An 82715-nucleotide genomic window follows, 5' to 3' on the forward strand; every position below is an offset into this window, starting at 1 on the left:
CCGCATAAGGCCGGGGGTTGGCGGGCACCGCCGGGCGGGCATCCGTCCGGGTGGGGGCGGAGGCGCGCACGGGCGCGACGCGCGGAGGACGGGCCGAGCTTGCCAGTTGCTGCCGGGCCGGGGCCGGGCTGCGTGGCGCGGCTGCGGCTGCGGTTGCGGTGCTGGGCGCGGGTGCGGCGGCGGCAGGCGGGACCTTGGCGGCAGGTGCCGGGGTCGCGGATGCGGCGGCGGCAGGCGGGATCTTGGCGGCAGGTGCCGGGGTCGCGGATGCTGCTGGCGCGGATGCCGTGGCAGTCGGGCGCGGCGCATCGGCCAGATCGCTTGCCATGGTCGCGGCGCTGATGGGCGCCCCGGAGGAGGCAGCGTCCTGGGGTTTCATGGCCTGGGCCAGCGCCTGGCTCAGCGCGTCGTCGCCGGTGGCGGCAGGTGCCTGCGCCTGCGGCTGCGCAGGTGCGGGCAGGGGGCGCGTTGCCGTGACGGTGCCCGGAGTTGCGGCCTCCGGCTGGCTCCGCGCCGGAGCCGGGGCGGGCGGGGTCGCATCAACCGTGGCGGTCTGCGGCTGCGCCGGGGCAGCAGAAGGGGCCGGGGCGGCCAAGGTCGGCTCGGCCGGAGCGGGCACGGTGGCAGGGGGCAGGGCTTCGCCCACGGGTTCGTCCGCCGCCGGGGCTTCAGCCGTTTCGGTCGGCACGGCAGGTTCGAGGAGCGCAGGATCAGGCAGTGCGGGATCGGGCAGTGCGGGATCGGGTGCCGCCGTCTGGGTCGCCGCAGCGACATCGGCAGGCTCCGGGACCGGCGCGGTTTCGACCGGCTGCGGGGCAGGCGCCGGGGCCGCGATCTCCTCTGCCGGGGGCACGGCCTGACCCGAGGGCCTGGAGCCGAAAAAGGCCAGCACGGCCACAAGCGCCAGGACCAGCAGGCCCATCATCACCGGCAGGCGGCCGGGATCCAGGCGGCGCAACCGGGTCAGCACCGAGGGGGCGGGCGCCCCGGCCTCCTCGGGCGCGGCGTCGCGGACGGCGCGGGCCTGGCGCGCCCGCTCATGGACGGCCTGCGCGCGCGGCGGCAGGGGACGCGGCGCGGCCGGAGACCTGGCTTCACCGTGCCGGATCACCGGAGCAGCCGCCGCCGGGGCCGCAGGCGCGACCGCGACGGGCGCGGCCTCGGATGCGGGTTCGGCGGCAACAGGCTGCGCTTCGGGCCGGGTCAGCACCACATGCGGCACGATGCGGGAAATGGCCGTGGCCGGGACTGCAAGCGCCGCCGACGCCTCGACCACGGGATCTGCGACGACCGGATCGGTCACGCGGGCCTGCGCCAGGTCGGGCTCGCTGAAGGGCTGGCGGGTAAGGCGGCCGTCGGCCAGCCGGCTTGGACCGAAATCGGGCTGGCCGTCGAAGCGCGCGTCATCCGGGCGCGCCACGAAGCCCGTGGGGCGGAAGCCCTGCGCGCGGGCGAAATCCTCGGCCTCTTCCAGCGTGCGGCGGGCGACGGCGGCGATGCGCAGCGTCTCGATGTCGCCATCGGCCGAGGGGCACCAGTCGAAGGCCAGCTCCTCGGCCAAATAGGGGGTCATCGCTTCCAGCGCGCGGGCGATGGCCTTCGGGGTGTCCGATCCCACGGGAACGGTCAGGGTCGTGTAAAGGATCTGATCGTCGGGAATGACAAGAACCGTGTCCAGATCGCCCGGCGAAACGCCTGCCCGATCGCGCAGCGCCGCCAGCCGGGCCGTCATCTCGCGCCCGGCAAACTGGGCATGGCCCAGGGGCCGCCAGCCATGCCCGTCGCGATGTTCAAGCAGGACCGCCTCTTGCGTGAAGCTCATGGCAAAGTCAGGCGGCGCAATATGTCTGTTCATGGTATCAATGGCTGCTCGATTACGATCGCGTGTTGAGGCCCGCGATTTGGTGGGGATTGTCCCAGATCTACCGGAAATTGCGGGATGGGGAAAGCGAATCTGGCGCAGCTGTGAACGGATTTGCCTTGAACTGCACCGCCTGGCCCGGTGTTAGCTGTGGCACGGGTTTTTCCGCAAAGAGGACAAGGACATGACACAGGTTTCGCGCAGGCTGGCAAGGGCTGCCCTGGTGGCATCGACGGCGCTGGCGCTTGGCGCCCCGGCCCTGGCCGCGCCCGGCAAGGGCGGCCATCACATGTGCCATCCGGGCATGTCGCGCCTGACCGTCACGGGCGAGGGCGAAGCGCGCGTGGCCCCCGACATGGCGACGATCCAGTTGGGCGTGACCACGCAGGCCCCCAGTGCGGCCGAGGCGATGCGCCAGAATTCCGCGCAGCAGACCTCCGTGATCGAGGCGCTGACCGGCGCAGGGATCGCCCCTGCCGATGTCCAGACCTCGGGCCTGAACCTCAACCCGCTGATGGACTATGGCGAGGGCCGCGCGCCCACGGTGACGGGCTATCAGGCCAGCAACATGGTCTCGGTGCGGGTCAAGGACGTGCCCCGGCTTGGCGAGGTCCTGGACAGCATCGTCACGGCAGGCGCCAACGAGATCAACGGCATCAGCTTCACCCGCGATGACAGTGCCGCCTCGCAGGACGAGGCCCGCCGCGCCGCGGTCACCGACGCGCGCCACAAGGCCGAGGTGCTGGCCGAGGCTGCGGGTCTGACCCTTGGCCCCGTTCTGGTGCTGCGCGATGCCCCGATGCCGGAAGGTCCGCGCCCGATGATGATGGAAGCCCGGGCGGCGGCGGATTCGGCCAAGGTGCCGATCGCCGCGGGCGAGCTGGCGATGGCCGCCCAGGTCGAGATGGAATTCGCCCTGACCGGGCAGGATTGCGGCCCGATGCACGGGCATGAAGGCCATGGGCGGATGCCGGGCCGCGACACCGGCGGACCCTCTCCCGAACGCGATCGCGACCATGGCCGCCTGCCCGAAGGCCATCCCCCGGTGCCGGGCGGCGACACAGGCGCTCCGTCGCCCGAGGCCGAGCGCGACCAGGAACGCCTGCCCGAGGGAAATCCCCCGGCGACGGGCGATGGCGCGGCAGCCCCCGCGCCGGGCGACATGCCCCCGCCGATGGGCACCGATACCGGCGCGCCCGAACCCTCCGAGCCCGTCGTGCCCATGGGCGAGGCCCCGGCCGAGGAGCAGACGCCGGCGAACTGAGCAAAGCGGAAGGGGCGGCCCGTTGATGCCGCCCCTGACCTACAAGGGCCGGTTATAGCGGATGAAGGGCGACCGCACGCCCACGCGGTCATACAGCATCCGGCCTGCGTAGTTGAATTCCTGCGTCAGCCAGTAGACGCGGGGCCGGCCGGCCTGATCGGCTGCGGCATAGACCTCCTCGATCAGCGCGCGGCCCACGCCCTTGCCGCGCGCTTCAGGTGCCGTGAACAGGTCCTGCAGATAGCAGACGCCTTCGGGGAACCACATGTGCGGGTGAAAGACGTAATGCGTCAGGCCAAGCAGGCGGCCGTCATCCTCGGCGACCAAGGCGTGGAAATCCAGGGGATCACCCGCCATCAACCGGTCGAACACCCCGTCGAAGAAATCCTGCGGCAGGTCGCGACGGTCATAGAAGCGATGATAGCCGTCATAAAGTCGCTGCCACTGGTCCTTGTCGCCGGGGCGCAGGGGGCGGACGATCATCGCTGCCGCCGCGCCATGAAGGCCAGTTTCTCGAACAGGGCGACGTCCTGTTCGTTCTTCAGCAGCGCGCCATGCAGGCGCGGCAGCATGGTGTGGGGATCGCGTTTCAGCTCCTCGGGCGCCAGATCCTCGGACAGGATCAGCTTCAGCCAGTCCAGAAGCTCGCTGGTCGAGGGCTTCTTCTTCAGCCCCGGCGTGTCGCGCAGCTCGAAGAACTGGTGCAGCGCCTGATCCAGCAGGGCACGCTTCAGGCCGGGATAATGCACGTCCACGATGGCGCGCAGCGTTTCGGCGTCCGGAAAGCGGATGTAGTGAAAGAAGCAGCGCCGCAGAAAGGCGTCGGGCAGTTCCTTTTCATTGTTCGAGGTGATGACGACCACCGGCCTGTGCGCGGCCCTTATGGTCTCGCCCGTCTCGTAAACGTGAAACTCCATCCGGTCGAGTTCCTGCAGAAGGTCGTTCGGAAACTCGATATCCGCCTTGTCGATTTCGTCGATCAGCAGCACGACTTTCTGCGGCGCCTCGAAGGCCTGCCACAGCTTGCCCTTGCGGATATAGTTCGACACGTCATGGACCCGCGCATCTCCCAACTGGCTGTCGCGCAGCCGGCTGACGGCGTCGTATTCATACAACCCCTGTTGTGCCTTCGTGGTTGATTTCACGTGCCATTCGATGATCGGAAGGGACAGGCTTCCGGCCACCTGCCGGGCCAGTTCGGTCTTGCCGGTGCCGGGCTCGCCCTTGACCAGCAGGGGGCGTTCCAGCGTCACGGCGGCATTGACCGCTATCGCCAGATCGGGCGGGGCGACATATCGGTCGGTGCCGGTGAACTGCATCAAACTCTCCTTTCAGGTGAACCGGTTGTGGCACGGCAACGTCCGGAGTTGCTGTTGATTAGTCCTAAACGTTTCGCCTTTTGACAAGAAGCACGTCATACTTTAAGGGGGCGCGCAAGGGTGCCGGTTCGAGTTGCAGCCGGCTCTGCCGGAGAGGATTTATGAAAGCCCAGACCTTCCTGCCTCAGGATTATCGTCCCGCCGAGGATGAGCCCTTTATGAACGACCGGCAGCTTGAATATTTCCGGCGCAAGCTGGAAACCTGGAAACAGGAACTGCTGGACCAATCGGCCGAGACGCTGGAAGGCCTGCAGGACAGCGCCCGGTCCGTCCCGGACCTTGCCGACCGCGCCAGCGAGGAAACCGACCGCGCGCTGGAGCTTCGGACGCGCGACCGCCAGCGCAAGCTGGTCAGCAAGATCGACGCGGCCCTGCGCCGGATCGAGACGGGTGAATACGGTTATTGCGAGATGACGGGCGAACCGATCAGCCTCAAGCGGCTGGACGCGCGCCCGATCGCCACCATGACGCTGGAAGCGCAGGAACGCCACGAGCGGCGCGAGCGGGTTCATCGCGACGACTGATCCCTCGGTGTCGGGTGCCCTGCAATCGCGGCCTGTGACCATCGTCGGCGGCGGCGTCGCGGGCCTGACTGCTGCGCTTGCGCTGCGCAGGCGCGGCGCCGAGGTCACCGTTCTGGAACGCGCCCCCGCCATTGCCGAGGTCGGGGCGGGCTTGCAGCTTTCGCCCAATGCGATGCGGGTGCTGGACGCGCTTGGCCTTGGCCCGGCGCTTGACGCCATGTCGCTGCCAAGCCGGGCAGTGCGGCTGCGCGATGCCCAGGGTGCCGAGGTCGTGCGGCTGGATCTGGCCCGCCATCGGCCCGACGCCCGTTTCCGCCTGATCCATCGCGCCCGGCTGATCGAGGTCCTGGAACAGGCGGCCCTTTCCGCCGGGGCGCGAATCGAACTGGGGCGGGATGTCGCCACGCCTCCGGACGGGCCGCTGCTGATCGGCGCCGATGGCCTGCACAGCCGCATCCGCGCCGCGCTGAACGGGCGAGAGGTTCCCTTCTTCACCGGCCAGACTGCCTGGCGGGCGGTGATTTCCCATGAAGACCAGACGCCCGAGGCGCAGGTCTTCATGGGCGCCGGCCGCCATCTGGTCAGCTATCCCCTGGCGGGCGGCTTGCGCAACATCGTGGCCGTGCTGGAAACGCGCGACTGGCAGGACGAAGGCTGGTCCCATCCCGACGATCCCGCCAATCTGCGCGCGGCCTTCGCCGACTTCCGCGGCCCGGTGCCGGACTGGCTGGCGCAGGTCCATGCCGTCCATGTCTGGGGGCTGTTCCTGCACCAGGTCGCGGCGCGTTGGCAGGATGGGCGCATGGCGATCCTGGGCGATGCCGCGCATCCGACACTGCCCTTCATGGCGCAGGGCGCCTGCATGGCGATCGAGGATGCCTGGATCCTGGCCGCCTCTCTGGACGCGACGCCGGACCAGGCGACCGCCCTGTCCCGATACGAGAACCTGCGCAAGCCGCGCACGTCCCGCATCGTGGCCGCCGCCAGGGACAACGCGCGCAACTATCACCTGAGCGGGCCCAAGCGCCTTGCCGCCCATGCCGCGCTGCGGATCGGGGGCCTCATTGCCCCTTCAGCGCTGCTGTCGCGCTTCGACTGGATCTATGACTTCGATCCGGTGGCAGAGGCGGGCTGACCTCTCGTTCTGGTCAAGATATCCCATGGGGATCCGGGGGTGTGAAACCCCCGGCGCCTGCGGCGTCAGGCCGCCTTTTCAACCGCCGCGACGATCCCGTCCACGACCTCGCGCAGGACGGTCTCGTTCTCGGCCTCGGCCATGACGCGGATCAGGGATTCGGTGCCCGACTTGCGGATCAGCACGCGGCCGGTGCCTGCCAGGCGCGCCTCGGCATCGGCGATGACGGCGCGAACCTCGGCCGCCGACAGCGGATCGGCGCCCGCGGCATAGCGCACATTCTTCAGCAGTTGCGGCACGGGATCGAACTGCGCGGCAAGCGTGCTGGCGTTCTGGCCTGTTTCGGCCATGGCCGCCAGGAACTGCATGGCCGCGATCAGCCCGTCGCCGGTGGTGGCATAGTCGGTCATCACGATATGGCCCGACTGCTCGCCGCCCAGGTTGAAGCCGCCCTCGCGCATCCGCTCGACCACGTAGCGGTCGCCCACCTTGGTGCGTTCCAGCCGCAGGCCCTGGCCTTGCAGGAAATGTTCCAGCCCCAGGTTCGACATCACAGTCGCGACCAGCGCATTGCCGCGCAGCCGCCCTTGTTGCGCCCAGCGGGCCGCCATCAGCGCCATGATCTGGTCGCCGTCGGCGACGCGGCCTTTCTCGTCGATGATGATGACCCGGTCGGCATCGCCGTCCAGGCTGATGCCCAGATGCGCGCCATGGTCCAGAACCGCCCGCGCGCAGGCCTCGGGGTGAGTCGAGCCGACGCCTGCATTGATGTTCCGCCCGTCGGGATCGACCCCGATGCGAATCACGTCGGCGCCCAGTTCCCACAGCACGTCCGGCGCGGCGCGATAAGCCGCGCCGTTGGCGCAGTCGATCACCACCTTCAGCCCGTCCAGCCGCTGGCCTGCGGGGAAGGTCGTCTTGGCATATTCGACATAGCGGCCGCGGCCGTCGTCGATCCGCCTGGCCCGGCCGATATTGGCGGGCTGCGCGGGAATGATCTCTCCGGCGACGATGCGCTCGATCTCGGCCTCGGCCTCGTCGGACAGCTTGAAGCCGTCGGGGCCGAAGAACTTGATGCCGTTGTCCTCGGCCGGGTTGTGGCTGGCCGAGATCATGATGCCCACATCCGCCCGCATTGATCGGGTCAGGAAACCCACGGCGGGCGTCGGCACCGGGCCCAGCAGCAGCACGTTCATGCCGGTGCTGGTCAGCCCCGCCGTCAGCGCGTTTTCCAGCATGTATCCCGACAGGCGCGTGTCCTTGCCGATCACCACGCGATGCACGCTGTCATGCCCGTCGCGGCGGAAATACCGGCCGGCAGCGGCGCCAAGGCGCAGCGCCATCTCGGCCGTCATGGGGTGGGTATTGGCGCGGCCGCGAACGCCGTCGGTCCCGAACAAGCCTCTGCTCATCATTCTGCCTTTTCGTTGTCATTGACGGCCTGCCACAGCCGCAACCCTTGAACCAGACCGCGAACGTCATGGACGCGGTGAACCTGTATACCCTGCGCGACGGCCGCAAGGGTCAGCGCAAGCGTGCCGGGCGAACGGTCGGCAGGAACCTCTGCCCCGCCTATCGCGCCGATGAACCGCTTGCGCGAGACGCCCAGCAGGATCGCGCAGCCAAGCCCATGATACAGCGAAATCCGCCGTAGAATGGCAAGATTATGTGCCTGCGTCTTGCCAAAGCCGATGCCGGGATCGACGACGATGCGGCTTCGCGGGATGCCCGCCGCCTCGGCCCGGCGGATGCGGGCCTCCAGCGCGTCATAGACATCCAGCAGCACGTCGTCATAGCGCGGATCGTCCTGCATGGTCGCAGGCAGCCCCTGGGCGTGCATCAGGCAGACCGGCACCTGCGCACGCGCCACCAGCGGGGCCAGCGCAGGGTCGAAGTCAAATCCCGACACGTCGTTGATCATCGCCGCCCCGGCCTCAAGCGCGGCCTGCGCCACGGCGGCCTTGCGGGTGTCGGCGGAAACGGGGGCGCTGCCGGACAGCGCGCGGATCGGTGGCGCGATGCGGTCGATCTCCTCGGGCACGGGCACCTCGGCCGAGCCGGGACGGGTCGATTCGCCGCCGATGTCCAGGATGTCCGCGCCCTCGTGGATCAGTTGCCGGCCGTGGCGGACCGGATCATAGCTGCCGCCGTCCGAGAAGCTGTCCGGGGTGGCATTCACGATGCCCATGACGCGGGGGCGATCCAGCGACAGGCCTGTCAGATCGGCGCGAGGGGCTGTCAGCGCTGCCAGCACGGCAGGCGGGATTTCGTTGCTGACCCGGGGCGTGCAGCCGCGTTCCAGAACCTCGACCTGCGAAAAGCGCGTCCAGCCCCCGGCAAGGACATGGCGGCCATGGGGGATGGGCAGGGGGCGATAATAAAGCGTCATCCCGCGGCCCCTGGGATGCTGCCTGCGGCAATCCCGTCAGGCGGTGTGGGCAGCGTGGCTGTTGTCGCGAAATCCACGCGATCCGCCGACAGGCGAGAGGCCAGCCAGAAGGCCAGGGCGGGGGCTTCCGCAGGGGTTGCGGGGGCTTCGACTGCCAGCCGTGCGGGTGCCCAGACGACGGGACGTTCGTCGCGGATGGCCGCGTCCAGTTCGGTGCGCGTCTCGGCGACCTCGACGCCCAGGGTCGCAGCGAGGATCCAGGCGGCCTGGTCAAGACCCAGCAGGGCGATGCGCCGGGGGTTGCCGCCTTGCGGCGGGGGTCCCGCAGGGGTGGCAGGCAGCAGGATCACGGCGCCTTGCGGCAGGGTCGCGGGATGGCCCACGACGATCCGCGCGGGCAGGTGCTGCCGGACGACTTCCATCCGGCCCGCGTCCCGGCTGATCGTGATGCCCAGGGCGCCGGGCACCCGGTCCAGCTTTTCCACGCAGACCTCGATCCGGGCGGCGCGGGGATCGGCCAGAACCTCGGCCGCAATGCGCTCGGCCAGGGTCTCGACCAGGTTGTAGCGCTGGTCGGCCAGGGCAGTCTCGATCGCCTGGACCAGAACGTCATAGGACAGGATGCGATCCACATGGTCGTCCGTCCCGCCCACGGGATCGCGCAGATCGACCGTCAGGTTGAAGCGCAGGCGCTGCGTCTGGCCGCGCTCGGACTGGAAGGCGCCGATCTCGGCTTCGATGACATGGTCGCGCAGGTGGATGCGGTCAGGCTGGTTCATGCCTGCCATTCACAGGAAATCCCGCCCGCAGGCAAGCCCACCCGCACGGAGCCCCTCAGTTCGAGGCGACCTGCCGGCCGCCGGGGCGATAGAAGATGTGCCGCCCGATCTGCACCGTGCGTTGGAAGCGGCGCGACCAGGAGGGGCTGACCGCGGGAGTGTGGAAATAGGTGGCCCCGCCGGTCAGGACGCGCGGCGCGCCAGACAGCGCGCGGCGCGCGATGTCGCGGGCGCGCAGATAGGCTGCCTTGTTGCCGATCGCCTTGCGTCCGCCGATGGTGTAGCTGAACTGGCTGGGCTGGTTCACCACCCCGCAGACCGAGGAGGGAAATTTCCTGCTGTCCACGCGGTTCAGGATCACCTCGGCCACGGCGGCCTGGCCTTGTCTGCTTTCGCCGCGCGCCTCGTGATAGATCGCCTCGGCCAGGCAGTTCAGGTCGCGCTCGTCAAAGCGGCCCCGCGCGGTCTTGGCGCTGCTGGCAAGAAACAGGTGGGCGTCGGGATTTTCTTCCAGAACAGGGTTTTCCACCTTCACAGGATCGGCACCCGTGTATAGAAGCGGCTTCGGTCGGGACGCATGCCCGACATGGGCGGCAGCCCGGGTCGGGGCCTCGAAAAGCCCTGAGTTGGTCGTGAAAAGCGATCCGTTGCCCGCCAGGGCGCTTGTCGCAGTCAGGGTCAGGGCGGCGGCGCACAGGCAAAACGGCGCCAACCGCTGAAGCAGCGTTTTCATAAGCATTCCCATAACCTTGCCGAGTGGACAGGTCGTTAACAGCGCCGCGGGACCAAGGCAGATGGCAGGCCGCGGGATCAGCGGAATGATTACGGTTTTAGGGACCGGCCGGGCGACCGTACTTTTCCGCGAGCAGCCCGGAAGCCGTCAAATCGCCTGTTTTCGGCGGCATCCTGCCGGCCTCGAAAACCCGGACCGGCAGATTTCGGCAAGGGCAGGCGGAACTAGGTCCACTTCGGACCTAATTACAGGGACTTAAATGCGGAAAATCTGATTCGTTTTCTAGCCGAATCGCCGGTTTTCAGGATCGCGCAAACGCGCCCGAAGCGCCGATTGCGCCGCCGCCAGGCGGGCCACCGGCACCCGGAAGGGCGAGCAGGAGACATAGTCGAAGCCCGCCTCATGGCAGAAGGCGATCGATTCGGGGTTGCCGCCATGTTCCCCGCAGACGGAAATGGTGATCTGCGGGCGCTGCTGGCGGGCGCGCTGCGCCCCCATCAGCAGCAGTTCACCCACGCCGTCCTGGTCCAGGCAGTGGAAGGGATCTTCCTCATAGACATGCTGGCCGACATAGGTGCCCATGAAGCGCCCGGCATCGTCGCGCGACAGGCCGTAGGTCATCTGGGTCAGGTCGTTCGTGCCGAAGGACAGGAAGGCGGAATGGGCGGCGATGTCGCCCGCCCGCAGGCAGGCGCGGGGCGTTTCAACCATCACCCCCAGGCGATAGGCAAAGTCGGTGCGCCGGTCGTTCTTCACGGCGGCGGCGACCGCGTCGATGCGGTTCTTGACCAGCTCGACCTCTCGCATGGCGCTGACGAGGGGGATCATGATCTCGGGGACCACGGGCTCGCCCTTGCGGCTGGCATCCACGGTCGCCTCGAAGATGGCGCGGGCCTGCATGTCATAAATCTCGGGGACAGTGATCCCCAGCCGGACCCCGCGCATCCCCAGCATCGGATTGAATTCGGTCAGGGCCTCGACCCGGCGGGTCACGTCGGACAGGGGCAGGTCCAGGGAATCGGCCAGTTCGCGCAAGCCCTCGCGGTCATGGGGCAGGAATTCGTGCAAGGGGGGATCGAACAGGCGGATGGTGACGGGCAACCCGGCCATGATCTCGAACAGCGCGGTGAAGTCCTGGCGCTGCATGGGCAGGATGCGGTCCAGGGCCAGGCGGCGATCCTCGGGCTTGTCGGCAAAGATCATCTCGCGCATGGCGGGCAGGCGGTCGGCGTCGAAGAACATGTGTTCCGTCCGGCACAGCCCGATGCCCTGCGCATTGAAGCGCCGCGCGGTCATCGCGTCCTCGGGCGTGTCGGCATTGGCGCGCACGCCGATGCCGCCCGCCGCGTCGGCCCAATCCAGAAGCTGGGAAAAGTTGTCGTCCAGCGCCGGTTCCAGAAGAGGCACGCGGCCCGCCAGAACCTCTCCGGTCGATCCGTCGATGGTGATCTCGTCCCCTTCCAGCAGCGTGACCTCGCCCGCGCGCAGGGTGCGGTGGCGGGCGTCGATGCTGATGCCGGATGCGCCGACGATGCAGGGCAGGCCCATGCCGCGCGCGATCACCGCCGCATGGCTGGTCGTGCCGCCGCGTTCGGTCAGGACACCCACGGATGCGTGCATGCCGCGCACATCCTCGGGGGCGGTTTCGCGGCGGACCAGGATGCAGGCCTCGTCCCGCGCCGCCGAGGCCTGGGCTGCCGCGGCGGTAAAGACGATCCGGCCGGTGGCGGCGCCGGGACTGGCGTTGATGCCGCGGGCGATCACCTCGCGCGGGGCGCGCGGATCGACCTGCTGGTGCAGCAGATCCGCCAGGGCGCGGGGTTCGACGCGCATCACCGCCTCGGATTCCGGGATGATGCCGTCGCGCGCCAGGGCCACGGCGATGCGGACGCTGGCGCGCGAGGTGCGCTGCACCCGTGTCGCGTCGATGACCGAAACCTGGCCTTCCATGACCACGAACTCGATCTGCATTTCCTCTCGCAGCCGTTCGCGGGCGGCGACGCCGAAGCGGATCAGGTCGGCAAAGACCTCGGGGGCGGTTTCCTCCAGCGAGGGGCCGCGTTCGTCGCGGGTCAGGAACTGCGTCTCGGCCCCGGCGCCTTCGGTGTCGCCGTGATGCTGGCGGCGAAAGCGGCCGGTGACGCGGGGCGCGCCGGTGACGGAATCGACGAACTGGATGCTGCCCGACCCGCAGAGGCCCGGCCCCAGGCCAAGCGCCATCTGCTGGACGACCAGCCCAAGGGGCGCGTCAGGCGGCGCGCCCTTGGCCTGCCGCAGCAGCCGGGCGGTCGGGCCTTCCCAGGCCCGCGCCATGGAGCGCAGCACCTCGGCCAGCTGGGTGGCGGGGTCTTGGGGAAAATCCTCGTCCGTTTCCTCGCGGTAAAGACGCAGGGCCTCGGCCAGGGCATTCTCGCCCTCCTGGGCGAACATGTCGGGATCGAGCCGGGCGATATGGATCGCATAGCTTTGGACAAAACGGCGATACAGCGTGTCGGCATTGGCCTTGCCGATGCGCCGCGCTAGCCGGTCATGGGTCTGGTCGTTGATGCCGACATTCAGCACCGTCCGGGGTCCCCCCCATTCCGGCATCAGGGCCGAGGGGCGGACGCTGACCAGTCCGTCGCCTTCCGTGAACAGGTCCGACAGCGCGCCCAGGTCCGCGCGCTTGCCGGTGGCGATCGACTGCACCGTTTCCGCGGGGATGGCAAAGCTGCGCGGCACCGGCAGGCGCATCCGGACCAGCCGCTGCAGGCATTTCGCCCGCCAGCCGTGACAAGCGCGCTCGACCCCGGCCGAGGGGGTAATTTCGGTCACGTCAGGAAGGTCGCGCGGTTCCATGTCGCGCGAAAGATAGGCGCGCGACAGCCGATGCTGCAAGTGCGAAAAAGGGGGCCGCGGCCCCCTTCGACGTCATTCGACGATCGTGACCTTTGCCATGTAGTCGGGCGCCTCGACCGCGCCATTGGCGTTCGCATCGCCCTTCTTGATCCCGGTCAGCACGTCCCAGCCATCGACCAGCTGGCCCACGACCGTGTATTGCCCGTCCAGGAAGGTCGCGGGCGCCAGGTCGATGAAGAACTGGCTGTTGGCGCTGTTCGGGTCCTGGGCGCGCGCCATGCCAACGGTGCCCGCCTGGAACGAGACATCGTTGAACTCGGCCTCCAGGTCCGGCAGGTCGGATCCGCCGGTGCCGGCCATGGCCGTGCTGGCGCCGTCATGCTTGCCATGCTCCACGTCACCGGTCTGGGCCATGAAGCCGTCGATGACGCGGTGGAAGACCACGCCGTCATAGGCGCCGGATTTCGCCAGCTCCACCAGCCGCGCGACATGGTTCGGGGCCTTGTCGGCCAGCAGGTCCAGGGTGATGGTGCCCTTGGCGGTGCCGTCGGAGCCCGCGACCTCGATCACCATGTTCGGGCCGGGGCCATCCTCGTGGGCGGGTTCCTGGGCGAAACCGGCGGAGGCGGCCAGAACGAATGCGGGGATCAGCAGCTTACGCATCGGCAGCCACCTTGACCGAGATCATGCGGTCCGGGTTCGCGGGCGGCTCGCCCCGCGCGATCTTGTCCACATGCTCCATCCCCGAGATCACGCGGCCGTAAACGGTGTACTGGCCGTTCAGGAAGTGGTTGTCCTTGAAGTTGATGAAGAACTGGCTGTTGGCGCTGTTCGGGTTCATCGAGCGCGCGGCGCCCAGGGTGCCGCGGTCATGGGGCAGCTTGGAGAACTCTGCCGGAAGATCCGGCAGGTCCGATCCGCCGGTGCCCGCGCGGCCGGGGTTGTAGTCCTGTTCCATGTTGGCGTGCTGCACGTCGCCGGTCTGGGCCATGAAGCCCTCGATCACGCGGTGGAAGGCCACGTTGTCGTATTTTCCGGCGCGGGCCAGTTCCTTCATGCGCTCGGCATGCTTGGGGGCGACATCGGTCAGAAGCTCGATGACGACGGGGCCGTCCTTCAGCTCGATGATGATGGTGTTTTCGGGATCGGTGATCTCGGCCATGCGGCCCTCCTTTGCCACGTTCGGTCCTTGGTCTAGGGCTTTGCCGCCCCAAGGGCAACGCGCAAACCCCCTCACGCAACCATCATACTTATGCGAGTGTTGACGAGGGGACCCCCATACGGGACAAGCCCCCAACGCCCCAAGATGCCCGAAAGGACGAAACGATGGCCGATTTCAAGACGATCGATGACCTGGACATGGACGGCAAGGTCGTCCTGACCCGCGTGGACGTGAACGTGCCGGTGGAAGACGGCCGCGTGACCGACGCGACGCGGATCGAGAAGATCGTGCCCACCGTCAAGGACATCCAGGCCAGGGGGGGCATCCCGGTCCTGCTGGCGCATTTCGACCGTCCCAAGGGCAAGCGCGTGGATGCCATGAGCCTGAAGCAGATCGTCCCGGCGCTGGAAGCGGCGCTTGGCCAGCCGGTGGCCTTTGCCGACGATTGCATCGGCGGCCCGGCCAAGCGCGTGGTGGCGGCCCTGAAGCCCGGCGATGTGGCGCTGCTGGAAAACACCCGCTTCCATGAAGGCGAGGAAGCGAACGACGCGACCTTCGCGGCCTCGATCGCGGCGCTTGGCAAGGTCTATGTGAACGACGCCTTTTCGGCCGCGCATCGGGCGCATGGCTCGACCGAGGGGCTGGCGCGGCTGCTGCCTTCGGGGGCGGGGCGGCTGATGGAGGCGGAACTGAAGGCGCTGGACGCGGCCCTTGGCAGCCCGCAGCGCCCGGTGATGGCGGTGGTGGGCGGGGCCAAGGTCTCGACCAAGCTCGATCTGCTGATGAACCTGATCGACAAGGTCGATCACCTGGTGATCGGCGGCGGCATGGCCAACACCTTCCTGGTGGCCAAGGGCGTCGAGGTGGGCAAGTCGCTGGCCGAACGCGACATGGCCGACACCGCGCGCCAGATCCTGGAAAAGGCCGACCAGGGCGGCTGCGCGATCCACCTGCCGCTGGACATCGTGGTGGCGCGCGAATTCAGGGCGGGCGCGGAATCGCAGGTGCTGCCGGTCGATCAGTGCCCGGCGGATGCCATGATCCTGGACGCGGGCCCCGCCACGGTCGAGGCGCTGCGCGAGGCTATGGCCCGGTGCAAGACGCTGATCTGGAACGGCCCGCTTGGCGCCTTCGAGATCGAGCCCTTTGACCGCGCCACCAACGCGGCGGCCCAGGCCGCGGCGACGCTGACGCGGGATGGCAAGCTGACCTCGGTCGCGGGCGGCGGTGATACGGTCGCGGCACTGAACAAGGCGGGCGTGGCGGGCGATTTCACCTTCATCTCGACCGCGGGGGGCGCCTTCCTGGAGTGGATGGAAGGCAAGGAACTGCCCGGTGTCGCGGCCTTGAAGGCGGCGCGGCACGGCTGACGCGGAAAGGGGGCGCTCGCGCCCCCTCTTGCGGTCTGGCGACCGCAATTCACCCCCGAGGATACTTGGATGAAGAAGAAGCCCTAACCGCGCAGGCCGGTCTTCTTCAGCAGGCCCTTGCGCTTGGCTTCATAGTAATAGCCGCGCCGATACCACATAACGGTTTCGTCCGGGTCGCCATCGGCCACCATCCAGGCGCCGCGCAGGTATCTGACGCCATAGCGCAGGTTCGTGTCGGCATCCAGAAGGCTGGCGGCAGGTCCCCGATGGCCCATGGTCCGCGCGGTCTGCGGGTTGATCTGCATCAGGCCATAGTAGGGACCGTTGCGGGCGCCGGGGCGGTGCTGGGATTCCCGCAGGATGATCCGTTGCACCATGGCCGATGGCACCTCGTAGTGCCCTGCCCAGTAGTTGATGCGCGATCGCAGATGCGGCGTCTCATTCGGGTAGAGCCCGTTGCTCCGGACGCCGGCCGGCATCTTCTGGCTGCCCCCGCCGCCACAGGCGGCAAGGGCAAGGGTTGCAAGGATCAGGCCACGACGACCAAGGTCAGACATGGATCGCGCCATCTCCGCAGGCCAGGGCCGCTTCACGCACCGCTTCCGAGGTCGTCGGATGCGCATGGCAGGTCAGCGCCAGATCCTGCGCGGCGGCGCCGAATTCCATCGCCACGCAGACCTCGTGGATCATCTCGCCTGCGTTCGGGCCGATGATGTGGCAGCCGAGGATCCGGTCGGTTTCCGCATCGGCGATCAGCTTGACGAAGCCATCGGCCTGCATGACTGCCTTGGCGCGCGCATTGCCCATGAAGGGGAACTTGCCGACCTTGATCTTGCGCCCGTCCGCCTTGGCGGCTTCCTCGGTCAGGCCGACGGCCGCGACTTCGGGCATGGTATAGATCACGCCGGGGATCACGTCGTAGTTGACGTGGCCGTGCTTGCCCGCGATCACCTCGGCCACGGCCATGCCCTCGTCCTCGGCCTTATGGGCCAGCATCGGGCCGGGGGCGGCGTCGCCGATGGCGTAGATGCCGGGGACCGAGGTGGCCCAGTGGCCGTCCACCTTGACATAGCCGCGGTCGGTCATGGCGACGCCCAGCTTGTCGAGACCCAGGCCTTCGACATAGGGACGGCGGCCGGTGGCGACCAGCACGACCTCGGCCTCCAGCGCCTGGTCGCTGTTGTCCTTGCGCAGGGTGTAGCTGACCCGGGCCTTGCCTTCGGCAGTCTCGACGCCCGACACGGCGGCGCCAAGGACGAACTTCAGGCCCTGCTTGGTCAGGATCTTCTGGAACTGCTTCTGCACCTCGGCGTCCATGCCGGGGGTGATGGCGTCCAGGTATTCGACCACCGTGACCTGCGTGCCAAGGCGGGCATAGACCGAGCCCAGCTCCAGCCCGATCACGCCCGCGCCGATCACGACCATGGATGCCGGGATCTTCGGCAGGGCCAGGACACCGGTCGAATCCACGATGATGCCCGCGTCGTTGTCGACCGTGACGCCCTTCAGGGCCGAGGGGACCGAACCCGTGGCGATCACGACGTTCTTCGTTTCATGCGTGGTGTCGCCGACCTTGACCTTGCCCGGCGCCTCGATCGTGGCCCAGCCTTTCAGCCAGTCGATCTTGTTCTTCTTGAACAGGAACTCGATGCCCTTGGTGTTGCCGCCGACCGTTTCGGCCTTGTAGCCCTGCATCTTCTGCCAGTCGATGTCGACATTGCCGACGTTCAGGCCCATTTTGGCGAAATTCTCGTGCGCCTCGTGCGCCATGTGGCTGGTATGCAGCAGCGCCTTGGACGGGATGCAGCCCACGTTCAGGCAGGTGCCGCCCAGGGTTTCGCGCCCTTCGACGCAGGCGACCTTCAGGCCCAGCTGCGCGGCGCGGATCGCGCAGACATAGCCGCCCGGCCCGGCGCCGATGACGATCAGGTCATAGGTTGACATCAATCTCTCCTTCTTGTCCCTCGGGGGCCGCGGTCAGAACAGCGCGGCCAGTATCATCACCATCGTCGCCGCGAACCCTACGGCCCAGATGGCCGAGCGCCAGGGCACCCAGCCAAGAACATAGGCGGGGACATAAAGGATTCGCGCGACGAGATAAATCCATGCGCAGGTTGCCGTCAGGGCTGATGTCGCCTCGCCAAGCGTCACGGCGACGATGGCGAGGGTGAACAGGATCAGCCCTTCGAAATGATTGTTCATGGCGCGCTGCAGGCGCCCGGCGGTGCCGGTCAGATGGGGCGGGTTGTCGCGCGGGCCCATGGCGACGCGGGGGCCGACCTGCAGGTTCGCGGCGACGGAAAAGGCAGCGAACTGCAATCCTTGCAGCAGGCCCGCCAGCGCCAGCGCCATCACTTCGGCGGTCATCATGGCTCAGGCGGTTTCCACGAAATGGAAGTCCGTCGCCGTCACGCCCGCCTGCGAATTGAAGGGCGCAGCGCCCATGGAAAGATAGGCATGTGCGGCCTTGGCGTCGCTTACCTGATAGAGCGCCCAGGCATTGCGGTCGCCCTCGCGCCACAATTGCAGCAGCGACAGGCCGTTAAGCCCACGATCCTCGGCATCCGCGTCGAAGGCGGCGCGGAAGGTGGTGAAATCGCCGATGGTATAACACGCGATCAGTTGCATGGCCTATCTCCCATTTGCCGGAACGGAACGGCACTGCCACCCATGGGCAGTGCCGTCTTGTCTTACAGGTCCATCAGCAGGCGGCGCGGATCCTCCAGCGCTTCCTTGACGCGGACCAGGAAGGTCACGGCGCCCTTGCCGTCCACGATCCGGTGGTCATAGGACAGCGCCAGATACATCATCGGGCGGATGACGATCTGCCCTCCCACCACGACCGGGCGGTCCTGGATCTTGTGCATCCCCAGGATCCCCGACTGCGGGGGGTTCAGGATGGGCGAGGACATCAGCGAGCCATAAACCCCGCCGTTCGAGATGGTGAAGGTGCCGCCCTGCATTTCCTGCATGGTCAGCTTGCCGTCGCGGCCCTTGGCGCCCAGTTCGGCGATCTCTTTCTCGATCGCGGCAAAGCCCTTCTGGTCGGCGTCGCGCACGACCGGGACGACCAGGCCCGAGGGGGTGCCGACGGCGACGCCCATGTTGACGTAGTTCTTGTAGACCACGTCGGTGCCGTCGATCTCGGCATTGACCTCGGGGACTTCCTTCAGGGCGTGGCAGCAGGCCTTCACGAAGAAGGACATGAAGCCCAGCTTGACCTTGTGCTTCTTCTCGAAGGCGTCCTTGTATTCGTTGCGCAGACCCATGACGCCGGACATGTCGGCCTCGTTGTAGGTCGTCAGCATCGCCGCCGAGTTCTGCGCGTCCTTCAGGCGCCGCGCGATGGTCTGGCGCAGGCGGGTCATCTTGACGCGCTCCTCGCGCGCGGCGTCGGCTGCCGGACGGGGGGCTGCCGGGGCAGGGGCCGCGGGCCTTGCGGCGGGCTGCGCCCTGGCTACGTCTTCCTTCATCACGCGGCCATCGCGGCCCGAACCCGTGACCTGGTCGCGGCTCACGCCCTTTTCGGCCATGGCCTTCTTGGCGGAGGGCGCATCCTCGATGTCAGAGCGCGGCTTCATCTGCTCGGGTCCCGCACCGGGCGAGCCGACATCGCCCGCAGTCGTGCCGTCCTCGCCGCCCGAGGCCGAACCGACCGGGGCCGCAGCGTTGCCATAAGCGCCCTTGTGGTCAGCCGCGCCGCTGGCGGGTTGGCTGGCCGGGGAACCCGCGCCAGCCGCGCCTTCCGTGATGATCGCAAGGCGCGCCTTGGCATCGACGGTCGCGCCTTCCTCGGCCAGGATCTCGGCCAGGATGCCCGCGGCGGGGGCCGGAACCTCGACCGAGACCTTGTCGGTTTCCAGCTCGCACAGCATCTCGTCGGCGGCCACCGAGTCGCCCGGCTTCTTGAACCAGGTGGCGACCGTCGCCTCGGTCACGCTTTCGCCAAGCGCGGGCACCATCACGTCCACGGTTTTGCCGCTCATGTTCTTCTGTCCTTCCGGGGTCTTCTGGGCCGTTTGCGGTGCGGCCTGCGGTTGTTCTTGGGTTGCATCGCTGCCCGCCTCAGCGATCTGGGCCAGCAGGGCGTCGGGGCCGACGGTTTCACCCTCCAGGGCGACGATCTGGGCCAGGGTGCCCGCCGCGGGGCTTGGCACCTCGACCGTCACCTTGTCGGTTTCCAGCTCGCACAGCATTTCGTCCATCGCGACGGCGTCACCCGGTTTCTTGAACCAGGTGGCGACGGTCGCCTCGGTGACGGATTCGCCCAGTGCGGGCACGCGGACTTCGGTAGGCATCAACTCATCCTTCCAGCGACAGCGCTTCGTTCACCAGGGCTTCCTGCTCGGCCTTGTGGCGCGAGCCAAGACCCGTGGCGACCGATGCGGCGGCGTTCCGGCCGACATAGCGGGCGCGGTTGTGCTTGGCCCCCAGGCGGTCCAGCGACCATTCCAGATAGGGCTCGACAAAGCTCCAGCCGCCCTGGTTCTTGGGTTCTTCCTGGCACCAGACGATCTCGGCGTCCTTGAAGCGGCCCAGTTCCTTGACCATCGACTGCGCGGGGAAGGGATAGAACTGTTCCAGCCGCAGCAGGTAGATGTCGTCGATCCCGGCCTCGTCCCGCGCCTTCAGCAGGTCGTAATAGACCTTGCCCGAGCAGATCACGACGCGGCGGATGCGGTGATCCGGCACCAGCGTCACGTCGGACGCGCCACGCTGCGCATCGTCCCACAGGACGCGGTGGAAGGTCGATCCGGTCTGGAAATCCTCGGCCCGGCTGGTGGCCTTGGGATGGCGCAGCAGCGATTTCGGCGTCATCAGCACCAGCGGCTTGCGGAACCGGCGGTGCATCTGGCGGCGCAGGATGTGGAAATAGTTGGCCGGCGTCGTGCAGTTGGCGACGATCCAGTTGTCCTCGGCGCACATCTGCAGGAAGCGTTCCAGACGCGCGGAGGAGTGCTCCGGCCCCTGGCCTTCGAAGCCGTGGGGCAGCAGCATCACGAGGCCCGACATGCGCAGCCATTTCTTCTCGCCCGAGGAGATGAACTGGTCGAACATGATCTGCGCGCCGTTGGCGAAATCGCCGAACTGCGCTTCCCACATCACCAGGGCGTTCGGTTCGGCCAGCGAATAGCCGTATTCGAAACCCAGAACCGCATATTCCGACAGCATCGAGTCGATGACCTCGTAATGCGCCTGGCCTTCCGCGATGTGGTTCAGCGGGTAATAGCGGTCCTCGGTCTTCTGGTCGATGAAGGCCGAATGGCGCTGGCTGAAGGTGCCGCGCGTGCTGTCCTGGCCGGCCAGCCGCACGCCCTTGCCTTCCAGCAGCAGGGAGCCGAAGGCCAGCGCCTCGCCCGTTGCCCAGTCGAAGCCCTCGCCGGTCTCGAACATCTGGCGCTTGGCATCCAGCAGGCGGCCCACGGTCTTGTGCAGCGTCAGCCCCTCGGGCACCGTGGTCAGCGCGCGGCCGATCCCGGCCATGGTGGAGGGCTCGATCCCGGTTTCGCCCGAGACGTATTCGGCCCCCTCGCGATCCAGGCCCGACCACTTGCCGTCCAGCCAGTCGGCCTTGTTCGGCTTGTAGTTCTTGCCGATCTCGAACTCTTCGCCCAGGTGGTTCTGGAAGGCGGCCTTCATGTCCTCGATCTCGCCCTCGGGGATCAGCCCGTCGGCGACCATGCGCTCGGTATAAAGCTGCAGGGTGGTCTTGTGGCCCTTGATCTTGGTGTACATCGCCGGGTTGGTGAACATCGGCTCGTCGCCTTCGTTGTGACCGAAGCGGCGATAGCAGAAGATGTCGATGACCACGTCCTTGTGGAACTTCTGGCGGAACTCGGTCGCGACCTTGGCGGCGTGGACCACGGCCTCGGGGTCGTCGCCGTTCACGTGGAAGATCGGCGCCTCGACCATCAGGGCGATGTCGGTCGGATAGGGCGAGGTGCGGCTGAAATGCGGCGCGGTCGTGAAGCCGATCTGGTTGTTCACGACGATATGGATCGTGCCGCCGGTCTTGTGGCCGCGGATGCCCGACAGCTGCAGGCATTCCGCCACGACGCCCTGGCCCGCGAAGGCCGCGTCGCCATGCAGCAGGATGGGCAGCACCGTCGTGCGGTCGCGCGTGTCGCCCAGCTGGTCGCTCTTGGCGCGCGCCTTGCCCAGCACCACGGGGTTCACGGCCTCCAGGTGCGACGGGTTGGCGGTCAGCGACAGGTGGACGGTGTTGCCGTCGAATTCGCGGTCGCTGGAGGCGCCGAGGTGGTATTTCACGTCGCCCGAACCGTCCACGTCCTCGGGCTTGAAGCTGCCGCCCTGGAATTCGTGGAAGATCGCCCGGTAGGGTTTAGACAGCACGTTGGCCAGCACCGACAGGCGACCGCGGTGCGGCATCCCGACGACGATTTCCTTCACGCCAAGCGCTCCGCCGCGCTTGATGATCTGTTCCATGGCCGGGATCAGCGCCTCGCCACCGTCAAGGCCGAAGCGCTTGGTGCCCATGTATTTCACGTGCAGGAACTTCTCGAAGCCCTCGGCCTCGACCAGCTTGTTCAGGATGGCGCGGCGGCCTTCCTGGGTGAACTGGATTTCCTTGCCGTAGCCTTCGATCCGCTCCTTCAGCCAGGCGGCCTCCTCGGGGTCCGAGATGTGCATGAACTGGATCGCGAAGGTGCCGCAATAGGTCCGCTGCATCAGCTCGGTGATCTGGCGGATCGAGGCGATTTCCAGCCCCAGGACGTTGTCGATGAAGATCGGCCGGTCCAGATCGCCCGGCCCGAAGCCATAGGTAGCCGGGTTCAGCTCTCCATGGTCGGGCACGTCGCGCAGGCCCAGCGGGTCCAGGTCCGCATGCAGGTGGCCGCGGATCCGATAGGCACGGATCAGCATCAGCGCGCGGATCGAATCCAGCACCGCCTGGCGCATCTGGTCCTCGGTCAGGCTGACGCCCTTTTCCTCGGCCTTGGCGGCGATCTTCTTCATCGCGGCCTTGGCTTCGTCCCGGGACGCCATCGGCCATTCGCCGGTCAGCGCCGCCGTGGTTTCATCGGCGGGAACCGGAGGCCAGTCGGCGCGCTTCCAGCTGGCGCCCTCGGCCTCGCGCGCGGCATCCTCTCCGCTGTCGCCCAGGCTGCGGAAGAAGGCGTCCCAGCCTGCATCGAAGGCCTGCGGGTTCTGCGCCCACTGGCCATAGAGCTGTTCGATATAGGCGGCGTTGTGCCCTTGCAGGAAGGACGAGTCGTGGAAGTCGGCGTTGTTGGGTTGGTCGGTCATCTTGTCTCGCGTCCTTGACGCAATGGGGGATGGGGTGCGGCGTCAGGCGGCGCTGCAGGTGACGATCATCATCTGGACGCCGGGCATTGCGCTGCCCGCGCCCGGCTTGTTGGTCCGGCTGTCTTCCAGGCCGCGGCCCGCCTGGCGGCAAAGCTGCGCGGGTGCCGCGTCGATCCTGGCGGCCTCGGTCTGGGCGGGGCGGAACAGAACCGTGAAGCGGCTGTCGGCGTCACCGGAAACCGAAATCAGCGACGCCTGGTGCAACCCGGTGCGGCTGTCCACCGGCCCGGTCGGGGCGGCGGGCGCCGCCGGGGCCGCGACGGGCGGGGCAGCGGGCACCGCGGGCGTGACCACGCGCGGCGCGGCAGGCGCGGCAGGCGCCGCAGGGGCCTGCGGCACGGGAACCGTGGCGGGCTGCACGCAACCGGCCAGGGCGCAGAGGGCAAGAAGGCTCAGCAGGCGCGGCATGTTCATGATTTGAGTTGCTGGAGTTCTGGATGTCATGACCGCCTCAGGCACAGATGATGTCGATAATGGCCGCGCCGGGATCGGCGCTCGGATCGAGGCGCGGCACAGGCTCGATCCGCGCGACCCGGCGCCGTTCCAGTCCGCACAGCGCACGGGCCGCGGCCTGATCGGCCCCGGCAGGCGCGCGGGAAGGGTGATAGATCACCCGCCAGCCGAAATCCCGCCGCGCCACGGTGCGCACCGAATCGGGCGGCAGGGTGCTGGCCTCGTGCAGGTTCGTCCGGGCCGGAATGCCGCCCGGCAGGATGTCGTTGGTCGGCGCGCGCCCGCAGGCGCTCAGGGCCATCAGGGCCGTCAGCGACAGGGGCGCGATGCAACGGCGGGCGCGGGCGGAAACCCGGTCCGTCGGAAAGGCTGCGGCGCGCTGCGGCTGGTTCACGTCATCCCCCTGGCCTTGCCAGTGCCCCCATAGGTAGGCCGGGGACACTGCATTTCAAATGCGTCACGAGCAGGTGACGGTCATCCGCTGCACGCCCGTGCTGAACTGCGGCCCGGTCGTATCGACCGGATCGGCGGTGAACACGGTCGAGGCGGTGTTGGCGCAGATCGTCGCCGGTGCGGCGGCCACCTGCTCGGCAGTCACCGCGTCGCCGCGATAGAAAACCGTATGCTGGTTGCGGGTCCGCGACACGGCCACGACCGCCTCGGCGGGCAGGCCCGTGGCCATTGCCAGGGCCTCGGTCGAGGCGGAATCGACCGTCACGGCGGTTTCTACCCGGGTGACCGGTTCGGGCGCGCAGGCCCCCAGCACAACAGTCGAGGCGATGATGGTAGCGGGAAGCATCTTCATCTTCAGTCTCCTGTGGTTGACCAGTGCAGTTGATCGTGCCGGGGGAACGCCCGCTTGGCGTCAGGGGTTCAGTTTCAGCCCTTTATGGCCTTCAGGACCGCCTCGCCCAGACCCGCGGGGCTGTCGGCCACGACGATCCCGGCGCGCTTCATCGCCTCGATCTTCGATTCCGCGTCACCCTTGCCGCCCGACACGATGGCGCCGGCATGGCCCATGCGACGGCCCGGAGGCGCCGTGCGGCCCGCGATGAAGCCGGCGGTCGGCTTCCAGTTGCCCTTGGCCTTCTGCGCGGCCAGGAACTCGGCCGCTTCTTCCTCGGCGGAACCGCCGATCTCGCCGATCATGATGATCGACTCGGTCTCGGGATCGTCCAGGAACATCTGCAGCACGTCGATATGCTCCATCCCCTTGATGGGGTCGCCACCGATGCCCACCGCGCTGGACTGGCCCAGGCCCACGTCCGAGGTCTGCTTCACGGCCTCATAGGTCAGGGTGCCCGAACGCGACACGACGCCGACGCTGCCGCGGCGGAAGATGGAACCCGGCATGATGCCGATCTTGCATTCGTCCGGCGTCATGATGCCGGGGCAGTTCGGCCCGATCAGGCGCGATTGCGAGCCCTGCAAGGCCCGCTTGACGCGCATCATGTCCAGCACGGGGATGCCTTCGGTGATGCAGACGATCAGCGGGATCTGCGCGTCGATGGCTTCCAGGATCGAATCCGCCGCGAAGGGGGGCGGCACATAGATCGCGGTCGCGTTGGCGCCCGTCTTAGCCACGGCCTCGTGGACCGAGTTGAAGACCGGCAAGCCCAAGTGTTCGCTGCCGCCCTTGCCGGGCGTCACGCCGCCGACCATCTGCGTGCCGTAGGCGATCGCCTGTTCGGTGTGGAAGGTGCCCTGGGATCCGGTGATCCCCTGGCAGATGACTTTGGTATCTTTGTTAACGAGAACGGCCATCTTCTATTATCCCTTCACCGCTTTCACGATTTTCTCTGCCGCATCCGACAGGTCGTCGGCGGGAATGACGTTCAGCCCCGAATCGCGGATGATCTGCTTGCCCAGGTCCACGTTCGTGCCCTCGAGGCGCACGACCAGCGGAACCTGCAGGCCGACCTCCTTCACGGCGGCGATGATGCCTTCCGCGATGATGTCGCAGCGCATGATGCCGCCGAAGATGTTGACCAGGATGCCTTTGACGTTCGGATCGGACGTGATGATCTTGAAGGCCTCGGTCACCTTCTCCTTGGTGGCGCCGCCGCCCACGTCCAGGAAGTTCGCGGGTTCCGCGCCATAAAGCTTGATGATGTCCATCGTGGCCATCGCCAGGCCCGCGCCGTTCACCATGCAGCCGATCTCGCCGTCAAGCGCGATGTAGTTCAGGTCGAACTTCGAGGCGGCCAGTTCCTTGGGATCTTCCTCGGTCTCGTCGCGCAGCGCCAGGATGTCGGGCTGGCGGTAGAGCGCGTTGTTGTCGAAGCCCATCTTCGCGTCCAGGCACTTGATGTTGCCTTCGGGCGTGACGATCAGCGGGTTGATCTCCAGCATCTCCATGTCCTTTTCGATGAACATGCGATACAGGTTCTTGACCAGGGCCACGCACTGCTTGACCTGACCGCCGGTCAGACCCAGGGCAAAGGCCACACGGCGGCCGTGGAAGTCCGACAGGCCTGACGCGGGATCGACGCTGAAGCTGACGATCTTTTCCGGCGTGTGGGCGGCCACTTCCTCGATGTCCATGCCGCCTTCGGTCGAGGCGACGAAGCTGACGCGGCTGGTCTGGCGGTCCACCAGCAGGGCCAGGTACAGCTCGCGCGCGATGTCGCTGCCGTCCTCGATGTAGATGCGGTTGACCTGCTTGCCGGCGGGTCCGGTCTGGTGCGTGACCAGGGTGCGGCCCAGCATCTGGCGGGTCAGTTCCTCGGCTTCCTCGACCGACTTGGCCAGGCGGACGCCGCCCTTTTCACCGGCTTCGGCTTCCTTGAAGCTGCCCTTGCCGCGGCCGCCTGCGTGGATCTGCGCCTTGACCACCCAGAGGGGGCCGTCCATCTCGCTGGCGGCGGTCTTGGCCTCGTCCGCCTTCATCACGATCCGGCCGTCGCTGACCGGCGCGCCGTACTGACGCAGCAGCGCCTTGGCCTGGTATTCGTGGATATTCATCTCGACCCCCTCGTTCGGTTCGACAGATTTGGCGGCCTCTTGCCACAACTGGGGGGCGTTCGAAAAAGGGTTTGATCGGCGGATGCTGTTAAAATCGCAGGAAGGGGCGAAATGTGATCACGGCCTGAAATCCCGTGATCACAAACCTGATCTGCTTAGTCTGCCACGCGGTTGCAATCCAGGCTCTGGCCGGTGGCTGGCGACCGCCAGGTGAGCTGATTGTCGTTCTGCCACTGCACCTCGATTACTGAACCATCTTCCAGTGTCATGGTCGTCATCCGGTTCTGGGTCGAGAAGCCGCGGATCCTGACCGGCTGCGCGGTACTGGATGGCTGATAGAACGCGGGGGTGAATGTCACGGCCGTGGTGCCGCAATCCCAGTTGCCCATGAAGGGCAGCTGATCGGTGGGCCGGGGGGATGTGGGCGGTGCCTGGCAGCCGGTCAGCAGCAGCACGGGCAAAAGGCCAACAGGCAGGAAGGTCCGGTTCATGGTCGCCTCCGGTTACGGGAACAGGGCGATCATAGGACGGAAGCCGAAAAACACATAACATCATGTGCAAAGGCGCGCCCGTGGGCGCGCCTTCGACAATTTGGCGTGACGATCAGGCCAGCGAGCTGTCGATGTCCTTGCAGGCTTCGACCAGGCCATTCACCGCATCGACCGACTTGGTGAACATCGCCTGTTCGTCGTCGTTCAGCGCGATGTCGATCACCTTTTCCACGCCGCCCGCGCCGATCACGGTGGGCACGCCCACATACATGCCGTTCAGGCCATAGGCGCCCTCCACATAGGCCGCGCAGGGCAGGACGCGCTTCTGGTCCTTCAGATAGGCTTCCGCCATCTCGATGGCCGAGGTCGCGGGAGCATAGAAGGCGCTGCCGGTCTTCAGCAGGCCGACGATCTCGGCGCCGCCGTCACGGGTGCGCTGGACGATCGAGTCCAGCTTTTCCTGCGTGGTCCAGCCCATGCTGACCAGATCCGGCAGCGGGATGCCCCCCACGGTCGAATAGCGGGTCAGCGGGACCATCGTGTCGCCGTGGCCGCCCAGCACGAAGGCGGTCACGTCCTTCATCGAGACGCCGAATTCCAGCGACAGGAAGTGACGGAAGCGGGCCGAATCCAGCACGCCGGCCATGCCGCAGACCTTCTCGCGCGGAAGGCCCGAGAACTCGCGCAGCGCCCAGACCATCGCGTCCAGCGGGTTGGTGATGCAGATGACAAAGGCGTTCGGCGCGTGCTTGGCGATGCCTTCGCCGACCGACTTCATGACCTTGAGGTTGATGCCCAGAAGGTCGTCGCGGCTCATCCCCGGCTTGCGCGGAACGCCGGCGGTGACGATGCAGACATCGGCACCCGCGATGTCGGCGTAATCGTTGGTGCCCTTCAGGACCGCGTCGAAGCCCTCGGACGGACCCGATTCCGCGATGTCCAGCGCCTTGCCTTGGGGCGTGCCCTCGGCGATGTCGAACAGGACGACGTCGCCCAGTTCCTTCATCGCGGCCAGATGCGCCAGCGTGCCGCCGATCTGCCCCGCACCGATCAGTGCGATTTTGGGTCGGGCCATGGATAACCTCCGGGTGTCATGGATGATTGTTGCGCGGTGGTTAAGGGGTCGGGCAACGAATCGCAAGCCTCCGCCTCCGCGGCGCAGCAGTGTTGGCGCTGACACTTGCCAATCGCCGCAGGCCGACGCATGGCTTCGCCGGCAACCGGGGGATGGCGATGCTGGATTTGACGGTCGGAGGTTGGGTGCTGGCGGTCATCGCCGCCGTCGCCGTGGGCCTTGCCAAGGGCGGGCTGGCGATGGTGGGGATGATCTCGGTTCCCATGCTGTCGCTGGTGATGTCGCCGGTGCAGGCGGCGGGGCTGATGCTGCCGGTCTATGTCGTGTCGGACGTCGGCGGGCTGCTGGCCTTCCGCCATCATTTCGATCGCAGGGTTCTGGCGACCGCGCTGCCCGGGGCGCTTGCCGGGATCGGTATCGGCTGGGCGGCGGCGCATGTGGTGCCGGTCGATGGGGTGACCTTCATCGTTGGCGCGGTCGGGCTGATCTTTGCGCTGAACGCGCTGATCCGACCGCATCTGTCGGCGCAGAAGCGCCGGCCTTCCCCGGCGCGAGGCACTCTATGGGGACTGCTGTCGGGCTATACCAGCTTTGTCAGCCATGCCGGGGCGCCGCCCTGGCAGGTCTATGTCCAGCCGCTGCGGCTGCCCGCGCTGATCTATGCCGGAACGACGACCTGGTTCTTTGCCATCTGCAACTGGGTCAAGCTGATCCCCTATGCCGCGCTTGGACAGCTCAATCCCGCGGCCCTGGCGACGGCGGCGGTGCTGACGCCCGCCGCGCTGGCCTCGGTCTGGATCGGTCTGCGGCTGGTCAGGATCATCCCCGAGGCGCTGTTCTACAAGCTGATCACCTGGGGGCTGCTGGCCGTGTCGCTGCGGCTGATCTGGCAGGCCCTGGCCTGACGCCGCAATGCAGCAAGATTGCGCTTGCCAATTCTGGCACCGCAGGGCAGCGTCGCGCAACAATATTGCGAGGAGGTTCTGATGGCGCGGCCCTATCGTTCGGTTCTTTACATCCCTGCCGCCAATGCCCGGGCGATGGAGAAGGCCCAGGGGCTGCCCGTCGATGCGATCATCTTCGACCTGGAGGATGCGGTCGCCCCGGCGGAAAAGCCCGCCGCACGGGATGCCCTGACTGCGGCGCTGGCGAACGACTATGGCGACCGGGCGCGAATCGTGCGGATCAACGGGCTGGCGACCGAATGGGGGCAGGAGGACGCAGGCTTCTGCGCGACCCTCCGGGCGGATGCCGTGCTGATCCCCAAGGTGGACAGCGCAGCCGACCTGGACCGCGTGGCCGCTCTGGTTCCCGATCTGCCCTTGTGGGCGATGATGGAAACGCCGCTGGGAATGCTCAACGCGGCGCAGATCGCCGCCCATCCCCGGCTGGAGGGGATGGTGATGGGCACCAACGACCTTGCGAAGGAATTGAACAGCCGCTTCCGCCCGGACCGCCTGCCGATGCAGGCCGGGCTTGGCCTGTGCCTGCTGGCCGCCAAGGCCCATGGCAAGGTGATCGTGGACGGCGTCTTCAACGCCTTCAAGGACGAGGACGGCCTGCGCGCCGAATGCGAACAGGGCCGCGACATGGGTTTTGACGGCAAGACGCTGATCCACCCCGCCCAGCTTGCCATCGCCAACCAGGCCTTCGCGCCGACGGATGCCGAGATCGACCTGGCCCGCCGCCAGATCGACGCCTTCCAGGCGGCAGCGGCCGAGGGCAAGGGCGTCGCCGTTGTCGATGGCAAGATCGTCGAGAACCTGCATGTCGAGACCGCCCGCAAGACGCTCGACCGGGCCAAGGCGATTGCGGCCATGGCCGGTTGAGGGCAGGGTGGCCCGCGTGAGCATCCAGCGAAAGGAAGCCAGATGGTTCTGCTGATTTCGGGCGTCGCCCTGTGGTGGGCGGCGCATCTGTTCAAGCGCGTGGCCCCCGAACGCCGCGCCGCCTTGGGCGAGAAGGGCAAGGGGCTGGTCGCGATCCTGCTGATCCTGTCGGTCTTCCTGATGGCCCGTGGCTATGGACAGGCCGACGGCCCGGTCTGGTGGGGCCGCTCGCCCGCGACGACGGGCATCAACAACCTGCTGATGCTGCTGGCCTTCTATCTCTACGCCGCCGACGGCATGGGGACGCGCGTCACCGCGTGGATCCATCACCCGCAACTGACGGGCTTCTCGCTCTGGGCCTTTGCGCATCTGCTGACGAATGGCGACCTGCCGTCCTTTGTCCTGTTCGGCGGGCTTCTGGTCTGGGCGCAGGTGGAAATCGTCCTGCTGAACCGCGCGGGCGCCTGGAAGCAGCGGACCGGCCCGTTCCCCGTCCGCAAGGAAATCATGGCGGCCGTGGGCGCGGTCGTCGTCATGCTGGTCGTGGGCCTGATCCACGGCTGGGTCGGACCCTGGCCATTCGGAGGCTGACTTGACCACCCTTTACCGCTGCATCACCGAGGACGACACCTCGCGCTTCTGCCACCGCGTCAGCGAGGCGCTGTCCCTGGGCTGGTCCCTGCATGGCAGCCCGACGATGGCCTGGGATCCCGTCAAGGCCGTGATGCGCATGGGCCAGGCGATCACCAAGGAGGTCGAGGCCGAATACCACCCCGACATGAAGCTGGGGCAGCAATGACCAAGACCAATCCGGGCCGCTTCTTCGAGGATTACCGCGTTGGCCAGGTGATCCGCCACGCTGTCCCCCGCACCGTGGCCGAGGGAGAACGGGCGCTTTATCACGCGCTCTATCCCGCGCGCCAGGCGCTCTATTCCAGCGATGAATTTGCGACGAGTTGCGGGCTGGAGGGCAGCCCGATGGACGACCTGCTGGCCTTTCACATCGTCTTCGGAAAGTCCGTTCCCGACGTCAGCCTGAACGCGGTCGCGAACCTGGGCTATGCGCAGGGCCGCTGGCTGGCGCCGGTCTGGCCGGGCGATACGCTGCGGTCGGAATCGCAGGTGATCGGGCTGAAGCAGAACTCCAATGGCAAGACGGGCGTCGTCTGGGTGCGGACGCGCGGCCTCAACCAGATGGACGAGCCTGTGCTGGACTATGTCCGATGGGTGATGGTGCGCAAACGCGACCTGGACGCTCCGGCGCCAGCAGCGGTTGTGCCTGACCTGGCCCCCGCCGTCGCCGCCGAGGATCTGGTGATCCCCGAGGGGCTGTATTTCTCGGATTACGACTTCGGGCTTGCGGGCGAGCCGCATCGCTGGGGCGATTATGAGGTTGGCGAGAAGATCGACCATGTGGACGGCGTCACCATCGAGGAAGCCGAGCATATGCTGGCCACGCGCCTGTGGCAGAACACCGCCAGGGTGCATTTCGACGCGACCGCCCGCGAGGATGGCAGGCGGCTGATCTATGGCGGCCATGTCATCAGCATGGCGCGCGCGCTGTCCTTCAACGGGCTTGCCAATGCGCAGATGATCGTTGCGCTGAACGCGGGCGTCCATGTCAATCCCTGCTTCGCGGGCGACACCATCCGCGCCTGGTCCGAGGTTCTGGACAAGGCGGAAACCGACGCCCCCGGTGTGGGCGCGATCCGCCTGCGTCTGGTCGCGACCAAGGGCGATTGCGGCGCCTTTGCCCTGAAGGACGGCGAAGGCCGCTATCTGCCCGAGGTCCTTCTGGATCTGGACTACTGGGCGCTGATGCCGGCCTGAGGCAGGGCGCCTTGCGCCGCGCCCTGCGTTGTGATCACAGCTTGCGGGCTCGTGATCACAAAGGCCGCAAAGCGTTGAAAATAGCCCCGCGGTCTGGCATCCGCGGGTGACAGATGCGACAAAGGCCGACACAACACGCGCCAATCGCCAGCCCGCGAGGCCAGCCGTGCCTGCGACGGGTCGAGCCAACCGTTTAGAGGAGCGCCGCATCATGGCCGATGTGAACCGGGGCAACCGGCCGCTTTCCCCCCATCTCCAGGTTTATCGCCTGCCCATGGCCGCCGTGACCTCGATCATGACGCGGATCACGGGGCACGCGCTGGTCGCGGGCATCCTGCTGCTGGTCTGGTGGCTGGTCGCCGCCGTCAGCGGCCCGCGCGCCTTTGCCGCCGCCGACTGGGTGGTGCGGTCCTGGATCGGCTTCATCGTGCTGACCGGGTCGGCCTGGGCCTTGTGGTTCCACACGCTGGCCGGGATCCGGCACCTGTTCTACGATTCGGGCCAGCTTCTGCGGATCGAGGAGGCCGAGCGCGCGAGCTGGGCCATCATCATCGGGTCGGTGGTGCTGACGCTGCTGTCCCTGATCCTGTTCTTCTTTGCATAAGGGCGAGGGTTCCATGCGCTATATCACCCCCCGCAAGGCAGCCCAGGGCCTGGGTTCCGCGCACAGCGGCACGGCGGACCACTGGTTCATCACCGTCAGCTCCTGCGCGCTTGTGCTGCTGGTTCCTGCCTTCCTGCTGGTCATCGGCAATGCCATCGGCCTGCCGCATCCCGAACTGGTGGCCTATTTCGGCAGACCCTATCCGGCGCTGATCACGGCGCTGTTCATCGTCGTGGGCATGGTGCATTTCATCAAGGGCACCCGGATCATGATCGACGACTATTTCCAACACACGGCCCGCAAGGTGGCGATCATCGTCTCGGTGGTCTTCAGCTGGGCGGTCATCGCGGCGGCGGTCTTCGCGCTGGCCAAGATGACGCTGGTCACCTTCGCGATCTGAGGACATCATGGCTGCTTACGATATCCATACGCATGATTACGACGTGGTCGTGGTGGGGGCCGGGGGCGCCGGCCTGCGCGCCACGCTGGGCATGGCCGAACAGGGCCTGCGCACGGCCTGCGTGACCAAGGTCTTCCCGACGCGGTCCCACACCGTTGCGGCGCAGGGCGGCATCGCCGCATCCCTGTCCAACATGGGTCCCGACAACTGGCAGTGGCACATGTACGACACCGTGAAGGGGTCGGACTGGCTGGGCGATACCGACGCGATGGAATACCTCGCGCGAGAGGCTCCCAAGGCCGTGTATGAGCTGGAACACTACGGCGTGCCCTTCAGCCGGACCGAGGAAGGCAAGATCTACCAGCGGCCCTTCGGCGGCCACACCACCGAGTTCGGCGAAGGCCCCCCGGTGCAGCGCACCTGCGCCGCCGCCGACCGGACCGGCCACGCGATCCTGCACACGCTTTACGGGCAGTCGCTGAAGAACAACGCTGAATTCTTCATCGAGTATTTTGCCATCGACCTGATCGTCACGGACGGCGCCTGCACCGGCGTGGTCTGCTGGAAGCTGGACGACGGCACCATCCACGTCTTCAACGCCAAGATGGTCGTGCTGGCCACGGGCGGCTATGGCCGCGCCTATTTCAGCGCGACCAGCGCCCATACCTGCACCGGCGACGGCGGCGGGATGGTGGCGCGCGCGGGCCTGCCGCTGCAGGACATGGAGTTCGTGCAGTTCCACCCGACCGGCATCTACGGCTCGGGCTGCCTGATCACCGAGGGCGCGCGGGGCGAGGGCGGTTACCTGACCAACAGCGAAGGCGAGCGTTTCATGGAACGCTATGCCCCGACCTACAAGGATCTGGCGTCGCGCGACGTGGTCAGCCGCTGCATCACCATCGAGATCCGCGAAGGCCGCGGGGTGGGTCCCGACAAGGACCACATGTATCTGAACCTGATGCACCTGCCGCCCGAGGCCCTGGCCGAACGCCTGCCCGGCATCAGTGAATCGGCCAAGATCTTTGCGGGCGTCGATGTGACCAAGCAGCCGATCCCGATCCTGCCGACGGTCCACTACAACATGGGCGGCATCCCCACGAACTATTGGGGCGAGGTTCTTGCACCGACCGCCGACAACCCCGACGCGATCTTCCCCGGCCTGATGGCCGTGGGCGAGGCGGGCTGCGCATCGGTCCATGGCGCGAACCGCCTGGGCTCGAACTCGCTGATCGACCTCGTGGTCTTCGGCCGCGCCGCCGCGATCCGCGCGGGGCAGGTGATCGACCGGGCTGGCCATATCCCCGACACCAACCAGGCCCAGGTGGACAAGGCCATCGGTCGCTTCGACGGCCTGCGCCACGCCAAGGGCACTGTTGCCACGGCCGAGCTTCGGCTGGAGATGCAGCGCACCATGCAGGCCGACGCGGCGGTGTTCCGCACCGACAAGACGCTGGCCGAGGGTGCCGAGAAGATGACGGCCATCGCGGGCAAGATGGATGATCTGAAGGTCACCGATCGCGGCCTGATCTGGAACACCGACCTGATGGAAACCCTGGAACTGACCAACCTGATGCCGAACGCCCTGGCCACCATTGTCGCCGCCGAGGCGCGCAAGGAAAGCCGGGGCGCCCATGCGCATGAGGACTGGCCCGAGCGGGACGACGCCAACTGGCGCAAGCACTCGCTTGCATGGGTCGATGGAAACGCGGTTAAACTGGATTACCGCCCCGTCCATCTGGACCCCCTGACCCGGGAAGAGGATGGCGGGATCGACATGAAGAAGATTGCTCCCAAGAAAAGGGTTTACTGATGCGTTTGCAGATTTTCGCCGCCCTGGGTCTTGCCGCCGCCGTTCTGGCTGGCTGCGCGGCCCCGGTTCCGCCCGCGACCACCGCGACGACGACCACCACGGTCGTGACCCCGCCGACGGTGCTTGACGCGGCTTCGCGCCAGGTGGCCCGGACGGTGATCAATTCCGAGATGGAAAAGCGCCTGCCCGGCGCCAATGTCGCGCCCTACACCGACTGCGTGGTCAACAACGCCACCACGGCGGAACTGATCGACATCGCCCAGGCCTCGCGCGCAGGGGCGACGGGAACGGCCGACAGCGTGGCGGCGATCGTGTCGCGTCCGGCGACCACCCAGTGCATCGCCGCGGCGGCGGGCACGGCGTGATCTGATGCGCGCGCGGGCGGGAATGGTGGTTCTTCTGCCGCTGCTGTCAGCACTGGCCGCTTGCGGCCCGGTGCCTGTCGAGCAGGCCGAACTGACCTGCCTGCGCGATGCCGAACTGGCCGTTCGCCCCTACACCGAGGTGGCGGTGGGCGTCGGCTCGGATTTTGACGGCGACACGGATGCCTTTGGCGCCGTCTCGGTCGAGCTGTCTGGCGATTACCTGAGAGGGCGCGATCCGTCCGAGGTTTATGACCGCTGCGTCCTGCGCCGGTCGGGCCAGCCGCCGCGGCGTCCCTTGGCGGAACAGCCGGGCTGGGCGGGTTGAGCCATGGCGGAATCAGGGCGGAAAGGGCAGGGGGCGCGGCGCCTGATCGTTCATCTGGGCGTCCAGAAGACCGGCAGCACCTCGATCCAGCGGCACCTGCGCCGCAATGCCGATGCGCTGGCCGGGCATCTGGTCGTCCGCACCCCCGAGGAAGGGTCGCCCATGCGTCCCCTTGGCCGTACGGCCATCGCCTACAGCCTCGCGCCCTCGGATGACCGGGCGCAGGCGCTGCGGCTGGCCTTCCGCGAGGTGCTGGACACGCTGCCCGACAATGACCTGCCCGTCCTGATCAGCCACGAAAACCTGGCGGGCGCCATGCCCGGCAATGGCGGCGAGACGCGGCTTTACCCCGCCTTGCCGCAGATCTCCGCGCTGCTGCTGGCCGAGGCGCGTGATTTCACCCCGGACTTCGTGATCTATACCCGCAACCAGAAGGCGTGGCGTCCCTCGGTCTGGGCACAGGCGGTGCGCACCGACGGTTATGGCCGCAGCCTTGTTGAATTCGAGGCCGAGACTGCCGATCTTCCCGGATGGGGCGACCTGACGCGCCGCCTGGGGGCCGAGGTCGGCGGGCGCCTGACCCGCTTCAAGCTGGAGGACGAGCCGGACCCGCTGCGTCCGGGCCGGCAGCTCTTGCGCCATGCCGGGCTGGACGCCGCCCGGATCGACGCGCTGGAGCCGCTGGACGGCCCCACGAACAGCCGCCTCAACGGGGGCGCCACGGAATTCCTGCGCCGGCTGAACGGGCTTGCGCTTCATCCCCATGCGCATGGCCGGATCGTCGATCTTGTCGCGCGAAACGAACATCTATTCACGGCGAAGGCGCCGTCCCAAGGCACTTCCTGAGAGGAGCACCCAATGGTTCAGTTCACCCTGCCCAAGAACAGCCAGATCCGGGTCGGCAAGACCTGGCCCGCACCGACGGGCGCGACCAACGTCCGCAAGTTCAAGATCTATCGCTGGGATCCCGACACCGGGGAAAACCCGCGGCTGGACACCTATTTCGTCGACCTGGACAAGTGCGGGCCGATGATCCTTGACGCGCTGATCAAGATCAAGAACGAGATCGACCCGACCCTGTCCTTCCGGCGGTCCTGCCGCGAGGGGATCTGCGGATCCTGCGCGATGAACATCGACGGGGGCAACCACCTGGCCTGCATCTATGGCATCGACGAGGTGAAGGGCGACATCTCGATCTATCCGCTGCCGCACATGCCGGTGGTCAAGGACCTGGTGCCCGACCTGACGCATTTCTATGCCCAGCACGCCTCGGTGAACCCCTACCTGATCACCAAGTCGCCCACCCCCGGCAAGGAATGGAAGCAGTCGATCGAGGACCGCAAGAAGCTGGACGGTCTTTACGAGTGCATCCTGTGCGCGTCCTGTTCCACCGCCTGTCCGTCCTACTGGTGGAACGGCGACCGCTACCTGGGCCCGGCCGCGCTGCTGCACGCCTATCGCTGGATCATCGACTCGCGCGACGAGGCCACGGGCGAGCGGCTGGACGAGCTGGAGGATCCCTTCAAGCTTTACCGCTGCCACACGATCATGAACTGCACCAATACCTGCCCAAAGGGTCTGAACCCGGCGAAGGCGATCGCGTCGATCAAGCACATGATGGTTGACCGGATGGTGTGAAAGCCGGGGGCTTCGCGCCCCCGGACCCCGCGGGATATTTAGGTGAAGAAGAAGGGCCGGAGGTTTTGCCTCCGGCCCTTTCACCTATCCCTCGACTTTCGTGAAGTCGGCGATCTGCTGGCCTGCGGCGCGGATGCGATGCAGCAGGTTCAGGCGGTTGCGGCGCACGATCTGGTTGTCCGTGTTGACCTGCACGGCCTCGAAGAAGGCGTCGATGGGCGCGCGTAGATGCGCGATGGCGGTCATGGCGGCGGGGAAGTCCTCGGTCTTGATCGCCGCCTTGATCGCCGGTTCGGCGGTGTCGAGGGCGGCGAAGAGGGCGCGTTCCTCGTCGGTTTCAGCGAACTTCGGGTCGGCGCCGAAGCTGTATTCGACGCCGTCCTTTTCCTCGGCCTGGGCAAGGATATTGCCCGCGCGTTTGAGGCCTTGGGTGAGGTTCTTGCCATCTTCCGTTTGCAGCATGGCGTTGAGCGCGGTGGCGCGGTTCACCACCAGCACGAGGTCGTCGTTGCCGGGTTGGGCCAGCACGGCATCGATGATGTCGTGGCGGATGCCCTGGTCGCGGAGATAAACCTTGAGGCGGTCATGGAGGAAGGAGAGGAGGTCGGCGACCGTCTCGCCATTAAAACTCCAGGAGTGAATAGTAAGCCTGCGTCCATCAGCCTTCGCGATTTCGACAAGGTCGTAGTCGCGTGTGATGTCAGCATATCGGCTGCGTGCAATCACAGCATTGCCCTCCTGGACGGTAGCGGCGGTGTCGGCGCGAACTACCTCGCCGTGCTGCGTTAGCAAACTTCGTAGCTGTGCTTTCAAGCCCAGCGTCACTAATAGCCGGATGACGCCCAAGGCTGCACGCCGCAGCGCGAAGGGGTCTTTTGATCCTGTGGGTTTTTCTTCGATAGCCCAAAACGCTGTGAGCGTGTCGATCTTGTCCGCCAAGGCCACCGCCACCGAAACCGGCGCGGTCGGCACGGCATCGGACGGCCCCAGCGGCGAGTAGTGCTCGCGGGCGGCGTCGGCTACGGCTTCGGGTTCTCCCGCAGCAAGCGCGTAGTAGCGGCCCATCGTGCCCTGCAGTTCGGGGAACTCTCCAACCATGGCGCTGCGCAGGTCCAGTTTTGCCAGCTTCGCGGCGCGTTCGGCTTGGTCCGGATCAGCGCCGACCAACGGGGCAATCTCTCGCGCCAGCGCCGCGATGCGGGCGATCCGGTCGGCCTGGCTGCCCAGCTTGTTGTGGAAGGTGACCGACTTCAGGCCGTCCTCCCAGGCTTTCATCCCCGACTTCGCCTCGCGCAGGTCGTTTTCCCAGAAGAACGCGGCATCCGACAGGCGGGCGGCCAGCACGCGCTGGTTGCCGGCCAGGATCGTCGCCCCGTCGTCGGGGGTGTCGATGTTGGCGACGGTCACGAAGCCCTCGATCCGGCCGGTCTTGGGGTTGCGGGCCGAGAAGAACTTCTGGTGTTCCTTCATCGAGGTTTGCAGGACCTCGGGCGGCAGGTCCAGGAAACGCTCCTCGATCACGCCCATCAGGGGGACGGGCCATTCGACAAGGCCCGCGACCTCGGCCAGAAGGGCGTCGTCGGGCACGATCTCCCACCCGCGCGCGAAGGCGAGGTTCTCGGCCCCCTGGCGGATGGCGGCTTCGCGTTCGGCGGAGTCCAGGATCACATGAGCGCGGCGCAGTTTCGCGGCATAGTCATCGAAGCCCGTGACGGTGAAGGCGTCGGGCGACAGGAAGCGGTGGCCGCGCGTGGCGTTGCCGGCGGCGATGCCTTCCACCGTCAGCGGGACCACGGTGGCGCCCGCTTCGTCCGACAGCAGGCAGATGATGGAATGCAGCGGGCGCACCCAACGCAGCGAACCCGCGCCCCACCGCATCGACTTGGGCCAGGGGAAGTTGCGGATGGTGGTGTCCAGCACCTCGGCAACGATCTCGGCGGCGGGGCGGCCGGGTCTGGTGATGGTGGCGAACCAGACCTGGCCCTTTTTGTCGTCGCGGGCCTCGAGCTGGTCACGGGTCAGGCCGGTTGAGCGCAGGAAGCCCTCCAGCGCGGCCTCGGGCGCGTCGGTGCGGGGACCCTTGCGTTCCTCGCGGGTGGTGGGGCTGCTGGCGGTCAGCCCCTCGACGGCCAGCGTCAGGCGTCGCGGCGTGCTGAAAGCACCGGCGCTGGCATAGGTCAGGCCGGCGTTGACCAGGCCGTCGGTCACAAGCTTCTGCAGGTCCTCGCGGGCGCGGGCCTGCATCCGGGCGGGGATTTCCTCGGAAAAGAGTTCGATCAACAGGTCGGGCATCAGTCCATCACTCCGCGTTCCGGGGTCTTGTCGTTGTATTGGTGCCAGCCATAGACGCGGCCGTCGGGATAGATCGCCAGCACGCGGTCCACGTCGGGGCGGATCTCGGCCTGGGACAGGACAGCCCGGGCGGCGCCGGAGGCGAGATCGGCGGTCAACTGGCCGTGGTCGAAGCAGTCGAACCAGCCGGGGGCCCCCAAGGGTGTCGCGCCGCCGAAGGGCACGGGATCAAGGGGCTGCTCGGCCAGCACCGCGCAGGCCCGCCAGCGCAGGGGCGAGCTGTCGGCGTCGATGCCCAGGAAACCGGTCACGGGCAGCGTGGCGGGACCGGCGGCGGTCTGCACGGTCAGGGTGTCGGCAGGGGGCAGGCGGTCGTAGAAGTGGTATTCCTGCAGATACCACATGCCGCCCCCCGCGATCACCGCGACGGCCAGCAGGCCGATGCCGACGATCTTGCCGTTCATGCTTGCGCGGCCTCGGTCGTCACGAACAGGTCGGCGCAGGCTTTCGCCAGGGCGCGAACCCGGCCGATATAGGCCTGCCGTTCGGTGACCGAGATCACGCCGCGTGCGTCCAGCAGGTTGAAGATGTGGCTGGCCTTGATCGCCTGGTCATAGGCCGGGTGCGCCATGGGGATCCGGCGGCCGGCCGCATCGGTTTCGGGGGCCGCGAGGATGCGGGCGCATTCGGCCTCGGCATCCTTGAAGTGCTGGAACAGCATCTCGGTATCGGCCTGATCGAAATTCCAGCGCGAATATTCCTGTTCGGTCTGGCGGAAGACATCGCCATAGGTCAGCGGGATCGGCGCGTCGGGATCGTTGAAGGGCATGTCCATCACGTGCTCGACGCCCAGGACATACATCGCCAGGCGTTCCAGGCCATAGGTCAGCTCTCCGCTGACGGGGCGGCAATCGTGCCCGCCGACCTGCTGGAAATAGGTGAACTGGCTGACCTCCATGCCGTCGCACCAGACCTCCCAACCCAGGCCCCAGGCCCCGAGGGTCGGGGATTCCCAGTCGTCCTCGACAAAGCGGACATCGTGGACCAGCGGATCCAGGCCGATGGCGCGCAGGCTGCCCAGATACAGGTCCTGCAGGTTCGCGGGGCTCGGCTTGATGATCACCTGGTACTGGTAATAGTGTTGTAGACGGTTCGGGTTTTCGCCATAGCGTCCATCCGTCGGGCGGCGCGAGGGCTGGACATAGGCCGCGGCCCAGGACCGCCCGCCAAGGGCGCGCAGCGTGGTCGCCGGATGGAAGGTGCCCGCGCCGACCTCAATGTCATAGGGCTGCAGGACCGCGCAGCCCTGGGTGGCCCAGTAATTTTGCAACCGCAGGATGATCTCCTGGAAGCTGCGGGGTCGGTTGGGGCTGGTCATCGGGGCCGTCCTTTGCATAGATCAGCACATGCTTGCGCGCCTTCTAGGCGGGGCAGGGAACAGGGTCAATAAAGGCCGCAAGAACGGCCGGGATCGAAGGGAACGGGGATGCGGCGCTTGGCTTTGGTGGTGATGGCGGCAGGATTGCCGCTTACGGGCTTTGCGCAAGAGGCGGTCATCCGCATCGAGTCCAAGCGCGATGCCGAAGTCGCCGCCGCCGCCGCCCGCTGGGCCGGCCAGTTCGACGACCTGGTGACCTTTCCGCTGCCGCGCGGCTGGACGGCCATCGCCATCGGCCCGCTGTCCCCGGAAGAGGCGGAGGAACGGATAAGCGCGCTGAAGGAAGCGGGGCAGATCCCCCAGGACAGCTTTGTCACCGTGCCCGAGGAGGGGGTGGTGCTGACCCGGGTTGGCGACACCGTGGCGCCCGCCAAAGCGGTCGAGGCGCCCGCCGCCCCTCGGCCCGACCTGCCCGCGCCGGGCGCCTATATCCGCCTGCAGTCTGTCCAGGCGCGCAGCGAAGCCGATGCGGCGCTGTCCGAATGGCGCAAGACCTTCCCCGAGGCCGGGCTGGCGGAACTGCCCGACGGCTGGTTCGGGGTGGTGCTGGGGCCAGTGGACCGGGCCGCCGCCGAGGCCTGGCTGGAGGTCTTCAAGGAAGGCGACGTGGTGCCGGACGACGCCTTCCTGTCAGACGCCGCCGAACTGGGCGCGGTGGTCGAGGCCGGTCGCGCGCCCGACCTGCCCGCGCCGCCCGCAGCGGCAGCCGAGATGCCGCCCCTGGACCAGGTGCAGCGCGCCCTGCGATGGGCCGGGGTTTACGACGGAGAGATCGACGGCAAGACCGGTCCCCGCACCCGCGACGCCATCAAGGCCGAGATCCTGGCCGAGCGCCTGTCCACCGATCCCGGCACCGCCATGCGGGAACTGATCGCCCGCCGCGACGCCTGGAGAACCGAGGTCGGGCTGACGATGCTGGACGACCAGGCCACGGGGTTGTCGGTGATGGCGCCGATGGACCGGCTGGTCTTCGACCGGACGGAACGGGCGCTGTCGATCTATGGCCCGAAGGACGGGTCGGGGGCGGCGCTGATTCTGTTCAGCCAGCCCGGCGGGCAGCAGGAACTGCTGGATCTCTCGGGCCTTGTGACCGCGCTTGGCTGGGTGCCGCAGCCCACCCGCAGCATCAAGCCCGGCCATGTGCTGCTGGAGGGCGGGAACGAGGCCCATATCGGCCGCGCGGAAGGCTGGGTGCGCGAGGGGCGGGCCGAGGGTTTCGTGCTGATCTGGCCCGCCGCGGACGCGCAGGGGCAGGCGCGCATCGCGGCGGAAATGTCGGACAGCTTCGGGCGCAAGGCTCCGGCTGCGAACGATGCGGCCACCGCGCAGCCGGCGCTGCCCGGCGGGGGTGCTCCGTAAGGGGGCGGAAGGGCGGCGTCTAGAACCGCCAGAACCGGGGCAGCAGCAAAACCAGGACCGACACGAGTTCCAGCCGTCCCAGATACATGCCCAGGATCATCAGCCATTTCGCGGTCTCGGAAAAGCGGGCCACCGATCCGTTCGAGGTGATCTCGGGTCCCCAGACGGGGCCGATATTGGCGATGGCGGTCCAAGCGGCGGTCAGGGCCGTGCGGGGATGCAGGCCCGCCAGCGACAGGCCCACGATCAGAAGCCCGAAGGTCAGCATGAACAGCGTGAAGAAGGCCATCACGGAGTCGATCACGTCCTGGTCCAGCGGCCGCCCCTCATGGCGCAGGGCATAGACCCTGTGGGGCGAATGCATCCGGCGCACCTGCGCCCGGACCGCCTGGAACAGCACCAGATAGCGGAACACCTTGACCGAGCAGGCGGTCGATCCGGTGCATCCCCCGATCAGCCCGCAGATGATCAGGACGGCCAGCGGCAGGTGGCCCCATTGCATCACGTCGGTTGAAAAGAACCCCGTGCCCGAAAAGGTCGAGACGGTGTTGAACACCGTTTCGCGCGTGATGTCGAAGATGTTGCCCTGGTGATCCAGGAAGATGACGCGATAGGCGATGATGATCGCGCAGGCATAGAAGATCCAGCGCAGATAGGCGCGGATCTGCGTGTCTTGCCAGATCGGCGTGAACTGCCCCCGCATTCCCTGGACCAGCCGGATGAAGGGCAATGAGGCCAGCACCATGAAGAAGGACGCCGCCCATTCCGGCGGCCCCAGGAAGGCGCCGAAGCTGGCGTCATAATTCGAGAAGCCCCCCGTGGACACGGTGCCGAAGGCCTGCACGATGGCGTCGAAGCCGTTCATGCCCAGCAGCAGATAGGTCATCGTGCAGAAGCCGGTCAGCATGACATAGATGCGCGTCATCTCGGCCGCGATCTCGCCCGCGCGGGGCATGATCTTGCCAAGCGTGTCAAAACCCTCGGAGCGGAAGAACTGCATCCCGCCGACCTTCATGATCGGCAGGAACACCATCGCCACGACGACGATGCCGAGGCCACCGACCCAGTGCAGGATCGCGCGCCACAGATGCGTGCCCCGGGGCAGGCTGTCCAGTTCGGGAAAAGCCGTGGTGCCGGTGGTGGTTACGCCCGACATGGCCTCGAAATAGGCGTCCGTGAAGCTGGCATCGGGTTGGCCCAGCATGAAGGGCAGGGCGCCGAAGACGGGCAGCACCGCCCACAGCCCCGAGGTCAGCAGAAAGGCCTGCTGGATCGACAGGCTTCGGTAATCGCCCCAGGTCGCGACCGACAGCAGCGTGCCTGCCACGATGGTCAGCACCGCCGACTGAAGAAAGACCGCCCAGTGCTCTTCGCCATGCCACCAATCCACCAGCATGGGAAACAGCATCGAAACCCCCAGGGTCACGATGATCTTGCCGATCGGATGGGCCACGGGGCGAAGGTCGATCATCCCGTCTGCTTGCCCCGCGCCCCTGCGGGCGTCAAGCGGGCTGCTGTCGCGCCTTGGCCGCGCGGTCGATCCGGCCGATCCAGAAGGCTGCCGCCAGCAGCACCAATCCCGCCGCCAGCGCCACTGCCCCCGTGGCGCGATCAAAGGCGCCGTTGGCAAGGGACAGCAACCGCTCGGCCTGGGGGCCGGGCAGGGTCGCGGCCAGGGCAAGGGCGCCGTCCAGCGAATCCGCGGCGTCAGAGCCGAAGTCGCGGGCGGCCGACGCGGTGGTCGCGCTGTAGATCCCGGCCATCAGACTTCCCAGGATCGCGATGCCAAGCGCGCCGCCCAATTCATAGGACACTTCCTCGACCGAGGCCGCCATGCCTGCCCGGTCGGCCGGCGCATTCAGCATGATGGCCGATGATGCGGCGGTCATCGCCGCCCCGATGCCCGCGCCGGTGACGGCAAAGCTGGCAAGTTCGACAGCGGGCTGGCCGAAGCCCGCCGCATAGGCCAGGATGCCCGCCCCGCTGATCGCAAGGCTTGCCACCAGCAGGCGTCCCGCCCCCATGCGGCCCAGCGTCATGCCCGCGATCGGCCCGGCCACGAAGGCGGCCAGCGAAATCGGCAGAACGAACAGCCCCGCCTCAAGCGGCGACATCCCCTGAACCAGTTGCAGGCGTTGGGTGATCACAAGCTGCACCCCAAGCAGCGCGGCGGCCGAAACCACGGCGCCGATCACGCCGCCCGCAAAGCGCGGATCGCGGAACAGCGTCAGGTCGATCATCGGGCTGGCGCTGCGGCGCAGGCGGCGGATGAACAGCGCCAGGGCGGCCAGGCCTGCCAGGCCCGACAGGATCAGAACGCCCATCGACGGGTCGGGCTTTGCAAACTCCTTGATGGCCAGGGTGACGCCGACAAGCCCGACCAGGGCCTGCAGCGATCCGACCGGGTCAAAGGGATGGTGGCCGTGTCGCTGGCCCCGGGGGACAACGGCAAGGGTCAGGGCCAGGGCCACCGCCACCACCGGCAGGTTGACCAGGAACACCGCGCCCCAGTGGAAATGCTGCAACAGCGCCCCGCCGATCACCGGCCCAAGCGCCGCCCCGCCCGAGGCGACGGCCGCCCAGATGCCGATGGCCAGCGCGCGCTGGTCCGGGTCCTCGAAGGTCTGACGGATGATCGACAGGGTCGCGGGCATCATCGCCGCCGCTCCGACGGCGAGCAAAGCGCGCGAGGCGATCAGCGCGGCCGACGAGGGCGCAAAGCCCGCCACCAGCGAGGCCGCACCAAAGATCACCAGCCCGACCACGAACATCCGCCGGTGCCCATAACGGTCGCCAAGCGCGCCCGCGCCGGGCAGCAGCCCCGCCACGACCAGCGAATAGGCGTTGACGATCCACAGCTTTTCCGTGGCCGAGGCCTGCAGATCCCGGGTCAGCGTCGGCAGTGCGGTGTAAAGCACCGTCATGTCGATGACGATCAGGAACAGCGCGCTGGACACGACGGCGAGGACAAGCCAAGGCGAACGGGCGGGCATCTTTCACCTGAAAAATGAAGCGACCCGGTGGCGAGTCGCCGTAGGTTGGTTTAAATACGATCGTATGGAAACGGAGGCCCCATGGCAAGACCGCGCAGCATCGACCGCGAAAGGCTGCTGGACGCAGCCGAGGATATCGTTCGCAGCCAGGGCGCGGCGGCGCTGACCATCGACGCGCTGGCGCGCGCCTGCGGGATAACCAAGGGCGGGGTGCAGTATGCCTTCGGGACCAAGGACGACATCATCGACGCGATGTTCGCGCGGTGGAATCGCCACTATGACCTGCGTTTTTCCGCCATGGCGGGCGACGGGACTGATCCGCTGCAGCGTGTCCGTGCCCATGTCGCGGCAACGCGCGAGCCGGACGAGGTGGCGATGGCCAAGGCCGCAAGCCTGATGGCGGGGCTGATGCAGACGCCGGAGCACCTGGCCTCGACCCAGGACTGGTATCGCGGAAGGCTGGCGGGGCTGGACACCGATAGCCCCGAGGGGCGCCGGGCGCGGCTGGCGTTTCTTGCCTGCGAGGGGGCGTTCCTGCTGCACTTCCTGCGCTTCATGCCGCTGGAGGATGCGGAGTGGCAGGCGGCGTTTGACGACATTGCCAGGCTGCTCGGGGAAGGGGCGGCCTAGCGCTGCGCGGTTTCGGTGTTCGACCCGCAAAGGTCGCGGCCTTTGCCATGCGGTGCCCTTGCCAGTGGCACCGCTGGTCGCAAGGACCCTGCCTAGCTGCTCGGATCCTGATACACGCCGGCTTCCTTCAGGGTGTCGACAACCTCTTTCGGCATGTAGGTCTCGTCATGCTTCGCCAGCAGGTCGCGGGCCTCGAAGCGGCCGTTGCGGTAATATCCCTTGGCGATGGTGCCCTGGCCCTCGGTGAACAGGTCCGGGCGCGGGTCGCGGCCGACATAGCTGACGGGGATTTCCGCCGCGCCGTCGGTGATGACGAAGTCGAAGGCCACGCCGTCGCGGTTGACGATGGAGCCTTCCTTCACCAGCCCGCCCAGCTGGAAATACTCGTCGGGTTCAGGCGCCGTCGCGGCCACTTGCGCGGGCGAGCGATACAGGTTGATGCCGTCCCGGAAGCCATAGCCGATCAGCGCGGCCGCGATGACCAGCGCGACGGCGGCCGCGACGATCACTTGGATGCGGCGGCGTTTCTTCAGCGATTTCATGCCAGCCATGGCGTCAACCTCATGCGGCCTCGAAGTGGATCGGGCGGCGCAGGAATTGCGTGGCCTTGCCGGAGACCCGCACCGGATCGCCGGTCGTCAGGTTCTTCGATTCCGTGCCCGGCCCCAGGAATTCCGGCCTGCGCTGCAGGTAGTCAGCAAGGCTTTCCGCGACCAGCCCCGCTTGGCTGAAAACCTTGACGTTCGGGCCAAGCGCCTTCTGGAACGCGGCCTCCACCAGCGGATAATGGGTGCAGCCCAGCACCGCGGCCTCGGGGTGGGGCATCCGGCGCAGCAGGGCTTCGACATGTGATGTCACAAGCGCCTCGGCCAGGATTTCGTCGCCCATTTCGATCGCATCGACCACGCCGCCGCAGGGCTGCGCCTCGACATCGACGCCCACGGCGCGAAAGGCCAGTTCGCGCTGGAAGGCGCGGCTGGCGACGGTTGCGGGGGTCGCGAACAGGGCGACATGCTTGACCGCGACCTCGCGAGGCGGCGAATTGTCGCCCCAGCGGCGTTCGGTCAGCGCCTCGATCATGGGAACGAAGACGCCCAGGACGCGCTTGTCCCCGGGCAGCCAGGTTTCCTGCATCCGCTTCAGGGCGGCGGCCGAGGCCGTGTTGCAGGCCAGGATCACCAGGTCGCAGCCTTCCTGCCACAGCCGTTCCACGCCCGCGCAGGTCAGGTTGAAGATATCCTCGGCGGTGCGGGTCCCGTAGGGGGTGTGGGCATTGTCGCCCAGATAGACCAGCGGCAGGTCGGGCAGGCGCGCGGCAATGGCCTGATGGACCGTCAGCCCGCCAAGACCCGAATCGAAGACGCCTACTGCCATGATGCCATCCTTGCCTGTCGCGAGGCGCCTTTCTAGGGCGCATCGCGGGTCTTGGGAATGACCTAGATCAGGTTGTCACCGAAAGGTGGTCATTCCGCGGCCTGTTGCACTGGCGCCTCGCCGCTGCGGAACTGGACCAGCAGTTCCGCGCGCCGCGCCGCCGCCGCTGCTTCCGCCGTGGCCTTGACGGGGCCATAGCCGCGCACGGTCAGGGGCAGTTCCGCAAGCTCGATCGCGACGGGCATGGTGGCGTCCGTGACATGGGCCAGGATTTCGCGCATGTCCGCTTCATATTCGCGGATCGCGGCGCGTTCGTGGCGGCGTTCGGCGGCATAGCCGAAGGGATCGAAGGGCGTGCCGCGCAGGAACTTCATCCGCGCCAGAACCTTGAAGGCCCCCAGCATCCATTCGCCGTATTCGCGTTTCTTCGGGCGGCCGTCGGCACCCTTGCCCCCCAGGATCGGCGGGGCAAGGTTCAGGGTCAGCTTCAGGTCGCCCTCCCATTGCCGCGCGATCTGTTCGGCCGTGGTCAGGTGCAGCCGCGCGACCTCGTATTCATCCTTGTAGGCCAGCAGCTTGTAGTATCCGCGCGCGACGCTTTCGCGCAGCGGTTTCGGGGCTGCATCCACCAGCTTGCGGAACCGCCGGGCCAGCCGCTTGCCCTGGTATCCGACCAGACGCGCCTCGCGATAGGCGACGGGGTCGGGGGGAAGCTGCGCGACTTCGGCAGGCTTGCGCGTCTGGTCGGGGAAGGCCATGGCCCAGCGGCCGATCTGAAAGGCGCGCTGGTTCTCCGCGACCTTGGCGCCGTTCAGTTCAATCGCCTGCATGATCGCCTCCAGCGAAAGCGGGATCAGCCCCTGCTGCCAAGCCGCGCCCAGCACCAGCATGTTCGAATAGATCGAATCGCCCAGCATTCGCAGCGCCAGGTCATTGGCGTCGAAGAAGGCCACGCGGTCGCGCAGCCGCGCTTCCAGCGACAGCTTCAACTGGTCCGAGGGCACGCGGAAATCGCGCTGCCGGGTGAAATCGCCGGTGATGATCTCGTGATCGTTGACCACCGCGCCGGTGCGGCCCGTGGTCATCAGCCCGACGGTCTTGGCCCCTGCGGTGACGACCAGGTCGCCGCCGATGATGCAATCGGCCTCGCCCACGGCGACGCGGATGGCGCTGATGTCTTCGGGCCTGTTCGCCAGCCGCAGGTGGATGTGGACCGCGCCGCCCTTCTGGGCGAGGCCCGCCATCTCCATCATGCCGGCGCCCTTGCCGTCGATATGGGCGGCCTGGGCCAGCACCGCCCCAAGGGTCACGACGCCGGTGCCGCCGACGCCGGTGATGACGACGTTATGGGTGCCGCTGATCGGGGGCAGGGCGGGCAGGGGCAGGGCGGGGATGTCGAAAGCCTCGGCCTGCGGCTTTCTCAGCTTGCCGCCCTGGACGGTGACGAAGCTGGGGCAGAAGCCCTTGAGGCAGCTGTAGTCCTTGTTGCAGCTGGACTGGTCGATCTGGCGCTTGCGGCCCAGTTCGGTGTCCAGCGGCACGATGGACACGCAGTTCGACTGGACGCCGCAATCGCCGCAGCCCTCGCAGACATCGGGGTTGATCCAGACGCGGCGGTCGGGGTCGGGGAACTGGCCCTTCTTGCGGCGGCGGCGCTTTTCGGCCGCGCAGGTCTGGATATAGAGGATCGCACTGACGCCCGGCGCATGCTCCAGTTCCCGCTGCACATTCATCAGTTCGGACCGTTCCTCGAAACGCAGGCCCGCGGGGAACAGCTTGGGGTCGATCTCCTCTTTCTCGTCATGGACGACGACCAGGGGCTTCACGCCCATGGCCACCAGTTCGGCGGCGATCTGCTGGGCGGTCAGCCCGCCCTCGTTCGGCTGGCCGCCGGTCATGGCGACGGCATCGTTGAACAGGATCTTGTAGGTGATGTTGGTGCCCGCCGCGATGGCCGCGCGGATCGCCAGCGAACCGGAATGGTTATAGGTGCCATCGCCCAGGTTCTGGAACACATGGGCGCGCTTGCTGAAGGGCGCCTCGCCCACCCAGTTCACGCCCTCGCCGCCCATATGGGTGAAGCCGGTGGTTTCCCGGCCCATCCATTGCACCATGTAGTGGCAGCCGATGCCCGCATAGGCGCGGCTGCCCTCGGGCAGGCGGGTCGAGGTGTTGTGCGGGCAGCCCGAACAGAACCACGGCGTGCGGGTGGCGATTTCCGGCGCGTTTTCGGCGCGGCGGACCTCGGACAGCTTCGACAGCGCGGCTTCCAGGCGGTCGGTGCGGCGGCCTTCCTCGACCAGGATGTCGCCCAGACGCTGCGCGATCAGCACCGGATCAAGGGCATAGCGGGTCGGGAACAGCTCGACCTGGCGGCCATGTTCCCAGGTGTCGCCCTTGTGCCAGCCATAGACGCGGCGGCCGCGGCGGTCGTCGAAGATCGCCTCCTTGACCTGCACCTCGATCAGCTTGCGCTTTTCCTCGACCACGATGATGAGATCCAGGCCCTCGGCCCATTCGTGGAAGCTGGTCATGTCCAGCGGCCAGGTCTGGCCGATCTTGTAGGTGGTGATGCCCAGCCGTTCGGCCTCGGCCTGGTCCAGCCCCAGCAGCGACAGGGCATGGACCACATCCAGCCAGTTCTTGCCGGCGGCGCAGATGCCGATCTTTGCCCCCGCCTCGCCCCAGACGCGGCGGTCGATGCGGTTCGCGCGGGCGAAGGCCTCGGCGGCGAAACGCTTGAAGTCGATCATCCGCGCTTCCTGCGCGACCGGCGTATCGCCCAGGCGGATGTTCAGCCCGCCCTGCGGCATCACGAAATCGTCGGGGGTCACGAAGCTCATGCGGAAGGGGTTGCCGTCCACGACGCTGGTCGCCTCGACGGTGTCCTTCATCGTCTTGAGGCCGGTCCAGACGCCCGCAAAGCGGCTGAGCGCCCATCCGTAAAGGCCGAAATCCAGGATCTCCTGCACGCCCGCGGGGGACAGGACGGGGATATAGGCGTCCACCATCGCCCAGTCGGACTGGTGCAGCACGGTCGAGGATTCGCCCGTGTGGTCGTCGCCCATGGCCATGACCACGCCGCCGTATTTCGACGACCCCGCCATGTTCCCGTGACGCATCACGTCGCCGCTGCGGTCCACGCCCGGCCCCTTGCCGTACCACAGGGCGAAGACGCCGTCGTACCTGCCCTCGCCGCGCAGTTCCGCCTGCTGGCTGCCCCAGATGGCTGTGGCGGCCAGATCCTCGTTCAGGCCGGGCTGGAACAGGATGTTCGATGCCGAAAGCCGCTTGCCTTCGCGCATCATGGCCAGATCGACGCCGCCCAGCGGCGATCCGCGATAGCCGGTCACAAGCCCCGCCGTGTTCAGCCCCGCCGCCTTGTCGCGCGCGGCCTGCATCAGCATCAGCCGCACCAGGGCCTGCGTCCCGTTCAGCAGCACCTGCGGCTTTGACAGATCGAAGCGGTCCGCTAGCGAGAATTCCTGCTTGCTCATTCCGGTAAACTCCTCCACCCGCCGCCAGTATAGGTCAGCTTTGCTGACCGACCAAGGAAAAATGTCGCAGCGGGTCTCTCTTGCCGGAATGCGGCATTCGGAGTAGGTCTGCAAAAAACGCATGGCAGACACGGCAGGATTGTAACAGCATGGACTGGGACAAGCTCAGAATCTTTCACGCCGTTGCCGACGCGGGCAGCCTGACCCATGCCGGCGACACGCTGCATTTGTCGCAATCCGCCGTCAGCCGGCAGATTCGCGCGCTGGAGGAATCGCTTGGAACGACCCTGTTCCACCGCCATGCGCGCGGCCTGATTCTGACGGAACAGGGCGAGCTGTTGTTCGACGCCACATCGGCCATGGCGCGCAAGCTGGACACGGCCGCCGCCCGCATCCGCGACAGCGAGGAGCATGTCTTCGGCGAATTGCGCGTCACAGCCGCCGTGGGCTTCGGGACGCTGTGGCTGGCCCCGCGGCTGGTCAAGCTCTATGAAAAATACCCTGACCTCAAGATCGACCTGATGCTGGAGGAGCGGCTGCTGGACCTGCCGATGCGCGAAGCCGATGTCGCGATCCGCATGAAGGAACCCAGCCAGTCCGATCTGATCCGGCGGCGGCTTCTGAACATCCGCATGCGGCTTTACGCGACGCAGGACTACCTGGACAAGGCCGGCGTTCCCCGGGCCATGGCCGACCTGTCCCCGCATCGGCTGATCTGCCAGAAACCCGACCAACCGCAGGTCGCGGCGGGCGCGCGGCTGGTCCAGGAGATCATGGCCCAGAACATCGTCTCGACCCTGACGGTGAACAACTATTTCGGGGTCCTGCAGGCGGTGCTGGCAAATCTTGGAATCGGGGTGCTGCCGGATTATCTGACCGCCGATCACAAGCGGCTGGTCCGGGTGCTGCCCGATCTGGAATCGGGCGAGGTTCCGGTATTCCTCGCCTATCCCGAGGAGCTGCGCCAAACGCGCCGCGTCGCCGTGTTCCGCGATTTCGTGCTGGAGGAGATCCAGGATTATCGCCGCCGCCAAAGCGAGGCGACGCTGCTCTCGGCATAGGCTTCAGGGCGGGGGAATCCCGGGATTTACAACCTTTGCGTGTAGCTATTCGGCAACTGCATGCCAGCTATGCTGCGGTTGCGGCATCATCCCCCTTGAACCGTTAACAACCTGCTCATAAATCGGGCTTCGAAGGCGATGGTCAGCGTAACCGCTCATCACCTTCTACCTCCCTGTTGGACTTAGGCCGGGCCTCGTGCCCGGCTTTTTTTTGTCCCGGTCAGCGCGGGCTGTCTGCCCGGGCCTTCCCATGTGCGGCGTCTGGCCATAAAAGGCGCCAGATCTTACGCGCAGGAAGGCACTGACATGCAGGAACCGACGATCACCCCCGACCTGATCGCCGCGCACGGGCTGAAGCCCGACGAATACGACCGCATCCTGCAGATCATCGGACGAGAGCCGACCTTCACCGAACTGGGCATCTTCAGCGCCATGTGGAACGAGCATTGTTCCTACAAGTCGTCCAAGAAATGGCTGCGCACCCTGCCGACCAGCGGCCCCCAGGTGATCTGCGGCCCGGGCGAGAACGCGGGCGTGGTGGACATCGGCGACGGCCAAGCCGTGGTCTTCAAGATGGAGAGCCACAACCACCCCTCCTACATCGAGCCGCACCAGGGCGCCGCGACCGGCGTGGGCGGCATCCTGCGCGATGTCTTCACCATGGGCGCCCGGCCCATCGCCGCGATGGACGCGTTGTCCTTCGGGCGGCCCGAGCATCCCAAGACCGCGCATCTGGTCAAGGGCGTGGTCGAGGGCATCGGCGCCTACGGGAACGCCTTCGGCGTGCCGAACGTGGGCGGCGAGGTCCGCTTCCACCGCAGCTATGACGGCAACTGCCTGGTCAACGCCTTCGCGGCGGGACTGGCGGATGCGGACAAGATCTTCTACTCGGCCGCTTCCGGCATCGGCATGCCGGTGGTCTATCTGGGCGCCAAGACCGGCCGCGACGGGGTGGGGGGCGCGACCATGGCGTCCGCCGAGTTCGACGACACCATCGAGGAAAAGCGCCCCACCGTGCAGGTGGGAGATCCCTTCACCGAAAAATGCCTGCTGGAAGCCTGCCTCGAGCTGATGCAGACCGACAGCGTGATCTCCATCCAGGACATGGGCGCGGCGGGGCTGACCTGCTCGGCGGTCGAGATGGGCGACAAGGGCGGGCTGGGCATCAAGCTGATCCTCGACGCCGTGCCGCAGCGCGAGACCGCCATGACCGCCTACGAGATGATGCTGTCGGAATCCCAGGAACGGATGCTGATGGTCCTGAAGCCCGAGAAGGAGGCCGAGGCCCGCGCCATCTTCGAGAAATGGGACCTGGATTTCGCCATCGTGGGTGAAACGATTGCCGAGGACCGCTTCCTGATCATCCATGGCAACGAGGTCAAGGCCGACCTGCCGCTGTCCAAGCTGTCCTCCAGCGCGCCGGAATACGACCGCCCCTGGGTGGAAACCCCGGTGGCGACCGCCGCACCCGACCTGCCCGCCATCACGCCGATCAAGGCGCTGCGTGCGCTGATCGGCAGCCCCTCCTATGCCCACAAGGGCTGGGTCTGGGAACAGTACGACACCCAAGTCGGCGCCGACACGATCCGCCGCCCCGGCATGGGCGCGGGCGTGGTTCGCGTCCACGGCACCAGCAAGGCGCTTGCCTTCACCAGCGACGTGACGCCCCGCTACGTCAAGGCCAACCCCTTCGAAGGCGGCAAGCAGGCCGTGGCCGAGGCCTATCGCAACCTGTCCGCCGTGGGCGCGCTGCCGCTTGCCACCACCGACAACCTGAACTTCGGCAATCCCGAGAAGCCCGAGATCATGGGCCAGTTCGTCGGCGCGATCAAAGGCATCGGCGCGGCTTGCGCCGCGCTGGATTTCCCGATCGTGTCGGGCAACGTGTCGCTTTACAACGAAACCGACGGCAAGGGCATCCTGCCCACCCCCACCATTGGCGGCGTGGGCCTGATCGACGACCTGTCGAACCTGATCGCGGGCCTGCCGTCCGAAGGCGACGTGGCCATCGTCATCGGCCAGACGCGCGGCCATCTGGGCCAATCCGCCCTCGCAGCCGAGGCCTTCGGGATCGAGGAAGGCGATGCGCCCCATGTCGATCTGGCGGCCGAGCGCAGGCACGGCGAGTTCCTGCGCGCCAACCGCGCCCATGTGACCTCCGCCACCGACCTGTCTGACGGCGGCCTTGCCCTGGCGGCCTTCGAAATGGCCGAGACGGCGGGCATCGGCCTGCGCCTGGACAGCGGCGACATCGCGCAACTGTTCGGAGAGGATCAGGCCCGCTACCTGGTGGCCTGCACCCCCGAGGGCGCGGACGCCGTGCTGAAGGCGGCCGAGCAGGCGGGCGTTCCCGCCACTCAGGTCGGCGTCTTCGGTGGCATGGCGGTGCAGATGGGCGACGATGCCGGCGACCTGGCAGAACTGTCGGACCTGTATCGCACCGCCTTTGCCCGCGCGATCCGGGGCGACATCCCCGACCACGCATGACCGTCAAGGCCCCGGCGGGCTACGCCGCCATCGTCACCGCAGCCGGGCGCGGCACGCGCGCGGGCGGCGAGCCGAAGCAATGGCGCGACCTGGGCGGCCGCAGCGTGCTGGCCCGCGCCCTGGACGCATTCGCGGGCTTCGACCGCGTGGTGCTGGTCGTCCATTCCGACGACATGGCCCGCGCCCTGGCCGACCTTGCCGGGGGCGTGACCATCGTCACCGGGGGCGAAACCCGCGCGGCCAGCGTCATGGCCGGGCTTCGCGCGCTGGAGGGGCAGGCGAGCCATGTCCTGATCCACGACGGCGCGCGCCCGCTGGTCAGCGACGCGGTGATCCAGGGCGTGATCGACGCCCTGCAGGCGGGCGCGCCCGCCGCCGCCCCGGCGCTGCCCGTCACCGACGCCCTGTGGCGGGGGGCAGAGGGCACCGTCACCGGCACCGCCCCTCGCGATGGTCTGTTCCGTGCGGAAACCCCGCAGGGTTTCATCCTGGACGAAATATCCAAGGCGCACCGCCTGCACCCGGCCAACGCCGCCGACGACGTGGAACTGGCCCTCAGGGCGGGGATCCCCGTCGCGATCACGCCGGGGTCCGAGGACAACATGAAGATCACCTTTCCCGCCGATTTCGCGCGGGCCGAACGGATACTGGGGACTGCGATGGATATTCGCCTTGGCAATGGCTACGACGTTCACGCCTTCGGGCCGGGCGACCATGTCTGGCTTTGCGGGGTGCAGGTCGCGCATGACGCGGGTCTGGTCGGCCATTCCGACGCGGATGTCGGGATGCACGCCCTGACCGACGCCCTTTATGGCGCGCTGGCCGAAGGCGACATCGGCCGCCACTTCCCGCCTTCGGACCCGCAATGGAAGGGCGCCGACAGCGCGATCTTCCTGGCGCATGCCGCCAAGCTGGCGCGCGGACGCGGCTTCACCATCAGCAATGCCGACGTCACCCTGATCTGCGAGGCGCCGAAGATCGGCCCCCATGCGGCTGCCATGCAGGCCCGCCTGGCCGAGATCATGGGCGTTGATCCCGCCCGCATCAGCGTCAAGGCCACCACCTCGGAACGGCTGGGCTTCACCGGCCGGCGCGAGGGGATCGCGGCCATCGCCACCGCCGCGCTGATGAAGGCGTAAGCACCATGATCGCGGTGATCACCACATTCTTCGGCATCGGCAGGCTGCGCCCCGCGCCCGGCACCTGGGGTTCCGCCGCAGCCGTCCTGCTGGCGGTCCTGATCTATGAGGCCGGCGGCGCGCTGCTGATCCCCCTGGGCGCGGTTCTGGCAGCAGCGATCGGCTTCTGGGCCGTGCCGCAGGCATTGCGCATGACCACGGACGAGGATCCGTCCGAAATTGTCATCGACGAGGTCGCGGGCCAGTGGCTCGCCATGTCCTTCACCGTCATCCCCCTGTGGCGCCACGGGATCTCTATCCTCGACGCCTGGCCTGGCTTCGTGGTGCCCTTTCTGCTGTTCCGGCTGTTCGACGTCTGGAAGCCCTGGCTGGTGGGCCGCGCCGACCGGCAGGGCGGAGCCGTGGGGGTGATGCTGGACGACCTCTGGGCCGGGCTGTTTGCGGGCTTCGGATCCGTCGCGCTGGCGGGCCTGTATCACGCCGTGCTGGAGCCGATGCTGTGACGCTTGCCGCCGATGTTCTTGACGCCGCACGCGCGCGCGGCGTGATGATCGCCACCGCCGAAAGCTGCACGGGCGGGCTGATCGTGGGCGCGCTGACCGAGGTTCCGGGTTCCTCGGATGGCGTCGACCGGGGCTTCGTCACCTATTCCAATGCCGCCAAGCAGCAGATGCTCGGCGTGCGGGCCGACACGCTGGAGGCCCATGGCGCCGTCAGCGAACAGGTCGCGGCCGAAATGGCCTCGGGCGCGCTGCGCCATTCGGACGCGGGAATCGCCGTTGCGGTGACCGGCATCGCCGGCCCCGGCGGATCCGAGCACAAGCCCGAGGGCCGTGTCTGCTTCGCCATTGCCGAACCCTTCGGCACCCGCGCCGAGACGGTCGAGTTCGGGGCCATCGGTCGCAGGCAGGTCCGCGCAGCCACGGTCGAACACGCGTTGCAGATGCTGCTGGACGCGCTGCGCGGATAGCAACGCCCGGAAGGTTAACGGCCCGTTAACGCGCCCGGCGCACCCTTGCTGCTTCAACTGCAGGACGAGGGGTGTCATGCCAAGCGTTGAGGAAGTCGCCGCGCAGATCGTCGCGCGCGAGGGCGGTTACGTGAACGATCCCGACGATCCGGGCGGGGCCACGAATTATGGCGTCACGGTCGGAACGATGAAGGCGCTGGGGCTGGATCTGAACAGGGACGGGCGCGTCGATGCCGCCGATGTGCGGGCGCTGACCCGCGCGCAGGCGCAACAGATCTTCGTTGAACATTATTTCCGCAGGCCACGCCTGGCCGAATTGCCCGAGGCGGTGCAGGCCAGCGTCTTCGACATGTATGTGAACGCGGGCACCAATGCCGTGAAGATCCTGCAGCGGCTGATCGCCCGCATGGGCTTTGCGGCGACCGCCGATGGCGTCATCGGGCCGCAGACAATCGCGGCTGCCCGGGACGCGGCGGCCTCGGCCCCGGACCATTTCGCCGATGCCTACGGGATCGCCCGGCGCAACTATTACTACGCGCTGGCCGATCAGCGCCCCGCCAGCCGCAAATACGCGCGCAGCAAGGCAGGCGGCAAGGGCGGCTGGATCACCCGGGCCGAGGAGTTCATTTCCCCCCGCTATCACCTGACCGAGGCCGAGCATCGCGAAAGGACCGCCAGATGGGCATGATCGACCGCTTCATCGGCCTGGGCCAGGGCGTGACCGCGCTGGGCAGCGCCGCGACCGGCATGGCCGAGGTCTTTACCCGGAACGCCACCCGCAAGATGGAGCTTGAGGAGGAAGCCTATGCCCGCGCCATCGGGCAACTGGGCCAGGAATTCCAGGCCCCTCGCGCCGGCTTCTTCGACGGCTTCGTCAATGGCTTGAACCGCCTTCCCCGGCCGCTTCTGGCCCTAGGGACGATCGGCCTGTTCATCTATGCCATGGTTGAACCGCAAGGATTCGGCCTGCGCATGACGGGTCTGCAGCAGGTGCCGGAACCGCTGTGGTGGCTGCTGGGTGCCATTGTGGGCTTCTATTTCGGCGCGCGCGAGGCGCATCATTTCCGCCATCGCGTCTGGCCCGCAAGCCAGGTCCAGACCAGCGTCACCACGACAGAGCGGCTTGCGACGGCTCGGAAGTCTGACGACGACTTTGCCGACAACGCCGCGCTGCGCGACTGGCTGGCAGGCCTGCGCGAATAGGCCGCAGCCCGCGACGCGTCAAAGAAGGGGACGGCACCAAGGGGGGACTTTTCCCCCCTTTTGCATGGCCCTATGCTGGGCGGAACCAAGGGATGCCGCCATGACAGCAGAATTCGGCCATTTTGCCCTGATCCTCGCCTTTGCGGTATCCCTCTATCAGATGGTGGTGCCGATGGTCGGGGCATCGAAAGGATGGGGGGGCTGGATGGACAGCGCCCGTCCCGCCGCCGTGGCGCAGTTCCTGCTGGTGGGGCTGTCCTTCGCGGCGCTGACGGTGGCCTTTGTCACGTCCGACTTCTCGCTGAAGCTTGTTTACGAGAACTCGCATACGGCCAAGCCGATGCTCTACAAGATCAGCGGCGTCTGGGGGAACCACGAGGGGTCGATGCTGCTCTGGGTGCTGATCCTGGCGCTGTTCGGCGCGGCGGCCGCCAGTTTCGGCGACAACCTGCCGCCTGCTCTGCGGGCGCGGGTTCTGGCCGTGCAGGCATCCATCGGCGCGGCCTTCTATGCCTTCATCATCTTCACCTCGAACCCCTTCCTGAGGCTGGCCAGCCCGCCCTTCGACGGGCGCGACCTGAACCCGCTTCTGCAGGACCCGGGCCTCGCGTTCCATCCGCCGTTCCTCTACCTGGGCTATGTGGGCCTTTCGATGGCCTTCTCCTTCGCCGTCGCAGCCCTGATCGAAGGGCGGGTGGACGCCGCATGGGCGCGGTGGGTCCGGCCCTGGACGCTGGCCGCCTGGATGTTCCTGACCGTCGGCATCGCGCTGGGATCGTGGTGGGCCTATTACGAGCTTGGCTGGGGCGGCTTCTGGTTCTGGGATCCGGTGGAAAACGCCAGCTTCATGCCCTGGCTGCTGGCTGCCGCGCTGCTGCATTCCGCCATCGTCGTGGAAAAGCGCGAGGCGCTGAAAAGCTGGACGATCCTGCTGGCGATCATGGCCTTCGGCTTTTCCATGATCGGGACCTTCATCGTGCGGTCGGGCGTCATCACCTCGGTCCACAGCTTTGCCAGCGACCCGGCGCGGGGCGTGTTCATCCTGGGGATCCTGGTCGTCTTCACCGGCGGGGCGCTGACGCTTTATGCCGCGCGGGCCACGCAGATGACCGCGAAGGGGATCTTCGCGCCGGTATCGCGCGAAGGCGCGCTGGTCCTGAACAACGTCCTGCTGGCCGTTGCCGCCTTTGTCGTCTTCATCGGCACGATCTGGCCCTTGGTGGCCGAGATGCTCTGGGCCCGCAAGCTGTCGGTCGGCGCCCCCTTCTTCAACAAGGCCTTCACCCCCTTCATGATCGTGCTGGCGATTGCCCTTCCGCTGGGGGCGATCATGCCGTGGAAGCGCGCAACGCTGGGCCGGGCCATGCGGCCCCTGTGGGGGGCGCTGGCGCTGACGGGGGCGGTCATGGCGCTTGTCTGGGCGGTCTCGACGGGACGGTCGGCGCTTGCGGTGATCGGCGCCGGGCTTGGCGCCTGGATCATCTTCGGCGCCATTGCCGAACTGATCCACCGCACCGGCCAGTCCGGGCTGTCGCGCCTGTGGCGCCTGCCGCGCGCCGACTGGGGCAAGGCCATCGCCCATGCCGGGCTGGGCGTCACCTTCATCGGCATCGCCCTTCTGACCGCCTGGCAGGTCGAGGATATCCGCGTCGCGCAAGTGGGCAAGCCCTTCCGGGTGGCGGATTACGACATCACGCTTTCCCGCGTGGATGAGGTCGAGGGACCGAACTACATCTCGACCACCGCCACGATGGAGGTCGCGCGGGACGGCCGGCCGGTTGCCACGCTGCGCCCCGAAAAGCGCGTCTATCCCGTCCAGGCCATGCCCACGACCGAGGCCGCGATCGACAACGGCATCTTCCGCGACATCTACCTGGTGATCGGCGATGCGCAAGCCGACGGGGGTTGGGCCGTGCGCATCTATGTCAAGCCCTTCGCCAACTGGATCTGGGCGGGGGCCATGCTGATGGCGCTTGGCGGAATCGTCAGCCTGTCCGACCGGCGCTATCGCGTGGCCGCCGGGACGCGGGCGCCTGCAAAAGCGGTGGCTGCGGAATGAGGCGGCTTCTGATCCTCTTGGCCCTGCTGCTGCCGGTCGCGGCCATGGCCGTGCAGCCGGACGAGGTGCTGCCGGACGCCGGGCAAGAGGCACGGGCGCGCGAGATATCGCAAATGCTGCGCTGCCCGGTCTGCCAGGGCGAGAACATCGACGAATCGAACGCTCCGATCAGCCGCGACCTGCGGCTCTATGTGCGCGAACGGATCGTGGCGGGCGACAGCAACGACGAGGTGATCGACGCCGTGGTGGACCGGTTCGGTGAATTCGTGCTGTTCCAGCCGCGCGCCCAAGGGGGCAACCTCGTGCTGTGGCTGGCGGGTCCCGTCATGGCGCTGCTGGCCCTGCTGTTGGCCTGGCGGTTCCTGCGCGCCCGCGCCCGTGCCCGACCCGAAACGGCCGAAACGCTGAGCCAGGCCGAACGCGAGCGGCTGGACCAGATCATGCGCGACTGACGCCGGGTCGCGCTTTTCCCGTTGTGCATTTTGGTCATGATGCCCCCAAAAGGGGGACCGCCATGACTTACGAAACCATCAAGTTCACGACCAGCGACGCCATCGCCACGCTGACCCTGAACCGCCCGCAGGTGATGAACGCGCTGAGCAGCCAGATGCGGCGCGAGATCACGGACGCGGTCCAGACCCTGCCCGCAGACATGCGCTGCCTGGTCATCACCGGGGCAGGGCGCGGATTCTGCTCGGGCCAGGACCTGACCGACCGGGCGGCGGCGGCCGATCTGGAAGGCACGCTGCGCGGTGAATATGAACCCATGCTGCGGGCGATCCGGGCCTGCCACGCGCCCGTGATCGCAGCCGTGAACGGCGTGGCGGCGGGGGCGGGGGCGAACCTCGCGCTGGCGGCCGACGTGGTGATCGCGGCCGAAAGCGCCAGCTTCATCCAGGCCTTCGCGCGGATCGGGCTGGTCCCGGATGCGGGCGGGACCTTCATCATCCCCCGCGCCGTGGGCGCCGCCCGTGCGCTTGGCATGATGCTGTTCGCCGAACCCGTCAGCGCCCGGCAGGCCGCCGACTGGGGCCTGATCTGGGAAGCGCTGCCCGACGATGCCTTTGCCGAAGGCGTCGCCGCCCGTGCCCGGCACCTGGCCCAAGGACCGACCGCCGCCTATCGCGCCATCCGCGAAGCGGTCGGGGCGTCCTTCGGGAACGACCTGGACGCCCAGCTTGCGCTGGAAGCGCGGCTGCAGGGCGAGGCCGGCCGCACGGCGGATTTCGCCGAAGGCGTGGCGGCGTTTCTGGAAAAGCGTCCGGCGCGGTTTGCGGGCCGCTGATCAGGCGATCTGCGCAAAACGCGGAGCAGGGGTGCGGTTGTCGAAGAAGGGCACCGTATCCGGCACCGGCAGGCATGCGTCCTGGGGAAGCCCTGCGATCAGGTCGGCAAGTTCGGCCAGCACGACCTCGGTGATGAAGGGCAGGTCCAGGGCGCGGGCCTCGGCCAGGGGCACCCAATGCAGGTGCGAAAGCTCGTCGCAGGCGCGGCTGAAATCGTCGGGGTCGGTGGCAAGGCAGGCGGCATCGGCCACGAAGAAGTGCGCATCAAACCGGCGTGGGCGGCCGGGGGGTGTGATCGCCCGGAACAGATAGACCAGCGCCGAGGCATCGGGGCACAGGCCCGCCTCGGCAAAGCCGGGCCAGGTGCTGTGTCCGGGGCGGCCGATCAGCTGGCCGGTTTCCTCGGCCAATTCGCGCAGGGCAGCGGCGGCGATGGCATCGGGATCGGGAAGGGTCCCGGGCCGGGGCTCTCGGACCAGGCGGCTGCGATGCGGCTCGGCCAGCGGCGCGGTCAAGGGGGCTGAAGCGTCACCGGGATCGACCGCGCCGCCCGGAAAGACGTATTTCGACGGCATGAAGACCGCTCCCGCGCCGCGCATCCCCATCAGCACCGACACACCCTCGGCCTGCCTGCGCAGCAGGATGATCGTCGCCGCATCGCGGATGGGCGTGGCCCCTGTCATGAGCCGGGCCGGGTCGCGGAGGCGCCGAAGCCGTGCATCCGCCGCGCCCATTGCAGCCCCACCATCGCGCCCTTGATCCGCGGCAACAGCAGCAGAGACAGGATGATCGCGCCCGCGCCGAAGGTATAGATCATCGTCATCGCCGAAGGCCGCCAGGCGATATAGCAGGCCAGCAGCAGCGGCGCGCCCAGATGCGACACCAGCAGGATCGTCAGATAGGCGGGGCCATCGTCGGCGCGCTGGTGATGCAGCGCCTCGCCGCAGGCCGGGCAGTGATCGGCGACCTTCAGGAAGGAGCTGAACAGCCGACCCTCGCCGCAGGCCGGGCAGCGGCCCAAGGCCCCGCGCAGCATGGCCTGCCCCGTGGAGCGTTCGGCCGAAGCGCTTTGGGCAAGGTTGTCTGACATGGCAAGCTCCGGCGGCAAGGGGCAGGGGCAATGTAGGCCCTGAGCGCCGCCCCTGCCAGCCCCATAGGCGACAAGGTTCTGCGTCTTTCGTCGCAAACGGCTCAGTGGACCGGCTGCATCGGCGCCATCAGCACGCGGTTCCGGCCCAGCGACTTTGCCGCGATCATCGCCCGGTCGGCCCGTTCCAGCGCGATTTCGGCCAGCACATCGGGGCGGCTGATGTAGAAGGGCGCCTGTTCCAGGGCGACACCGATCGACAGCGTGACCTGCACCTGCCCCCCGCCCGAGATGCGGGGCAGCAAGATCGGGTGCATTTCCACGGCGCGGCGGATGTCCTCGGCCATGTGATAGGCCTCGGACTCGGTCGCCTCGGGCAGCACGACCAGGAATTCCTCCCCTCCAAGGCGGGCGCTCAGGCCCCGGCCGGCTACGGTCCCCTCGACACGGCGGGCGACATCGCACAACACCGCATCGCCGGCCGCATGGCCGAAATTGTCGTTGATCGCCTTGAATCGGTCCAGATCCAGGGCCATCACCGCAAAGCTGGACTGCTGGCGCATGGCGGCGCCCGCGATCTCGGTCAGTTGCGGCTGCGCGTAGCGGCGGTTGTAAAGCCCGGTCAGCGGGTCGGTCATCGCCCAGGCCATGTTGCGCTTCATCTCCTCGCGCCGGCTGTCGGCGCGGCGCTTGCGATCCAGCTGGTTGCGCAGGGCGAGGGCCGCAATCTCGGCATTGTTGTCGGCGCCGGGATCCAGGGGCAGCACCTCGCCCGCGCCCAGATCCAGCGCGATGGCGCAGAGATCCTCCCGCTCGGGCGCGACAAGCACGGCAAAGCCCGCCTCCTTCGAGCCGTTTCGGGACCGCAGTTCCGACAGCAGCCGCAGCCCGTCGCCCTTCCGGTCGATATCGGCCGCGATGATGTAGAGATCCGCACCATCGCCCTGGGACGCTGCGCTGAGCGTCTCGTCGGGGCTGGAGATCGCAAAGCGGCAGTTCAGCCGCGGCTGCAGGATATGGCGCCAGCGCTGCGCGCGGGCGGGCTGGTCGGCCACAAGCACGACATTGCCGGACGGCGCGTGGGCAAAGCCGGCCGCGGCCTCGGCCATGGCGAAGTTCGGGGCATCACCGGTCTCGGAATCGCGCAGAAGGCCGCGCACGCGCGCAAGAAGCATCTGTTCCTCGACCCGCGGATCCAGGACGGCCGAGGCCCCGGCCTCCAGCGCCTCGACCCGGCGCTGGCCGTCGGCAAGCGCCAGCACCGGCGTCCGGGGCCGTTCGACGGAAACAAGCCGGAAGAAGTCGGCCAGGGGCAGCCCGGAAAAGCCCGGCCCCAGCAGGATCAGGTCGGGGCGGCCCGAGCGCAGTTGCGACACGACATCCTCGACCGTCGCGGCCGACAGGACGTCGTAGCACGCCCCGGAGAGCCTGACTTTCAGGCTGATCCGACTTGTCGCGCTGCTTTCTGCAACAAGGATACATGCAGTCATGGATGACGCGCCTCTTTCCGACGATCTTTCGAAAGAATGTCATTGATTCCTTAACAAAGCGTTTCCAAACAGTCGTCCAGCGAACCGCAGAACGAGGGCAGCGATGACATATAAGCGAGAATCCGCGCAGGAACTGGCAACGGCCGCCCTGCTTTACCTGGCCGAGCGGCCCGAGCTGATCGAAGCCTTCCTGGGGGCGACCGGGCTTCAGCCGCAGGACCTGCGCCGGGTCGCCTCGAGCCCCGAGATGGCGCTGCATGTCCTGGACTTCCTGCTGGAAGACGACCAGAGGGTGATGGAGGCCGCCGCCGAGCTGCAGATCCCTCCGGCGGACCTGATGCATGCGCGGACGGCGCTGGCCGGTCCGGGAAGCTATGGCTGGCAGGTCTGAGTTTGCGGTTTGTTCACCTTTTGCATCTAGGAAGGATGCCGGAGGTGAGACATGCACGATCTGGTCAACCGCGCGATCGAGAAGTTCCTGCACGCGGAATCGGTGCACGAGGTCGAGGCGGGCCTGCTGCCCCCTGGCCTGATGCTGCGGAATGCGGCGCAGCAACTGGGCAAGCCCGTCGACGAGCTGGTCGAGGATCTAGGCGCCTGGCTGGTGCGGCAGGATGAAATCTGGCGACTGCTGCGCTTTTGCGGCAGCGATTTCCTGGACTTCCTGCTGCGCCTGGACGAGCTGCCCGAGCGCATCCGCCTGATCACCGATGACGTGGAGGTCCCCGAGATCGCGCTGTCGCGCGGCGCCGACGGCCTGGTCTGGGTGACGATCGCGGCCGGCTCGCCCGTCTGGACGGCGCTGCTCAGCGGCCTGCTGCGGGCCATGGCCGACGACTACGGAACGCTTTGCGTTATCACCCGCAGCAAGGAGGGGATCTGCATCGACGTTTCCGACCTGGCCTTTGCCGAGGCGCGGACCTTCCGCCTGTCAGCCCGGGCCGGCCAGGCATGACGCAGGAACTGGCACTGGACCGGGCGGCGCTGGACCGGCTGATGCCCATGCATCTCTGCCTGGCCCAGAACGGTGCGATCCGCTTCTGCGGCCCGACCATGGGGAAGCTGGTCCCGCCCGGCGCGAAGCTGGTCGAGGATATCTTTGTCGAGGCCAAGGGCTCCGGGACCGGCTGCGTGATCTCGCAGATTCGCGCCGCCGATCCGGGCAAGCGCCTGGCCCTGAGGCTGCGGCATCACCGCCAGATGCTGCTGCGCGGCCATGTCGTGGCACCCGCTCCTGGAGGGCTGCTGCTGAACTTCGGCTTCGGGGTATCGCTGTCCGATGCGGTTGCCGGCTTCGGGCTGACGGAAAGCGACTTTGCGCCCACGGAACTGGCGCTGGAACTGATGTTTCTGAAGGAAGCGAACCGCGCCATCCAGGGCGAGCTGGCGCGCTTCAACCGCCACCTGATGCTGGCCCGCCTGGATGCCGAGCGCGAGGCCCATACCGATCCGCTGACCGGATTGCTGAACCGCCGCGGGCTGATGGCCGCGATGCGCAACGCGCTGGACCCGGGCGCAAGGCAGGCCTTTGCCCTGGCGCATCTGGATCTCGACAACTTCAAGCAGGTGAACGACCGCCTGGGCCACGCGACCGGCGACCGCCTGCTGCGCGACGTGGCGCAGGTCCTGAACCGCGTGACCCGCAGCCGCGACCATGTGGCCCGGATCGGCGGGGACGAATTCGTGCTGGTCCTGGGCGGATCCTGGTCCGGCGAGGCGCTGACGGGCCTCGGCACGCGGATCATCCGGGGGATCGAACAGGTCTCGCCGGGGGATTGCGGCGTTTCGGCCAGCCTGGGGATCGTCCTGTCCACAGGCTATGGCCAAGGCGACATAGACCTGATGCTGAACGATGCGGATGTTGCGCTGTATCAGTCGAAGCGGGCGGGCAAGGGGCGGGTTTCGGTGGCGCCCCTTGCCATGGACCACGACCTCAGGCCGCGTCCAGCGCCGCGATGATCCGGCCGAAATCCGCGGCCTTGAGGCTGGCCCCGCCGACCAGCGCGCCGTCCACATGGGGAAGGGCAAAGATCTGCGCCGCATTGTCCGGCTTGACGCTGCCGCCGTAAAGCAGCCGGACCTGGCTGGCATCCCCGACCTTGCCAGCCAGCCTTTCGCGCATCAGGGCATGAACCTCGGCGATCTGGTCGTTGGTCGGGGTGCGCCCGGTGCCGATGGCCCAGACCGGCTCATAGGCGATGACGGTGTTTGCCGCCGTCGCCCCCTCGGGGATCGATCCGTCAAGCTGCGAGGCGATCACCGTCAGGGTTTCCTCTCGGTCGCGCTGCGCTTCGGTCTCGCCCACGCAGATGATCGCGGTCAGACCGGCGGCATGGGCGGCCGCCGCCTTGGCCGCGACCACGGCATCCGTCTCGCCGTGATCGGCGCGGCGTTCGGAATGGCCCAGGATCACGTAGCTTGCGCCCACGCCCTTCAACTGCGCCGCCGCGATGTCGCCCGTATGCGCCCCCGAGGCCTTGGCATGGCAATCCTGCCCGCCCAAGGCGATTGCCCCGCCATCGACCCGCGCCTTCATGGGGTGCAGCAGCACCGCGGGGGGGCAGATCAGAACCTCGCAACCGGGGGCGGGATGGGCCGCGACCAAGGCATCGATCTCGGCCAGCGCGGCCAGATCGCCGTTCATCTTCCAGTTTCCAGCGGCCAGTTTGCGCGGTGCCATGCCATTCCTCCTGAGCTTTGCCAGCGGCTTAGGGCGACAGGAGGCGCTTCGCAATCATGATAGCGCCGCAACCGGGCAGGAAATCAGCCGCCAGGATCAGCCGCCCGTGCGGCTGCCGTCCAGCGGCTCGAACCGCACCGATTCGCCGCATCCGCAAGCATCGGTCACGTTGGGGTTGCGGAACCGGAAGCCGGATTCCAGCAGGCCGTTCTCGTAATCGATCTCGGTTCCGAACAGGAACATCTGCGCGCGGGGCGCGATCAGCACCCGGGCCGCGCCCTGCTCGACGACTTCCTCGTTCGGTTCGGCGGTCTCGACCAGATCCATGGTGTATTCCATGCCGGCGCAGCCGCCCTTCTTCAGCCCGATGCGCAGGCCAAAGGCGTTCCTGCCCGTCATCAGCCGGGCGATCTGGCGCTCGGCGGCAGGCGTGATCTTGACCGGAGACGATCCGGGAATGGCAAACATGGGCGCGATCCTTCTGTTCGCACGAAAGATAATGCTGCACCCCGCCGCCATCAAGACGCGGGTGTCCTTCACCTCGGTCCAAATATCCCACCGGGGGCGGCGCCGGTTGGTGCGCCACGGGTTCAGGAACCAGCCGGCGAGGGGACGCGAAGTCCCCCGGCTGCCGCCTCGGGCAAGCCTACATGAAGCCCAGTTCCAGCCGCGCCTCGTCGGACATCATGTCCATGCCCCACTGCGGCTGGAAGGTCATCTCGACATCGACCTGCTTGACGCCCGGAATGGCCTCGACCGCATCGGCGACCCAGCCCGGCATCTCGCCCGCGACGGGGCAGCCGGGGGCGGTCAGGGTCATGACGACGCGGACCTCGTTCTGGTCGTTGATGGCGATGGTGTAGATCAGCCCTAGGTCGAAGATGTTGACCGGGATCTCGGGGTCGTAGACCGTCTTGCAGGCCTCGACGACGCTGTCATAAAGCGGATGGTCGGTGGACGAGGGCGCGATCAGCGGGGCGCCTTCCTGCAGCTCGGTCATGGCGTGTTCCTGTCAAATGCGCCATGTATATAGGCGAACACCCCCGTCAGGTCCAGAGATTGGCCCAGATTGCGGACCCCGCCCGCATTCGCTAGACACGGCCGGTTCCAGCGACAGGCAGGCCGATGAGCGATCGTTTCCATTTCACCCTTCACGCGACCGACGGGCGCGCCCGCACCGGGACGATCCACACCCCGCGGGGCGAGATCCGCACGCCCGCCTTCATGCCCGTGGGCACCGCCGCCACCGTCAAGGCGATGCTGCCGGAATCGGTCCGCGCCACGGGGGCCGACATCCTGCTGGGCAATACCTATCACTTGATGCTGCGCCCGGGTGCCGAGCGCATCGCCCGCCTGGGGGGCCTGCACCGTTTCATGAACTGGGACCGGCCGATCCTGACCGATTCGGGTGGATTCCAGGTCATGTCGCTGGCCGCGTTGCGCAAGCTGACGGAAGACGGCGTGACCTTCTCGTCCCATGTCGACGGGTCGAAGCACATGCTGTCGCCGGAAACCAGCATGGAGATCCAGCGCCTTCTGGGCAGCGACATCGTCATGTGCTTCGACGAATGCCCGGCCCTGCCCGCGCCCGAGGAGGACGTGGCCAAATCCATGCGCCTGTCGATGCGGTGGGCGCGGCGGTCGCGCGATGCCTTCGGCGACCGGCCGGGGCATGCGCTGTTCGGCATCATGCAGGGCGGCGTCACGCCGGAGCTGCGCGAGGAATCCGCCGAGGCGCTGAAATCCATCGGCTTCGACGGCTACGCCGTCGGCGGCCTGGCCGTGGGCGAGGGGCAGGAGGCGATGTTCGGCGTTCTTGACTATGCGCCGGGTTTCCTGCCCACCGACAAGCCGCGCTATCTGATGGGGGTGGGAAAGCCCGACGACATCGTCGGTGCCGTGCAGCGCGGCATCGACATGATGGATTGCGTGCTGCCCTCGCGTTCCGGGCGCACGGGACAGGCCTGGACGCGACGGGGCCAGGTCAACATCAAGAACGCGCGCCATGCCGACGACCCGCGCCCGCTGGACGAGCATTGCACCTGTCCCGCCTGCACCGGCTACAGCCGCGCCTATCTGCACCATGTCTTCCGGGCGGGCGAAATGATCAGCGGGATGCTTCTGACCTGGCACAACCTGCATTACTTCCAGGAACTGATGGCGGGCCTGCGCGGCGCCATTGCCGGGGGCAGGCTGGACGATTTCGTTGCCGATTTTCACGCCACCCGGGCCGAGGGGGATATTCCGCCGCTCTGATCCGCCGGTCCGGTTAACCAAAAACCCTTCCCAAGGCGGAAACTTGGTCTTATGCCGGTCGGACTGGCGGACGAACCGCCCGGCAGAAGGCCCCATGAGCGACGACATCACCATCATCACCCGGACCGAGGATCTCGCCCGCTTCTGCGAAACCGCGAAGTCGGCCCCCTACGTCACCGTCGATACCGAATTCCTGCGCGAGCGGACCTACTGGTCGAAGCTGTGCCTGATCCAGATGGCGCTGCCTCCCGCATCGACGCCGAAGACGGCGGGCGGCGAGGCCGTGCTGGTCGATCCCCTGGCCGAGGGGCTGTCGCTGGAGCCGCTTTACGACCTGTTCCGGCATCCCGGAACCGTCAAGGTGTTTCACGCCGCCCGCCAGGATCTGGAGATCTTCTTCCACGACGCGGGCCTGTTCCCGCAGCCCCTGTTCGACACGCAGGTCGCGGCGATGGTCTGCGGCTTCGGGGAACAGGTCGGCTATGAGACCCTTGTGCGCAAGATCGCGCGGGCAAATCTGGACAAGTCGTCGCGTTTCACCGACTGGTCGCGCCGCCCGTTGTCGGACGCCCAGGCGGCTTATGCCTTGGCCGATGTCACGCATCTGCGCGTGATCTATGAATTCCTGGCAGCCGAATTGCACAAGAACGGCCGCGAAAGCTGGCTGGCCGAGGAGGTCGCCGTGCTGGAGGACCCCGAGACCTATATTACCCGCCCCGAGGAAGCCTGGCTCAAGATCCGCACGCGCACCAACTCGCCCCGCTTCCTGGCGATCCTGCGCGAACTGGCCCGTTTCCGCGAGGCCTATGCCCAGGAACGCGATATCCCCCGGTCGCGGGTCTTCAAGGACGACGCCATGATCGAGGTCGCCTCGACCAAGCCCATGTCCGAGGCCGATCTTGGCCGGTCGCGCCTGCTGCTGCGCGAGGCCCGCAAGGGAGAGATCGCGAACGGCATCCTGGCCGCCGTCAAGGCCGGGACCGAGTCGAAGGATCTGCCCCAGCCCAAGGGCGAGGAACCGGGCAAGCCGGGCAATGCCGCCTTGTCGGACCTGCTGCGCGTGCTGCTGAAGGCCAAGGCCGATGCGGCAGGGGTGGCGCCCAAGCTGATCGCCTCGACCGCGGAACTGGACGCCATCGCATCGGGCGAACGCGACCTGCCCGCGCTGAAGGGCTGGCGGGCCGAGGTTTTTGGCCAGGACGCCCTGCGCCTTGCCAGCGGAGAGATCGCGCTGTCGGCCAAGGGCGGCTCGGTGCGCGTCATTTCCGTGGGCTAGGGCCATGCCCGCGCCGCTGACCCTGACCCGTCCGTGGCCCGAAGACGCTCCCGCCATTGCCGAGGCGCTGTCGGATTGGCAGGTGGCCCAATGGCTGACCGCCGTGCCCTGGCCCTATGGGGCGGCGGATGCTGCCGCCTTTATCGACGGCGCGGGCCTTGACGAATACGCGGTGCGGCAGGACGGCCGGCTGATCGGCATGGTCCGCGCATCCGGCAGCTTCGGCATCTGGATGGCGCCCGTGGCGCAGGGGCAGGGGCTGGCCGAACGCGCCGCGGTGCTGGCCCTGTCGCGCCGCTTCCGCAATGGCTCGGCCTTCATCGAGGCGAACCACCTGCAGGACAACACCGCCTGCGCCGCGCTGCTGGCGCGGCTTGGCTTTCGGCCCGTGAAGGAGGTCATGCTGTGGTCGCAGCCGCAGCAGCGCCATCTGCCCGGCCTGTCGCTGCGCCTGACCCGCCAGGATTTCGCCCGGCGGCATGCGATCGCGCTGGCGACGCCCCGCCTGCTGATCGAGCCCTTCCGCCACGGCGACCTGCCGGACCTGCACCGCATCGTCACCATGCCCGAGGTCGCGTCGAACCTGCTGCTGTTCCACCCGGACATGACGCCCGACGACATGGCGCCGCTGTTCCAGTCCGACGGCCTGCTGCCCCCGATGCGCCTGACCGTGCGGCGCGACGGCAAGGTGGCCGGTTCCATCGGCATCAGCGCGGGCGATCCGCCCCGCATCTTCTATTTCCTTGACCCCGCCATGGCGTGGCAGGGCTTGGGCGAGGAGATGGGCCGCGCCTTCCTGGCCGAAATCACCGCCCGCTTCGATCCGCCCGAACTGCTGGCCGATGTGTTCCTGGACAACCAGCCGTCGCGGCGCCTGCTGAAGAACCTGGGCTTCCAGCGGGACCAGGACCAGATGCTGTCCTCGCTTGGCCGCAGCGAACCTGCGCCCGCCGCGGTCTATCGCTGGCGCAGGCGTCCGCAGCCCTAGCTTTGGCTCGCGCCCGTGGGCAGCGATGCCGGCGCCAGCGGGACGACCCGGAAGCTCGCGCGGCGTGATTCGGGACTGTCGGCCCGCTTTGCCGGACGTTCGCCGGCGGTCAGCGGCAGCGGCTTCAGCCCCCGCCGGCCCCCGTCGAGGCCCGAGGGCGAGGGGGCCACCGTCTTGCCGCCCTCCAGGATCGGCATCACCTCGTCATGGGTCAGGTCGAAGCGGCGGGGCGCCACGCCGATCTGGCCTTCGGCGATGATGCAGCCAAGCGCGCGCGTCACATCGCCCAGATCCGAGGTCAGGGGCAGAAGCAGCATCCGCGCCGACAGTTCGGGCCGCGCATAATCGGCCTTGGCGTGCAGCGTCATCTGCGCCAGTTGCGGGGCGCGGAACACCGATTCCAGCACATCCGACAGCCGCCCGCGGGAACTGGAGTTTGCCAGCGAACAAAATGCCATGCCCCGCACCTCCATTCCCATCAGGTCGATCAGGTGCTGGCCGGCAAGGCGAAAGCGCGCCGTGCCGGGCGCGATGCGTTCCAGGATGAAGGCATGGTCCAGCGCGCGGCGGATGCCCTGGGGCTGGATGTCGGATCGTGCGGGCACCGCCCGGCCCCGTCGCAGGCTGTTCCAATAGGCGTGCACATCGTTCAGAATTCGCGCCGGCTGCATCGGGTTGAAGTCCGCCAGATGCACGATCCGGCCCGTCCGATCCGCCAGGGGCGGATTCGACCCTTTGTCGTCCTGACATTCCGACAATGTCGTACCCTCGTCACTCAGGTGCATCCAAACACACGGATGCACTGCCACTGCAACGACATGATAAACATAACTTTGCTGGCTGCCGAGTCGTTTTCCTAACGAATGGTTAAGATAGCGTCGGACAATCGTCTCGATGCCCGGGTCTTGACCACCCGGCATCGCTGGTCCATCCCGCCGTCACGCCAAGAAGAAAGGACGCCCATGGACCGCACAGGCCTGCTGATCATCCTGTCATCGCCCTCGGGCGCGGGGAAATCGACGCTGGCGCGGCGGCTGATGGACTGGGATCCCTCGCTGCGGTTTTCCGTATCCGCCACCACGCGGCCCCCGCGCGCGGGCGAGGTCGAGGGGCAGCATTATTATTTCACCACCCCCGGCGCCTTCCGCCAGATGGTCGATCAGGGCCAGATGCTGGAATATGCCGAGGTCTTCGGGAACCTGTATGGCAGCCCCCGCGCCCCGGTCGAAACCGCGATGCGCGACGGGCGCGACACGCTGTTCGACGTGGACTGGCAAGGCGGCCAGCAGATCCGCGCATCCGCCCTGGGCAGGCATGTGGTGTCGATCTTCGTGCTGCCGCCGTCCTTGCCGGAACTGGAACGGCGCCTGCGCGGGCGCGGACAGGACAGCGACGCGGTGATCGCCAGCCGGATGGAGAAAAGCCGGGCCGAGATCAGCCATTGGGCGGAATACGATTATGTCCTGATCAACGACGACCTGGACGAAACCGAACACCGCCTTCGCGCCATCCTGACCGCCGAACGCCTGCGCCGCGAACGCCAGGGCGGACTTGGCCGCTTCGTCAAGCACCTGATGGAGGAGGACGCATGATCTGGGAACTGGAGGGCATCGCCCCGCGCATCGCGCCGGATGCCTGGATCGCGCCCGATGCCCAGGTGATCGGCAACGTGGTGCTGGAGGAAGCCGCCTCGGTCTGGTGGGGCGCGGTGCTGCGCGGCGACAACGAGGAAATCCGCATCGGGCGCGGCAGCAATGTCCAGGACCTGTGCGTCTTTCACACCGATCCCGGTCATCCGCTGGTCGTCGGCGCGGATTGCACCATCGGCCATCGCGCGATCCTGCACGGCTGCACCATCGGCGACGGCGCGCTGGTCGGCATGGGCGCCACGATCCTGAACGGCGCGCGGATCGGTGCGGGCGCCTTGATCGGCGCCGGCGCCCTGGTCGCCGAGAACAAGGAGATCCCGCCCGGCGCCCTTGTCGTGGGCTCTCCCGGCAAGGTCGTGCGGATGCTGGACGATGCCGCGCAGGCCGCCTTGCGCCAGTCCGCCGGACGCTATCGCGCCAATGCCGCGCGGTTCCGCGCCGGGTTGCGGCAGGTCTGATGACGCAGGACGCGCACCGCCGGGCATCCGACCTGCTGGAGGGCGTGCCCGTCCCGATGCTGGCCGTCGATGGCAAGGCCCGCACCATCGGCGCCAACCGCGCGGCGGTCGCCCTGTTCGGAGGCGGCGATCTTCTCAACCGGCCCTTCGTGACGGTGGTGCGCCACCCGGCGGTTGTCGCGGCGGTGGACTGGGTGCTGGAACCCGACCGCCATCCCGCGCCGACGCCCGACCCGTCCCTGCCTGCGCTGGTCGATGGCGTGGTCCGGTTGCATGCGTTGCTTCTGGCCGACGGGCGCGACATCGCGGCGGAAATCACCGTGGCGCGGCTGCCTTCACCGCTGGGGCGGGGCGCCACCATCGCCGTGCTGGACCGCTCGGAAGCCGAGGAGGCCGAGCAGATGCGCCGCGATTTCGTGGCCAATGTCAGCCACGAGCTGAAGACGCCGCTGACGGCGATGATCGGCTTCATCGAGACCCTGCGCGGCCCTGCCCGCGACGATGCCCGCGCCCGCGACCGCTTCCTGGACATCATGGAGCGCGAGGCCGCCCGCATGAACCGCCTTGTCAGCGACCTTCTGTCGCTGAGCCGCGTCCAGGCCGAGGAACGGCGCCGTCCCTCGGGGCACGTCGATCTGCCGCTGCTGTTGCGCGGCGTCCTGGCGACGATGGATCCGGCAGCCAAGGCGGCGGGCGTCACGGTCGAGGCACAGGGCATCGCGGGCAGCCAGCGGGTGCCGGGCGATCCCGACCAGCTGGTGCAGGTCTTTCAGAACCTGATCGAGAATGCGCTGAAATACGGCGGATCGGGCGGTTATCTGGGTGTTGCCATGCGCCGGATCGACCACGAGCCCCTGCTGCGCGGCCCCGCCTGGGCGGTCGAGATCCGCGACCGGGGCGAGGGGATCGAGGGAATGCACCTGCCGCGCCTCACCGAACGCTTCTACCGGGTGGACACGCATCGGTCCCGCGCGCAAGGCGGCACCGGCCTGGGCCTCGCCATCGTCAAGCATATCGTGAACCGCCACCGGGGCCGGCTGCGCATCGACAGCTCGCGCGGGCAGGGCAGCGCCTTCACGGTGATCCTGCCGGAAAGCGCCAGCCGGGGATAAGGGTTTTGCTGGTGGCGGGCCTTGTCCCCCTGTCCTATAACCCTTGGAACGCCCATGAATGGAGGCCGCCGATGGCGCAGATGTCCGAACCCGATCCCGCAAAGCTCGCCGCCGCCCGCGCGGCCGTGGCCTTGGTGCAGGACGGCATGAAGCTGGGCCTGGGCACCGGATCGACGGCCAGCATCATGGTCCGCGAACTGGCCGCGCGCGCCAAGGCCGAAGGGTTGTCGCTGCGCTGCGCCGCCACGTCGAAGGCCACGTGCGAACTGGCCGAAAGCCTGGGTCTGTCAATCGAGACCTTGGACCAGATCGGCTGGCTGGACATGACCATCGACGGCGCCGACGAGATCGATCCCGACCTGCACCTGATCAAGGGCGGCGGCGGCGCCCATCTGCGCGAGAAGATCGTGGCGGCGGCGAGCAAGCGGATGGTGGTCATCGCCGACCCCGCAAAGGTCGTGGAACAGCTGGGGGCCTTTCCCCTGCCGGTCGAGGTCCTGCAGTTCGGGTTCGAGACTACCCGCACCCTGATCCGCCGCGCGCTGCAGGATCTGGACCTGGGCGACCGCGAGGTCCTGCATCGCCTGAAGGGCAGCGAACCCTGGGTCACGGACGAGGGGAACTGGATCCTGGACCTGCATCTGAAGTGCATTCCCGATCCCGTCGCGCTGGCGCGCGCGCTGGCGGCCATTCCGGGCGTCGTGGAACACGGGCTGTTCCTGGGCATGTGCAGCCTTGCGATCATCGGCAAGCCCGACGGCACGGTTGTCCGGCTGGATCGCAATGCCGATATCGATGCCGACATGCTGGCGGGCGAGGGGGACCGGCCATGAGCTTCGACTATGACCTGTTCGTGATCGGCGGCGGCTCGGGCGGCGTTCGCGCGGCGCGGATCGCGGCGGGCGAACATGGCGCCCGCGTGGCCCTGGCCGAGGAAAGCCGCATGGGCGGCACCTGCGTGATCCGGGGCTGCGTGCCCAAGAAGCTGATGATCTTCGCGTCCCAGGCCGGGCTGATGGCCGAGGAAATGCGCGGCTATGGCTGGGAAGGGGCGCAGGCGGGCCGCTTCGACTGGGAGGTGTTCAAGCAGAAGCTGGATGCCGAACTGACCCGGCTGGAGCTGATCTATACCGCGAACCTGACGAAATCCGGGGTCGAGATCTTCCACCAGCGCGCCACGATCGTCGATCACCACACGGTCGCGCTGGCCGACGGCACGCGCAAGACCGCCAAGCATATCCTGATCGCGGCCGGCGGACGCCCCGCGCTGCCGGGCATTCCGGGCGAGGAACTGGGCCTGATCTCGGACGACCTGTTCCTGCTGGAAAGCCTGCCGCGCCGGGTGCTGCTGGTCGGGGGCGGCTATATCGCCTGCGAATTCGCGACGATCCTGGCGGGCCTGGGGTGCGAGACGGTGCAGGTGTATCGCGGCGACGCGGTGCTGCGCGGCTTCGACCGGCAGGCCCGCGACCTGGCGACCCTGCAGCTGAGCGAAGTCGGCATCGACCTGCGGCTGAACGTCACCCCGATCGCCCTGGAGCGGGCGGCCGACCGCATCGCCGTGACCTTCAGCGACAACAGCCGCGACGACTTTGACGCGGTGATCTTTGCCACGGGCCGCACCCCCCACACCAAAGGATTGGGGCTGGAGAACACCGGCGTCCACCTGGACCCGAACGGTGCCATCGGCGTGGACGAATGGTCCCAGACCTCGGTTCCCTCGATCTTTGCCGTGGGCGACGTGACCGACCGGGTGAACCTGACGCCGGTGGCGATCCGCGAGGGGCACGCCTTTGCCGACACGATCTTCGGCGGCCGGGCGCGCAAGGTCGATCACACGACCATCGCCAGCGCCGTTTATCTGCGCCCGCATGAAGTGGCACAGATCGGCCTGACCGAGGAACAGGCGCAGGCCCGCGGCGATGTCGATGTCTATGCCACTGTCTTCCGGCCCATGCGGTCCATGTTTGCGGGCAGCAATGCCAAAGTGATGATGAAGCTGCTGGTTGATCCCGAATCCGACAGGGTGCTGGGCTGCCACATCTTCGGCCCCGACGCGGGCGAGATGATCCAGTTGGCGGCGATCCCCATCACCATGGGCGCGACCAAGGCCGATTTCGATGCCACCATGGCCGTCCACCCCACCGCGGCCGAGGAACTGGTCACGATGCGCCAGCCCGCCCGGCGGCATCGGCGGGCCATTCCTGCACAGGCTGCAACTGCCTGACAATTGCGACAGATCGGCGCGGGCAGGGGGGGCGTCGGGTTGACTTTTCCCCCCACTGCACCAGTTTTCAATCAACGGAATTCCGAAGAAGAAAGAAGGACCACGGATGGCAAGTCAGGGCCCTTGGGGCGGCGGAAATGGCGGAGGAGACGACGAGGATCGCGGCAAGCAGCCCTCGAACCGCCCCTGGGGACAGCAGCAGCCACCAAAAGGCCCGCAGCGGCCGGGCGGCCCGCAGCAGATGCCCGAGATCGAAGAACTGATGAAGAAGGGCCAGGAGCGCCTGCGCGTGCTGATGGGCGGGCGCGGCAGCGGCCCCGGCCCGAACGGCGGCGGACGCCGCCCCGCGGGCGGGCCGGGCCTGCAGATGAACCGCACCACGCTGACCATCGGCGGGCTGGTGCTGCTGGCGCTTTGGGCCTTTGCCAGCTTCTACCGCGTCCAGACCAACGAAAAGAGCGTCGAGTTCCTGTTCGGCCGCGCCGTTGCCGTGGGCTCGGAAGGTCTGAACTTCGCCCCCTGGCCGGTCGTCACGGCCGAGGTCATCCCCGTCACCAACGAACGCGTGACCGAGATTGGGACCGGCCGCGAGGGCGAGATGGACAACGGCCTGATGCTGACCCGCGACCAGAACATCGTGGACATGGAATACCAGGTCGTCTGGAATATCTCGGACCCCGAGAAGTTCCTGTTCAACCTGGCCGACCCCGCCGACACCATGCGCGCGGTGGCGGAATCCTCGATGCGCGACATCATTGCCCGCAGCGAACTGGCGCCGATCCTGAACCGCGACCGGGGCACGATTGCCAATGATCTGCAGGCTTCGGTGCAGGAAACGCTGGACGCCTATCAGTCGGGGATCAACGTGGTCCGCGTCAACCTGGACCGCGCCGACCCGCCCTCCGAGGTGATCGACGCCTTCCGCGAGGTTCAGGCCGCCCAGCAGGAACGCGACCGGCTTGAGAAGGAAGCCGACGCCTATGCCAACCGCGTGCTGGCCCAGGCCCGCGGTGACGCGGCAGCGACCCTGGAACGGGCTGAGGCCTATCGCGCCCAGGCGGTCAACACCGCCCAGGGTGAGGCGGCGCGCTTCAACTCGATCTACGAGGAATACGTGAAGGCGCCCGAGGTGACCCGCCGCCGGATGTATCTGGAGACCATGGAAAACGTCCTTGGCGGCGTGGACAAGGTCATCATCGGCGAAGGCATGGACGGGCAGGGGACGGGCGTCGTGCCCTTCCTGCCGCTGGACCAGCTGCGTCGTCAGGGCGAACCGAACGCCGACGCGAACAGGAACACGAACACGAATTCCGGGGGGACCAACTGATGGCCGCGCGTAGAATATCCCTGTCCACGCTGGCCATCCCGCTGCTGATCGCGGTCGCCGTGCTTGTCGCGTCGTCCCTGTTCATCGTGGACGAACGCGAAAAGGCCCTGGTCCTGCGCCTTGGCCGCGTTGTCGATGTAAAGGAAGAACCGGGCCTGGGGTTCAAGGTGCCCTTCCTCGACAATGTCGAAAAATACGATGGCCGCATCCTGGGCCTGCCGACCGTTCCGCTGGAAGTCACGCCGCTGGACGACCGCCGCCTGATCGTTGACGCCTTCGCCCGCTGGCGGATCACCGATGTCGTGCGCTTCCGCCAGGCGGTCGGCGCGGGCGGCATCCAGGGCGCGCAGGGCCGTCTGGAACCCATCGTGCGCAACGCCATCCGCGAGGTGCTGGGCACGGTCCCGTCCACCAGCGTGCTGTCGGACGACCGGACCGCGCTGATGAACCAGATCCGGGACGAGGCGCGCAACAACTCGGCCGGGCTGGGGGTCGAGATCATCGACGTGCGCTTGACCCGCACCGACCTGCCCGAGCAGAACCTGAACGCGACCTATGCCCGGATGCGGGCCGAGCGTCAGCGCGAGGCGGCGGATGAAATCGCCCGCGGTGGCGAGGCCGCGCAGCGCGTGCGTGCCGCGGCTGACCGGACTGTCACCGAATTGACCTCGGAAGCGTCCAAGCGCGCCGAGATCGTGCGCGGTGAAGCCGACGCCCAGCGGAACGCGATCTATGCCGATGCCTTTGGCCGTGACCCGGAATTCTTCGCCTTTACCCGGGCGATGACCTCCTATGAACGCGCCCTGCGTCCCGAGAACAGCAGCATCGTGCTGCAGCCGGAAGGGGATTTCTTCACCTATCTGCGTGACGATGGCGCGGATGGCGCGAACCCCTCGCCCACGCCGGTTCCGGCGGGCAACTCGGCCGAAAACGCTGCGGCTGAACCGCCGGCAAGCGGCGAGGATCTGGTCACGCCGACTGTCACCGACCGCGAGGGCAACCGCCTGGGCGAAAGCGCGGGCGTCACGCTGACGCCGGTGCCCGAAAGCCTGACCACGCCGCCGCAGCAGGAATCGGGCGTCGTGCCGCCCGCCGCTACTGGCGCGCCTGCGCCCGAAGGCGCGGCGGCACCGGCCGCCGCTGGCGCGCCGGCGCCTGAAGGCGAGGCAGCGCCCGCCGCCAGCACGGCGCAGGACTGAACGACACCAAAGGGCGGATGGAGACCATCCGCCCTTTGCAATAAAAGTCACAATCAGTTCACTGTTCGAGAGCGTGGTTTATTTGCGACGCTGCCCTATTTCTTCTTCATATACACCGGCCCCCCGGCCCATCTCAGGACCGGAGCATTATGCGAAAGATGAGGACATCCGCATGAAGACGCTTTCTCCTCGGCATCTCCTGGGTGCTTCGGCACTGGCCCTGACAGTCGGCCTGGGCTTTGCGGCCGCGCAGGATGCGCAGCCCGATATCTCGCCCGAGGCCAGCCAGCAGGCGCAAGAGGCGGCGAACAACAACGAACCCCTGTCGGCCCACCCGCAGGCCGGTTCGTCGCAGGTCATGCCCGACAGCTTTGCCGACCTGGTCCAGGAGGTCGCGCCTGCCGTGGTGAACATCACCACCAGCGCCGTCGTTGCCCAGCCAACCGGGGGCGAGGAGGGGCCGATGTTCCCCGAGGGCAGCCCGTTTTCCGACCTGTTCCGCGACTTCGGCATTCCCGGCATTCCGGGCCAGCCCGGCCCGGGCGGACCCCAGATGCCGCAGCGGTCGAACGCGCTCGGCTCGGGCTTCGTGATCTCGGCCGACGGCTTCATCGTCACGAACAACCACGTGATCGAAGGCGCGGACGAGATCGAGATCGAGTTCTATTCCGGCGAGACGCTGCCCGCGAAGGTCGTCGGCACTGATCCGAACACCGACGTGGCGCTGCTGAAGGTCGAAAGCGAGGACGCGCTGCCCTTCGTCAAGTTCGGCAACTCGGACGAGGCGCGGGTCGGTGACTGGGTGCTGGCGCTTGGCAACCCCTTGGGACAGGGCTTCTCGGCCAGCTCGGGGATTGTCTCGGCGCGGAACCGCGAATTGTCCGGCACCTATGACGACTATCTGCAGACCGACGCGGCGATCAACCGCGGCAACTCGGGCGGGCCGCTGTTCAACCTCAAGGGCGAGGTCGTGGGCGTCAACACCGCGATCCTGTCGCCCAACGGCGGGTCGATCGGCATCGGCTTTTCGATGGCCTCCAACGTCGTTTCCAGCGTCGTGAACCAGTTGCGCGAATTCGGCGAAACCCGTCGCGGCTGGCTGGGCGTCAAGATCCAGGACGTGACCCCCGACATGGCCGAGGCGCTTGGTCTGACCGCCGAATCGGGCGCGATGGTGACCGATGTCCCCGAGGGCCCGGCGAAAGAGGCCGGAATGCGCGCGGGCGACGTGATCACCAGCTTTGCCGGCTCTCCGGTCGAGGACACCCGCAGCCTGGTCCGCCGCGTGGCCGAGGCCCCTGCGGGCGAGCCGGTCGAGGTGGTGGTGCAGCGTCCCGATGGGCCCGCCACGCTCAGCGTGACCTTGGGCCGCCGCGAGACGGCGGAGGGGACAGGCGATTCGCCCGCCGCCGAGGGCGGTGACGCGCCCGCTGATGTTCTGGGCCTGTCGCTGTCCGTCCTGACGCCGCAATTGGCGCAAGAGATGGGCCTGCCGGATGACGCCAAGGGGCTGATCGTCCGCGAGGTCGATCCCGCCAGCGAGGCCGCCGAGAAGGGCCTGGCGCCCGGCGACATCATCACCGAGGCAGGCCAGCAGCCCGTTGCCTCGATCGCGGACCTGAACGACCGCATCGACGAGGCGCGCGAGGCGGGCCGCAAGTCGCTTCTGGTCTTGGTGCGCCGCGATGGAGAGCCGCGCTTCGTGGCGCTGCCGGTCCAGGAATCCTGATCCTGTCCCAGGTGGACACAGGGGGCGGTCCTTCGGGGGCAGCCCCTTTTCATTGCGGGTTCGATGGCCTATCTGCCCCCTGCACAGCAGAGGATACCCAGCCATGGCCCGCATCACCTATATCGAGCATAACGGAACCCGCCACGAGGTGGACGTGAAGCCCGGCATGACGGTGATGGAAGGCGCGCGCGACAATGGCATCCCCGGCATCGACGCCGATTGCGGCGGCGCCTGCGCCTGTTCGACCTGCCATGTTTATGTCGATCCGGCCTGGGTGGACCAGCTTCCCCCGAAGGACCCGATGGAGGAGGACATGCTGGACTTCGCCTACCAGCCCGATCCCGCGCGGTCGCGCCTGACCTGCCAGATCAAGGTGACCGAAGCCCTGGACGGTCTGGTCGTCCAGATGCCTGAACGCCAGATCTGAAACGCCGGATCTGACCGGGCGCTATTTCAGCAGCGCCAGCGCCTCGGCCAAGTCGATGGCGCCGTCATACAGCGCCCGGCCCGAGATCGCGCCCGCGATCACCCCGGTTTCCGCCAGCGCCCGCAGGTCGGCCAGCGACGACACCCCGCCCGAGGCGATGACCGGGATCGACACCGCGCGGGCCAGCGCCTCGGTCGCGGCGGTGTTGGGGCCCTGCATCGCCCCGTCGCGATCGATGTCGGTATAGATGATCGCGGCGACGCCCGCGTCCTCGAACTGGCGGGCAAGGTCTGTCGCCATCACCTCGGTCTCGGTCGCCCAGCCCCGGGTGGCGACACGGCCCCCGCGCGCGTCGATGCCGACGGCAATCTGGCCGGGGAAAGCGGCCGCCGCCTCGCGCACCAGATCGGGGTCTTCCACCGCCACGGTGCCCAGGATCACGCGCGACAGGCCCTTTTCAAGCCAGCCCGCGATGGTCGCCATGTCGCGGATGCCGCCGCCAAGCTGGGCGGGGATGGAAATGGCGGCCAAGATCGCCTCGACCGCCGGGGCATTGACCGGGTGGCCCGCAAAGGCGCCGTTCAGGTCCACCAGGTGCAGCCATTCCGCGCCCGCATCCTGGAAGGCGCGCGCCTGCGCCGCCGGGTCGGTCCCGAAGACGGTCGCCGCCTCCATCTCGCCGCGCAGCAGGCGGACGCAATTGCCGTCCTTCAGGTCGATGGCGGGATAAAGGATCATGGCAGACTCCTGGGTTCGCGGATTGCGCACCCTTTGCCACGGGTCCGCGTGAAACGGAAGGGCGGGCCGCGACCTCACGTCATGCTTGCCAGGCCGGGGGTCGCCCGCGCAGCATCCGCCTGTCCTTGGAGGAGGAACCATGCGCCACATCATCATCGCCGCGGCCTTCGCACTGGCCGGCACCGCCGCCATTGCCGACCCGATCGAGGGCGTCTGGCAGACACAGCCGGACGAAGGATCGTTCGCCCATGTCACGATCGCCCCCTGCGGTCCCGCCTTCTGCGGCACGATCAGCCGGACCTTCCAGGGCCAGTCGGAATACCAGTCCCCCAACCTGGGCCGCCAGATCGTCATCGACATGGCCCCGCAGGACGGCGGCAGCTATGCGGGCAAGGTGTGGCGACCGGCCAACGACAAGATCTACAGCGGCAAGGCCAGTGTGCAGGGGGACCGGATGAGCCTGTCGGGCTGCGTCGCGGGCGGGCTGTTCTGCAAGAGCCAGACCTGGGCGCGGGTGCAGTAAGGCAACCTGTCGGCAAGCAATGGCGTTCCGCTGCTGAACTCCATCGACAAGGAACGCGCAATGCCGGTGATCACGACCAGCGACGGAACGAAGCTGCATGTCAAGGACTGGGGCCATGGCCGCCCTGTGGTGCTGATCCACGGCTGGCCCCTGAACGCCGACAGCTGGGAATACCAGTCCGTCGCCCTGGCCGAGGCGGGGTTCCGCGTCATCAGCTATGACCGGCGCGGCTTTGGCCGGTCCGACCAGCCCTGGGACGGCTATGACTATGACACGCTTGCCGATGACCTGGCCGCCGTGATCGAGGGATTGGGGTTGAAGGACGTCACGCTTGTCGGCTTCTCGATGGGCGGGGGAGAGGTTGCCCGTTACATGACCCGCCACGGCGGGGGCGTCTCGCAGGCGGTCTTCGTGGGTTCGGTGGTGCCGGGGATGCTGAAATCCGACAGCAACCCCCATGGCATCACGCGCGACCTGCTGGAAGGAATCCAGGCGGGCCTGCGCAAGGATCGCCCGACCTTCCTGGCCGACTTCTTCAAGCAGTTCTATGGCCAGGGCCTTGTCGGCGGCGTCAGCCAGGAGATCCTGGACTGGACCTTGGGCATGGCGATGATGGCCAGCCCCCGCGCGACGCTGGAATGCGTGACGGCCTTCGGGACGACCGACTTTTCCGGTGACGTTCCCCACATCAACGTGCCCACGCTGATCATCCACGGCACCAGCGACAAGACAGTCCCGATCGAGACCACCGCCCGTCGTCTGGCGCCGATGCTGCCGGATGCGAGGCTCATCGAATACAGCGGCGCCCCGCACGGGCTGACCGCGACCCATGCGGACCGGCTGGTCAGCGACCTGCTGGAGTTCCTGCGGGACGCCGGTTCCTGATGCCGGCAAGCCGCGTCGGCCCGAAACCGATGCGGCTTGGCGAAAGATTTACGGGTTATTCTTTGGGGATGTCCGCATATCGTGTTGGTCTCTCAGGACGCCTGAATGACGTCAGCCGGTTGAAGTCCCGCCAGTCGCACCTCCAGCCAGCGGATGTAGCCGTTAAGGTTCTTCGTGGCAGGGCCACAGAATGGTTTGATGAAGGCTTCGTAGCGGGCGTGGAGCGAGTTCACAGTCTGGATGTGATAGCAGCCTGCAGCGACCCGCGTGCCCGGCTTTCTGCCGACAACGACGTGTTCGATGCCACCTTTTGCAGCTAGGCTTGCGTA

83 protein-coding genes and 2 pseudogenes are annotated in these 82715 nt (G+C 67.6%); 45 read left to right on the forward strand and 40 right to left on the reverse strand.

The window, feature by feature from the left end:
• Nucleotides 1-1822: pseudogene (locus OU682_RS11000) on the reverse strand (hypothetical protein); the annotation flags it as partial.
• A gap of 223 nt (nt 1823-2045) precedes the next feature.
• On the opposite strand from OU682_RS11000, the gene OU682_RS11005 reads away from it, so the two are divergent.
• Nucleotides 2046-3125: an SIMPL domain-containing protein gene (locus OU682_RS11005; RefSeq protein WP_268942167.1), complete on the forward strand. Its 1080-nt coding sequence runs from the start codon at nt 2046-2048 to the stop codon at nt 3123-3125.
• A 39-nt stretch (nt 3126-3164) separates the two neighbouring features.
• Here OU682_RS11005 and OU682_RS11010 read toward each other — a convergent pair whose 3' ends face one another.
• Nucleotides 3165-3608 carry a GNAT family N-acetyltransferase gene (locus OU682_RS11010; RefSeq protein ID WP_268942168.1) on the reverse strand — a complete coding sequence of 148 codons (444 nt, stop codon included), beginning with the start codon at nt 3606-3608 and terminating at the stop codon, nt 3165-3167.
• On the reverse strand, nt 3605-4444 hold the full coding sequence (locus OU682_RS11015) for an AAA family ATPase (RefSeq protein ID WP_268942169.1): 840 nt from the start codon (nt 4442-4444) through the stop codon (nt 3605-3607). The genes OU682_RS11010 and OU682_RS11015 overlap by 4 nt, the downstream gene beginning before the upstream one ends.
• A gap of 161 nt (nt 4445-4605) precedes the next feature.
• Here OU682_RS11015 and dksA point away from each other — a divergent pair, with 161 nt between their 5' ends.
• Nucleotides 4606-5028, forward strand: coding sequence for an RNA polymerase-binding protein DksA (gene dksA, locus OU682_RS11020; RefSeq protein WP_268942170.1), 423 nt, complete (start codon nt 4606-4608; stop codon nt 5026-5028).
• A gap of 7 nt (nt 5029-5035) precedes the next feature.
• On the forward strand, nt 5036-6163 hold the full coding sequence (locus tag OU682_RS11025) for an FAD-dependent oxidoreductase (RefSeq protein WP_268942171.1): 1128 nt from the start codon (nt 5036-5038) through the stop codon (nt 6161-6163).
• Between the two features lie 65 nt (nt 6164-6228).
• Here the strand turns inward: OU682_RS11025 and glmM are convergent, their stop codons facing one another.
• The 7 genes from glmM to OU682_RS11060 form a co-directional block, all read right to left on the reverse strand.
• Nucleotides 6229-7575 (reverse strand): phosphoglucosamine mutase, encoded by a 1347-nt coding sequence (glmM, locus tag OU682_RS11030; protein ID WP_268942172.1) that lies wholly within the window; start codon nt 7573-7575, stop codon nt 6229-6231.
• Nucleotides 7575-8552: a dihydropteroate synthase gene (folP, locus tag OU682_RS11035; RefSeq protein ID WP_268942173.1), complete on the reverse strand. Its 978-nt coding sequence runs from the start codon at nt 8550-8552 to the stop codon at nt 7575-7577. The genes glmM and folP overlap by 1 nt, the downstream gene beginning before the upstream one ends.
• On the reverse strand, nt 8549-9331 hold the full coding sequence (locus OU682_RS11040) for a dihydroneopterin aldolase (protein ID WP_268942174.1): 783 nt from the start codon (nt 9329-9331) through the stop codon (nt 8549-8551). Before OU682_RS11040 ends, folP begins: the two co-directional genes overlap by 4 nt.
• Before the next feature lie 55 nt (nt 9332-9386).
• On the reverse strand, nt 9387-10064 hold the full coding sequence (locus OU682_RS11045; protein ID WP_268942175.1) for a cell wall hydrolase: 678 nt from the start codon (nt 10062-10064) through the stop codon (nt 9387-9389).
• Nucleotides 10065-10346: 282 nt separating this feature from the next.
• Nucleotides 10347-12902, reverse strand: a complete 2556-nt coding sequence (locus tag OU682_RS11050; RefSeq protein WP_268942247.1) for a putative PEP-binding protein — start codon at nt 12900-12902, stop codon at nt 10347-10349.
• A gap of 72 nt (nt 12903-12974) precedes the next feature.
• Nucleotides 12975-13565: a peptidylprolyl isomerase gene (locus OU682_RS11055; RefSeq protein ID WP_268942176.1), complete on the reverse strand. Its 591-nt coding sequence runs from the start codon at nt 13563-13565 to the stop codon at nt 12975-12977.
• A complete protein-coding gene (locus OU682_RS11060) occupies nt 13558-14064 on the reverse strand; it encodes a peptidylprolyl isomerase (RefSeq protein WP_268942177.1) in 507 nt (168 codons plus the stop codon). Before OU682_RS11060 ends, OU682_RS11055 begins: the two co-directional genes overlap by 8 nt.
• Nucleotides 14065-14228: 164 nt before the next feature.
• Here OU682_RS11060 and OU682_RS11065 point away from each other — a divergent pair, with 164 nt between their 5' ends.
• Nucleotides 14229-15434 (forward strand): phosphoglycerate kinase, encoded by a 1206-nt coding sequence (locus OU682_RS11065; protein ID WP_268942178.1) that lies wholly within the window; start codon nt 14229-14231, stop codon nt 15432-15434.
• A gap of 83 nt (nt 15435-15517) precedes the next feature.
• Here OU682_RS11065 and OU682_RS11070 read toward each other — a convergent pair whose 3' ends face one another.
• The 13 genes from OU682_RS11070 to mdh form a co-directional block, all read right to left on the reverse strand.
• Entirely contained in the window at nt 15518-15991 is a 474-nt protein-coding gene (locus OU682_RS11070; protein WP_268942179.1) for a transglycosylase SLT domain-containing protein, read from the reverse strand.
• Nucleotides 15984-17378 carry a dihydrolipoyl dehydrogenase gene (gene lpdA / locus OU682_RS11075; protein ID WP_268942180.1) on the reverse strand — a complete coding sequence of 465 codons (1395 nt, stop codon included), beginning with the start codon at nt 17376-17378 and terminating at the stop codon, nt 15984-15986. The genes OU682_RS11070 and lpdA overlap by 8 nt, the downstream gene beginning before the upstream one ends.
• Before the next feature lie 33 nt (nt 17379-17411).
• Complete coding sequence (locus OU682_RS11080) at nt 17412-17801, reverse strand: MAPEG family protein (RefSeq protein WP_268942181.1); 390 nt, start codon at nt 17799-17801, stop codon at nt 17412-17414.
• 6 nt (nt 17802-17807) lie between these two features.
• Complete coding sequence (locus OU682_RS11085) at nt 17808-18062, reverse strand: hypothetical protein (protein WP_268942182.1); 255 nt, start codon at nt 18060-18062, stop codon at nt 17808-17810.
• A 62-nt stretch (nt 18063-18124) separates the two neighbouring features.
• Complete coding sequence (gene odhB, locus OU682_RS11090; RefSeq protein WP_268942183.1) at nt 18125-19732, reverse strand: 2-oxoglutarate dehydrogenase complex dihydrolipoyllysine-residue succinyltransferase; 1608 nt, start codon at nt 19730-19732, stop codon at nt 18125-18127.
• A 4-nt stretch (nt 19733-19736) separates the two neighbouring features.
• Nucleotides 19737-22703, reverse strand: coding sequence for a 2-oxoglutarate dehydrogenase E1 component (locus tag OU682_RS11095; protein ID WP_268942185.1), 2967 nt, complete (start codon nt 22701-22703; stop codon nt 19737-19739).
• A 42-nt stretch (nt 22704-22745) separates the two neighbouring features.
• On the reverse strand, nt 22746-23177 hold the full coding sequence (locus OU682_RS11100) for a hypothetical protein (protein ID WP_268942186.1): 432 nt from the start codon (nt 23175-23177) through the stop codon (nt 22746-22748).
• Between the two features lie 37 nt (nt 23178-23214).
• Nucleotides 23215-23610 (reverse strand): hypothetical protein, encoded by a 396-nt coding sequence (locus tag OU682_RS11105; RefSeq protein ID WP_268942187.1) that lies wholly within the window; start codon nt 23608-23610, stop codon nt 23215-23217.
• Nucleotides 23611-23673: 63 nt separating this feature from the next.
• Entirely contained in the window at nt 23674-24021 is a 348-nt protein-coding gene (locus OU682_RS11110) for a hypothetical protein (RefSeq protein WP_268942188.1), read from the reverse strand.
• Nucleotides 24022-24095: 74 nt separating this feature from the next.
• Nucleotides 24096-24980: a succinate--CoA ligase subunit alpha gene (gene sucD, locus OU682_RS11115; RefSeq protein WP_268942189.1), complete on the reverse strand. Its 885-nt coding sequence runs from the start codon at nt 24978-24980 to the stop codon at nt 24096-24098.
• A 6-nt stretch (nt 24981-24986) separates the two neighbouring features.
• Complete coding sequence (gene sucC / locus OU682_RS11120; RefSeq protein ID WP_268942190.1) at nt 24987-26180, reverse strand: ADP-forming succinate--CoA ligase subunit beta; 1194 nt, start codon at nt 26178-26180, stop codon at nt 24987-24989.
• A 155-nt stretch (nt 26181-26335) separates the two neighbouring features.
• A complete protein-coding gene (locus OU682_RS11125; RefSeq protein ID WP_268942191.1) occupies nt 26336-26671 on the reverse strand; it encodes a hypothetical protein in 336 nt (111 codons plus the stop codon).
• A gap of 112 nt (nt 26672-26783) precedes the next feature.
• Nucleotides 26784-27746 carry a malate dehydrogenase gene (gene mdh, locus OU682_RS11130; RefSeq protein ID WP_268942192.1) on the reverse strand — a complete coding sequence of 321 codons (963 nt, stop codon included), beginning with the start codon at nt 27744-27746 and terminating at the stop codon, nt 26784-26786.
• A 158-nt stretch (nt 27747-27904) separates the two neighbouring features.
• Here mdh and OU682_RS11135 point away from each other — a divergent pair, with 158 nt between their 5' ends.
• The 12 genes from OU682_RS11135 to OU682_RS11190 all read left to right on the forward strand — a co-directional run bounded on the left by OU682_RS11135 (nt 27905) and on the right by OU682_RS11190 (nt 36547).
• Entirely contained in the window at nt 27905-28651 is a 747-nt protein-coding gene (locus tag OU682_RS11135) for a sulfite exporter TauE/SafE family protein (RefSeq protein ID WP_268942193.1), read from the forward strand.
• 81 nt (nt 28652-28732) lie between these two features.
• Nucleotides 28733-29575 (forward strand): HpcH/HpaI aldolase/citrate lyase family protein, encoded by an 843-nt coding sequence (locus OU682_RS11140; RefSeq protein ID WP_268942194.1) that lies wholly within the window; start codon nt 28733-28735, stop codon nt 29573-29575.
• A 42-nt stretch (nt 29576-29617) separates the two neighbouring features.
• Nucleotides 29618-30166: an NnrU family protein gene (locus OU682_RS11145; RefSeq protein WP_268942195.1), complete on the forward strand. Its 549-nt coding sequence runs from the start codon at nt 29618-29620 to the stop codon at nt 30164-30166.
• A gap of 1 nt (nt 30167) precedes the next feature.
• Complete coding sequence (locus tag OU682_RS11150) at nt 30168-30374, forward strand: DUF1737 domain-containing protein (RefSeq protein WP_268942196.1); 207 nt, start codon at nt 30168-30170, stop codon at nt 30372-30374.
• A complete protein-coding gene (locus tag OU682_RS11155) occupies nt 30371-31405 on the forward strand; it encodes a MaoC family dehydratase (RefSeq protein WP_268942197.1) in 1035 nt (344 codons plus the stop codon). The genes OU682_RS11150 and OU682_RS11155 overlap by 4 nt, the downstream gene beginning before the upstream one ends.
• 211 nt (nt 31406-31616) lie before the next feature.
• On the forward strand, nt 31617-32009 hold the full coding sequence (sdhC, locus tag OU682_RS11160) for a succinate dehydrogenase, cytochrome b556 subunit (protein WP_207464705.1): 393 nt from the start codon (nt 31617-31619) through the stop codon (nt 32007-32009).
• Nucleotides 32010-32022: 13 nt separating this feature from the next.
• Complete coding sequence (locus tag OU682_RS11165) at nt 32023-32409, forward strand: succinate dehydrogenase, hydrophobic membrane anchor protein (protein WP_268942199.1); 387 nt, start codon at nt 32023-32025, stop codon at nt 32407-32409.
• Between the two features lie 7 nt (nt 32410-32416).
• The gene (sdhA, locus tag OU682_RS11170; protein ID WP_268942200.1) at nt 32417-34219 is read left to right on the forward strand and encodes a succinate dehydrogenase flavoprotein subunit; all 1803 of its coding nucleotides are present in this window, start codon (nt 32417-32419) and stop codon (nt 34217-34219) included.
• The gene (locus tag OU682_RS11175) at nt 34219-34584 is read left to right on the forward strand and encodes a hypothetical protein (RefSeq protein WP_268942201.1); all 366 of its coding nucleotides are present in this window, start codon (nt 34219-34221) and stop codon (nt 34582-34584) included. Before sdhA ends, OU682_RS11175 begins: the two co-directional genes overlap by 1 nt.
• A gap of 22 nt (nt 34585-34606) precedes the next feature.
• On the forward strand, nt 34607-34909 hold the full coding sequence (locus OU682_RS11180; protein WP_268942202.1) for a hypothetical protein: 303 nt from the start codon (nt 34607-34609) through the stop codon (nt 34907-34909).
• 3 nt (nt 34910-34912) lie between these two features.
• The gene (locus tag OU682_RS11185) at nt 34913-35755 is read left to right on the forward strand and encodes a hypothetical protein (RefSeq protein ID WP_268942203.1); all 843 of its coding nucleotides are present in this window, start codon (nt 34913-34915) and stop codon (nt 35753-35755) included.
• Between the two features lie 12 nt (nt 35756-35767).
• Entirely contained in the window at nt 35768-36547 is a 780-nt protein-coding gene (locus tag OU682_RS11190) for a succinate dehydrogenase iron-sulfur subunit (protein ID WP_268942204.1), read from the forward strand.
• Between the two features lie 84 nt (nt 36548-36631).
• Here the strand turns inward: OU682_RS11190 and glyS are convergent, their stop codons facing one another.
• The 3 genes from glyS to OU682_RS11205 are packed head-to-tail and all read right to left on the reverse strand — an operon-like array spanning nt 36632 to nt 40217.
• Nucleotides 36632-38839 (reverse strand): glycine--tRNA ligase subunit beta, encoded by a 2208-nt coding sequence (gene glyS / locus OU682_RS11195; protein WP_268942205.1) that lies wholly within the window; start codon nt 38837-38839, stop codon nt 36632-36634.
• On the reverse strand, nt 38839-39303 hold the full coding sequence (locus tag OU682_RS11200; protein WP_268942206.1) for a DUF6446 family protein: 465 nt from the start codon (nt 39301-39303) through the stop codon (nt 38839-38841). The genes glyS and OU682_RS11200 overlap by 1 nt, the downstream gene beginning before the upstream one ends.
• The gene (locus OU682_RS11205) at nt 39300-40217 is read right to left on the reverse strand and encodes a glycine--tRNA ligase subunit alpha (protein WP_268942207.1); all 918 of its coding nucleotides are present in this window, start codon (nt 40215-40217) and stop codon (nt 39300-39302) included. Before OU682_RS11205 ends, OU682_RS11200 begins: the two co-directional genes overlap by 4 nt.
• Before the next feature lie 108 nt (nt 40218-40325).
• Here OU682_RS11205 and OU682_RS11210 point away from each other — a divergent pair, with 108 nt between their 5' ends.
• Nucleotides 40326-41636 carry a peptidoglycan-binding domain-containing protein gene (locus OU682_RS11210; RefSeq protein WP_268942208.1) on the forward strand — a complete coding sequence of 437 codons (1311 nt, stop codon included), beginning with the start codon at nt 40326-40328 and terminating at the stop codon, nt 41634-41636.
• 19 nt (nt 41637-41655) lie between these two features.
• Here OU682_RS11210 and OU682_RS11215 read toward each other — a convergent pair whose 3' ends face one another.
• Nucleotides 41656-43107: a TrkH family potassium uptake protein gene (locus tag OU682_RS11215; protein WP_268942209.1), complete on the reverse strand. Its 1452-nt coding sequence runs from the start codon at nt 43105-43107 to the stop codon at nt 41656-41658.
• 31 nt (nt 43108-43138) lie between these two features.
• Entirely contained in the window at nt 43139-44629 is a 1491-nt protein-coding gene (locus OU682_RS11220; RefSeq protein ID WP_268942210.1) for an MFS transporter, read from the reverse strand.
• Nucleotides 44630-44710: 81 nt separating this feature from the next.
• Here OU682_RS11220 and OU682_RS11225 point away from each other — a divergent pair, with 81 nt between their 5' ends.
• Nucleotides 44711-45259 carry a TetR/AcrR family transcriptional regulator gene (locus OU682_RS11225; RefSeq protein ID WP_268942211.1) on the forward strand — a complete coding sequence of 183 codons (549 nt, stop codon included), beginning with the start codon at nt 44711-44713 and terminating at the stop codon, nt 45257-45259.
• A 92-nt stretch (nt 45260-45351) separates the two neighbouring features.
• On the opposite strand, the gene ccmE is transcribed toward OU682_RS11225, so the two are convergent.
• The 3 genes from ccmE to OU682_RS11240 form a co-directional block, all read right to left on the reverse strand.
• Entirely contained in the window at nt 45352-45801 is a 450-nt protein-coding gene (ccmE, locus tag OU682_RS11230) for a cytochrome c maturation protein CcmE (RefSeq protein WP_268942248.1), read from the reverse strand.
• A gap of 19 nt (nt 45802-45820) precedes the next feature.
• The gene (locus tag OU682_RS11235; protein WP_268942212.1) at nt 45821-46633 is read right to left on the reverse strand and encodes a glutamate racemase; all 813 of its coding nucleotides are present in this window, start codon (nt 46631-46633) and stop codon (nt 45821-45823) included.
• Nucleotides 46634-46722: 89 nt separating this feature from the next.
• Nucleotides 46723-50130 (reverse strand): indolepyruvate ferredoxin oxidoreductase family protein, encoded by a 3408-nt coding sequence (locus tag OU682_RS11240; RefSeq protein WP_268942213.1) that lies wholly within the window; start codon nt 50128-50130, stop codon nt 46723-46725.
• A gap of 149 nt (nt 50131-50279) precedes the next feature.
• Between OU682_RS11240 and OU682_RS11245 the strand changes: the two genes are divergently transcribed.
• The 10 genes from OU682_RS11245 (at nt 50280) to OU682_RS11290 (ending at nt 60334) form a co-directional block, all read left to right on the forward strand.
• Nucleotides 50280-51191, forward strand: a complete 912-nt coding sequence (locus OU682_RS11245) for a LysR family transcriptional regulator (RefSeq protein ID WP_268942214.1) — start codon at nt 50280-50282, stop codon at nt 51189-51191.
• 306 nt (nt 51192-51497) lie between these two features.
• On the forward strand, nt 51498-53678 hold the full coding sequence (gene purL / locus OU682_RS11250; protein ID WP_268942215.1) for a phosphoribosylformylglycinamidine synthase subunit PurL: 2181 nt from the start codon (nt 51498-51500) through the stop codon (nt 53676-53678).
• Entirely contained in the window at nt 53675-54817 is a 1143-nt protein-coding gene (locus OU682_RS11255) for a bifunctional 2-C-methyl-D-erythritol 4-phosphate cytidylyltransferase/2-C-methyl-D-erythritol 2,4-cyclodiphosphate synthase (protein WP_268942216.1), read from the forward strand. The genes purL and OU682_RS11255 overlap by 4 nt, the downstream gene beginning before the upstream one ends.
• Before the next feature lie 5 nt (nt 54818-54822).
• Nucleotides 54823-55320, forward strand: a complete 498-nt coding sequence (locus OU682_RS11260; RefSeq protein WP_268942217.1) for a phosphatidylglycerophosphatase A family protein — start codon at nt 54823-54825, stop codon at nt 55318-55320.
• Nucleotides 55317-55787, forward strand: a complete 471-nt coding sequence (locus OU682_RS11265) for a CinA family protein (protein ID WP_268942218.1) — start codon at nt 55317-55319, stop codon at nt 55785-55787. Before OU682_RS11260 ends, OU682_RS11265 begins: the two co-directional genes overlap by 4 nt.
• A 76-nt stretch (nt 55788-55863) precedes the next feature.
• Entirely contained in the window at nt 55864-56475 is a 612-nt protein-coding gene (locus OU682_RS11270; protein ID WP_268942219.1) for a holin-associated N-acetylmuramidase, read from the forward strand.
• A complete protein-coding gene (locus OU682_RS11275; RefSeq protein WP_268942220.1) occupies nt 56466-56990 on the forward strand; it encodes a holin family protein in 525 nt (174 codons plus the stop codon). Before OU682_RS11270 ends, OU682_RS11275 begins: the two co-directional genes overlap by 10 nt.
• A 100-nt stretch (nt 56991-57090) precedes the next feature.
• Nucleotides 57091-59049 (forward strand): heme lyase CcmF/NrfE family subunit, encoded by a 1959-nt coding sequence (locus OU682_RS11280; RefSeq protein ID WP_268942221.1) that lies wholly within the window; start codon nt 57091-57093, stop codon nt 59047-59049.
• Nucleotides 59046-59501, forward strand: coding sequence for a cytochrome c-type biogenesis protein (locus OU682_RS11285; RefSeq protein ID WP_268942222.1), 456 nt, complete (start codon nt 59046-59048; stop codon nt 59499-59501). Before OU682_RS11280 ends, OU682_RS11285 begins: the two co-directional genes overlap by 4 nt.
• Nucleotides 59502-59563: 62 nt before the next feature.
• Entirely contained in the window at nt 59564-60334 is a 771-nt protein-coding gene (locus OU682_RS11290) for an enoyl-CoA hydratase-related protein (RefSeq protein ID WP_268942223.1), read from the forward strand.
• On the opposite strand, the gene OU682_RS11295 is transcribed toward OU682_RS11290, so the two are convergent.
• The 3 genes from OU682_RS11295 to OU682_RS11305 all read right to left on the reverse strand — a co-directional run bounded on the left by OU682_RS11295 (nt 60335) and on the right by OU682_RS11305 (nt 62912).
• Complete coding sequence (locus OU682_RS11295) at nt 60335-61018, reverse strand: NUDIX hydrolase (RefSeq protein WP_268942224.1); 684 nt, start codon at nt 61016-61018, stop codon at nt 60335-60337.
• Nucleotides 61015-61425: a DUF983 domain-containing protein gene (locus OU682_RS11300; protein WP_268942225.1), complete on the reverse strand. Its 411-nt coding sequence runs from the start codon at nt 61423-61425 to the stop codon at nt 61015-61017. Before OU682_RS11300 ends, OU682_RS11295 begins: the two co-directional genes overlap by 4 nt.
• A gap of 101 nt (nt 61426-61526) precedes the next feature.
• On the reverse strand, nt 61527-62912 hold the full coding sequence (locus tag OU682_RS11305; RefSeq protein ID WP_268942226.1) for a diguanylate cyclase: 1386 nt from the start codon (nt 62910-62912) through the stop codon (nt 61527-61529).
• Between the two features lie 103 nt (nt 62913-63015).
• Here OU682_RS11305 and OU682_RS11310 point away from each other — a divergent pair, with 103 nt between their 5' ends.
• The 3 genes from OU682_RS11310 to OU682_RS11320 are packed head-to-tail and all read left to right on the forward strand — an operon-like array spanning nt 63016 to nt 64871.
• Nucleotides 63016-63303 carry a DUF3572 family protein gene (locus tag OU682_RS11310; RefSeq protein WP_268942227.1) on the forward strand — a complete coding sequence of 96 codons (288 nt, stop codon included), beginning with the start codon at nt 63016-63018 and terminating at the stop codon, nt 63301-63303.
• Between the two features lie 51 nt (nt 63304-63354).
• A complete protein-coding gene (locus OU682_RS11315) occupies nt 63355-63867 on the forward strand; it encodes a heme NO-binding domain-containing protein (protein WP_268942228.1) in 513 nt (170 codons plus the stop codon).
• Nucleotides 63864-64871, forward strand: coding sequence for a GGDEF domain-containing protein (locus tag OU682_RS11320; protein ID WP_268942229.1), 1008 nt, complete (start codon nt 63864-63866; stop codon nt 64869-64871). Before OU682_RS11315 ends, OU682_RS11320 begins: the two co-directional genes overlap by 4 nt.
• Here OU682_RS11320 and tpiA read toward each other — a convergent pair.
• From tpiA to OU682_RS11335, 3 genes are all read right to left on the reverse strand, one after another.
• A complete protein-coding gene (gene tpiA, locus OU682_RS11325) occupies nt 64846-65592 on the reverse strand; it encodes a triose-phosphate isomerase (RefSeq protein WP_268942230.1) in 747 nt (248 codons plus the stop codon). The genes OU682_RS11320 and tpiA overlap by 26 nt on opposite strands.
• A gap of 96 nt (nt 65593-65688) precedes the next feature.
• The gene (locus OU682_RS11330; protein ID WP_268942231.1) at nt 65689-66060 is read right to left on the reverse strand and encodes a HesB/IscA family protein; all 372 of its coding nucleotides are present in this window, start codon (nt 66058-66060) and stop codon (nt 65689-65691) included.
• 178 nt (nt 66061-66238) lie between these two features.
• Nucleotides 66239-66592: an SUF system Fe-S cluster assembly protein gene (locus tag OU682_RS11335; protein ID WP_167622542.1), complete on the reverse strand. Its 354-nt coding sequence runs from the start codon at nt 66590-66592 to the stop codon at nt 66239-66241.
• Between the two features lie 125 nt (nt 66593-66717).
• Here OU682_RS11335 and tgt point away from each other — a divergent pair, with 125 nt between their 5' ends.
• The 3 genes from tgt to OU682_RS11350 all read left to right on the forward strand — a co-directional run bounded on the left by tgt (nt 66718) and on the right by OU682_RS11350 (nt 70112).
• Nucleotides 66718-67848, forward strand: a complete 1131-nt coding sequence (gene tgt / locus OU682_RS11340; RefSeq protein ID WP_268942232.1) for a tRNA guanosine(34) transglycosylase Tgt — start codon at nt 66718-66720, stop codon at nt 67846-67848.
• A gap of 106 nt (nt 67849-67954) precedes the next feature.
• Nucleotides 67955-69124, forward strand: a complete 1170-nt coding sequence (gene rnd, locus OU682_RS11345; RefSeq protein WP_268942249.1) for a ribonuclease D — start codon at nt 67955-67957, stop codon at nt 69122-69124.
• A 4-nt stretch (nt 69125-69128) separates the two neighbouring features.
• Nucleotides 69129-70112, forward strand: coding sequence for a GNAT family N-acetyltransferase (locus OU682_RS11350; RefSeq protein WP_268942233.1), 984 nt, complete (start codon nt 69129-69131; stop codon nt 70110-70112).
• On the opposite strand, the gene OU682_RS11355 is transcribed toward OU682_RS11350, so the two are convergent.
• On the reverse strand, nt 70109-70870 hold the full coding sequence (locus OU682_RS11355) for a PAS domain-containing protein (RefSeq protein WP_268942234.1): 762 nt from the start codon (nt 70868-70870) through the stop codon (nt 70109-70111). The genes OU682_RS11350 and OU682_RS11355 overlap by 4 nt on opposite strands.
• Before the next feature lie 204 nt (nt 70871-71074).
• Here OU682_RS11355 and gmk point away from each other — a divergent pair, with 204 nt between their 5' ends.
• From gmk to OU682_RS11400, 9 genes are all read left to right on the forward strand, one after another.
• Nucleotides 71075-71704, forward strand: coding sequence for a guanylate kinase (gmk, locus tag OU682_RS11360; protein ID WP_268942236.1), 630 nt, complete (start codon nt 71075-71077; stop codon nt 71702-71704).
• A complete protein-coding gene (locus tag OU682_RS11365) occupies nt 71701-72219 on the forward strand; it encodes a gamma carbonic anhydrase family protein (RefSeq protein ID WP_268942237.1) in 519 nt (172 codons plus the stop codon). The genes gmk and OU682_RS11365 overlap by 4 nt, the downstream gene beginning before the upstream one ends.
• On the forward strand, nt 72219-73331 hold the full coding sequence (locus tag OU682_RS11370) for a sensor histidine kinase (RefSeq protein ID WP_268942238.1): 1113 nt from the start codon (nt 72219-72221) through the stop codon (nt 73329-73331). Before OU682_RS11365 ends, OU682_RS11370 begins: the two co-directional genes overlap by 1 nt.
• A gap of 71 nt (nt 73332-73402) precedes the next feature.
• The gene (gene rpiA / locus OU682_RS11375; RefSeq protein ID WP_371832237.1) at nt 73403-74164 is read left to right on the forward strand and encodes a ribose-5-phosphate isomerase RpiA; all 762 of its coding nucleotides are present in this window, start codon (nt 73403-73405) and stop codon (nt 74162-74164) included.
• Nucleotides 74161-75558: a glutathione-disulfide reductase gene (gene gorA / locus OU682_RS11380; protein ID WP_268942240.1), complete on the forward strand. Its 1398-nt coding sequence runs from the start codon at nt 74161-74163 to the stop codon at nt 75556-75558. The genes rpiA and gorA overlap by 4 nt, the downstream gene beginning before the upstream one ends.
• Before the next feature lie 106 nt (nt 75559-75664).
• Entirely contained in the window at nt 75665-76885 is a 1221-nt protein-coding gene (gene hflK / locus OU682_RS11385; protein WP_268942241.1) for an FtsH protease activity modulator HflK, read from the forward strand.
• On the forward strand, nt 76885-78084 hold the full coding sequence (gene hflC / locus OU682_RS11390) for a protease modulator HflC (protein WP_371832236.1): 1200 nt from the start codon (nt 76885-76887) through the stop codon (nt 78082-78084). The genes hflK and hflC overlap by 1 nt, the downstream gene beginning before the upstream one ends.
• A gap of 172 nt (nt 78085-78256) precedes the next feature.
• Nucleotides 78257-79813, forward strand: a complete 1557-nt coding sequence (locus tag OU682_RS11395; protein WP_268942242.1) for a Do family serine endopeptidase — start codon at nt 78257-78259, stop codon at nt 79811-79813.
• 103 nt (nt 79814-79916) lie between these two features.
• A complete protein-coding gene (locus OU682_RS11400) occupies nt 79917-80240 on the forward strand; it encodes a 2Fe-2S iron-sulfur cluster-binding protein (RefSeq protein WP_268942243.1) in 324 nt (107 codons plus the stop codon).
• A 21-nt stretch (nt 80241-80261) separates the two neighbouring features.
• On the opposite strand, the gene hisA is transcribed toward OU682_RS11400, so the two are convergent.
• Nucleotides 80262-80978 carry a 1-(5-phosphoribosyl)-5-[(5-phosphoribosylamino)methylideneamino]imidazole-4-carboxamide isomerase gene (hisA, locus tag OU682_RS11405; protein ID WP_268942244.1) on the reverse strand — a complete coding sequence of 239 codons (717 nt, stop codon included), beginning with the start codon at nt 80976-80978 and terminating at the stop codon, nt 80262-80264.
• Nucleotides 80979-81117: 139 nt separating this feature from the next.
• Between hisA and OU682_RS11410 the strand changes: the two genes are divergently transcribed.
• Nucleotides 81118-81501 (forward strand): DUF2147 domain-containing protein, encoded by a 384-nt coding sequence (locus tag OU682_RS11410; RefSeq protein WP_268942245.1) that lies wholly within the window; start codon nt 81118-81120, stop codon nt 81499-81501.
• 60 nt (nt 81502-81561) lie between these two features.
• Entirely contained in the window at nt 81562-82386 is an 825-nt protein-coding gene (locus tag OU682_RS11415; protein ID WP_268942246.1) for an alpha/beta fold hydrolase, read from the forward strand.
• Between the two features lie 92 nt (nt 82387-82478).
• On the opposite strand, the pseudogene OU682_RS11420 reads toward OU682_RS11415, so the two are convergent.
• Nucleotides 82479-82715, reverse strand: a pseudogene (locus OU682_RS11420) (hypothetical protein); the annotation flags it as partial.

This window comes from Paracoccus benzoatiresistens (genome assembly GCF_026913015.1).
Taxonomy (GTDB): Bacteria; Pseudomonadota; Alphaproteobacteria; order Rhodobacterales; family Rhodobacteraceae; genus Paracoccus; species Paracoccus benzoatiresistens.

Coding starts and splice junctions, on each gene's coding strand:
- OU682_RS11315 (WP_268942228.1), top strand. CDS start 63,355: ATGCACGATCTGGTCAACCGCGCGATCGAGAAGTTCCTGCACGCGGAA.
- dksA (WP_268942170.1), top strand. CDS start 4,606: ATGAAAGCCCAGACCTTCCTGCCTCAGGATTATCGTCCCGCCGAGGAT.
- OU682_RS11070 (WP_268942179.1), bottom strand. CDS start 15,991: ATGTCTGACCTTGGTCGTCGTGGCCTGATCCTTGCAACCCTTGCCCTT.
- OU682_RS11300 (WP_268942225.1), bottom strand. CDS start 61,425: ATGTCAGACAACCTTGCCCAAAGCGCTTCGGCCGAACGCTCCACGGGG.
- OU682_RS11235 (WP_268942212.1), bottom strand. CDS start 46,633: ATGGCAGTAGGCGTCTTCGATTCGGGTCTTGGCGGGCTGACGGTCCAT.
- OU682_RS11180 (WP_268942202.1), top strand. CDS start 34,607: ATGGTGGTTCTTCTGCCGCTGCTGTCAGCACTGGCCGCTTGCGGCCCG.
- OU682_RS11410 (WP_268942245.1), top strand. CDS start 81,118: ATGCGCCACATCATCATCGCCGCGGCCTTCGCACTGGCCGGCACCGCC.
- OU682_RS11245 (WP_268942214.1), top strand. CDS start 50,280: ATGGACTGGGACAAGCTCAGAATCTTTCACGCCGTTGCCGACGCGGGC.
- OU682_RS11370 (WP_268942238.1), top strand. CDS start 72,219: ATGACGCAGGACGCGCACCGCCGGGCATCCGACCTGCTGGAGGGCGTG.
- OU682_RS11255 (WP_268942216.1), top strand. CDS start 53,675: ATGACCGTCAAGGCCCCGGCGGGCTACGCCGCCATCGTCACCGCAGCC.
- OU682_RS11275 (WP_268942220.1), top strand. CDS start 56,466: ATGGGCATGATCGACCGCTTCATCGGCCTGGGCCAGGGCGTGACCGCG.
- gmk (WP_268942236.1), top strand. CDS start 71,075: ATGGACCGCACAGGCCTGCTGATCATCCTGTCATCGCCCTCGGGCGCG.
- OU682_RS11010 (WP_268942168.1), bottom strand. CDS start 3,608: ATGATCGTCCGCCCCCTGCGCCCCGGCGACAAGGACCAGTGGCAGCGA.
- OU682_RS11330 (WP_268942231.1), bottom strand. CDS start 66,060: ATGTTTGCCATTCCCGGATCGTCTCCGGTCAAGATCACGCCTGCCGCC.
- OU682_RS11210 (WP_268942208.1), top strand. CDS start 40,326: ATGCGGCGCTTGGCTTTGGTGGTGATGGCGGCAGGATTGCCGCTTACG.
- OU682_RS11305 (WP_268942226.1), bottom strand. CDS start 62,912: ATGACTGCATGTATCCTTGTTGCAGAAAGCAGCGCGACAAGTCGGATC.
- hflC (WP_371832236.1), top strand. CDS start 76,885: ATGGCCGCGCGTAGAATATCCCTGTCCACGCTGGCCATCCCGCTGCTG.
- gorA (WP_268942240.1), top strand. CDS start 74,161: ATGAGCTTCGACTATGACCTGTTCGTGATCGGCGGCGGCTCGGGCGGC.
- OU682_RS11220 (WP_268942210.1), bottom strand. CDS start 44,629: ATGCCCGCCCGTTCGCCTTGGCTTGTCCTCGCCGTCGTGTCCAGCGCG.
- OU682_RS11185 (WP_268942203.1), top strand. CDS start 34,913: ATGGCGGAATCAGGGCGGAAAGGGCAGGGGGCGCGGCGCCTGATCGTT.
- OU682_RS11055 (WP_268942176.1), bottom strand. CDS start 13,565: ATGCGTAAGCTGCTGATCCCCGCATTCGTTCTGGCCGCCTCCGCCGGT.
- OU682_RS11135 (WP_268942193.1), top strand. CDS start 27,905: ATGCTGGATTTGACGGTCGGAGGTTGGGTGCTGGCGGTCATCGCCGCC.
- sucC (WP_268942190.1), bottom strand. CDS start 26,180: ATGAATATCCACGAATACCAGGCCAAGGCGCTGCTGCGTCAGTACGGC.
- OU682_RS11270 (WP_268942219.1), top strand. CDS start 55,864: ATGCCAAGCGTTGAGGAAGTCGCCGCGCAGATCGTCGCGCGCGAGGGC.
- OU682_RS11190 (WP_268942204.1), top strand. CDS start 35,768: ATGGTTCAGTTCACCCTGCCCAAGAACAGCCAGATCCGGGTCGGCAAG.
- OU682_RS11335 (WP_167622542.1), bottom strand. CDS start 66,592: ATGACCGAGCTGCAGGAAGGCGCCCCGCTGATCGCGCCCTCGTCCACC.
- OU682_RS11100 (WP_268942186.1), bottom strand. CDS start 23,177: ATGAACATGCCGCGCCTGCTGAGCCTTCTTGCCCTCTGCGCCCTGGCC.
- OU682_RS11145 (WP_268942195.1), top strand. CDS start 29,618: ATGGTTCTGCTGATTTCGGGCGTCGCCCTGTGGTGGGCGGCGCATCTG.
- OU682_RS11350 (WP_268942233.1), top strand. CDS start 69,129: ATGCCCGCGCCGCTGACCCTGACCCGTCCGTGGCCCGAAGACGCTCCC.
- OU682_RS11005 (WP_268942167.1), top strand. CDS start 2,046: ATGACACAGGTTTCGCGCAGGCTGGCAAGGGCTGCCCTGGTGGCATCG.
- OU682_RS11045 (WP_268942175.1), bottom strand. CDS start 10,064: ATGAAAACGCTGCTTCAGCGGTTGGCGCCGTTTTGCCTGTGCGCCGCC.
- sdhC (WP_207464705.1), top strand. CDS start 31,617: ATGGCCGATGTGAACCGGGGCAACCGGCCGCTTTCCCCCCATCTCCAG.
- odhB (WP_268942183.1), bottom strand. CDS start 19,732: ATGCCTACCGAAGTCCGCGTGCCCGCACTGGGCGAATCCGTCACCGAG.
- folP (WP_268942173.1), bottom strand. CDS start 8,552: ATGACGCTTTATTATCGCCCCCTGCCCATCCCCCATGGCCGCCATGTC.
- OU682_RS11215 (WP_268942209.1), bottom strand. CDS start 43,107: ATGATCGACCTTCGCCCCGTGGCCCATCCGATCGGCAAGATCATCGTG.
- OU682_RS11125 (WP_268942191.1), bottom strand. CDS start 26,671: ATGAACCGGACCTTCCTGCCTGTTGGCCTTTTGCCCGTGCTGCTGCTG.
- purL (WP_268942215.1), top strand. CDS start 51,498: ATGCAGGAACCGACGATCACCCCCGACCTGATCGCCGCGCACGGGCTG.
- tpiA (WP_268942230.1), bottom strand. CDS start 65,592: ATGGCACCGCGCAAACTGGCCGCTGGAAACTGGAAGATGAACGGCGAT.
- OU682_RS11205 (WP_268942207.1), bottom strand. CDS start 40,217: ATGACCAGCCCCAACCGACCCCGCAGCTTCCAGGAGATCATCCTGCGG.
- OU682_RS11395 (WP_268942242.1), top strand. CDS start 78,257: ATGAAGACGCTTTCTCCTCGGCATCTCCTGGGTGCTTCGGCACTGGCC.
- mdh (WP_268942192.1), bottom strand. CDS start 27,746: ATGGCCCGACCCAAAATCGCACTGATCGGTGCGGGGCAGATCGGCGGC.
- OU682_RS11165 (WP_268942199.1), top strand. CDS start 32,023: ATGCGCTATATCACCCCCCGCAAGGCAGCCCAGGGCCTGGGTTCCGCG.
- OU682_RS11175 (WP_268942201.1), top strand. CDS start 34,219: ATGCGTTTGCAGATTTTCGCCGCCCTGGGTCTTGCCGCCGCCGTTCTG.
- OU682_RS11295 (WP_268942224.1), bottom strand. CDS start 61,018: ATGACAGGGGCCACGCCCATCCGCGATGCGGCGACGATCATCCTGCTG.
- OU682_RS11085 (WP_268942182.1), bottom strand. CDS start 18,062: ATGCAACTGATCGCGTGTTATACCATCGGCGATTTCACCACCTTCCGC.
- rpiA (WP_371832237.1), top strand. CDS start 73,403: ATGGCGCAGATGTCCGAACCCGATCCCGCAAAGCTCGCCGCCGCCCGC.
- glyS (WP_268942205.1), bottom strand. CDS start 38,839: ATGCCCGACCTGTTGATCGAACTCTTTTCCGAGGAAATCCCCGCCCGG.
- OU682_RS11065 (WP_268942178.1), top strand. CDS start 14,229: ATGGCCGATTTCAAGACGATCGATGACCTGGACATGGACGGCAAGGTC.
- glmM (WP_268942172.1), bottom strand. CDS start 7,575: ATGAGCAGAGGCTTGTTCGGGACCGACGGCGTTCGCGGCCGCGCCAAT.
- lpdA (WP_268942180.1), bottom strand. CDS start 17,378: ATGTCAACCTATGACCTGATCGTCATCGGCGCCGGGCCGGGCGGCTAT.
- OU682_RS11415 (WP_268942246.1), top strand. CDS start 81,562: ATGCCGGTGATCACGACCAGCGACGGAACGAAGCTGCATGTCAAGGAC.
- OU682_RS11060 (WP_268942177.1), bottom strand. CDS start 14,064: ATGGCCGAGATCACCGATCCCGAAAACACCATCATCATCGAGCTGAAG.
- ccmE (WP_268942248.1), bottom strand. CDS start 45,801: ATGAAATCGCTGAAGAAACGCCGCCGCATCCAAGTGATCGTCGCGGCC.
- OU682_RS11050 (WP_268942247.1), bottom strand. CDS start 12,902: ATGGAACCGCGCGACCTTCCTGACGTGACCGAAATTACCCCCTCGGCC.
- hisA (WP_268942244.1), bottom strand. CDS start 80,978: ATGATCCTTTATCCCGCCATCGACCTGAAGGACGGCAATTGCGTCCGC.
- OU682_RS11015 (WP_268942169.1), bottom strand. CDS start 4,444: ATGCAGTTCACCGGCACCGACCGATATGTCGCCCCGCCCGATCTGGCG.
- OU682_RS11200 (WP_268942206.1), bottom strand. CDS start 39,303: ATGAACGGCAAGATCGTCGGCATCGGCCTGCTGGCCGTCGCGGTGATC.
- OU682_RS11225 (WP_268942211.1), top strand. CDS start 44,711: ATGGCAAGACCGCGCAGCATCGACCGCGAAAGGCTGCTGGACGCAGCC.
- OU682_RS11110 (WP_268942188.1), bottom strand. CDS start 24,021: ATGAAGATGCTTCCCGCTACCATCATCGCCTCGACTGTTGTGCTGGGG.
- sucD (WP_268942189.1), bottom strand. CDS start 24,980: ATGGCCGTTCTCGTTAACAAAGATACCAAAGTCATCTGCCAGGGGATC.
- OU682_RS11155 (WP_268942197.1), top strand. CDS start 30,371: ATGACCAAGACCAATCCGGGCCGCTTCTTCGAGGATTACCGCGTTGGC.
- OU682_RS11290 (WP_268942223.1), top strand. CDS start 59,564: ATGACTTACGAAACCATCAAGTTCACGACCAGCGACGCCATCGCCACG.
- OU682_RS11285 (WP_268942222.1), top strand. CDS start 59,046: ATGAGGCGGCTTCTGATCCTCTTGGCCCTGCTGCTGCCGGTCGCGGCC.
- OU682_RS11310 (WP_268942227.1), top strand. CDS start 63,016: ATGACATATAAGCGAGAATCCGCGCAGGAACTGGCAACGGCCGCCCTG.
- OU682_RS11080 (WP_268942181.1), bottom strand. CDS start 17,801: ATGACCGCCGAAGTGATGGCGCTGGCGCTGGCGGGCCTGCTGCAAGGA.
- tgt (WP_268942232.1), top strand. CDS start 66,718: ATGAGCGATCGTTTCCATTTCACCCTTCACGCGACCGACGGGCGCGCC.
- OU682_RS11095 (WP_268942185.1), bottom strand. CDS start 22,703: ATGACCGACCAACCCAACAACGCCGACTTCCACGACTCGTCCTTCCTG.
- OU682_RS11140 (WP_268942194.1), top strand. CDS start 28,733: ATGGCGCGGCCCTATCGTTCGGTTCTTTACATCCCTGCCGCCAATGCC.
- hflK (WP_268942241.1), top strand. CDS start 75,665: ATGGCAAGTCAGGGCCCTTGGGGCGGCGGAAATGGCGGAGGAGACGAC.
- OU682_RS11040 (WP_268942174.1), bottom strand. CDS start 9,331: ATGAACCAGCCTGACCGCATCCACCTGCGCGACCATGTCATCGAAGCC.
- OU682_RS11280 (WP_268942221.1), top strand. CDS start 57,091: ATGACAGCAGAATTCGGCCATTTTGCCCTGATCCTCGCCTTTGCGGTA.
- OU682_RS11260 (WP_268942217.1), top strand. CDS start 54,823: ATGATCGCGGTGATCACCACATTCTTCGGCATCGGCAGGCTGCGCCCC.
- OU682_RS11320 (WP_268942229.1), top strand. CDS start 63,864: ATGACGCAGGAACTGGCACTGGACCGGGCGGCGCTGGACCGGCTGATG.
- OU682_RS11365 (WP_268942237.1), top strand. CDS start 71,701: ATGATCTGGGAACTGGAGGGCATCGCCCCGCGCATCGCGCCGGATGCC.
- OU682_RS11240 (WP_268942213.1), bottom strand. CDS start 50,130: ATGAGCAAGCAGGAATTCTCGCTAGCGGACCGCTTCGATCTGTCAAAG.
- OU682_RS11400 (WP_268942243.1), top strand. CDS start 79,917: ATGGCCCGCATCACCTATATCGAGCATAACGGAACCCGCCACGAGGTG.
- sdhA (WP_268942200.1), top strand. CDS start 32,417: ATGGCTGCTTACGATATCCATACGCATGATTACGACGTGGTCGTGGTG.